The following is a 115,343-nucleotide window of genomic DNA, read 5'->3' as shown; positions in this document are numbered from 1 at the left end:
TTGTTCAGTATCTCTTTAGTGTTTCTGTTTGCTGATTCCATAGCAACCATTCTAGCACTATTCTCACTCGTTGCACTTTCAAGTAAAGCAGAGTAAAGAGCAATTACAACGTAATCTTGAACCAAAGATTTTAAAATAAATTCAATATTTTGTGGTTCATACTCATAGCCGTAATCTGTTGTTGGACCAGCCAGAGAGCTATCAATCAAGGATGAGTCTTTACTCCATGGTTTTATTGTTTCCAACATTGGTTTTTGCGTGAAGGTATTATAGAATTTACTATAAAAAACTTTAACTTTATCGTATTTACTTAAATCTATACCATCAACCAAAGCTTCTACGTGCTTTAACGTGATTCCCTTACTATTTTCAATTTTTAAGATACTTTTAGAGTCAAATCTATTTTTACCTACATCAAAAGCTTTTTTACCAAGAAATACAATATCTACTTTTTTGCCATTTGCGATTGACTTATTTACACGCTCTTGACTAAATTTGACAATAGAAGAGTTAAAGTTGCCGCACAAGCCACGATCAGACGCAATAATGAATACTAGGTAAGAACCGTCGTTACTGACATTTAGAATTTTTGCCAGTAATTCTTGATCAACTGATAGCATTAATGAAAAAATAATGTTATGCAGCTTAGATACATATAATTTTGAATTTAATAACTTCTTTTGGCTTTGTAACAACTTTGCTGCAGAAACCATTTGCATTATTTTCGTGGTTTTCTGTACAGACCTAATATTCTTAATTCTTAAGGATAATTCCTTTAAGCTCTTCATTTTGTATACAACCCTGATTTATTAAAATATATAACTGTTAGTGTCTAAAAGCAAGTTTTTTTGACATTAAAACCAAGTCTAGCTAAGAAACTTGCAGGTTTATTGTTTGGAGATAAGGATTATATTAAGAAAGTGCTCTAACTTCAGCAATATCAATGTGAAAGTAGCCTAATGGTAATTTCTACACTTTGTGGAATTTTATAATATATAATAAACACAATTAAAACTATTACAACTTGAACACTTATGATCCCATTGTTCTAGTTCCCTGTTACAATTTTTACATTTCCAGCCTGGATCAGGCAAAGCTTCTGAGCCCATCTTGTTTAGCCAATAAATTACCTTGTCGTGTTCTTGCAATGTAACCTTGAGTTGTATTACAATAAAGTAGATTGACATGTAATTAGCTTTTTTCATAGCAGTATCTAAATATTGACTTGCAAGATCATATTTACCTGAACTCATTGAGGACAAAGCAAGTAAACAGTAACTAAAATAATAATCAGGGCGTAAGTTGTATAGTCTTTCAGCACCTTTACTATTTAAATTGATGTACATTTTAGCTGACTGAGGAGTAGGATTTACTGTATACTCTGCCTCTAGCACTGCAGAAGCTTTTCTGATTTTTCCAAGTTTAATATATAATTCTGCCTTTAAATAATTGATGGGCTGAAAAATTGCACTATAACGTTGTGCTCTAAATAAAGACTTTATAGCCTCCTTAAAATTTCCTTTACTTTCATATTGCTTTGCTAAAGCGCAATAAAACACTGCAAACATTTCTTTATGATCAAAGGGGAGAAAAATATTGGACTTAACTGCTTCCTTCAACCTCAAAATTGCATTAATCCAATCTTCTTTCAATATGCAATGCTCTATTTGAAAGGGAATAGATAGCATTTTATCGTTAATTGAACTAGAGCAATATTCTATAAATTTTTGAAAGACTACTTTTTCTTGTTTGAGGTGGACAATCAGCTTATTGGCTAGAAGTAGAGCTAAGTTACGATTTTTATTTGCAATATTTGTTAAACCGTTACTGAAAAAGCTGTAATTTCCCGTCTTACCTGAGTTAAAGAGCTTTATTAAAGACAACCTATCGCTCTCCTCACTCAGACTTTTAACTAGCTTTTGGGCATTCTCTATATTGTCTAAGTCTATGCTAAAGAAAGCTTCAAAGAGAAGCAATTCTTCCCTATCCCTTCTTCTATTTCTTATGTTGGCAAATGTTGATGAAATGGAGGAAAAAAAGCGTACAAGTGTAATTAATAAAAATAATAAAACTACACAAGTAAAAATAATGAAATATAGATCAATACTTATAGTGTAATTGCCTAATTCCAATTTTATTACTTCACCACTTACCTTGACCCATATACCAAATAAAAACGAAAAAGCGAAAATTATAAAATAAATCATGAGATATATTGTAATAAGTGATGATATATTGTTGAAATATTCTTAGAAGCTACAATAAAACCATTCAATTTATTCAGCCATAGCTTGAATTCTGAATGCGTTAAATTGCTTACTGTAACAGTTATATTTTGCCAATCATTATCATTTATTGACTCCTCAATTTCTGCGAATTTTACTCTTAATGGATCATTTCGGTCGTCTACCTTTATCCAGTTTGAAATGATTTTTTTAGACAATGTACTTTTGTTGTAATCGATAGTATCAATAGTTTTTTCAAAAGATAACTTCAATTCGTGTAAGGTATTTATCTCTTTCAAATTTTCTAATTCATCTACTGCATTTTCTATCTCTGGATCGTCAAGCTCTGATATCAAAGGCTTTATTGAATTTATATGGTTATCAAATTTTGCTTCTCGCAATAACGAATTCTTCATTTTAACCACAAGTAATAGCAATTTTGCAAGGTTCTTACATCTTGAGTTATTATCACCTTGCTCACATTGAGTATGCTGACTTCTCTTGAGGTCAAATATCTTTTTTTCTATTCTAGATTGATTAACTTCAAGCAACATTCTAAATTCATCCATGTTTTCCGTTAAAGCTTTCACATTGTTTTCACTCTCTTGCTGATTTATTTTTAAAAAGATTATGTTATTTATTGTGATGTAACCGGTAAATAACAATACAATTAAGAACCAACCTATGTACTTTTGCTGAGTATCATTCATAACGTAGTATCTCCGCAGGATCTTGTGCAGCTGCCTGCAACGCAGGAGCAATTGTCGCTAAAAATGATAAGAGTAACGCAAGTGCAGAAATATTTACTACGTCTTGGGGTACTAATATCACTGGCAAACTTGAAAAAAAGTATATCATAGGATCAAACAGCTTGACGTTAGTAATGTTTTCTAAAAACACTCTAATGCTTTCGATATTGAGAGAAAAAACGACACCTATAATACAGCCAAGACAAGTTCCCGTAAAACCGATTAATAGACCACAAGCGCAAAATATACGCATAATGCTTCCACTTGTTGCACCAAATGTACGCATAATTGCAATCGCGGATTTCTTTTCTTGCACTATCATCATTAAATTTGAGATAATATTAAACGCTGCTACAACTATAATCAAAGTGAGAATTAAAAACATCACATTTCTTTCAGTTTTTAAAGCACTAAAATAATGGCTTTGCTGTGATTGCCAACTTTCAGCTTCCATTCCTATTTCTTTTTCTATAGCATCTGCCAGCTTATCAGCTCTAGTAACGTCGTCTACAAGTACTTCTATATTTTTTATGCTATTTTTATAATTAAAAAAGGCTTGTGCTGATTTTAGAGGCATATATATCAAGGTATTATCATACTCAAACATACCCATATCAAATATTGCTATAACTTTATATTTTTTCATTCGCGGCATTTCACCAAGTAATGCATCAAATTCTTCAGATGATATAAACGTAATTTCGTCGCCATAGTCAATGTTCAAAACTTCTGCTAAGCGTGCTCCTATTATTATCCCTTCATCAAATTTTTTTACATCACCTATAATTACATTATTTGTAACGGCAGTACTATCAAGCAAATCTTTAGTTGACACACCTCGCACTACGCTACCTGCAATTTTACCATTTGCTACAATAATAACTTGATCATTGGTCATAGGAGTAGCTTTTAATATACCAGGAATTCTCTCAATAGATTTTGAAACTGCGTAGTAATCTGAATTTATGTTCCTATCAAAATAAACGTTAATATGGCCATCAATGCCAAGTATTGAGTCAAGCAACTTTGCTCTGAATCCGTTCATCACAGACATCACCACTATTAGTGTTGCAACTCCAAGGGCAATGCCGATAATAGAGAACAAAGTCATTATAGAGCAAAATCTGGCATTTCTTGCTCGCAAATAGCAAGCAGCCATAGTAATTTCAAAGGCAATGGACATTACAAAATATTTTGAGGTTAGACATTATATTTTTGAAACTTCGTATAATTGTAGACTTTTCTTTATTTAAAAACTAGAGATTTTTGCTTCCTTAAATTTAGCAGACTTATAGAGTATCTTTAACATTAGAATTTCAAAATCTTCCATATACATCATCCAACCTCACTATATCATTATCAGATAAATGCTCTCCTATCTGAAATTCAACTATTTCAAGTGGAGAGCTTGTGCTTTTATAACATAGAAAAAATCAAGAATATTATTGGGTTTATTCAATAAGTTATAATTCTTTCCTTCCATAATTTTCAAATTGTACAACTAGTTGCTTTACATTTACATCTGTGAGAAGAGCATTTTTGCTAACATGAGGTCTCGGATCAGATTTTGCTGATAAGGGATTCATCTGAGATATTTCATCCCTCATTGGAAATAAGCGAGATTGGGAAGCAACTTTTGGTGATGGCCTAGTTTTTTTCTCCACATCTATATTCACTTGTGCAACAGGAGGGGTCCTGCTTTCAATAGTTTGCGCATTAGGACTTTCTTTTGCTTGATTTTGTTTGAATTTTTTTCTTATCTCTTGTACTTTAATATCGATATTATAATTAATTTCTTTTTCCATAGAAGATACTACCATTTCTAGCTTTGTGCTTGATTTTTGATCAGTATGACCTAACTTTTTAAGTTTTAGTGGTAATTCAGGTTTATCTTTAGTTGATTTAGGAACAGTTCCTACTACTTTTGGTTTTTGTCTAACTTCTTGACCAGCAGTAAACATTTTTTTTGGCAATGGGGGTGCTATTGATGGTTTTGGCAATATTGGAGGTTTAGATTGTTGTTTTTGTTTAAGTTCTCTTTTTGCTTCCATATGTTCTTTAGGAACTGTTACATAAATTAGCTCTTCTCTAGGCGATTTTGAACTTTGTGAATTTTCTGTTAAAATTTTACTCTTCTTCTCTTGATAATTTGATATCTCTTTGTATCCAGGCTTTTCATCTAATGAATTTCCATGGCCTGAATCATTATAATTAACTTCTACTTGTCTATCTTCTTTTAGAAAACTGCGTTCTGGCTTTTCTGGAGCTATTGCAATATTTCCTCTTTCAACTTGCTCCAAACCTGAAATTTTACGATAAGCCTCTAGATATTCAAAGATTGTCATTGAAGTAGGAGGAGGTAATTTATCAATAAAACTACTTATATTCTTAACTGGAACATTTCTTCCCGAGATTCTATTCAATATTTCCTTTAATATCTTAAGACCTGATGGCTTTCCATTCATCAATTTTACATAATCAATTGAGTCACTACGTATAACAAACTTAGCTACATCTTCTGCCTTATCTGTAAAACGCTTTAATGCCTGAGATAAATCCCTTACCGTTTTATTATAATGTCTAATAGTTACTAACTCATCTCTTGCTTTTATAGCTTCTTTAAGGAAACCGAGATTTTCTCTATAATTGTCACTTTTAAATGGATCCTTCATATTAATTACAACTCATTATTTATTAAAATATGGGTATAGGTTTAAAATATTAAGATTTAGTAAATATTATTTTTTACATAAAGCAGCTATACCCATATTATAAATTGCCAACAAATGCATTTATGGCGTTACCATATTCTTCCATATACATCATCCAATCTCACTATATCATTATCAGATAAATGCTCTCCTATCTGAAATTCAACTATCTCAAGTGGAAAGCTTGTGCTTCTATTTTCAATCCTATGGGAAACTTCCCTTGGGATTTCTATCATATGGTCCTTTGCTATAGCATATTCTTTGTCTTCTAAACTAACATATCCAACTCCTGATAGCACTATATGGTATTCATCTCTATAGTGATGGAATTGCTTAGAAGTGCAGCTTAATGGATTGATAAAAAGATATTTTATAAGAAAATTTTCGCTCATTAAAATTATACTACAAAATCCCCATGGTTTAACTTCTTTCCTTATCACCTTTACTTTCTTAACTTTATGAATAAATGAAATTAGACTTTTGTTTGGTTGCTTACAAGCTCCACTCAATAAATTTTTATTACTTTCTGTCGTTGAAACTGGTTCTTTTTCTCTAATCACATGCTGAAATGATGCCGGTTCTTTACTAAACTTCTCACTCAATTCTAAAACTGAATTCCAAGTTCCAACATCCAACCAATCGAAATTAGCTTCTATCATTGCAACGTTTTTTGCTTTCTCCATCACCAAGTAATCAATGGATATGCCTTCAATTCCTGCAAAATCTCGTTGTTTTAAATACAGAAATCTCTCTTGCGGTGTGAAATATTTAAAACATAAATTGTAAAGATTCGGGGCAGATTTTTTAATCTCATCTATGTAGCGTTTTGCTTTAAGAGGTTGTCCGGAAACAAGTAAATTCAAGCATATTCCCTCTTTAACATAACCCTACTCATAGCTAGGTATATGAAATTCTCAGTGGATGTTGTGAGTAAATCATACTCCTTCGATAGCCTTCTATTCCTATTAACCCAAGCAAAAGTCCTTTCTACAACCCATCTTCTTGGCTGTACTTTAAACCCTTGTTCTCTTGTTGGTAGTAGCTCAGGTGGCGTATCTTTGTGCACCCAAAATCTACATGGAGGCCTTTTAACAATTTCAATATCTATGTCATATTCTTCCTTTATGTGATTCTTTAAATTTCTTCCTTGGTATCCCATGTCAGCCCACATTTTTTTAACTTTAGTATATTTTGTTCTCATATTGTTTAATGCTATTTTAATACCATCTCTATCATTTTCGTTAGCAGCGCCTACGTAACAACCTAGTATAAAACCCTGAGTGTCTGTAATTATATGCCTTTTTCTACCCTTTACTTTTTTACTTCCATCATAGCCTTTGATCCCCCCTTTTCTGTAGTCTTTACAGATTGACTATCTACTATACAGGCACTCGGCTGCTCATTCCTTCCTATTTTTCTTCTACTATATTTTGTAATTTCATAATTCATTTTCTCAAAAATTCCCTGCTTCTTCCATTGCCTGAACTGCTCATACACAGTCTTCGATAGCGGAAAATCATTTGGTAAATACCGCCATTGACACCCTGTACGCAATACATAGAAAATTGCTTCTAATATTTCTTTTTTGCTATACTTTGGCAGCCTTCCTCCTTTCTTGTATGATACTCTGAAGTGTTTTTCTATTCTTGCCCATTCCCTTTCGCTTAGATCTGTTGGATACTTTTTTCTCATCTTTACCCCGTACTAAAATTTCAGATATTATAGCCTTTTACTTGTTTCCGGACAACCTCTAAACACAAATATTCCAGAGTTCCAATAATGATCGTTACTTAACTTACGCTCGGGCTTTTCTGTAAAATCTTTCACTATATGACATTTTTCTTTCTGATCATATACTGCATTTATATAGCCGTATTCAGAATTGAATTCATGAGGCTTAACCCCAAAAGTGACTATAGAGTTAGTTTCAGAGGCTAACTTAGACGCTTTTTGAGTAGAAGCATAAAAACTATTCAAATCACCTATAAAATGGTCTGAAGGCAGAATTAACATTGTCTCGTTTTCATTGCAGAGAAGTGCAGCAATTAATATTGCCGCTGCTGTTCCAATTTTCACTGGTTCGAAAATCACTTTATATTCTTGCAGTGCATGCAATTCCTCCATCACTAATGACTCGTACTGTATATTTGTAGCAATTATGGGCGGCATATAATCGCTTTTTAGCCTCAACAAAGTGTTGTGAAACATAGTGTTCTGACTAAATATTTTCTGAAATTGCTTTGGCTTAGATAAAGGCCAAAGTCTGCTACCACTACCACCACACAATATTACAGGGCGCATTTAGTTAAGATATTAATTAAATAATTAATATCTTATACTGAGGGCAAAATACATGCAAGTTTTTGTTGTGGAATAGTTAATAAAGAAAGTAAATGTTGATTTAAAGTAATTGCTAATGAGAGTGATCATGTGTAGCGCCTTGCCCTTGCTGTGAATTTCTTCTATTTTGTAATTCCTCAACATGACCTTTTCTTTTATCACTTAATATTTCATTACCCTTATTTTGTTCTTCCTCAGGACTCTTTAGTATTTCATTACTCTTGCTAACTTCTTTATCATCCCCTTGTTTCTTTGGCCTTCTAGCGTTAAGCTCATCCCATGTGCCCACTAGTGAATCACGATTCCCATGATCCGGCTTTAGCCTTTCTTCACCTTTAATAACATTAAAGTCACTTTTTGCTTCTTCCAAACATCCTTTCAGTTGGTGTTTCCACATGGTGTAGTAAGCATCACCATATTTTTTCTCATTTGCTACAAACAATAAAATTGGAGCCTTAAGTATGGTAGCTCCCATATCCACTAAATTTTTTACTGCCATTGCAGGAGTAAATAAAAGATAACCAAAAGACTTTGCAATTGGGTTTTGTTCGCTTATTAAATGCTCCCCTAACTTTATAGGAAGAGAAGTCAACAATTTAGTACAAACTTTAGCTAAACTTGTAGCAAAAACGATAGGAACAGATATAAGACTTTTATCTAGCTCTAGATTACCATTCTGATCTCTAATTTCTGAAAAATGGGTGCTTAGCTTCTTGTAATCACTAGTGTATAATAATTCTCCATTTCTTCCTTTTTCATCAACAACTTCCTGAACTTTACCTTCTTTATTTTTTACCTCTTTAGTTAGCACAGAAGAATTAGTTAATTCAAATGGATATTGAGGATCCTTAGTTTTTTCAGCTTCAAAAATTGGCACGTGTTTTTTCAAATCCATTCTCGAAAAGCCTAATGGCTCAAAATATGACTTATGCAACTCATTTATCGGAATTTGCTTACCCTGATTGTCTATATAATTGATAGTAAAATAAGATCTATCATTATCTTTATCTTTGGTAACTAAAGATAATCTGAAACTTGGTTGTTCTCCATTCTCATCTTTTTGACCATACAAAAGTTTATAGGTTGGATTTTTATCTTTATCTAGTATAGCATTTCCATGCATATCCCTGTTTTCTATGATTTTAGCAGACTGTACAATTTGATCATAATTTTTTGGATACTGGCATTTCCTTCCATCATACATCATTACCTTTCTAAGGTCTTCGACGTAAACTTGAGATTCAGGTGAAGTAAGCAGACCTTTTGCTTTAAGTGTAAGATCTATTGCTCCCTTTTTTAATGCTTCAAACATATTGTCAAACCAAAATCGCTATAATGCTATAGTTCAATAATAAAACTAGTACACTAATAATATATTAACACAGCACCGGTGATTTTACAAGAAAATATGCCTGTAGAAGATAAAGATTGTAAAAGCGAGGGTTATATAAGTAATGCTTGATAAGTACTTTATGCATGTAATTGTAAAAATCCTCAAAGGTACGCTGTGTATATAATCTTCGCATACTACCTGCATTCCAAGAACTGCGTGCCAAAAAATGCAAAACAACAATACAACAAAAAATAAAAGCTCTAGAGGGTGATTAATAAATTTTTCACTAAAAGACAAAGAGCTATCAGTATAAAATGTGCAAGAAAATGAATAGATAAACCAAGGAAACAGGAACAGTAAAATTACCGCAGAAACACGCTGAACCCACCAATGATGTACTGAATTTCCAGACTGACTCATATAAACATAAATAAAAAAGCCATAGTAGAAAGAAGTAGCGTTACTGTCAGCAGTATAGCACTCCTTGAAACGCCAGTAATTTCTAAATTAAGCCCAACATCCCTCAATAAATGACGAATACCATTAAGAAAATGATATACAAAACTTATAAAACATAAGACATAAGCTAATTTAGCAACAGGAGTGAATAATAATGCATTTAAGTACCTTACTATAAGTAACTCAGGAAAGTAAACATGTAATATGAAATACCAAGAAAGTATCATTAATAAAAGGAATAGCAAGATACCAGTCAATCTATGCATAATAGAGAAAAAACTAGTAACTTGTACTTTATATATTTGTAAATGTGGAGAAAGAGGTCTATCACTCATAAAATTCCGTTATCGGGAAATTAAAATAAAGTAGAAGTAAAGACAGCAGTATAGCACATAACAACACCATCATTAAAAATGGTAAATTATGTGCAAAGCCTAAGGAGGTAATCCAGCTGCAGATTCCCCTACTGCTACCTTGTTACGACTTCACCCCAGTCACCGATCCCACTTTAAATAACTCCCTCCTTGCGGTTAGGTCGTTAGCTTCGAGTGAAACCAATTCCCATGGCGTGACGGGCAGTGTGTACAAGACCCGAGAACGTATTCACCGTGGCGTGCTGATCCACGATTACTAGCGATTCCAACTTCATGCACTCGAGTTGCAGAGTACAATCCGAACTGAGATGGCTTTTAAGGGATTAGCTTAGCCTCGCGACTTTGCAGCCCACTGTAGCCACCATTGTAGCACGTGTGTAGCCCACTCCATAAGGGCCATGATGACTTGACATCATCCCCACCTTCCTCCAGTTTATCACTGGCAGTTTCCTTAAAGTCCCCAGCATTACCTGATGGTAACTAAGGATGAGGGTTGCGCTCGTTGCGGGACTTAACCCAACATCTCACGACACGAGCTGACGACAGCCATGCAACACCTGTGTGAAACCCGGCCGAACCGACCCTATCCCTTCGAATAGGTATAATTTCCATGTCAAGGAGTGGTAAGGTTTTTCGCGTTGCATCGAATTAAACCACATGCTCCACCGCTTGTGCGGGTCCCCGTCAATTCCTTTGAGTTTTAATCTTGCGACCGTAGTCCCCAGGCGGAATGTTTAACGCGTTAGCTGTAATACAGAAAGTAAAACTTCCCATATTTAACATTCATCGTTTACAGCGTGGACTACCAGGGTATCTAATCCTGTTTGCTCCCCACGCCTTCGCGCCTCAGCGTCAGATTTGAACCAGATAGACGCCTTCGCCACTGGTGTTCCTCCTAATATTTACGAATTTCACCTCTACACTAGGAATTCCTCTATCCTCTTTCAATCTCTAGATTAGCAGTTTTAAAAGCAATTCCAAGGTTGAGCCTTGGGATTTCACTTTTAACTTACTAATCCGCCTACGCGCCCTTTACGCCCAATAATTCCGAATAACGCTAGCCCTCTCCGTATTACCGCGGCTGCTGGCACGGAGTTAGCCAGGACTTCTTCTGTGAGTACCGTCATTATCTTCCTCACTAAAAGAGCTTTACAACCCAAAGGCCTTCTTCACTCATGCGGCATGGCTGGATCAGGCTTTCGCCCATTGTCCAATATTCCCCACTGCTGCCTCCCGTAGGAGTCTGGACCGTATCTCAGTTCCAGTGTGGCTGATCATCCTCTCAGATCAGCTATAGATCATTGCCTTGGTAGGCTATTACTCCACCAACTAGCTAATCTAATATAGGCTCATCTAATAGCAATAAATTTTTCCCCCGTAGGGCGTATACGGTATTAGTTGCCGTTTCCAACAATTATTCCGTACTACTAGGTAGATTCCTATACATTACTCACCCGTCTGCCACTAAGTTATACCATAGCAAGCTACAATATAACTCCGTTCGACTTGCATGTGTTAGGCCTGCCGCCAGCGTTCATTCTGAGCTAGGATCAAACTCTCAAATTTAGACTTCAACCTATAAAAGGTTGAGGGTACATCGGATAAATCCGACAAAAAATAATTTAGCTTAATACTGCTGTCTTTATTTCTACTTTAGAAATATTTTAATCTCCAACTATTCAAACAACTTTAAGAATATTATTATGTGATATAATCACTATGTCAATATGTTTTTGCAAATCAAAAGCATTAATGTATAAATATATAACTATTCAGAATATTACCATGAAAAAATACATCTTTCTGCTTGCACTCGCGCCAATGTTAGTTGGCATCACATTATACTTATTGCGCAACATTGATAACACAAAACAATCTATAACTGCAGGTGACAAGTTTTACGAAGTATTATTCTTAAAAAAAGATAATAAGCCGCTGCTAGAAGAAATAGATTCAAATTGGGAGTATTTAGCAAATTTTGAACGCGCATTCAATCATATCTCAGATTCAATGCCAACAGACACAGCATCTATTTATAATGATTTGGCAGATGATAAAGATGCTCCTAATGTTTTGCGTGAGTTAGCACAATATTTAGAAGTAATGAGCTTACTTCACTCCAACGGTGAAAAAATAAATAAAGACAAAATTGATAATTTAGAATCAAGCACAGTGTATCCTTATTCAAGCCAAGAAGCTATCGCTGTAGTAAAGATACATAATAACGACATTAAAGGTGCAACTGAAATATTGCGTTCCCTATTAAATGATAGAAAATGCCCTATCCTAATCAAAGCTAATGCACAAGAATTACTCAGGATATATGGGAGTTAACTCATTGGACTTTTTGCATAGCTTTTGGCAGCGCATCGGATGAAACGAAAAAACTTACTTGACACCCTTCGCCAGCGCCCTTATCATGATAGTGAAGCTATTGTATTTGCTTTCGCCAATCTGCAGATTAAAAGGTAAGGATTACTTAATGTATCGGCGTCTTATGTTCAATTTTTTGCAGTATATAGATACTGTATGTCTTTACAAAACTTCATCTACATCTAGATTTTTATCTAAATAAGCTGAACGCGCTTATAAAGCGTTACAAGACATCAAAAAATGCCAATACTCGACAGAGATAGTAAAAGACTAGCTAACTCGGGGATTTTTTGTCTTTTTTTCTGCTTAGTAAATTTCTTAAACATTTGCAGCGTAAGTTAGTTGCAATTAAAAGCGGCTGAATCTCGCTTGTCAAGCGTTTAAAACATAAAAAACGCCAATATTTTAAAGCGGATAATAACCACGGGGCTTCTTTTGCCTTTTTTTTCATTTGGTAAATTTCTTAATATTTATGGCTAAAGATTGCACGAATGTTGCAATTACAAAAACGATTTCTACTAGGGTGTCATCCCAGTGCGTGACACTGGAATCCAGCCTTTATTATGCAGCCACTTGGTTGAAATTAAGTCTTCTGGATCCCAGTGTCAGCTACTTGGATGACACCATTCTTTTTCCTGGATCCAAGTAGTCAGGGCACTGGGATGACAGCTACCCTGACAATCGTCATCCCGCTGCTTGTTAGCGGATACCGCGGCGGTATGACGTAGAAGTTATACTTTTATGCTTACCAACTTAATAAAATTCCTGGATTCCAGTGTCAGCTACTTTCATGACACCAACAGTTGATATTGGTTTGTTGCTTTGCTAGCCAACTACTAGCTATGCCTCAAGTTTCCTATTCAAAATTTTCAATATCAAATCCAATTCATTTGGATTATCATACCGTATCATAACTTTACCCTTAGAATTGTTGTCATTAATTTTGATCTTTAAACCAAGTTGAGAAGATATAGCGCCTTCTATTACTGTCATATCTTGATTTCTAGTATATCTCTGCTCTTTTTGATTGTTGTTTTGATGTAGGTCCTTTATCAGTTTTTCAGTTTGTCTAACGCTTAAGCCCTGAGAAACTATTTTTTCTGCAATACTTTCCGCATTTTCAACATTAATCAACGCTCTTGCATGACCCATAGACAATTTTTTCTCATTGATCATTGTTTTCACCCTATCAGGGAGCAACAACATCCGAATCATATTGGTTATGTGGCTGCGGCTTTTGCCTATAGCTGAAGCTAATTCCTCATGTGTATAGAAAAACTCATCTATCAGTTTTCTGTAAGCTTCACCTTCCTCTATTGGATTAATATCTTGCCTTTGTATGTTTTCAATAATGGATACTTCCAAGCATTCCTTGTCGCTCAGATCTTTTATGATAACCGGTGCACTATCAAGATTTGCAATCTTGCTTGCTCGCCAACGACGTTCTCCAGCTATTATTTCATAACCATCATCATTTGAATCTTTGCGTACCACGATAGGCTGTATAATGCCACTTTTCTTTATCGAATTTGCAAGTTCTCTTAATGACTCCTCGTCAAAATGTTTCCTCGGTTGAAATTTGCTTGGGTGCAGTAATGAAATAGGCAAATGCTCTTGTCGATCTTCTTTATTATCATAATTATCGCCTATGAGGCCGGCAAGACCTCTGCCGAGGCGTCTATCATCCTTCATACTACGCCCTCGCTTACTAGTTTCTTCTCCTTACAACTGCTCGCGTGCTTTTTTAAAATTTCCCTTGCCAAACTTATATATGCTTGTGCACCAGGACACTTAAGATCATACACAATAGCGGGTTTTCCATGAGAAGGCGCTTCTGATAACCGTACGTTACGTGGAATAACAGTCTCATACAATGGGATGATAGTTTTGTATACTTTATCATTTAAATACTGGCAAATATCGTTTTTAATCTGTTCACTGAGTTTGTTGCGCCTGTCATACATTGTTAACACTATCCCTTCTATTGCCAAAAAAGGGTTTAGGTTATTCCTTTTTATTAGCTCCACAGTTTTAACTAAATGGCTTAATCCTTCCAGAGCAAAAAATTCACACTGAAGAGGAACAATAATAGAATTAGCAGCAGTCAAAGCATTTATGGTCAGAAGCCCAAGTGATGGAGGGCAATCGATGATTATATACTCATAATTATCGCGTATCTTCTCCAATGCGCTTTTTAGTACGAATTTTCCTCGCTCAAGTTGCGATAATTCAATTTCTGCAGCTGACAAATCAACTACTGACGAAATTAGCGATAAATTCGGAATTTCCTTTATATTGAAAATTGCCGATTCTATCAATTTATTTTCGCTGCTTAGTAGTATTTTGTATATGTTTTTTTCTTCCCTACTACGATAAGAAATCCCGAGTCCGGTGCTAGCATTTCCTTGAGGATCAAGATCTACCAATAAAGTGCTTTTTCCCACAGCAGCAAAGGCTGTCGACAAATTTATACTAGTTGTGGTTTTGCCAACTCCACCCTTTTGATTTACTATTGCAATAATCTTGCTCACGCCTTTTATCTTATGTATAAAATAATTCTATTGTATATATGCAAGAAACTTTTGCATTAGAAAATTTTTTTGTTGCTAACCACACTAAAACTAGACTGTCTTTTTTGCTTTGTGTAACACACTTTGAACCTTGTTTCCTAATTCATTCAGAGTGAATGGTTTTGGCAAAAAGTGAAAATCTTCTATATTGATGTCATCACTCTTTAAAAAAGCATCTTCTGCATACCCAGAAATAAAAATAACGTTGATATTTGGCCTATGGATCAATGCTTCTTTAACTATTTCTGGGCCGCTCACCTCTGGCATGATTACATCAGTGATTATAAGATCTATATGTTGACTTTTTTTACTGATTATTTCTGGCGCCTCGCTGCCTATGCTTGCTTCTATTACATCAAATCCTTTTCTTTTGAGTGCTTTAGAGATGAATTCCCTTACTGAATCTTCATCTTCGATTAATAAAATTATACCATTACCTTTAATTTCACTTACTACCGGTTTTTCTGTTTCTTCACTATCTTCCTCTCTATCATTTTCATCTGATATGTAAACCATGGGCAAAAATATGCTAAATTTAGTTCCATGATTTACTTTGCTAGCAACATAGATGTATCCTTCAGTTTGTTTAATAATGCCATATACAGTAGAGAGGCCAAGACCTGTACCAGAGGTAATATCTTTGGTAGAAAAAAATGGATCAAAGATCTTTTCAGTTGTATCACTCGTCATTCCACATCCAGTATCAATTACTTCAATCACAACATAATTTCCATGTTCAATCGCTTCCTTGTCTGGAGAAAACATATCCTGAGGTGTAGAATTTAATGAGTCAATCTTTTGATTAAAGGTTCGTATAGTTAATTCTCCGCCCTTTTCCATAGCAGCACTAGCATTGACTGCTAAGTTAAGTATAACTTGCTCTAATTGCCCTTGATCAGCCCTAACAGCACCCAAGTCTCTACCATAATAAATATTAAATTTTATATTTTCACCTATTAATCTTTTTATCATTTCATAAAGATTAGCTATAGTATTATTTACATCAATAATTTTTGGCTGCAAGGTCTGTCTTCTTGAGAAAGCAAGCAATTGTCTTACTAAATTTGATCCACGCTTTGCATTTTGCTGTATCTGTATTATATCTCCAAAAGATGGGTCACCAGCTGAGTGTTGGAGTAAAAGCAAATCGCAAAATCCTATTATCCCAGTCAATATATTGTTGAAATCATGCGCAATACCACCTGCTAACTGCCCTATAGCTTGCATCTTTTGATAATGCTCAAGCTTTATCTCTAGGTTTTTGTGTTCAGTATTGTCAATAAAATAACAAAGTATGAAGATCATTTTATTATGAAGAAACTTATTGAAATATATTTTTATGTTATTACCGCCGTTGAGCTGTACATCAAAAGACGCATTATTTATTCTATTACTCGAAAAATATTCACGTATTTTCACATGATAACTATCCAATATCAACGTAAAGATTGAATTATTATCTGACCCTGCAAGCTTTATTAGTGCCGTATTTTTCTTTACAAAGTTGCCGTTTATGTCACATTGTGCAATAGCAATTGATGAATTTGCAAAACAAGGGTGTAATTGATAATCAACAATATTTGATTCGGTTGGTGTTATAAAGCCATATATATAGCTATGGTTGTATTTATCACAAAATATAGCAGTGCTCATATAAGCCTTGAATGGAATACCACTTATAGTAAAAAACAAAATTTCATTATCGGTTGTTGTATTGTTATATTTAGATTGAGATATAAAATCACTGATTGAGCTACCTTTTTCCAGTTTTTTTAGTTCAAATATGTCTAAAAATCTTTTATTTACAGATAAAATCACCCCTTTGGCATTTGCAATGTAAGTTCCTATGCTGTGTTTTTCTATTAACTCTTCATATATCTGCTCCTTGTTTATCTGTGTTGCTTTTAATACAAAATACCCATCTGGCCTTGCTATTGGCACTAATGATAAATTTAAAATCTTATTACTATTTATAGCAATTTGGGGATTATCTGGTATCGGCTCAAAGAGCAAAAGAAAGTTAGATACTCTATTCTTCTTGTTTAAGGAAATGCATACCTGTACAGAAGAGTTATTTTTTAGTGCATGATAGAGTACTTTTTTGTCTGCTTCTGAAACATCTCCTATTTCAAGAATCTTGTCTAACGTAATGTCATCATCTATATGATCTTTAAACCTTTCGTAGAACCTTGCATCAGCATAAATAATACCTTCATCTTTATGTAAAATAAGGCAAAATTCTGTATTATGATTTAGTGCATTTGCAAATATTGCATTTTGAAATTCTATAGTATTAAGTAGGTATCTGTAGCGTTTTACATTATACATCATAAAGAGAGTTGTTAGAATGCTAACTAATAAATTAATCTCTATATTAATATGCTGACTATATATATCAAAAAAGTAGAGTATCGATATTGCTACTGGAGGTAAGAGCATAATAACTGCCATCACAACAATTGACATTCCATAATTTCTTAGTATGAAGTCAACCCTGTTCTCTTTTTTGTTATCTATGTATCTTTTATTCATTATTGTTACTTGGCATTGTTGTACATACGAAAATGTTCTATTATATTGATTTAATTATTATAGATTTATTAACGTCTTTGATAGATAATTATCATCCAAATCTAATTAAGTTCCTTAAATATCAGATATAACAATGTTAATAAGCTAGCAAGAGGATATTATGGAAAAACAAAAAACACAAGCATTTAAATGGTTCTGTGCACTAAGAGATAAGATTATAGAATCTTTCTTATTAATTGAAAAACAATCATCCGCAGAGCCAAAAATCGAAAAGAGAAAGTGGGATCGCCCAGGTGGTGGAGGTGGTGAATCTACAATTATTTTTGGTAATGTTTTTGAAAAAGTTGGAGTAAACGTTTCAAAAGTACACGGAAAATTTGCAGATTCAGCCATTAATGAAATTCCTGGTGCAAGCGAAAGTAACGGAGAGTTCTGGGCAAGCGGTATATCTTTAGTGTCTCATATGCAATCGCCCCTTATCCCTGCAGCACATATGAACACAAGGCTGATATATACTTCAAAACAATGGTTTGGTGGAGGAATGGATTTTACGCCAATATATAAAAATGAAGAAGATTGCAAGTATATTCATGAATCAATCAAAATGACATGTGATAGATTTGACACCGGATATTATCCAAAATTTAAAGAGCAATGTGACAACTATTTTTTCTTACAACACAGAAAAGAGCCGCGTGGTATTGGTGGCATTTTCTATGATAATCTGAGTTCTAGCAACTGGGAAAACGATTTTGAGTTCACAAAAGCAGTAGGTGAAGCCTTTTTGGAAATTTATTTGCACATCATACGTAAACATATACAAAAATCTTGGACAAAAGAACAACGAGAAAATCAACTAATAAAACGTGGCAGATATGTAGAATTCAATCTGTTATACGATCGTGGCACAAGGTTTGGTTTAATGACTGACGGCAATCCAGATGCAATTATGATGTCAATGCCACCACTTGTTAAGTGGTTATAGAGAGCTGCTATTAGTAGAAAATAAATCATCATAGTTTAAAATTGTACCATGGTAGTGAGCTTTTATATAGGGGGTATAATCATGGGCATAATAGATAATTTTTTAATTAAATCTGTCAAAAACAATGACATAAAAGGTGTTAAACTGACTCTAATTCTCTATGATGCATTAAATAGTTTTAGAAAATTCTTTTCAAAGACTATGTCTCTCAAGAATACAGGATCATTTGATATAAATAATAATCAAGCTTTAAATCAGGCTTTAGGACATGCTACAGATCACAAAATAATGGAATTGCTGATTAACCGTGGAGCTGATATCCACTCAATAGATGAGAATGGAAAGAATGTTATAATTCGTGTTATTGAGAGTTTAGCAGAATCAAAAAATCTAAAATTGGATAGTGAGAAAAACTTACCAGCAGAGATAATTCTTCACCCCACAGTTTCCTTTTTACTAGGAAAAGGCGCAGAGTATTATTCTACAGATGATTTGAATGTTGAAGCTATACAACAAAAACCTCCTAGAACCTCTGAATATGAGCCAATAACTATGTACGCTGAGGTGAACAACAATGTAATACCACCTCAAAAACCTTCTAGAACTTTTGAGTATAAGCCAAAGAGCACTAATTATGATGCTTTGCCTTCAAAAGAGCCAATTTACGCTGAGGTGTATGATGCTAAGGTTAGTAACTCATTAGGGGAGAATGGTTATTTGAGTGTATCAGAAGAATCTATTTATGCTGAAATATATGATTCACATAAAAAATCCACTGAAAATTTATCATTGGAAGATAGTGGTTATTTGAGTATATCAGAAGAACCTATTTATTGCACTATAGATGATCTTTCAGAACAAAAAAAGCCTACTAGCCTAAAACAGAAAGAGCCAGGACAGTCGTCAGAACCTATTTATGCTAGGGTAGATTTGTCCAAGAAAAGAGCAGAAAGAAAAGCAAAAGACATAAAAGCTAATTCTGGAACTTGCCATGGGTTAGTGCAAGATAAAGTGAATGATTGGCAAGTGAAGCTAAATGAGCTAAGTGCTAATAAGTCGATAAGTCAGCAACAGACTAATGATCAAAAAATTAAGACCAAGGCTGGCTTTAGTGTAGAAGAAATAAGGCAGAAATATGAGCGTAGAGATTCTGGCTACGATTCTGGCTATGATTCCGATACAAAAGTTGAACAACAATTAGAATTAGCTCCTAAATCTGAGATAGGTTCAGTGAGTATTGAGCATGGAGTAATAGGAGGCTGTCGATATAAGATTACTGATATATCCCTCTAACTATGTGATTCAAAATAATTGAATTGACTTTATATATGTAATCGATATAACCTAGTTAGATTCAAGTTGACTCTTTCGTCTAGTGGTTAGGACACCACCCTTTCACGGTGGTAACACGGGTTCAAATCCCGTAAGAGTCACTCAAGTAGAATATAATTAAAGTTTTGAATGGGAAAAATTAGGCTCTATGTTGAAGAAGCTTTATCACAAGGCGTGAGTTTAGCACTTAATCCACAACAAAGTCACTATATTTGCAATGTAATGCGGCTTAAGAAGTATGATAATCTCTCTCTTTTTAATGGAAAAGATGGAGAATGGTTAGGAGAAGTAGTTAATATATCGCGTAAATTGACAGAAGTTACACCCAAAGAATGCACTAAACAACAGCAATATGAGGAAAATTTATACCTGTATTGTGCCATGGTAAAAAGTGCTGCTTTGAACAACATAGTAAGACAGGCAACTGAAATGGGAGTAATCTGCATTCAATTTATTTCAACGGAACGTACAGTGGTAAAAAATATTAACCTAAGTAGAGCAAAATTACAAGCAATCGAAGCAGCGGAACAATCAGGTAGGATAAGTATACCAGAGATTTTGCCTCCTATTAACTTTTGTGAGTTACCTGATTCCCAGAGTAAAAATTTTGTTTTGTGTGATGAAACAGGTAAAGCTGACAAAGTGCTGAAAGGCAAAAAAAATGTTGCTATTATTGTTGGCCCTGAAGGTGGTTTTTCATCTTATGAACTTGATCTTGCCGATAAGTTTTGTCAAAAATTGAGTCTAGGAAAAAGAATTTTAAGGGTCGATACTGCTGTAGTTGCTGCACTCACTTTCACCAATTGGTGTAGCTAGATTTTTAAATATGACTAAGGTTTGGGTCATAAAGAAATCTGGTTCAGTGTTGCGCGCACAAAAACCCTGTAGACTTTCTACGAAGCAGTCTGTTGTTAAAGAGGAGCTAATAAAAAACATATTCTAAGATAATATTAAATCTCATATTATATTTTTTCTAAAGTAAACAAATGAATCTTGCATTTTGCCTGAGTTATTGATACTCTGAGTAAAGAAGTCGGGGCGTAGCGCAGCCTGGTAGCGCATTTGGTTTGGGACCAAAGGGTCGGGAGTTCAAATCTCTCCGCCCCGATGTTAGTATAATTGTAAGAACGCTGTAACATAAGAGCAATCTCCATCAGTAAGCAAGTAGCTGACACTGGAATGACATTATTTACCATGTAAATTATGGCATATTACATTTTAACGCTCAAGTTTATAAAATAATTGACAATGTTAATTTTCTAATTTATAAATAGATTTTGAAATGATTACCGAAGGAGGTATAGAGTTTGATAGAAGTATCAGTCCATTATGGTGATGTAGACAGAGCTCTTCCAGTATTGAAAAAAACAATTCAAAAGGAAGGAAGAGGGTTGAAAATGAAAAAACAATATCATGAAAAAAAATCAGAAAAAAGAGCTAAAAAGAAAGCTGAAGCTAAAAAAAAGAGGTACCAACAAGAGTGCAGAAGGCAACGTTATGGTTGGTAGTTTGTACTCAAGTTAATAGTTTATCATTGGTTATTTTATGAATATTCACGAATATCAAGCGAAAGAAGTTTTGCATAAATTTAATGTCCCAGTGCCAAAAGGTTTTGTTGCTACATCTGCAGAAGAAGTAAAGACTCAAGTAAGTCAATTAAAATCTGACGTGTTTGTAGTTAAAGCTCAAATTCATGCAGGTGGTAGGGGTAAAGCCGGTGGCGTAAAGCTAGCAAAGTCAGTTGAAGAAGCTCAACAGTTTGTAAAGGACATGATTGGTATGACTTTAGTTACTCATCAAACAGGGCCAAGCGGGCAGCAAGTAAGAAAAGTGTACGTTGAAGAAGGCTCAAGCATTAAGAAAGAGTATTATTTAAGCCTGGTAATCGACCCGAAGCTCAGCAGGCCAATATTCATATTTTCCTCAGAAGGTGGAATGGACATCGAAGAAGTGGCAAAAAATTCTCCTGCAAAAATTGTGAAATTTGATATTGATCCTGCTACAAGTTTTGATAGCAGCAAGTTAAGCAGCAGTTTTCATTTGAGTCCAGAACAAATAGAAAAGATATCGAACATTGCAAAAAAAATATATGATGCGTTTATTGCAACTGATGCGAGCCAAATTGAAATTAATCCACTGGTTGAAACAAATTCTGGAGATTTTATTGCGCTCGATGCAAAAATTAATTTCGATGATAATGCTTTATATCGTCACCCAGAAATTATGGAACTTCGTGATTATGATGAGGAAGTGAAAGAAGAGATAGAGGCTTCAAAGTATGGGCTCAGTTACATCAAAATGGATGGCAGTATTGGTTGCATGGTAAATGGTGCAGGTCTTGCTATGGCAACAATGGATATAATAAAATACTACGGAGCAGAGCCTGCTAACTTTTTGGATGTTGGTGGTGGAGCGAGTAAAGAAACTGTAACTGAAGCATTTAAAATCATATTGTCTGATAGCAACGTAAAAGGAATTCTGGTTAACATATTTGGTGGTATAATGCGTTGCGATATTATCGCAAGTGGAATTGTTGCGGCTGCAAAAGAAATGAGCATTAAAGTTCCTCTAGTGGTTAGATTATCAGGTACTAATTTTGAAGAAGGAAAAAAAATTTTAGAAGAGTCAGGATTAAATATTATTGCTGCAGATGAGCTAGATGAAGCTGCGCAAAAGATAGTAAAAGAGGTAAAATAAAGCATGTCCGTTTTAGTAAACAAAGATACAAGATTAATATGCCAGGGTTTTACTGGCGCACAAGGCACATTTCATTCAGAGCAAGCAATTGATTACGGAACGAAAATGGTGGGAGGTGTAACTCCTGGAAAGGGTGGGAGCACTCACCTTAATTTACCGGTTTTTAATACTGTAGCAGAAGCCAAAGAAAAAACCGGTGCAAATGCTACAGTTATATATGTACCTGCTAAATTTGCTGCTGCTGCAATACTTGAAGCAATAGATGCAAAAATAGAATTGATAATTTGTATTACAGAGGGCATTCCTATACTTGATATGGTGAAAGTTAAGCGTGCGCTTATCGGCTCAAAAAGTCGATTGATTGGTCCCAACTGCCCGGGAATTATTACCCCTGAAGAATGCAAAATAGGAATTATGCCTGGCCATATCCATAAGCGTGGACACATAGGAATTATGTCTCGCTCCGGAACTTTAACTTACGAGGCAGTAGCACAAACAACCGCTGTTGGTCTTGGTCAATCCACGTGTATCGGAATTGGGGGGGATCCAGTTCATGGTATAACATTTGTCGACTGTATGGAGCTCTTTTTAAAAGATAACGATACTCATGGTATTGTAGTTATTGGTGAAATAGGTGGAAACGAAGAAGAAGATGTATCACATTTTGTGAAAACAGAAAAAACTAAAAAGCCAATCGTTGGTTTTGTAGCAGGCCAAACGGCACCTCCAGGAAGACGTATGGGACACGCTGGAGCAATCATCTCTTCCAGCGGTGGAAGTGCTGGTGCAAAACTAGAAGTTATGCGGAGCGCTGGAATTGCAATTGCTGAAACCCCTGCAGTAATTGGTAAGAAGGTATTGGAAGTAATGCATCACTAGAATTAGGGTCACAAAAACCCTATATCACCGGTCATGAATACGTTATTTGCCCATTCGATTAATAACTTGCCTCCTGGTAAATTTACTGAAGTCTGTTGGGCAACCAGATATCCACGTAGTGTGGATGCAACAAGTGCTGCACAGGCTGCACTACCGCATGATGCAGTAATGCCTGTACCTCTTTCCCAAACTCTTAAAGCTATTTCTCCAGACTTTTCAACTTGTGCAATACTAACATTAATTTTCCGAGGAAATAATGCGTGATTTTCTAGCTTTGGTCCTAAATTTCGCAATGGTATTTCACTTATGTTATCAACAAAAAAAACTATGTGAGGATTGCCAATATTTACTGCAACAGGATCTTTTAGCATTTCAAGCTCTATAGGTAAGTGAAGAGTGTCACACTCAGTAGATAAGGGAATTTCATGCCATTTTAGCAAAGGTTTACCCATGTTAACCTTTATGGATTTATCACCCACTTTAAAACACTCTAAAATGCGTTTGCTTGTTAGCTCAATAATGGAGTATTCAGCACCTTTTTCTGACATTATCAAATATCCAACACAGCGTGCTGCGTTTCCGCACATTTCAGCTCGACTGCCATCAGCATTATAGATATGCATAAAACAGTCTGCAGCATTAGACATTGTTATAATTATCACTTGATCACAACTGCTTTGATCAGCAATTTGTCTATGGTTCCAGTCTAAATTGTTTGTTGAACGTGAGTCTATGATAACGAAATTGTTACCAGTGCCGTGCATTTTGATAAAATTTTCAGAATTTTGGCCACTCATCATAAAAAAATATTTCTTCTATTGGTCTTCTTTTCTTCTTACTTGTTTCAGCACCCTCTTCTTCGTAACCAACCGCTATCACTGACATTACGTTAAAGTCATTGGGTATATTGAACTCTTTCACTATTTTATCTCTATCAAATCCACCCATTTGATGGGCCATTAAGTTCATAACTGCAGCTTGTAACATAAGTCCATAATTCGCTGCACCAGTATCGTGATTAGCCCAAAAATTTTCACCTTTATCAGATTTGCGGAAATTCTTAGCGCTTAAAGATATGATTAACACTTGTGCATCTTTTGCCCATTTTTGATTAGATTCATCAAGGCAATTTAGCAGCTTTTCCCATGCGCTTTGATTGTTCTGTTTGTTGCATATTACGTATCTCCAGGGTTCATCACCAAAACATGAGGGAGTCAGCCTTACAGCTTCCATTAAAATATCCATGTCTTCCTGAGATATTGCTCTTGTAGGATCGTATGAACGTCCGCTGTGTCTTGCTTTCATCAACGATAATAGATCTTGTTTACTCATCATTTTTAATTTAATAGTGCATAAATAATTCATTGTAGCACAATATAAGCAAAATTTAAATTGCAAAACCTCTCATACACATATATTACATTTAATAAGTTATTTTTATTGGGAAGGTATGTTTATAACACAATCTAGCAGCAGATCAACACTGGCTGAAATATTGTCTTGCGTTTTACTTTTATTCTTGATGGCTCAAATAAGTATACCATTGCAGCCTGTGCCTATCGCATTGCAAACTTTAGGAGTAATGCTTATTGGGCTTAAATTTAACCGCAGAACAGCATTCTATTCTGTGCTTACATATCTATCACTTGGTGCAGCAGGATTGCCTGTTCTTGCAAATTTTTCTGGTGGTTATCACGCTCTCCTTGGACCAACAGGTGGATATTTAATTGGCTGTTTAGCTGCTGTTATGGTAATGAGCAAAGTAAATGAATTACTGAACTCTAAATATAAATCATTTGTGTGTAATTCTTTAAGTTGTCTGGCTGGTACAGTTGTAATCTTTATTTGTGGTGTTAGTTGGCTTGCTGTTTACTTGGGTCTGGGACAAGCAATAATGGTGGGTGTTTTACCATTTATCCTTCCTGGTTTGATAAAAATTTTTCTACTTGTAGCAGCTTTGCAATATTTGAAAAAATGATAAAATTTCGCCCTCATCATTTTATGTGCACCCTCGCGTTTCGGGGATATGGGTATTCTCAGGGTTTTGTAGAAAATTATAGGAAGATAGCAAGTGAAGTGGTTAGTACTCAAATCGAAGTAGTTGGTAACCTTGATAGTATTTGTAGTGCTTGCCCAAACCAGACTAAACAAGGTAAATGCACCGAACAAGCTAAAGTTTTAGAGCTAGATAGAAGGCATATGGAAATTTTAGGAATTAAAATTGGCGAGACTTTGACCTGGAGTGAAGCGGTAGAAAAGATTAGGGAGAAAATGTCTTTAGAGAAATTCGAGTACGCATGTGAGGGGTGCAACTGGCAGCCATATGGAATATGTAAAAATGCCCTTTTAAATCTACAAAGGTAGTTGACAAAATGTTAAGATAAATTGAAGCATTTTTGTGGAAATAAAGCGAAATATGGAAGACAAAAGATAAATGCATTCTGAAAGGCTACACAGCATGTTCGTCCCGCTAATTAATAATATCTTTATTATTGTATGAGATAGGTAATTTAGCATTTATGAATTTGTAATGTGTTGCATATAGCTCAAAGAAATAAGGTTTACTGGTTACACGCTGCAGCCAATGCCACAACACTAGGACCTATGTTTATCTGCATGTTAATTTGCGTTGTGATTTTATGGAGGTCTTCTGTTACCTATGCTAGTGAAAATTTGGAGATACAGAAGGCCTTTGATAGTGTTGTCAAGCATATAAAAGCTGATAAAAAATATAAAGATCTTGATGTTATTGAGAGAAAAAGTGATAAATTTAACATCAAAATTGCGCAGAATTCTGGCAAGAGTTTTGACATATACTCTACTTTAAAAAAAGCAAAAGATTCCTTTGAATCAGGAGATAATGAAACAGCTATTTCTCTCCTTAATCAGATCATTGCAAAGTTTCCTTATCATAAAAATGCTTTAATTGGATTGGGAAATATTTATTACGCTAATAAAGAATACAAAAAAGCTGTAGAGATTTACACAAGACTGTTAAAAGAACACCCTAGTAACCCTTACATATTAAAAAATTTTCTGACGATAATCTCACAATATAATCCTGATCTGGCGTTGAGTGAAATGTTAAAATTGTATGATATACATAAAAATTATGCTCCTTTATTAGCAAATTTAGGTATGATCTACATGAAAAAGGAGGATTATGTAAAAGGTAAAGAGTATATGATAACTGCTATTTCCCTCGATGAAAACAATATTTTTTATACTTATAATTTAGCTGTTATTCTAGATAAACTTTCAGATTTTCAAAATGCTACAATATTCTACTTAAAATTGTTGAACATGGCTACAACTTCGAAAGATGTGAGTGAAAAAATACCTTTATACAAAGTGACAGCAAGACTAAAATTTATAAAACTTCACAGCACGCACTCAAAGATTTCATAAAAGCTTATAGCTCACCTAAATCTAATTTATCGTATCTGTTCAAGGGAGTGGCTAATGTGCAAATATTGAAGCAAAGTGTGTGAAACACAGATGTACGAACATTTGTTTGCAAAGGTAATTTACACAACAAATGCATAACTGTACGAACATTGTGATTTTGGCCCATCAGGAGGGTGTCATCCCAGTGCTTGACACTGGGATCCAGGAATTTTATTAAGTTGGCGAGCATAAAAATAGCTGTTTTATGTAAAAATACAACGTTTTAATGATTATGAAAAAGCTGGATTCCAGTGTCAAGCACTGGAATGACACCATTCTTTTTTCTGGATCCCAGTGTCGGCTACTTGGATGACACCATTTATTGTAAGGACTTACCTCACATTTACTCTATGATTATCTTTTTAGATCACCTTGTCTACCTATTTTGCCACTCTGCTGAACGGATACAATTTATTGCTATTTTTGTTTACAATAATAATATTGAGCTATAGAATTAGATCTAAAGGGGCAATTAGCTCAGCTGGTAGAGCATCTCGTTTACACCGAGGAGGTCGGCAGTTCAAGTCTGTCATTGCCCATTTGCTTAACTGAATGTTAGTATTATTAATTACTTCAATTAAAGTATAGAAAATGCAGGATAATATAGTACCAATCTCAATAGTAAAAGAGCTGGAAGATTCTTATCTTTCCTACGCAATGAGCGTTATCATAAGCCGGGCTATACCTGACGTGCGGGATGGATTTAAACCTGTTCACAGGCGCATATTATATGCAATGTCAAGAGCTGGATTCGATGCCGGTAAGCCATATAAAAAGGCAGCTCGTATAGTTGGGGATGTAATGGGGAAATATCACCCACATGGTGATGCAGCTATTTACGATTCCTTGGTTAGAATGGCCCAAGATTTCTCTCTTCTTTTACCACTTGTTGATGGGCAAGGTAACTTTGGTTCGATAGATGGAGATCCACCAGCTTCAATGCGATACACAGAAGCAAGACTTCAAAAAGTGTCGCACTTTTTACTGAATGATATTGATGAAAATACAGTTAATTTTAGGCCAAACTACGATGGAAATGAAACAGAACCAGTTGTGCTGCCTGCAGAGTTTCCGAATCTATTGGTAAACGGTGCAAGTGGTGTTGCAGTTGGTATGGCAACCAATATTCCTTCTCATAATCTTGGAGAAATAATAGATGCTTGTATATTATATGTAAATAATCCTGAAGTTACTTTGGATGAGTTACTTGAAGTGATGCCAGGGCCGGATTTTCCAACTGGGGGAACAATTCTTGGAAGGTCTGGAATAAGATCAGCATTTGCAACTGGTCGTGGATCAATTGTTGTGCAAGGCAAGACTCATATAGAAGATCTGCCACAAGATAGGCAAGCAATAGTGATTGATGAAATACCTTACCAGGTAAATAAAGTAAAATTAATTGAGAAGATAGGTGAGCTTGTAAAAGAAAAAAGAATTGATGGTATAACAGAAATTAGGGATGAGTCCGATAAGTCTGGTATTAGAGTAGTAATTGACCTCAAAAGAAATGCTGAAGCAAGTTTTATACTTAATCAAATATTGGGGCTAACTCCACTAAGAAGTAGTTTTAGTGTTAACACTTTAGTGCTCAATAACAACAGGCCTGCTTTGATGTCATTGAAAGAAATCATAACTGCTTTTGTTGATTTTAGAAAAGAAGTATTAATCAGGAGAACAGAATTTCGTCTAAGAAAAACGAGGGAAAAAGCTCATATATATATAGGGCTCTACATTGCGGTCCTCAGCATAGATGAAGTGATAAAAATCATCCGCGGTGCAAAAGATCCTGCGGAAGCAAGTAGAGAACTTTTAAATAAAGAATGGAAAACTTCGAATGAAATCAATACTATTATCGAGTTGATTTCAGATAGCGCAAGCTTTTTGAAAGATGGAGTGTATAGATTAACTGAACTACAAATTAAAGCTATCCTTGATATGAAACTGCAGCGTTTAACAGGCCTTGAAAAAGACAAATTAGAAGCTGAGCTAAGTTCAATGATCAACCTGATAAAAGAATATATCGCTTTTCTTGGCTCAGGAGAGAAGTTGATGAAAGAAATAAAAAACAATCTACAAGAAACAAAGAACAGATTTGCTGTGCCGCGAAAAACTTCAATAGAAGAGTCAGACGCGGACATTGAAGCTGAAGATCTAATTCCACAAGAGGATATGGTGATAACCGTAACTATGAATGGTTATATCAAGCGTGTAAAACTTTCTCACTACAGAACTCAGCGTCGTGGTGGAAAAGGAAAGCTAGGACAGGGATTAAAAGAAGAGGATGTAATCACAGAATTATTTGTTGGAAATACCCATACTAGCTTTTTATTCTTTTCTAACATTGGTCGAGTTTATAGATTAAAAGTTTATAAGTTACCTCTTGCAGAGCCAACCGCACGTGGAAGAGCACTTGTTAACATATTTCCGCTTAGCGATGGTGAAACTATAACTAATATCATGCCATTGCCAAGTGAAAATGACGAAAATCAAAACATAGTTTTTGCTACTGCCTATGGAAACATAAGGCGTAACTCCTTAGCGGACTTTCACTATATTCCAAGCAATGGAAAAATAGCAATAAAGCTCGATGAAGGAGACAAATTAGTATCGGTTAAGGTATGTAATGAAATTGACCATGTTTTACTTTCAACAACGCTTGGAAAAAGTATCAGATTTGTTGTAAGTGATGTGCGTCAATTTAAGAGTCGCAATTCAGATGGCGTAAGAGGTATCAAACTTGTAAAGAATGACAGCGTGATATCCATGACCATATTAAATGGGATAGGTGTAGCAACAGAAACAAAAGAACTTTACTTAAAAGTTCCACTTGCAAAAAGACTGGGGACTGCAATTAATAACTCCATTGATTCTAAATTGGAAAAGACTTTGAATGATTTAGGAATAGATAACGAATTATTCTTAAAACTTGCAGTGAATGAGGAGTTTATATTAACTATTACTGAAAATGGCTTTGGTAAAAGAACTTCTGCGTATGAGTATAGAGTAACTAACAGGGGTGGTGTTGGTATCACCAATATTCTTACTACTAGCAGAAACGGTAATGTTGTTGCTAGTTTTCCAGTTGAGCAGGGTGATAATATAATGCTTATTACAGATAAAGGAAAGTTAATTCGCATTTCGGTCAATGAGATTAGAATTGCAGGACGCAGCACTCAAGGAGTCACTCTGTTTAAAACAGAAAGTAGAGAAAAAGTGGTGTCAGTAGCGAAAATTGAAGATCCTGATTCCACTGAAGATAGTATTTTTGAAGTTGAAAACTCTATCGCTTCTTAACCGTAGTATAGGTTAAACAAAAAGCGCAAGTTTTTGTTGATTAATACGCAGTATTTAAATTAAAATATATACTTATGGCTAAGTAAAGATCAATGGACAAAAAATTAACTAAAAATAAAAAATCACTGGCAGACAAAGAGGATAAAAAAACACCTCCTGTTAAAGATCTTACTAAAAATAAGAGTAGGAGAGATTTTATAACATTAACTACATGCGCTATGGCAGGTATAGGAGCTGCAAGCGGACTTTGGCCACTGGTTAAATCTATGAATCCTTCTGCTGAAGTTCTAGCAACTTCCACAGTGGAGGTGAATTTGTCTGGAATTCAGGAAGGACACGGAGTAAAAGTAAAGTGGCAAGGTAAACCAGTATTCATTCGTAGACGCACAAAGCAAGAAATTGAGGCTGCAAGAGCTGTGAATGTGAAGAGCTTGAGGGATCCTCAATTAGATGAGCAGAGAGTATACGAAGGAAAAGACGAATGGTTAATTATGCTTGGAATATGTACACATCTTGGGTGTGTACCGGTTGACCACGCTACAAGAGATGGTAATGGTTGGTTCTGTCCTTGCCACGGTTCATATTATGATACATCAGGTCGAGTAATTGGGGGTCCTGCACCGAAAAATATGGCTGTACCTGATTATTTTTTTCCCAGTGAGAATGTTGTGGTAATTGGCAAGAAGGCTTAACGAATATAAATAAACTCGTTAAAAAAAACTCACAGGATCAACATCTATTATCACTGCAATACTCGAATTCAAGTTACAATTTTTAATCCAATATTTCAGCTTTTTTTGTATGGATAGACTATGCTTATTGTGTATTTTTAATAATACCCTATACCGATACTTATTATTTAAAAAATTTATCGCTGCTGGTGATGGGCCAAGAATTTCAAATTCCTTTTTGTCTACACCTACATTTTTTTCCTGGATACAAATAGTTGAGCTACTTGAATGACAGAGAAGAGATTTTACTATTTCATTCGCTGCTTTTTGTGTTGCAATCTGATTCTTACCACAGATTATAAGCGCTATTAATCTGCTAAATGGTGGCATTTTGGCTTCGCGTCTTGACTTAAGTTCGATTTCATAAAATGAGTCTCTTTTTTGATGCAGCAATGCTTTTATTATTGAACTTTCAGGATTATTGGTTTGCACTATTACCATTCCTTTTTCATTAAACCTTCCTGATCTGCCTGCAACTTGGTGCAATAATTGATACGTCTTTTCCGCTGCTCTCAAATCAGAATTTTCGAGACTCAAATCTGCATTCATTACTCCAACCAAAGTTAATTTGGGAAAATTGTGCCCTTTAGCAATTATTTGTGTGCCGATTATAATGTTCACCTCTTCTTTCAATATCAAGTCAATTACGTTACTAACCGACTTCTGATCGCTGCTTATCATCGCAGTTTTTGCGTTTGGTATTAATTTCACCATTTCTTCAAGCAACCTTTCAATTCCTATGCCGTAGAGGGACAATGGCTGTTCACTTTGGCAATTAGAGCATTTCTCTGGAAGTTTTAATTGATAAGAGCAATGATGGCACAAAAGAGCATTTTTTTTCTTGTGATATGTAAGCCAAACAGCACAATTTAAGCAGGAAATTTTATATCCACACTTTTTACAAATTGCCAGTTGTGCATACCCTCTGCGGTTTAGAAAAAGCATAACCTGCTGTTTTTTCTCTATGGTTTGTTTGATGCTTTCAAAAAGCTCAGAGGAGATCCATTGCTTGTTGTTCCTCATATCTACTACTTTAATGAGTGGCAATTCTGCACCACCAAATCGTTTAGTTAGCTTTACATGATTGTAATTCCCGTTTTTAACATGATGAATCGTTTCAAGCAGTGGAGTAGCTGATGATAAAATAATCGGAATATTTTCAAATTTGGCTAAGATTATCGCCATATCTCGAGCATTATATATAATTCCCTGTTCTTGTTTAAAAGATGAGTCGTACTCTTCATCAACGATAATCAATTTTAGGTTTTTATAAGGCAAAAAAAGTGCTGATCGTGCACCAATAATTATCTGCGCATTTCCACTTGCTATATTGAGCCAATTATTCCGGCGAGTTTTTGGAGTGAGTCCTGAGTGCCATTCAACTAAGTTTTTTGATATCTGACCGCGAACACGATTTACCAATTGTGAAGTTAAAACAATTTCAGGTAGGAGGATTAAAATTTGTGTATTACCTTCTCCTGATGTCATTTCAACATATTCTGGTGTCATACTAGTACGTGGCAAAGACGGTATGCTAAATGTTACAGTGGGTTTTGCCTTGAGTATAAAGGTGTCATTCCAGCGCTTGACACTGGAATCCAGGAATTTTGATTGTAAATTAGGTATTGGTTTTAAGTTAAAATAAACATTTGTAATGAGGTTATATGAAAAACTGGATCCCAGTGTCAGGCTACTCGGATAACACCCTCTTGGTAGACCCAAATCACAATGTTCGTACAGTTGTGTCTCTGGGCACTGGGATGGTAAAGTCTGAGCAGCATCTGGAACGGCAGTGTAATTCTTAATCAATTGTGCAATCACAGAGAGATAAACTTCCGTTTTTCCAGATCCTGTCTCACCATCAAGCAAAGTCACTGAATACTCATTCAAACTGCTGATTATTTTATCACTAGCTACCTGCTGTTCAGGGCTTAATTGGCAACTTATTTCACTTATTTCCTGCTTCTGCTTAGCACAAACCAATTTATCTATGTGATTTACTTTTAACACTCCTCCCATTATCACTTTGGCAAGCATACCAACAGGTATTAAGTTATACTGCGCAACCCACTCTGCAAATGCGATCAATTTTGGTCTAATATTTGGTAAATCAATTTTTTGCTCAATAAATTTTAATTCTCGGTTACTTTTATCACTGTATTTCCAAACTATTCCGATTAAGCGTTTTTTGCCAAATGGCACCACTACGTAATCTCCAAGTAAAATCTCAGTATTTTCCTCAATTGCATATGAAAATAACTGATCAATTGGAAGTGGTAGTAATACGTCAACTGTTTTTGCCATAGTGATTGAGTTTAACATTGTTTTAAAGAGCTTGTAACTTTATTAAGCTTGGTAATATAGATGAATCGGTACAGAGAAAATCTTAACGTTTAACACATTTTTCATAGTACAGACCGTATGATTGATAAATAAAATGATTTATAGAATTTGTGGAGGCTACCAATGGTCAACGACAAGATTACTTTGAACTTTGAAATAGAAAAAGGCGAACCTATAGATCGATACTACTTTTCTGCACATATAAAGCTTACAGATGAAAGCAAAAATCTTTTGCGCGAGAAGCTTGGCAGTACAATTCAATTCGATAATCTAGATGATCACTTCAATCTTAACCATGAGAATTTTTATATCTACTACAACAAATATAGTGAGCACAATGGTAGAAGTGAGCTACACGTTAGGGATGATAACGGTAAATATTTAACCTCCAATCTTCCACTTAATTACTATGGATTCTCAATGGAACTATCACCTGACGGAGAGTCAATTGCAGATTATGGTTTTTATCCTCTGTATGCAATCTATAACCCAAATCACTATGATAAAGCAAAGGAAAAAGTATTTGATGATCACGGTGAATTGTCACCAATTGCATCAAATGTGTTAGATAATTTTTTAAGCAACACAAATAGCTTAACCACACAAGATATATTACAAAATGTATTCTCACAACTGCAGAAGAAAGCTGATGAAGAAGCAGAAAGATTGGCAAGAGAGAGAGAAGCAGAAAGACAAAGGGAGGAAGAGTTAAATGAAAAGAACGAGGAGTTAAAAGAACTTGTAGAAAAGGATGAGATTAAAATATTCAAAGTGGTAAAAGGTAATGATTTAGGTAATGGGCATTCAGCAGTAGTTTTACAACTTGATGGGGAAGAAGGTGACAAGATACCTCTCGACTCTAGTAAATACTACATAGCAGAGTATAGACATCACCCAGAATGGGAAGGCGATGAATATTTAAATTTTGTTAGCCCTGATAGTGATATGCTGGTTAATTATGAAAACTTATTTTTTGTGCTCAATCAAAGCTCCTACTCAGACTTTGAAAGTGGGTTTTATTCAGAAAACAGAACCGATCCCCATAATTATGCTAAATATTCAAAGGAACCATATTTGAGTGGTGACCAGCTATCTGAAAAATTATCTAATGAATTGGAGGAAGATAGCAATCAGATAGGTACTGAATTTACAATTGATGATGAGCAAGTAGACGAAGAAGTTGTGGTAGAGAGTGAAGCCAAGTCTGGGGAGAAAGGAACGGTTGGTGAGGATAACGCAAAAAATACTATACAGGAAGAAGAATCTAACTATATAGATCAAATGCAAGCGGATGATAGCAGCAGTTATAAACCAGCTTTGCAAAGCAATCGTGATGATTATGCTGATACGAAAAAAGCTCTGCAGGAAAAATTGCATGGAGATGAAATACACAAGCAAAGTAATGAGAAAGCTCAAAAAGATATAGAAGTAAAAAAAGTAACTGTGGAAACTGACAGTAGCAGTAATAAGACTGAAAAACAAACAAAACCAACAGAAGATGAACAAGAAACTGTTATGGCAAGTGTGATAGAAAATATGGATAAAAATTCTGATATTGAAGCAGAAACTTCTAACAGTGTTGCAAATTCACAACATCCCTTAAAAATAAAGACAGGAAGTCCTCTTGAAGTGGGAAAGTATAAGGTGGAGCTGCAAGTGACATATGATGATGTAAAGAATTTTTATGATACCGTACGTGGTAAATATCATGCTGGCGATGGATATAACTACGAACAAGTAATGGTTTTATATAATGAAATTGTTAGGCCCGCTCACAATCATCATTACGAGCTGTTTACTCTTGATGAAGCACATGTTGCTAATGATCACCTGTTTATCAAGGGTCAGGATTTTGGAACTCTAAATGATTTTAATGAGATGTTCTATAAAAGTGATGAGTTAATGTGATGTAAAAAGCAAGATTCAATCTGGTGAACGAGAGTTAACTGACAGAGGAGATTGACACGTATGCCTTTATCTTTAAGATTGTTTATCAAGTATAGACATCAGCTCGCCCCATTCTCTTTTACCAATATTACTTTCTTCTCTAGTAACGTTTTCCCCTTTAATTAATTTGCGAATTATTTCTAGACCAGTTCTTGAAATACAGGCTGATTCTAGGCAATATTCAACAAAGGCATTGTAGGCCAGTGGAACCCATTTTTTTATTATATCCAGCATAACTTCTGCATAAACTCTGATTTCATATTGGGCATGCTTATCAGCTCTAAGCTTCAAAAAATGAAGGAGATTATGCAGATCTATTTTCCAATAAAATTGCGTGTAGTAATTAAGCATTAGGTTAGTTCTGGCAATTTCTCTTGCAAGCCCCTGCTCAATAAATTTTTCATAATGAGAATATACTAAATTAGAGTCATTTATTAGAGAATCTATTATTTCCTTTGAGGTATCTGGATCAAAAGCTTCCCCGCTACCTTGTTTATTATTGTCAGATTGTTTTGCAACTTGTTCTGGTTTAGGTGTATAAAATTCATTATCAAGTATTGAATACCTTGCTGAATATTCATTCACATTTGCAGTTCTATGCCTTATCCATTGCCTTGCAACAAAAATTGGAAGTTTCACGTGAAACTTAATTTCACACATTTCAAATGGAGTTGTATGATGATGTCTCATTAAATACTTTATAAGTGCTTCATCCTGACTTATCTGTTTTGTTCCCTTGCCATAAGAAACACGAGCAGCTTGAACTATAGCGCTATCAGAGCCCATATAATCCACTACTCGAATAAATCCATGGTCTAATACCTTATGTTCTTCATATAAGATTGCATCTATTTCTTTTACTATAGTTCGTTTGGTTGCTTCATTCATAAAATATCCTCAAGACGAAATGGAGATATCAGCTCCACATGAATTGAGTTTTTCATGCATTGCTTCATATCCTCTCCATAAATGATGTGAATTGTTTATTATAGTTTCTCCACCGGCTACCAAAGAAGCAAGCACCAAAGCTGCTGTTGATCTTAAGTCAGTAGCATATAGATTAGCTCCAGATAAGCTTTTTATTCCACTTATAGTAGCTTTGCTTTTCTCGATGCTGATATTAGCACCTAACTTTCTCAATTCATCTGCATGTGTAAATCTGTTTTCAAAAATGTTCTCTTCAATTACTGATATCCCATCAGCGATGCACATTGCAGACATCAGTTGTGGTTGCATATCACTGGGAAAATTGGGATATGGATCTGTCGCAACGTTAGCAGACTTAATAGAGCCATTTTTTCTGGAAATAACAATGCCTCCATCATACAGTTCAACCATAGCTCCTATAGTCTCCAACTCATTTGTAATACACCTTATATCAGATAGATTTATTCCTTCCAACTCCAACTTACCACCGGTTATTATAGCAGCTAGTGCATAGGTGCCTGCTTCTATGCGATCTGGTATTATTTTATGAACACATCCATTTAGTGCTTCAACTCCTGTTATTATGACCTTTGTATTATCAATTTCAATATCAGCACCCATTTTCTTCAGAAAATCTATTAAATCAAGAACTTCCGGCTCAGTTGCAGCATTGTTTATTGTTGTCACTCCTTCTGCAAATGTTGCTGCCATTATTACATTTTCTGTTGCGCCAACACTTATTTTCTCAAATGTGATTTCTTTTCCTTGTAGCTTTCCTTTCACTGTTGCAATTATATTATAGCCGTCAATTTCAATTTTAGCTCCCATTTCTTCTAATGCTTTAATATGCATATCAACGGGACGCTTTCCAATGTTGCATCCACCAGGAAATGCTGTTCTCGCTTTGCCAAATCTGCTAAGCATTGGACCCAATATTAGAAAAGAAGTTCTTAGCTTACTTGCGGTTTTATATGGCATCACGTGATTGTTGATATTGCTGCAGTCAATTTTCAAAGTATGGTTCGCTTTATAATTTTTATTGTGCATAAAGTTCACTTCTGCTCCAAGACTTTCAAGCAACTTAGACATTAGATGCACATCAATTAAATCAGGTACATTATGCAAAATTACCGGGGAGCTACTTAATAGACTTGCTGCCATTATTGGTAAAACAGCATTTTTTGAGCCATTAATCTTGATTTTTCCGACCAAAGGTTTGTAGTTATTTCTTATTAATATCTTGTGCATTTAATTAGATATAAAGTATAATTCATTAGTTTATTGAAGTCTTACTAAGTATAATAGATTGACCGTAAAAGGCAAAATTTGCTTTTTCTTCCTCATCATCCCAGTGTCATGCTACCTGCATGACACCTGATGCGAATTGCCCCCGAAATTTTATACTATGAATTACTCAAATGACGCTCTCGAGCTTTATCAAACCAAATAACACCAATTGCAACAATGAAATAACCAGCTGCTCCTAATGTAAGGCGAATTACTGCATCGAAAGTTGACAGAGGAGGAGACGGCATTAGAATGCTCAAAACACTATACACAAGATTATTTGTTGCATGAGCAATAGTTACTGGCCAAATCGAGTTGTCTTTTTCAAACAACCAGGTAAACATTATAGACATTGCACAAATATAAAGGGTATAAGCACAAATAGTCGGGAATGTAAAGCCATCCTTCCACAAAGCTGAGCCAGCAACCACATAAGTTGGTATGTGCCATACTGACCAAATAATACCGACAATAATTGCTCTGATATAAAAATTTGATATTTTGCTTTTAAGATTTTTCAAAAGATAGCCACGCCAACCGATCTCTTCACCAAGAGACATAATGATCCACATCACAAAGGTTGATAATAAAACAAATAACATCACTAATGGACTCAAAACTGCACTCAAATCCTTTACACGGTCTAACGTAAAAGACTCTCGGAAAAATGAAAAACCGCAATAAATTGACAAAAGACCATTGGAAATTAGCATACTTACCAGAATAAGTATAAACCCTAATAGACAGTTTTTTGGCGAACTAAGTTTAAAAAGATCCCTTACCTTCTGTTTATTATAAATGGTTAGCAAAATTGCAACTGAAGCCGGAACAAATGTTGTTAATAATGTTATGTCTTTGAAAGGTAAGCACCAAGCTATAATGCACGTCAAAAAATATGTAATTACAACAAATAATGTACAATTAATAGTGGTTAAATTCATGCATACACCCATCAATTCCTTTTCTGCATTATTGATCTTTATTCATAAATTGTCAATAAAATACTTCTTCAGGGATGAATAGAATATTTTTTCTTTTTGAATTGCTATTGATAGTTTAATTTTTATATGTATTCCCTTTCACAACCGTTTGTCATCCCAGTGTCACGTGCTGGGATGACAGTAGGAGAGCTGCTTGCATGACAAGAGGAGGGTACTGGAATGACAAGAGGAAGACACTGGGGTGACATCAACTAAACTTGTCCAAATATGAGCGATGCATTAGTGCCACCAAAACCAAACGAATTAGAAAGTGCATATTGAATTTTATGCTCCTGAGCTTTAAACGGTACAAAATTTAAATCACATCCTTCTGAAGGCTTGTGTAAATTTAAGGTTGGCGGAATAATTCCATTATTTAACGCAAGAATACTGAATATTGCTTCAACGCTCCCTGCAGCACCAAGTAAATGTCCTATAGAAGATTTAGTTGAAGAAACAGGTATTTTATAAACGTAGTCACCGAATAACTGTTTCATTGCTATTACTTCAATTTTATCTCCAAGTGGCGTTGAAGTTCCATGTGCATTGATATACCCTACTTGATTGGGATTAATTTGTGCGCTCTTTAAAGCAAGCTGCATTGCCTTAAATGCGCCTCTTCCTTCTGGATGTGGTGCTGTAATGTGGTGCGCATCTCCTGTGAGTCCGTACCCAACCAGTTCAGCATGTATTTTTGCCCCCCTTTTTTTCGCATGTTCGTATTCCTCCAGCACCAATATACCTGCTCCTTCACCCATGACAAAACCATCGCGTTCTTCATCCCATGGCCTTGAAGCTTCTTCCGGTTTATCGTTAAATTTAGTTGATAACGCCTTCATAGATGCAAAACCTGCAATTCCAACTCTACACAGTGCACTTTCTGCTCCACCTGCAATCATAACATCCGCTTCACCAAGTTTTATAGTTCTTGCTGAGTTTATGATTGCATGCGCACCTGTTGCACATGCGGTTACTGCTGAATCGTTTGGACCTGTAAATTCGTATTTAATAGAAATATGGCCAGATATCAAATTTATTAGACTTGCAGGGACAAAAAATGGACTGACACGTCTGGGCCCTTTTTCCTGCATGGTAATAACATTTTCCTGAATTGACGGAAGACCACCTATACCAGAGCCAATAGTCACACCAACACGTTCCCGATTGATATTTTGGCTTTCCAAAATTAATGAATCATCTACTGCCTGAATAGCTGCTGCAATACCGTAATGGATAAAACGATCTGTCCTTTTTGAGTCTTTCTCAGAAATATAATCTAGTGGATTGAAATGGTGCTCAATGTTGTCTGATTGCAACGGCACCTGCCCTGCAATTTTGCAAGCAAGATCAGAAGAGTCAAATCTATCCGTATTGATTGCTTTTATGCCAGACTCACTTTTTATTAGCCTTGACCAAGTGTTGTCAACATCTGCCGCTAGTGGAGTGATTAAACCAACACCAGTGACTACTACTCTTCTGCTCATTTAACACTAACTATTAGCCTTTTTTATTATTAATGTACTCAACTATTTGCTCCATAGTTTCCATTTTTTGTGCGTCTTCATCTGGAATTTCTATTCCAAACTCTTCTTCTGCTGCCATGATGATTTCAACTGCATCTAAGCTGTCTGTACCATGCTCCGAAAGCTTTGAAGAGCTGTTGAATTTCTCTACATCCTTACTAATATGCTCTAGTATAATCTTTTTCACTTTTTCTTCTATGTCTTCTCTAGTGCTCTTTGCTAGTTCGCTATTCACATTTCTTACCAAAAAAATAACCTATTCTTTGATGTTATAAAAAATTTTTATGTTTGCAATATCTTTTATAACTGGTAAACTACAGTAAAGTTTTCTACTGCCCTAGCTGGCTAGCGTTACGTGCTAAACAATTAACAATTCAAAAATGCTAGACGAAACAACAAAAAATTTGCTTATTGTAGAAGTAAATAAACTCTTACCCGAAAATAGCGAGAATAAGCTTATATCAGCTATGCGTTATATACTCCTTGCTCCTGCAAAACATATACGCTCCTTTTTAGTCGTAGCTTCATCGCGAGTGTTTAACGCGGAAGCTAAAAAAGTAATATCAGTTGCTGCAGCAATTGAATTTGTTCATGCTTACTCTCTAATTCACGATGATTTACCGTGCATGGACAACAGTGATACTCGCAGAAGCCAGCTAAGCTGCCATAAAAAATTTGATGAAGCAACAGCAGTGCTTGCCGGAGATGCACTACTTACTCTGGCTTTTGAGGTATTATCTTCGTTAAATGAGAAACGCTGTGAGATCATAAAAGTTCTTTCTCAGGCAATAGGAATTAGGGGAATGGTGGGAGGACAGGCTTTAGATATTAACAGTGAGCATATAGATTTTAGCCCCCAACCCTCTGTCATTCAAGTAGCGGACACTGGGATCCAGAAGGCTTTGCCTACAAGCATTTCGTGCAAAAAGCCATGCGATAGTGGAGCTGAACATGAAATGGATTCCAGTGTCAGCTACTTGCATGACACCCTTTCTACCTTAAAACTACAACATTCGTACGGCTGTATGTATGACGCTGGAATGACGTCGGGCCAAGCTGATAAAATAAAAGAAATTCATTTGATGAAAACCGCAAAACTATTTGCAGCTTCATGTGAAATAGGTGCTATAATAGGGGGTGCTACAGACAAGCAACGTAAAGCGTTATATAACTATGGAATAAATCTAGGGCTTATCTTTCAAGCTAAGGATGATATTGAAGACTACGAACAAGATAAAACAAATAATCTTATGTCTGTGCTTGGTAAAAGTGAAGTAGAGGACTATATAGACGGCCTCTTTAAACAAGGCTTGGATAATTTGAGTGCGCTTTCAGGGGATACTAATTATTTATATGATTTATTGAATCAAGTAAAGAAAGATGGTTAGAAAAATTATATTACAAATGCTTATTTCCGTAGTAATGATTCTCACTTTAACTTCTGCTTTTGTGTTTACTATTGTCTATATAAACAAAGGTAAACCGGAAAGAAAGGACAAGCTTTATGAGATAAATGCCACGCATGGTGGTTTGATACAGACGATAGCACATTACCTAGTGAAGCCAATACTTGAATCAGCACTTGACCGCTATATTGAAAAGCATGGGCTGACAGAATATTTAGAAGAAATAACGCAGCAAAAGGAAGAAGATTCAATAAATTTTTATGAAATTACTGAAGGCAGTGGCAGCAAGGCTTTTTGTGGCCTGGAAGTCCTATTGCAAATATATAAAATTTCTAATAATAACTCAGCAACACTCCCTAGCAAAGTTTCTGATGTTACTTTGAAAATAGGTCAAGATGACCTAAAAGAAGTGAGTTTAGGGGTAATAGGTATGAAAGAAGGCGGAGAGCGTGTAGTTACTATTGCCAATGAGAACAAAATGAATTTTAATTCTTATTACGTCAAACTGATCGAAGTAAAGGATAAATATCCCGACTCAGTAAATAATCTGATGGTTTTTAATGACTTAATTAACAAGACTGGAAAACAAGTAAGGTGCGGTGATGAGATATCGGTTAAATATAGCGTAAAGGAGCATAATGGGGAATATATAGTCAAAGATCAAACAGTGCAATTTAGGGTTGGCGATAAAAAAATACCACTTGCTATAGAGCTTGGAGTTGTGGGAATGAGAGCTGGTAATAAAAGAACTATTCTTTCTCCGCCTGACCTTTTGACTATTACTGACGATATGTTAATAAAAGACATAGATTATGATGAAGAAAATATCTCAATAATTGACTTAAGCTTAGATGTTAAGCAAGAGGTCGCAGCACACCATTCTACTGTTGAAAAACAGCCTAAAGAATATAGCTGAAATTTTAGGTCTACTGGCTAATCTTCTGAACACTCTCTATGCTACTTAAAGTAGGCTTTTCGTTTTTCCTAAAGTATAAACTTAGATAAATCAAGCTGCTTCGAAATTGACTCAAGTTTATCTTTTACATACTTGCTGTCTATAATGAATTTTTCGCTATTTTTCTCAGAAGCAATGAAACTTATTTCATCTAAAAGCTTCTCCATGACAGTGTGAAGCCTTCTTGCGCCTATATTTTCCACTTGCCTATTAACTGTAAACGCTATTTCAGCTATGGTTTTTATACCATCATCAGTGAACTCAAGTGTCACATTTTCTGTTTTCATTAAAGCTATGTACTGCTTTAACAAACTAGATTCTGGTTCCTTTAATATTCTTATTAAATCCTCTTGAGTAAGTGCCTTAAGTTCTACCCTGATCGGTAATCTGCCCTGCAATTCCGGTAAGAGGTCAGATGGTTTAGACTGATGAAAAGCACCAGATGCAATAAATAATATATAGTCTGTTTTTACATGGCCATACTTAGTTGTAACAGTTGTTCCTTCAAGTAATGGTAACAGATCGCGTTGCACTCCTTCTCTGTTTACTTCACCTTTTACTTCTGTACGCGCTGCAATTTTGTCTATTTCATCCAAAAATACTATACCGTCATTACTAACAAGATCAATGGCTTCTTTGATTATCTTATCTTCATCCATTAGCCTTTCACTTTCTTCATTAATTAATATTTCACGCGCTTCTTTTACCTTCACCGTAATAGTTTTTGTTTTTTTGCTCCCGTTAAACATCTTGCCCATTATTTCTGTTACATTCATCACACCAACTTGCCCACCTGGCATGCCTGGTATATCGAAAGTAGGTAACATACTCTTGCTCTCTCTGACGTTAATAGAAACTTCTCCGTCCTCAAACTCTTTATTCCTCAACCTTTCTCTAAAAATTTTTTTACTCTCTTCGGTTGCATTTTCGCCTACCATAGAGTTTACTATTGTTTTCTCAGCTAAAATTAAAGCCTTTTTAGCTAAGGCTTTACGGGCTTTCTCTTTAACTAAAACTATTGCTGCATCAACTAAATCGCGTATTATCGAATCAACGTCACGTCCAACGTACCCTATTTCAGTAAACTTCGTTGCCTCAATTTTTATGAACGGTGCACCGGCAAGTTTTGCTAAGCGACGAGCTATTTCAGTTTTACCAACCCCTGTATGACCGATCATCAATATATTCTTAGGTATGATTTCATCACGCAATGGAAATGGAACCTGATTGCGACGCCAACGATTTCTGAGCGCAATAGCAACAGCACGCTTTGCATCATCCTGTCCGATTATGAATCTGTCCAATTCTTTAACTATCTTCTGTGGTGGCAGGTCATCTAACAAAACTTGAGTGCTGTCATTAACTTGAACATCGCTGTCATTTGAATCAAAACCACTCTTAGTATCTTTATAGAGGTTATCTTTTTCATCGTAGGTGTCACTACTACAAGACCGCCCTTCTGAAAGGGTTATGGGCTGATTGGAAAAATTGGTGCATAAAGTTTTTTGCTTGGAAGACATATCACTCCTCTATCTTTTCAATAACTACATTATGATTTGTATAAACACATATATCGCCAGCTATCTTCATAGCCTTTTTCGCAATTTCCTCTATTGATATTCCTTTAATGTCAATTAAAGCTCTTGCTGCAGATAGAGCAAAATTTCCCCCAGAGCCAATAGCTGCAACTCCATCTTCAGGTTCAAGAACATCACCTGTTCCCGTAATTACTAATGAAATAGATTTATCTGCAACGATCATCATAGCTTCTAATTTCCTCAGATATTTATCCATTCTCCAGTCTTTTGCAAGTTCAACACATGCTCTCATTAATTGCCCTGGGTGCTTGTCAAGTTTAGATTCTAATCTTTCAAAAAGAGTAAATGCGTCGGCTGTTGCCCCGGCAAATCCAGCAATTACGGAATCACCAGAAAGACGCCTAACTTTTTTTGCTCCAGATTTTATAACAGTGTGGCCCAGTGAAACTTGTCCGTCACCTATTACTACTACACTTTTATCTTTTCTAATTGATAATATAGTAGTGCCATACATTTTATTGTTATCGTGTTGAATCATTTTTCTATCACTTTAAATAAGAATCTCATTATACTTTAATCTTTAGTCAAGTTTACTAAATATGTTCAACTATAGCTTATAATATAATACCTTCCTTATAACATTTAAAGTGCAGATGCAAAACATAATTCACCCAGATTTGGAAAAAAGTATAAATAATTGGTTCGAAGCAAAATTTAATGGCCTTACATCGCCATTTTATAGCTCTATAGATCTTAGAAACTCTGGCTATAAAATCGTTCCAGTAGACGCTAATTTATTTCCTGCGGGGTTCAATAACTTAAGTGAAGAATCAAGAACGATGGCAGCAAGATTGATAAAAAGCTATTTTAAAAGACATCAATACAAAAAGGTTCTTATAATACCGGAAAATTATACACGCAATAAAATGTATATAGAAAACGTATTTGTTATAGAGAAAATACTACAACTCGCAGGTTTTGAGACTAGAATTGGCCTTTTATATAATGAAGTATACAATTTAATAGAACAGTATGAAACTGTTGTGAAAGAAAATTCTCTGCTAAAGACAACTTCAGGATTTGTGCCTGATGTTATTATACTGAACCGTGATATGACGAGCCACATTCCAGACACGCTGAAAGACGTAAAGCAAGATATAGTACCAAGCCCACTATACGGTTGGCATAGCAGGCAGAAATTTAAGTATTTTGAAATCTATCAAGAATTAGCATCTGAGTTTTGTGGCAAATTTAAAATAGACCCATGGCTAATTTCTGTGCTTACAGAGAGCTGTGATGGAGTTGATTTTGATGATGATTTGTCACTAGGAGCAGTAGCAACTAAAGTTGACCAAATATTATCTCTAGTGCAAAAAAAATACGAAGAATATAAAATAAAAACACAACCTTACGTTTTTATCAAAGCAAGCAATGGCACATATGGGATGGGCATTATAACAGCAACAAGTGGAGAGGAAATATTAAACCTCAATAAAAAAAAGCGTCATAAAATGAAAAAGATAAAAGAAGGAATAGCAATCAATAGCGTTATTATACAAGAAGGTGTACCAACCATTGACATGTTTAAAAGCAGTTCTGCAGAACCGCTAATATACTATATAGGAGATACTTCAACATGTTACTTATACCGATGTAATAGCAGAAAAGATGTATATTCTAGCTTGAATGCCACTGACTGTGAGTTTCATGATGTTAGCCAGGTTGTAGAAGGTAAAATTCTATCACTTTGGAGTATTGTTAGCAAATTAGCAGTACTAGCGTTGGCAGTAGAAATAAAATCTTTTCATCCCTAATTCTTATACCTCTACAGTGCTGTCATTAGAATGACCGTTTATATTATGAACATCATCAAGTTCAGTGGAAGGATCATCATTGACAGGTTGATTAAACAACTTATCAAGTTGAACTGCAAGAAATACTGCACTATATATTATGCTGACTGTTACGCTTAAGTTGAAATTATAGATTATACCACTACCCAAGTTTATTGGTATAGTTGGAGTTTCTATCCTTCTTAATATGAAGTTTAATAAACCTAACGACAAAGTTAATGTGCTGATAATAAGGTCCTTCTTACACTTAGCAGACTTTTCAGGATCCTTATTATCCAGATATTTCCTGCATGTATAATAATAGCTTATAGGTTCTGAAATGAACAAAAATAGGATCGTTGATGTTGAACTAATATAACTTGTTACATCTGCATTACCTCTAGCCAAAAAATGGATGACTTTCAACATCATCAATGCTTCTATGGTGCTGCTTGCAAGATTAGCCGATTTACCCACAATTTTTGCCAGCTCTTTTTTACTCTCAGGGTTTCTGTAATCCTTAATTAGATCCTGTAGAGTAAATGCAGAATGGGCAATGTATAGAATAGATGTCGGAAACTTTACTAGTCGAGCAACATTCCGTATAAGAAAGATATTGGATCTATTATTGTCAATGAACTCGCAGCAAAATTGCAGTGAAATCTTACACAATAGGGCTGTTAAACCTGTTGTGATGCAGATTACCTTCCTGAAAATGATCATAAATATCATGCACCCTTTGTGCGAGTATGTTAGATTTCTTTTTTAGCTTGTTTGGCATGAAATAGTTAATAACTTCCTATTATTCTATCACATAAAATCCTAAAAGAAAAGCCCTATGAATCAGGACTTTAAGGGAGATTTATGCACAAATCGGCTAAGCATTTTATAAACAAGGGATCGGTACTGAGAGTTGGCACACGAAAGTAATATCCATCCTTGATAATTGCTTTATATTCTATATCAAGTTCAACTAGAGTTTCTGAATGCTCAGAAACAAAAGATATAGGTGATAGAACTACAGGTACACCATCAGCTTTTGCGCGTAATAGCTCACTTTCAGTGCTTGGCTCTAGCCATTTTACAGGACCAATCTTACTCTGATAACATATTGACCAATCTAAGTTATTGATAGCTAACTTTTCTACTATTAACTCTACGCTTCTTTCTACCTGTGAAGCGTAAGGGTCGCCCTTTTTAATGATACTAAGAGGTAAGCTATGGGCTGAAAATAGGACTCTTGGTTTACCGATTTTTCTAGCCAATTTATAGTACTTAGCTATCAGATTAGTGTGAGCTTCAATAAAATCTTGGTTATCATAATAACGGTGAATCATTTTTGTATTGCATTTTAGGCCATACCGTTTAGCATTTTTTTGCCAATTCTCGATGGATGACAGAGTTGTGGTAGTTGAATATTGTGGATACAGTGGCAGCAGAATTACTTCGTCAGGATCAAACTGTTTTACACTTTCAATAACTTCGTCAGCAAATGGACGCCAATAGCGCATGCAGATGAATACCTTGTGTACATGGTTTCTATTTTCGTTTAATTTTAGTTCTGAAGCATTAGCTTGCATTTTTGTATTCTCTAGAATTGGCGATTTACCTCCAATTTCCTCGTATATTTTTCGTGCAGTATTTTCTCGTTTCGCAGATATAAACTTTGCTAAAAGAAACCGAAAGGGATTCGGTAGATTGATTATTCTCCTGTCATAAAAAAGGTTGAATAAAAAAGGACGGACCGCATTTAGTGAATCAGGCCCGCCAAGATTAAATAAGATAACTGCCTTTTTCACCTACGCACTACTACAACAAGTTACTTCTGGGGTGCCTATAAAATTAGCTACACACTCATCAAATTTAGTTATAGGCACTAAATTTCTTACACTGGCATACAATAAGTGGCCTGATCTCTTCAGGTTACTCTTGGTGGATGTGAAGTTCCAATCGAAAAATGTATCGACAAAAAGACTTGGTACCGTTTCAAGAAGTTCAACAGCAGCTAAAGATAGCATTATACAACTTTGCAGGACATTCAGAAGAACCTTGAGGGGAAAAAGTAAAACTTTAACGAAAAGAGAGGTGCTACTTGTTTCATCCAGTAGTCGCCCTGAGTTAGGCGAATTATACTCGGTGTGTTTTCTATTTTGATCAAAGATAGGAAATTTTATAGTATCTTTCTTAAATTCCGCGTCTATTTCTTTTCTACTATGGTTAGTGATTTTTTCCATTAACTTCTCACGCAGATGAAAAGTTCTGACAATAAAACATGTGGCAATCATTAAGGAAGCACATAAAAGTGCGCATTGCATGAGGCTCATACTGCCTAGCATAGCTGGCAGTGCAAAACAAACAAGCGGTGCTATGATTGTCATTTCAAGAAATGGAATAGTGTTTCTTTTCATTGCAAAGGCAGTACCTTCTTTTAATTTTGTATTATGATGTGAACTATATTCCAAATAACTTAAAAATGCCAGACTAAAAGTCAAAAACCCTTTTGTTCCACAAAAAAGTGATGACTTAAAGTTACTTACTAATTTTTTAGTAGTAGATTTAGCTTGTTTTTTAGTGGTAGGCTCAGCTTGTTTAGTAGTGTTATTTTTACAACATTCACCCATACAATACCTCCTTGATGGTTTATTCTTAACTATAAATAAAAAACTGCTTTTATCAAATCAAAATTTACAATAAAATAAATCTATAAATATACTATTTTATATAAGGAAATAATATGGCAATTGAGAGAACACTTTCGATATTAAAACCTGATGCAGTAAAAAATAATATTACAGGCAATATAAATTCCTACATCGAACAATCTGGGCTGAAAATCACAGCACAAAAAATGATGTTACTAACAAAAAAACAAGCAGAGCTGTTTTATGAAATTCATAAAGATAGGCCTTTTTTTGGGGAATTAGTAGAGTTTATGACCTCTGGTTCTGTGGTAGTTCAAGTTTTAGTTGGTGAAAATGCAGTAAGTAAATACAGACAAATCATGGGAGCTACCGATCCAAAGCAGGCAGATAAAGGCACAATCAGGGGTGATTTTGCTGATGATATTAGTGAAAATAGAGTTCACGGCTCAGATAGTCTAGAAAATGCTCGTAAGGAGATAGCTTTCTTTTTTGCTGAATGTGAGTTGGTGTAGTCAACTCAGATTGGCGTCATCCAAGTAGCTGACAACATAGAAACGAAAAAACTTCCTTGACAAACCTCGCCAGCCCCCTTATCATGAAACTGAAGCTATTGTATTTGCTTTCGCCAATCTGCAGATTAAAAGGTAAGGATTACTTAATGTATCGGCGTCTTATGTTCAATTTTTTGCAGTATATAGATACTGCATGTCTTTACAAAACTTCATCTACATCTAGATTTTTATCTAAATAAGCTGAACGCGCTTATAAAGCGTTACAAGACATCAAAAAATGCCAATACTCGACAGAGATAGTAAAAGACTAGCTAACTCGGGGATTCTTTGTCTTTTTTTCTGCTTAGTAAATTTCTTAAACATTTGCAGCGTAAGTTAGTTGCAATTAAAAGCGGCTGAATCTCGCTTGTCAAGCGTTTAAAACATAAAAAACGCCAATATTTTAAAGCGGATAATAACCCCAGGGCTTCTTTTGCCTTTTTTTTCATTTGGTAAATTTCTTAATATTTATAGCTAAAGTAATTTAAAAGTCCGTGAAGGGTGTCATGCCAGTGCTTGACACTGGCATCCAGTTTTCCATATAATCTCATCAAAAATGTTTATTTTCTAGCTACTTTTATACTTATCAACCCAGTATGCTTACTTACAATTAAAATTTCTGGATCCCAGTGTCTGGGCACTGGGATGACAGCTAGCCTGACAACCGTCATCCCGCTACGTGTTAGCGGCTAAGAGATACCGCGAATGAATCGCGGTATGACGGTTCGCGGCAGTATGACGTAGAGCTCACGTTAGCTATACTTTTATGCTTACAAACTTAATAAAATTCCTGGATCCCAGTGGGCTTTGTTGCATCGCTACTTATGAAAGGCTAACTATAATTAGGATTATAAGCAACTTATTGAAAATCTTGTTTTTTTTGCAATCAATCTGATCAAATTTAAGAATAGTAACTTGTTATTTATATTAATAAATTTAATTCTATTGAAAATAGCTAAAGCATTGAAATTCTTGAATTTTAGCCGGATTAGTGAGTGGTAGTGAAATTTCTTTTACTCAAAATTAGGTATTCACTGACCGTTCTTGTTATAAATACCAGAATAATAAGCTACTGATATTCTCCACCTTTTTTATCTTTAATCCATCATAGCTAGCGATGCAACAAAGCCATCCCAGTGTCTGGGCACTGGGATGACAAAAAAGGAGGCACTAGGATGACAAAGGAGAGCTACTCGGATGATACCTTTTTTCTACTTAGTTTGGATTATGCAAGAAGTCTATTATAATCAGGCTTTAAGTATGCGGAAGTAATTTTTTGCGTTAGAGTAAAAAATTTTTTCTATAGCTAATCAAAGTGGGATCAAGAGAAACTTACCACTTTCTTTACAAAGGGTTTGATGTTACCATTTGACTGCCTATTCTGAATTTATTGAATGAACGTTAACATAAAGAATCTAGTTCATGCTTTCTCTAAATTGCCAAGTTTAGGGCCATCATCATCACGCAGGTTAGTTATACATTTACTCCAAAACAAAGAAAAAGTTATGCTACCACTTGCATCTTTGATTAAAGAGCTAGCAGATCTTATAATAGAGTGTGAAGTTTGCGGAAATCTAGATACTAAGTCACCTTGTTCTATTTGTACTAACCCAAAACGTGACACTAAGTTACTGTGTGTAGTAGAAGAATTAGGTGATCTATGGGCGTTTGAAAAAGGAAATATATATTCAGGTTTATACCATGTTTTGGGTGGCAGATTGTCTGCAATAAATGGCACAGGTCCAAAAGAACTCAACCTTGACACTATTCTGAAAAGAGTGACAGAGTCTAAAATTGAAGAGATAATTATCGCAATTAATCCGACATTAGAGGGCCAAGTTACTGCACAATATATAATTGAATTGCTAAAAAATTTGGATGTGAAAATATCACGCCTTGCTTGCGGCATACCAATGGGCGGAGAAATTGACTATCTTGATGAAGGAACGCTGAGGATAGCACTTACTTCAAGACAAGAATATGAGTAAATATAAAATAAGACATGTGCTTAAAAAAACTTATATCGCTAATAACATTCAAAAAGAAAAAAATAGTACCACCACTTAAAGTGGTGGCTTGGGAAAATAACCACCTAAACTATAAGCAATTTTCAGGTAAATTCAACACTATAATTAAAACAATTGATCAGTCTTTTACAATAATATCTTTGGAAGGATATGATGGATGGGGCAAGACGTTTTTTTTGAAAGAATGGGTAAAAGAGTTAAAACAGCAAAATGAAATTGCAGCTTATTATAGTGCATGGGATATCAATGCATTGGACCAACCACTGCCTTCTTTTTTAAATTTCCTATTTGAAGATTTATTTGTATCGTATAAAGTAAAAAGAAGTGTTATACAACAGTTCAAGAACATAAACCAAGAGCTATTTTCTCTAAACACACTAGGAAAGCTGATCAGTAAATCTCCACTTGCTATGCTTTCAGTATTTCTTGATGCTGCAAAAGAGGCTGATAAAAAAGACATAGGTTTTGTCTTGAGTGAATTAAGTCTTCTCCAAAGAAGAAAAGAGAGTACTAGAGATTTTAAAACACAGTTAGCGGATGTGGTTAATAAAATCAGAAAAGACAAAAACATTTATATAATGGTGGATAATCTTGATGTGTGCCGTCCTAAATTCGTTGTCGATTTTTTGGAATCTATAAAGTATATGCTTGATGTGGAGGGGCTGGTTTTCATTATTTCTGTAAGTAAAGATAAGAGTAATGTACAAAGAGCAATCAGCACAATACTTGGACCAAATTTTGACCTAAAATCTTTTACTGATCTCTCTTTACATTTGCCAAAACAACCGATAGAAAAATTTACAAAAGAACTATTTGAAAATATTAAATTACCGAAAAAGTCAAAAAATTTGATTGTAGATAGTTTTATATTTTATGCAGAAAGCCTGTCACTATCGTTAAAAACAATAGAATACTGCGTAAAAAAAATAAAGCTGTGTCTTCTGAATCACACAAGAGAAGAATTACCTGATCCGAATTTGTTTTCATTTTTGGTAATACTGCAATCGATAAATATTGATATATATGAGGAATTAGGTTTTTCATATCAAAGAGCATTGGAAAAAATTGAAAATGAATATAAATCTTTAGTTCTAAATGGTCAAGAAGAATGGGAAAAACTTAAAACCTCTCTAGAAACTGCTTTTGCAGAGAGGGAGTCAAAAATTAACAAAGCTATAAAGGATATACTATTTTGAAAAGATACCCTACCTTTACATATACAAAGATAGGGTAACATTTGATTAACGCCCTTTTACTATGTCATTACCTTGTTCAAACTTTCTGATTAATTCGCTTACATTGACATTAGATAATTTTTTACCTGCAGATTTGTCATTATGTGAAGCATCAGGTTTACGAAGGTCTTCCTTACTGTTACTCCTAGTAATATTACATCTAACAATGTTTGAATTATTAGACTTATCGCTTACATCTGAAATATTGCTTTTTTCACTACATGAAGACGAATTACTCGACATATTGCCTAAGCTAAAGAGCTTTTTACCTTGATAGATTGGATTCCAATCAAGTGGATTATAAGTTTTTTTGCTAGTCTCAACCTTTTGGTTATTTTGCTGTTTAGGAGAAAAACCAAGTTTTTCTCTTTCTTTCTTGCTTAGCGTTTTGAGAAATTTTACGGTTTCTAATTCATCAGTTGCTTGTACTTTATGTAAATCAAAGCTTTTTTGATGGTTATCCTGCTTAACATTTTCCATCATTTTATCTTTTATTGTTCTATCCTCATCATCAGAAGTGCTGCTACTAATATCACTGATACCACTATCCCCTGAATTGCGGCGTTGTTTGTTAGGAGTGCTATGAATGTTGTCTTCCATGAGTTTTTGCATTGTTGGGCCAAATGTTCTTCCAAGATTGCTACTCACTGTTTTATTACTATCATTTGCTTGAGAATGAGGTACATTTCGCTCAAAAATTGCTTTTATTCCAGCAAATTTAGCTTGGGAAGATTTCGGAGGAACAGGTGGGGCAACCATGCCTTTTGAGTTAATCTTTCCTTCATTTTGAGAAAAAATTTTTGGATTATTTTTTTCTACTGTAGTATTCATTTTTTTACCTCTAAACCTATTAACTAATAAAAGTATAAACTTAGAGGTATTAATTTTGTAATAACAATGCTAATAGATTACCGCAGTTTCAATAAGCATCACCAGAGGATTCTCTATATAATGCTTAAAGGCATTTAAAAACTTTGCTCCGAGTGCCCCATCAACTGCTCTATGGTCAACAGAGAGCGTTACTGTCATTATTTCTGCTATTTCTATTTTCTCATTCATAACAATTGGTTGTTTTTTAGATGCACCAACTGCCATAATGCAAGATTGCGGCGGATTGATTATAGCACTAAAGGCTTTTATACCAAACATCCCTAAGTTGGAGATAGTAAACCCTCCTCCTTGAAACTCTTCAGGTTTCAATTTTCCAGATCTTGCTCTGCTTACTAAATCTTTCACTTCTTTTGATATAGATAAAATACCCTTTTTATCAGCATTTTTTACTATAGGAGTAATTAGCCCATCTTCAAGTGCCACAGCGATTGAAATATCTATATTTGAATATCTCAGTATTTTATTATCTATCCACGAAGAATTTATATCAGGAAATTTTTTCATGCTGAAAGCTGCAGCTTTTATGATTAGATCATTAATTGTTACTTTATTGTTTTCATCTGCTGAGTTAATCTCGTTTTTTAACGATATTAACTTATCAACCTGGCAGTCTACAGTTAAATAAAAATGTGGAACATTCTGTTTTGATTCAGTCAGGCGCTGTGCTATCACTTGGCGCATGTTGCTTACTTCAACTATGGTATCTTTCTCAGGACTTTCAGTATGTATACCACTGCCTAAAAACTCCAACACATCAGCCTTAATTATGCGACCATATGGTCCTGTACCTTTTAATTGCTGCACATTAACCCCTTCATTTTGAGCTATTTTCTTAGCTAATGGGCTTATTTTTGTTCTACCTTCTGCATAACCCTCTGTCATCTGAGTAGCTGACACTGGGATCCATTCTTCTTTTCTAGATCCCAGTGTCAAGCACTGGGATGACATTGAGGGGTTGGATTCCAGCGTCACGCGCTGGAATGACACCGAAGAATGACTTATTGGCTTTCCGTTTAAATCTTGGTGTTCTGATTTTTGATTATCAACAGCACTTTTTGTCACTTCCTTTTTAACTGCACTATTGATGGAAGTTGAAGTATAGTTGTTAAGTGCACTTTCATCTTCTCCTTCTTCCAGCATTAAAGCTATTGGTTGATTTACAGGCACGCCACTTGTTCCTTCTGTTACTAAAATTTTTGCTAAAACTCCTTCATCTATAGATTCAAACTCCATTATGGCTTTATCAGTCTCTATCTCAGCAATTACGTCGCCTACTTCAACTTTGTCTTGTTCTTTTTTATGCCACTTTACAATTTTTCCTCCAGCTTTGCTCATTGTTGGTGAAAGAGCAGGCATTAATATTTCTATAGGCATTGATTTTGCATTTAAAGATCTATTCAATTTTTAATTTACTCTTTATCTTATGTCAACCTAATCGTGAATTATGATGAATAAGTCTGTTACACTATCCCTCACGTTATCCCAGTGCGTGACACTGGGATCTTGGTTCAGTACTATTATCCTATTGTTTTTATTATTTAGCCATAGCTTGTTTGCTAACAACTTTGTTTCAACCAAATCAAATAAGATCAACATGAGAACGGGGCCAGGGTTTCACTATCCTGTAAAATGGATATACACTTGCAAAAATCTGCCCCTGAAAGTGATAGAAGAGTTTGAGAGTTGGAAAAAGGTCTGCGATATAGATGAAGACTGCGGATGGATAAAAGGCAATCTTCTTAGTGATAAGCGCTACGCGATTGTAAAAGAAGATACTTATGGATATCAAAAACAGAGTGTAGACAGCAAGATTACTATGAAAATAGACAAGTTTGTTGTGATGAAGATAGAAAAATGCAACGAAGAATGGTGCTTTCTTTCCACCCCAAAACGCAAAGCATGGGTACAAAAAAAACATATATATGGGGTTGATTAGGTTGACAAAAGATCTGAATTAACACTAGTTTCTGGGCCTTCTGTAGCATGCTCTTCAGATGAAGCAGAGGGTTCTTGAGGCTCTGGAGACTGTACAGGGCTATCACAGAAACTCCTTAACATCTCCTCAGCGGATGAATCTAAAATTTGTACAATAGACTTTTCACTCTGCTCTTTTAGCGATTGATCCACTCTAGAAATCAACTCAGAAAACTCGCTACCTGATTTTTCAGCTTCACTTTTTATTTTACTTTCTATGCTTGCAATATTACCTTGGTCAATTTCTTCTTTTGTTATGTTGAATGACTTTGCAACATCTTGATATCCAATCTTGCAATTTCCACAACCAATTATGCAAAAAGTAATAGAATCAGATATTTCGCTTGCAGCCCAATTATGTATAGTGTAAGCCAAATAATTGTCATGGTATTTAATGCTAAATTGTTGTTCTATTAACTCAGAAATTTTATTCTTTAGAGACATAAAGCACCCTCCTACATTCGTTATACCTTTTTGTTAAGATACAGCAATTACACCATTTACTACATGCTTTACTTTAATTAATTATTAAAACAAGAGCATCATTTCCAGAGCTATATCTTTTTACCTTGATAATTCTTTTTTGACTTCCTCTTTAATTATCCCACTTATATTCACGTTAAGATCCCCTACCCAAAAATCAGTCATAGTTTCAAGATCGTATAGATCCTCTATTACTTTTTTAATAGCAGCATTTATTTCTTCTTCGTCAAATTCCTTTATAATAGGTCTAATCTTCACATACCCTGGAGAGCCTTTACCATAAATTCCTTTGCTTTTATTAATGCAGCCACCTGCACCAGATCTACTGCTTCTCAAACCACTTCCACACTCTACTGTTTCATACTTGATTTCACCATTTTCTATATATGCTATTTGATTGTCTTGTGTAGACTTCAGTTTATCTGCCTTTACAATTTTCTCCTCTAGCTTTAAATCTTGCTTATGAATTACTGTTTCCTCATAACCCTTACCACCGTATGTTCTATACTCACCTCCACCTGCAACAGTAATCAGTTGCTGGCAATGTTGCTTCTGCGAATTGCACATTTCTATGAAAACAGGTCCCCCGTCCTTATCTGAGAAGTTACTTTCCTGGTTATCCCCTCCCTCTGTGACTTGCACCTTAATTATAGGATAATTAGGATCGATTTTCAGTTTAGCTTTAATATAATCTCCTGGCATCCCTACTCTGCTTTCAGTAGAATGGCATTTTTGATTGTCACAGCCACTACCTTGTATATGACCTGCTTCACCACTTCCCCACGCTTCTATTTTAATACGATCAAATTTTATTGATAAGTCATCTGTATAAACATCTTTATTTTTATGATCATAGGATTTTTCATTATTTTTTTCAAGATCTGGTTTCTTATTTTTCAGATGTTCCTTGATTATCTCTTTTAATTTTTCTTTTAATTTCTTTTTGAGACCTTCTAAATCGAACCTACACAATTTATCAGCGTAAAAAACCTCTGTTCTGTTTGCTTTAATCAGTTGATCTTTTAATTGTGTACACTTTCGTACTTCATTTTTTTCATCTCTTAATACTTTACCATCCTTATCTTTACAATCCACTTCCTCATACCTTAAGTAGAATGGCTTATCATCTTCATTTTTATTCAAATATTGTTTTGAACGGCTACACTTTCCATCAAAGCAGATGCAACCATCATCACCTTGCTCACATCCTTCTTTATGCTCTACATCCGTCAATTTGTATACTACTTTCAGTCCTTCACCAGATTTTAATTTTTCGTCTATTTTGCTATCTTTCTTCACACAATAACTGCATTCTTCCTTCTTCTGCTCATTTTCATCAGGGAAGAAAACATACTCTTGCTTATTAAATATTATTTTATCCAACCTCTCTTGAGTTTCTTTCAAAGGGTAAACTATTTCCTTGCTTGGAAGATAATAGAACTGATTTGATTCCTTGGAGTAAACAGCATTGTATTTAGTATATCTTGTTCCCATTAATTTTAGTGGTATTATTTTATTTTCTCTTTTAAGAACAAACTCCTCTGGTTCTGGCTGCCATCCAGAAAGACAAAGCATTTTACTGTTAGAATTTCCTTTATACTTTACTTCTATTTCCGGCTGCCCAGAGTTATTAAATTCACATTGAATAGATTTGTCTTTTAACTTTTTCTCAAAATCATTAAAACTATAAAAACTTCCGCCTTTAGAACATTTAATTTGCACATCAGGAACATAGCCATATTCTTTCAGAACTTTAAATTGTTGCGGATTACTTTCTAATATACCTTCTATAATATTATCAATATTACTATCAGTTGTTTTTGCTACTATTGCTGGTTTTACTACTTTTAAAGATAGGGGGCCAATGTTTATAGGATGGTTGAGGTCAGTATTAACATTAAAAGTACAGGAACCATTACTATAGGTTCCATGTGCTTTAGCACAAGTGCTCTCACTCATCTTCATTTCTACTTTCAATGTATTTGCATTTACTATCTCCACTATCTCAGGTTCTGGAGCAGGTGGTGCAGGAAAACAGCGGATGAACTGTGGATTGTTTTCATCTATACTTTGAGTTCCAAGGTATTCAGCGCAGAGCTTATCTTTTTCTCTATAAGTTTTGAAGTAGTACGTGATGCCATCTTTGTCTAAAATAGAGCGCCACTCAGCTTTATTTTCTCCATACCCTTTAGGGAAATCTAATTTTTCTCCAATCTCTCCGTCTCTTCCTTTCAGATCACCAATGATTACCTTAACCTTAGGATTAAAGTAATCATTGTCTTTATCTGTTATAGGAACAATTCTAACTTGTGGAAGCGACATTGCAAGTTGTTCACAAAATGGAGGGGGGCCAGGTGCAAGTGGAACAGGAGCACATTTTACTGCCGTTTGGTAGCAGGTATCACAGACTTTTTCCATCTCCCCAGGACGGAAAATATTCTCACCCGAAAATACTCTAGAACCCCATGAAGAAATTCCTGACATACAAGCCCCTTTTTGACTGCAAGCACATATTTTAGGAGAGTTAGCGAATCTTCTTTTTTCCTCATCAGTAACACCGTCTGCCCATTCCCATTTAAGACCCCGAGCAATTTCTCCTCCAGCTTTTGTTTTATCTCCTTCCCAGTCGATAAAAGCTGCAGCAGAAACTCCAGCTCCTGTACCTTGCGTTCCATATATCTGGCGGCAGGATTCCCCACTTTGTAAGTCATAACAATAACTTTGTCCATCATAAGCACATACTCTAATTTTGGGATTAAAGTAACCATCAACTCCTTGATCTTTTATTGCTTGCACCTTAATTTCCTTTACCCAATCTCCACCAACTATTGCTTCCCACCAAGTATTACTTTCTACAAATGTTGGACAATCAGCATATCCTTGATACGAAAGACCAAGTATCAAAAAAAATATCAATAAGAAATTAAGCCTTACACTTCTCATAAAATACCGGTAACCACTCATTAACTTCTTCTCCTTTTTCTTTTATTGCCTCATACATATACTTTATAGTCTCTTTGTTAGCTGAAAGTACATGTATTTCTTGCATATCCTTCAAATCCAGATTTAAGGTTACTAATCCTTTGTACTGTTTTATCAAAAATAAACCTTCCTGTGTTGGCGTCTGCAGAATTATATTCAGCTCCTCTTTCGATAGAGAAAATGCCTTCATGTATAATCTATTTGCATTGACGTTCGGCATCAAGATTCTTGTATCAACATGTTTATCTAAATATTGAGTAAATTTGCTAGCAAATGCGAGATTTAAATTCTCAGTACTTAGGATTACTACAACATTTAGTTCCGTCATTCTTTGCATCCAGTTATCAAACTCTTTCTCTGTAGGAAAAATATTACTTATCTCCCATGCTTCATCCAAAACAAGTATTGCAGGCGAGCCATCACATTTTGCCTCAAAAGAATATAAAAAATAGTAAAGTATCACGGACATACATTCCTTTTGTTTTGTAAGGTTTGCGGTGTTGAGAGATATAATTTTTGTTTCCCAGTCAATATCTGATTCATCACCATCTTGAAATAAGTAAGCAAAGTCACCATCGTCACACCATCTACTTATCTTACCCCCAAGGAGCAAGAGCACCTCAGAAATTTGTGAAATAGAACGTGATTCCTTGGGTATAGCAAATATAGAATCCACAATTTTTCTTATCTTTTCTTCTACGTCTACCAAGCTCGTATCGGCTACCATTCTTCTGATCAGTTCAACCAACATATTGCGATTGGAAGCACTATCTTCAATGTTTAGTGGATTAAATTTTAGGCTTTTGTCCTTATATTTTGGATCGATTATGTAATATTTACCACTCACTGCTTTAGTAAAAATTATTGATTTTCCAGTGTTATCCAATATGACAATTCTTGGGTTAAACTTTCTTGATTCTGATAATAGAAAATTAATGAGTGAAGTTCTGCCTGAATTTGGAGCTCCGAGTATCGTAGTATGGCCATTATTTCTTTTTCCATGAAAATTAAAGAAGTAAGGATTTCCTTTTTTTGAAAAAAAAATCATTACCGCTTCTTTCCACCTTCTTCCTTTTAATGTACCTGACGTAAAATCGTGCAGCATAGCAAAGCTGCAAGCGTATTTTGTTAAGATATTTTTCGGTTGCGTAATAAAAGCAAAATTGCCTGGAAGTTGTGCCCAAAAATGACTTTCCATATGTAAATCAGTTCTAAACATCATGAAGCCAACTAATGACATTATAGAAGATAAATCACTAATACTTTCAGCTAACTTATTCCTATCATCTGCAAATATTGTAAAAATAATTTTCTGTTGGCAGAAGTCTATACTAGAGGTCTTTTCAAGCTCTATTATTTCTTCAATTCCTGAGCTTTTAAGTAAGGTATTATCCTCACTAATTTGCAGCATGTTGATTTGTTTTTTAAATTCTTTTATTGCTTTGTTATTACTAGTAAATATCATTATTTCTGTAATGATAAATTCAGATTCAAGCTGCAAGCATCTATCTATATTACCTAAAGAGATTTCCCGGTATTCTTTTATGCTGAAAATAGAGCCAAATTTCTGTTGATTTTCAAATATTGTTTGAAACGTATTGAAACCAAAAGCTATTTTAAAATTTCTAATATATTGCGACAGGTCCCTTTCATGTATTGGATAATCTTTGTGCGTTAATGTAACAATATAGTGGAGAAATTCTATCATTTCAGAATATATTTTACCTTCACTAAACCTTAGACTCAGTTTTTTAGCTCCAAAAGGTCCTAAATCATTTTGAATTACGTCAGTTATCTTTTGCAACTCCTGATGGCTTTCTTGTAAAGACAACTTATGCTTATTCTTTATTCTATTGAAAAAAAACGAATTATTAGTATGCTTGCCAAAATCGCTAAACAATATTACAATGTATAGTTCATTTATATACTGTAATTTACTATCAGTTAGTTTATTAAACCACGTTGAATGTAGGTTGTCAGAGAAGTCTTCAGTTTTATTCCATTTCAAGCTCAGTTTATTGCGCTTTCTAACGGTATGAATCCAAACGGTAAAACACAGGCTATTAATATTTTTTGATATGCTTTTTCTAATTTCAGTTCTGAGGTCGCTGTAGTTATCAACAGAAGAATAATCTTCTAACTTGATTATTTTTAACAACTCTCCCTGTTTTGTTAGTATGGTTTCTTCATCGTAATGACAAGCATAAGGAACAAAATCTAAATCAATGCTTTCTAGTAATGCTAAGTTGTTCTTTTTTTTAAGCTTAGAGTTAACTGTTGGTACTTTTAACTGCATATGCGTATTCAATAAAGATAATTAAAAAAGATAAAAATACTATCTTAATTTTTATCTTTTTTTTCGCTATCGGATTGTAATTTTATATCTTTTGCAAAGTTAAATTTTTCTTTTAAGTAGTCTGTTGCCTTTTCTGTACTACCGAACATCAGGACCAGTACACCAAACATTATCATAAAAAAGATTAGACCTCTGAACACTACTGCAAGTATCACTGCAGCTATACACAACCCTATGATTGTTGAAGGACTCATATTTTCTACAGTATCTTTAACTGAAAATGAAGAAATAAAATTTTTTACCGTTTCTTGTATACCCTTTAATTCATCACTCGCCGAACTTGCTTCGCTAGAATATGATGCAAAAATGAAACTTAATAAGGCTATAAAAACCAAAACTTTATTCAATTGAATGCGCATCAACTAAATACCTTTTAAACATTTCTTAAATATAACAACTTTTATATCAATAGGCAAGAACTGAATTCACTTATCCACTACAAGTAACACATATTTAATTTTTACAGACGTGAACATGCTGTAAGCTCTTTATCATCAACAAGAGGACTCACATTAATGGATGTTAATTTACTTGATAGGAAGTTTGAATGCAATTCAGCTACTGCTGCTATAGCAAACACTGCAGCCATAGCAAGTAGTCCTGCTCCTATCAATCCTGATGTCATTGCTCCTGCAACAATGCACCCTATTGTGGAGAGAGCACAACCTGCTACAAGTGCAACGTGAAGATTTCTGTTATTGGGTTGGTTTTTAAGTAGGATATCTTTCTTAACTTGATCTGGATTTGCTTGACCATCTGAGTTTTCATTTTCTTGCATTTTTGGCTCTTTTTTTACAGTCTGCTCTGGCTGCACTTGAGTCTCGTTTTCTTTTGGGGATTCCAAATTTGATTCTAATAACTCAGTTTTTTCTCCACCCTCTGGTTGTAAGCCATTATCTCCTTCAACAGAGCTCAATGTTGAGTTTAAACTTTCCTCAGATGAAGTGCTTGTTACTAAAGTTAAACTGCTCCTTCTGCTACTTACTGGTGATTTCAAACTTTCTTTACTCGTTCTAGGTGAGTCTATTCCACTATCTGAGTCATTGCCACTACTGAGTTTAGAAGTTTTCTTCTCCTCTATTTCTTTCACAACCTTGCTATATTTTTCAAACACTTCCTCTGCAACATCTGAATTACTAAGTATTTTATTATCACCACTTTTTTTCTCAGCTACATTCAAGGGTGTTTCTTGTGTGTTGTTTTGCTCTTCAATATGTTTTAGCTGCATTTGATCTTCAATATTTTCTTCAACAGCATTTGGTATTGAGCTTACACTGCTGCTCCTGTTAGTAATATCCAAAATTGTTTTTACTATTTTTCCTCTTATTGTTTGTGGTCTTTGTGATTGTTCTCTTTCATTGTTAAATACTGTAGGTACAGCTAGTTCTTCTGATTTTATTACTTCATCTTTCAATGCAGGAAGAAAGTTTTCGATATAATACTTATAATGTTTTTGATATTCCTCTTGTTTTTCTGGTGATTTTTCTAATTGTTCTCTCAGCGATTTTTCTAATTCAGTTAATACCTCAGGACTAGCTCCTTCCTTGAACAACTCTATGCATTTTTTGATAGTTCCATCTCCCTTTTGTGGGCTTCCATATTTATGATTTTCTTTTGTTACCTTTTTGTATATAGTGTCGTGCAATTGTTGGTTAATATCTTTTTTAGAACTTAGCATAGACTCCTCCATACATAACAAAATGTATAGATACCTCTTTAGCGTTAATTTTACATTAAAACTGGGCAATTATGCCATATTATAAATAATTGCGGCAACTTGCTTATTGGAAGGTCGCTTAACTATTTGCTTTCTGGGCTTTCTACTTCTACAGATTTGCTATTAATATGATTCTTTGCTTGTTGAACTAACATATCCACTACTTCTTTTACAGGCTTTTCCTTATCAACCATGCCAACACTTTGGCCAGCCATTAAAGATCCCGTTTCAACATCTCCATCAATTACTGCTCTTCTTAAAGCTCCAGCCCAGAATTTTTCTATTTCAAGCTGCCCATCTTCTTTTGAGATCTGTCCCTTTTGGTATTCATCAATAACTTCTTTTTGACGCTTCATAAAGTCATCGCTTGCTTTGTTGGCTATAGCTCTTACTGGAATTACAGGAAAATCAGCACTTATCTGTACAGAAGGTATTGCATTACGTGCGGCCGATTTAATAAACACTTCCTTAAAATTTTTGTGGGCAATTGACTCATTAGTGCAGACAAATAATGTACCTATTTGACAGCCACTTGCTCCCATTTCCAGGTAATTAACTATCATTTCACCTCTTCCTATTCCACCTGCAACAAACACTGGTATTTGTTCATTTTTAAAATGAGGCAATATCTCTTGTGCAAGAACAGAAGTGCTAACTGGACCTATATGCCCACCTGCTTCCATTCCTTCTATTATTAATGCATCTACTCCCATTTTTACTAACCTTTTCGCAAGGCTTAATGCTGGTGCAAAGCACATAACTTTAATGCCTGCACCCTTGATTTTTTCTATATTAGGCTTTGTTGGCAGTCCACCGGCAAGCACTATATGGCTCACTTTCGTTTCAATACACACATCTATCAACTCACTCAACTTTGGGTGCATAGTAATTAGATTTACACCAAATGGCTTGTTAGTTAATTGCTGCGTCTCTATGATTTCTTTTTTTAGCAAGTCTGGAAACATTGCACCACATGCAATCACACCAAAACCACCAGCGTTTGAGATTGCTGAGACCAAGTTTCTCTCTGAAACCCAGCTCATAGCACCACCCATTATAGCAAACTCACTGCTAAGAAAATCTGTTCCTTTTTTCCAGAGGCTACTTAACATATAACCTATATCATACGTTTAAAAATGTTTTGTTTATCTATAAATGTGTGTTTTAAGGCGCCAAGTATATGTAAGATTATAAAGAGTACCATAAAATATGCAAGCATCGAATGTAGCTCGTTAGCCGTGTTAGCTAGATCTTTGTTTTGATTAATCAACAAAGGGATATGAAAAAAATATTTGATCTGTTTGCCAGAAGCAGAAGACATGACATAGCCAGATAGTGGCATTAGCACCATCAAAGAATATAAACCAAAGTGTACTGCTTTACTTATATTGATTACAAACCGAGAAAAATTTGCTGGAAGTGGTGGAACATAAGTAAAGACGCGAAAAAATATGCGTACTATGATTAATCCAAGAATAGTGATACCGCAAGCCTTATGAATAGCGTATATGTTGAACTTAATTTCATTGCTAAGTGGCAGGCTTTTCATATAAAGTCCAGAACAAAGCATACCGATAATAAAAACAGCCATCAACCAATGGATAACTCTTAAACCTAGGCTATATTTATCGTCTTCCATTTTGATTACCCTAAAGTAGCATTTATATAATAGAAAAACTATTTTTCAATCAAAATCATTAAAGCAATTTAGATTTACCGACAATGTAGCTATACAAATTCGACCCAGCCGGAAGTCAAGGGCACCTAAATCAAGAAACGGATTAAACGAAAAACTTACTTGACAAACTCCGCCAGCCTCCTTATCATGAAACTGAAGCTATTTATTTATCTTCTCTGTACAGATTAAATGACAAAAAAACTCAACGTATCTGGCGTCTCATGTTTAATTTTTTGCACTATGTGCACTCTATGTCTTTATCAAATTTCTAGGTTTTTACCTATACAAGCTGAAATACGCTTATAAAGCATTTAAAACATCAAAAAACGCCAACTTAAAAAATGGATAGTGAATAATTAGCTACCCTAGGGTTTCTTTTGCCTTTTTTTCTGTTTAGTAAATTTCTTAAACATTTATGACTAAAGGTTAGTTGCATTAAAAAGCAGCTAAATCGCGGTTATTAAGCGTTTAGAATAAAAAAACGCCATACTTGAAAGTATAATGTAAGTAATTAGCCAACCACGGGGCTTCTTTTGCCTTTTTTTCTGTTTAGTACATTTCTTAAATATTTATGGCTAAACGACAATCGTCATCCCTGTAAAGGTCAAGTATCCCGCTACGTGTTAGCGGCTAAGAGATACCCGGCGGTATGACGGTTCGTGATGGCATGACGATAAGGTTCCAGTGTCAAGCGTTTGGCATGCAAATTTCCTTAAACGTTCGTAAGCTTAAAACTTTACTTTAGATCAAACTGCTGTATAGTGACTTTATAGCTTCAATTTTGTAATGAATATACCTAGTATAGAAAATTGTGATCTTCACAATAAAACCGTCTTACTCAGAGTTGACTTCAATGTTCCTATAAAAGATGGAGAAATTCGTGACGTCACTCGTATTTTGAGAGCATTGCCTACTATTCAGTATTTAGTGAATGCGAGTGCAAAGATTATTATTATATCACATTTTGGACGCCCAAAGGCCAGAGACAATAATCTGTCGCTAAAAAATGTAATTGACACTTTATCGCAGTTACTAAATAAAAAAGTGAAATTCATTGACGATTGCTTTGGTGAAAAAGTACAAAGAGCAGTAAGTGTTATGGATGCAGGAGATATAATATTACTAGAGAATCTAAGATTTTATAAAGAGGAAGAGCAAAGTGACTCAAATTTTGCCAAACAACTAGCATCTCTAGCGGATATATATGTAAATGATGCATTTTCTTGCTCTCACAGAGCTCACGCTTCTATTTCACGCATTACAGAATTTTTACCCTCTTATGCAGGGTTTTGCTTGCAAGATGAGCTAAAGTATCTTGAAAAAGCTGTATCGTTTAAAGCTAAACCTATTACTGCGATAGTTGGGGGAGCTAAAATATCAACTAAAATAAAAGTGCTTATGAAGCTAACAGAAAAGGTTAATTACCTAGTTCTAGGTGGTGCAATAGCCAATAATTTTTTGTCATTTAGCAAAGTAAATATAGGGAAATCTTTCTTTCAAAATGGTGTTGACGACCTTCTGCATAATATTCTTGAAACAGCAAATAAAAACAATTGCAAAATAGTTGTGCCAGAAGACGTTCTGGTTGCAGTAAACTCTGATTACAGCACTAGTATTTCAAGAAGAACTGAGTCCATTTTGGACGGTGATATAATTTTGGATATCGGACCACAAACTTTGAGTACAATAAGCAGTATAATAGCAAGCAGTAAGACTCTGCTGTGGAATGGACCTATTGGTGTTTTTGAACATTCAGCTTTTGCAAGCGGTACAATAGGGGTAATGAAAATCGTAAGTGACTTAACGCACAAAGGAAAGTTAACCAGCATAATAGGGGGAGGCGATAGTCTATCTGCAATAAGCGCTGCAGGCCTTGCCGATAAGGATTTTACATATGTTTCCACTGGTGGAGGAGCATTTTTAGATTGGTTAAGTGGCGATGAAATGCCGGGAGTTGCTGCTCTGCAAAAACGATTAGATTAAAACTTTTTTAAATTATTTCTTATAGGCTAGCTTTTTTGTGAACGTGATTATGTCGAAGACAGTTAAACTAATTTTGTGTTTAATAATACCAATAATAGGATTTATTTTTTATATTAAGGATCATTATTTTCACACCGGCTATGTAGAAGAAAATGTTGAAGTCAATTTTGAACCATTTTTCAGTTTACAACCAGCCACCGTTTCAGAATTAACTGACTTCGATAGAGGAGTGTTGAAAGTTTGTGGAGATTGGGGAGCACATCCAGATAAAGAAGATTTCAAAATTTTACTTAGTTGTCCGCAGCATCAAGAAGTAGTGAAAGGAATATATAAGTGATTACGCCAGATGCGGATTTGGAGTTACTTAAAGATGAACTGGCTAACATTTGGTTTACAAATAGTGGAAGTGAAAAAGAAACTATAGGGTTTGGACATATTTTTTGTGGTGAGCCAAACGATAAATTAGGTGGTATGCATTTTGTAGGTAGATATGTTGAAGCTCAAGAGGATAAATGGGCAGTTGGAATCCTGTGCAATGAATCAGATATTAAGCCGCCGGTTTATACATTTGGAATGAAATATTTGGGTAAGGATGGGGAAGTGAAAGTTAAATGCCCAAATGGATACGCATATAACCTTCATGCCGATAATTTCTGCAACTAAGGCGTTTAAGGAATTAGGAAAAGATGGAATGTGTCTATATGAAATGGAAGATGACAATTATCAATCAGTGTTTGTAAGAAAGAATGATGCTATACTCACGTTCTATCCTGACTTAACACCAAAATGTGATGATAAGAGTACTTATTGTAGTTGCGGTAAATCTTAATTTCAAAACCAATAGGGTGAACAAATGATAAAAATGCTATAGGGTGTAGCAAATCTAAATGAGTTAAAATTTTGATTAAAGGGTTTTGTGAATAATAATGAAGAAGGGCATTATTCGTCTAATAAAAGCAATTCAATACTCTTGTGAAGGAATAAAATCAGCTTTTATATCAGAAATTGCGTTCAGACAGGAGTTACTGCTTTTTATAGTATGTGTCTCAATTTTGTTTGTTTTGGATGTAAGTAATCTAGAACGTGCAGTAATGATAAGCAGCCTATTCCTGGTGTTAATTGTGGAAATTGTTAACACTGCTTTTGAAACGACAATTGAGCGTATTTCCAGTGAACAACACATACTTTCAAAAAAGGTGAAAGATCTAGGTAGTGCAGCAGTTTTTCTTTCATTAATTAACTTCCTGATAACATGGATGATAATATTGATAGGTTAATACGAATGTTATTAAGATATGTTGTCAAACTCACCAATTAAAGTTTTTATATCTTGCGGTAAATCAGAGACAAATTCCATGTATTCCTTACTTTTTGGGTGGTATAAGCCCAGTGTATAAGCATGTAGTGCTTGTCTATTGAAATTACGAATGAAACTAGAGTTTTTAGCATATTTTGTGCTTTTACTACTATTTTTTCCATAAACTTGATCACCAACTATGGAATGTCCTATGTGGCTCATGTGGACTCGAATTTGGTGTGTTCTGCCTGTCTCTAAAGTGCATTTAACGAGGCTTACTTGTCCTATAACTTTTTGCACTAAATAGTGAGTGATTGCTAATTTGCCTGTGATTTTTGTTACACACATCATTTCTTTATTACCGCGTTTGGGAGCAATGCTAGTTTTTATCGTGCCTTGCTGAGAAGATAATGTTCCCCAAACTACTGCTAAGTATTCCCGCTTTATTTTGCGATTCGATAACAATTCAGACAAAAAACTATGGGCTGCTTCATTTTTTGCAATTACCATTAGCCCACTAGTATCTTTATCGAGTCTATGAACAATTCCTGGTCTTACATTAAGGTGAGCGATAACTGCGTTCAAAAGCGTATCATTGTTTGTCCCAGCACCTGGGTGCACTGTTAATCCACTTTGTTTACTCAGAACTATAATGTCCTCATCTTCATAGACGATATTAAGTTTTATGTCATAATTAGGCTCAATTGATGTGGATATGTCAGGTTGAACGAGATGCACCACATACTCTTCATCTGGTTTTACTATGTAGTCATTATTAATTATCGGTGTGCCAAGTAATTTCACCTGCTCATTTTGTATCAATCTTTGCGCTTTGCTGCGTGATATGTTGCATTTTTCAGCTATATAGGTGTCTAACCTTAATTTCTCTTTATCATTATTAACACTTAAGGTTATTATTGAGTAATCTATAGTGATTTACCCCGCGCCATTTCCCATGCTGCTTGAACATTTGGGTCTGTAAACATTGTTGCACTAGACTCAATTTGCAGATCACCTTGTTTTTTAATATGGCAAATTGTTTGAGAGCCATCTTTCCAGTAGATTGTAACTTTATTATCAAAATCTCGTAATGTTGCCTCAACCTTTTTTTCTTTATTATCTTTTTCTTCCAGCTTAATAGATTCTAATAAATAATATAAGAATTCACTTGGTTTGCCGTTGATTTTTTCTTTCCATTCATCTGTTTTTTCTTGTTCAGATTTTTTTTGCTCTAACTTTTCCTTCTTTTGCTGCAGCTTATTTTGTTCTGCTTCCAGCTCTAACTTTCTAACTGTGTCACGTAGTTCTTTGACTTTATTTTCTAATACTAATAATTTATTAGTATTATTTCCATTGTTAGCTTCTAAATCAGGCGTACTTGGTTGAGCTTGCTTCTTTTTTATTTCTTCTAATTCATTCCTTACTACGTTTAATTGCTCCTTCAATTCCGTTTTTTCCTCTTCTGTATCCTCTTTTAACTTTTTTAGCATGCTAAGGAACTCGTTATTATTAGACTGCGTAGTTGATTGAAGCCAGCCTACAAAGCGGCTTGGTTCAAATCGTTCAATTTTATCTTCAGCAATTTTAATAGCATTCTCTAACCTAGAAAAAGTACCTTCAATATCTAGTGAATGTGCTTTTTTTGTCAATTCTTTAGTGTTGTTTAAAACTTCTGAAATTTCTGCATGTAGCCAATCTAAATCTTTTTTGATGTCTTCTCTGATTTTTTTTAGGTGATCAAGCGTTTCTTTAATGTTAATATTTGCAGGCTTTAAAAGACTATTATCAAGTAAATCGCAAGCTTTTTTAAGGTTACTGTCAAATGAGTTGCAAAGCGGACTAAGTAGTTTTTTCATTAGAGATATTAGTTCATTTTCCCTTTTACCAAGCTTATTTTCTACTACTGATACAACCATGCCCTTTCCAGACCAGTATGGAAATAGAAGACCTAAAGAACTGTGTTTTCTAATAGTATGATTTTCATGATCCACGCTATTACTTATTAGATTGCTAAGTGTTGATATGATGCATAAAAGAATAGCGACTAATAAAGCTATTAATATTATTGGAGCATTAATGGATTGTGATATTGCTGAAACTACTATAATAGTACCAAATACATATGATCCAGTAAACAAGAGAATCCTATTTCTATTTTCTGCTTCTATATCTTCTAGTATTTCTCTCTGCGTCTTAGAAATTGGTAAAACTATTGAAAGCTTTTCCCCCTTTTTATCTAAATTTGTTACAATTTCAATTTTTTTAGCTTCTTGAGCAATCTGGCTGTACTGTTCATCAACTTGATAGTTTCCTATTTTTTTATCTATTTCATTCTCTTTTATTTTTTGTGTATTTATAAAGTTTATAACAGCAGTAAATAGGAGAACTATAAGAGGAATAAAGGCAAGAGGTGCTGGCGTGAACGCAAACCCAGCAATACTTACTGTAACAGGCTGAATAGAAAAGGCAGTAAATGCTATAAGAGTAGCAATGGTACTTGCTATCGATATAGTACCAGAATACTTTCTTATAGAGCTCAAAATTCTACTGGGCTGGTCAGAAAGTTTTCTAAATCCTAAAAAATCAAAATAGTCTTTGAAAGGATCTTGAGTGTCTGTAACCATAACATTTTTCTAGTTTAAACTTATTTAGGTATACGTTAACCAAACCTTAAAATCAAGTTTCTTAATTTTTCAACATGTGCCAAGGCCCATTGGAGCGCACTGTATTAATCTTTACGTAACGATTTGTTAACCAAACAGAATGTGTGCCATACGTTTCTAGATCAGCATGTTTAATAATTTTAGCGTTGCAAGCTGAATAGTCGAATTCACTTAATTGAATTGTTAAATCAACTTTATCACAATTTTCTGAAATATCTTCTTTTTTATAAGCTAGCAGCACTAATTTATTATTTCCTTTATTATATATGCAGCCATAATCGTTACACTTTAGCCTTTTATCTGAGTTATTGTATTTTTTATGATTCAAAATTTGGTTCTGCCCATTTTGCTTCGCCCATGTTTTGACAACAAAGTTCCTATTTTTTCTGGTGAGAGAATATAGTAAGTTATCACTCTCCTTTGCAGCAACATTATCAGCATTTATCAAGATATCAGGAGTTCTATACATAGCACTAGAGAAAATACCCAGCACAATAAAGAAAATTCCGAAGAAACGCCAATTTCTTTCCCACAAGCACAGCCACAATAACCCAAATGTTATTATAATAATTGATGAGGCAGGAAAAGTACGAATGGGAATAACCAAATACTGAAGACTAGCGATTGCATTTGTTATATACAAAATGCTGTCAATTGGGCGCTCTATAAATGGCGCTATAATCCATTCAACACCCAAAGGAATCAACAAAACATAGATTATTCCAAGTGGAATAATAATTAATGTAACTATTGGTATAGCAACTAAATTTGTGATAATGCCACTAATTGAAAAATAATTAAAATTATATATCGTATACGGAACAGTTGCTAAACTTGCTATTACTGAGCTGATCATTATCGACACAAAATATTTCATTATTTTTATTTTGAACAACTTATTAGCATTAATTTGATAACTGGCAACCAGTGCCAAAACAGCAGAAAATGACATCTGAAAGCCAGGCTTTAAAATTGCTTCTGGTTCTACTGAGAGTATCACTGAAGCAGCAAACGCAATTGCTATTAACCCTCGATATTTTCTCTCTATCATTATTGCAACGAGTACTAAAATCACCATAATGTAGGCACGCTGAGCAGAAATTTGCATACCGGTAATCAATAAATAAAACGTGGTTGGCAAGATAGTAAGGAATGCAGATATTTTCTTGGTGTTATACTTAAGAGTCAAAGTTTCAGATATTGCGAATAAATTACGAAACACTACAAAAAACAGACCAGCAACAAATGATAAATGCAAACCAGATATGGCAAACAAATGTGCTATACCTGAATCTCGTATCGCGTCCATAGTTTTTTGATCTATGCCATCTTTTTTACCGATCAGTAATGCAGAGATTATATCCGCATGTGGTTTTTTGATATTTTGCTGCAGGTTTTCATAAATGTATTGACGGAAAGATTCTATATACTCTAGAAATTGCCTTGCTTCAGCCTTTTTGTGTAGGGCTATTTTGCTTGTTGCAAAACCTGTTGCACTTATTTTCTGGTAATATGCTATTCTTGCAAAATCGTATGCATACTCCGAAGGTGCAATCTTTAGAGGGAAGAGTTTTGCTGATAATTTTACTTGATCGCCTATTTTAATGCCTTTTTCCACTTTGGTTCTAACTGATATTCTGATGTTATCTAGAGCTCTATCCGGTGTCATTCCAGCGCGTGACGCTGGAATCCATATCTTTTTTTTCTGGATCCCAGTATCAAGTACTGGGATGACAAAAGGGGGCGCTGGGATGACAGGAGAGGATTTTGAGATAGTAGGGGATTTTTCAACAGAAAGCAGAAATTGTTTATATGAGCCCCTGTCGTTAATATCCTTCACTGTGGCAACGATATTTTTTACATACCTCTCTTTATCAAGAATTTGAGTATCAACTAAAGCTGTTCTTAATTTACTGGCTGTAAATCCTATGAGCACTGCAATTAAAGCAATGCATAATATTGCGTACTTTCTGTATAATATTGCAATCAAAATTAGTGTAGGTAAAAGCAAAAGAAAAATAGATATGCAGCTTGGTTCAAAACTTAGGGAAAAATATGTTAAAATTCCTGCACACTGAAGAACAGGAAACCACAGTATCAAGTTATATTGTTCATTGCGCAGATTGTTACGTATATAACTAACTATTATGTCAAGAAAAGTTAATAAGTGTGTCGATATTTGCATGTGGTGAAATTTTATTTTTCTTTTTTCATTATTTGTATATATAATAACTAAATAAGCAACGACGCGGGATGGAGCAGCTCGGTAGCTCGTCAGGCTCATAACCTGAAGGTCGTAGGTTCAAATCCTACTCCCGCAACCATTTTTAAGGATATAGTTGTTCCACTTTCCAATCGCTTCCCTCAACAAGAGTGTATCTAAATCTAATATGCTTCCTATATTCACCTTCTTGCCAAAATTCAATTACTTTTGGGATTACGCAAAATCCCACCCAAAAATCAGGACGAGAAACTTGTGTATTGTGAAATTCTTTTTCCTTCAATTTTATAGCTTGCTCAAAATCTTGCCAATCTTTCAGAATGCTCGATTGTTTTGAGCACCATGCGCTAATTTGACTACCCAGCGCTCGAGAAGAGAAGTATTTGTCAGTTCTTTCATCGTTTAGAAGTTTAACCTCTCCTTCAATTCGCACTTGCCTAGCAAATTCTATCCAATGAAACACTAACGCAGCTTTGGGGTTCTCAGTCAATTCTTTCCCTTTTTTACTGTTTACGTTAGTGAAAAACACAAAACCTTCTTTGCTATATTCCTTTAGTAATACCACTCTTGCAGATGGAATACAGTCTTTGCTACAAGTTGCTAGCGTCATTGCAGTTGGTTGTTCACACGGAGAATTAAGTACTGCTTTGTACCACTTTGAAAACAAATCAAATGGATCTTTTTCAAGTGAAAATATCATATCAAAAAATAAAATCTTAATTCTGGCACGCGTTGCAAAAATAAGTGCTACGGCCATTTTGTCGTATAAGTGTTATGATATTATTGCAAATCTTGCAAGGTTTTTGAACTTTACCATATACGTAAAAGTTATTTTGAAAGTATCCAGCAGATCCAGATGGCTGTGCATAATCTTTCAGTGTTGAACCACCTGCAGCAATTGCATCACTCAGAGTATTTTTTATTTCAGCAGCAAGTTTTTCGCACTCTCTATAGGTCAAGTTTTTTGCTGACCTGAGTGGTGATATACGGGCTCTAAACAAGCTCTCAGAAGCATATATGTTGCCTACGCCAACTATTGATTTATTGTCCATTAACGCTGATTTGATATTCACTTTTTTGTTTTTCAGCAACTCCTGTAAATAGTCTCCACTGAATTCATCCGTGAGGGGCTCTATTCCAAAATCGCTAAAAAAATCCGTTTCTTGTTCTTTATTTAAAACGATAACTAATCCAAATCTTCTTGGGTCATTAAAAATTATTGAAGTATTGTCAGAAAATAAAAATACCACGTGATCATGCTTATTCCGCATTTGATCGTGGTCAGCATATATAAGCTTTCCGCTCATGCCAAGATGTATGATTACAGCCACACTACCATCTGTATTCCAGATGGTATACTTACCTCTACGCTTGATGTTGCGTATGACTTTGCCCTTTAGCATATCATCAATATTTTTTGTTATTGGGGCACGTAAATTCCAATTATTCACTATAACATTACTGATTTGCTTGTTTTTAATTTTATCAAGCAAAAAATTAGAGATTACTTCCACTTCCGGTAGTTCTGGCATGATACCTCCTTCAAAACTTAAGTTTCTGATGGTAATTTTGTCGTTCTCAAATACATTCGAGTATTCTGCGGTGCTTTCTCCTAAAAATTCCTCACCACAAACGAGTTTTGAAAGGGTTCTCTGTCTACTCTGTTGCTGCTTTTTTCTTTTCAAAATATTTTGCTTTAAAGCTTTCGCTAATCTTTTTTTCTCCTCTTCTTTTTCCTTATTCTTTTTTGTGTTATTCATTATCATAATATATAAACTTGCCGTTGTAGCTCAGGTGGTAGAGTACGTCATTGGTAATGACGAGGTCCCAAGTTCGAGTCTTGGTAACGGCACACTGATTATACTTATAATATTGCATAACTTGTAAGCAAGGCTTAGAAGAAAGTTACAGAGGTAAGTTGTCATGCTTTTTCCATATCCTTTCTACCTTCTTGTTTTTGAGTAGCTCTAATGCTTTACAAAAGTGATACCTTGTTTTACTTGGCACTATAATGTCATCAATGTATCCATATGATGCAGCAAAAAATGGGTTAGCAAATTTTTCTTTATATTCTTTAATTAACGTTTGCTGATCTTTTTCGTGTCGAAATATAATCTCAACTGCACTTTCAGGGCCCATCACAGCTATTTCAGCAGTTGGCCAGGCATAATTTATATCACCTTTTAGATGTTTCGAATTCATAACAATGTATGCACCACCATACGCTTTTCTAGTGATAAGGCTAATTTTCGGCACGGTCGCTTCAGCGTAAGCGTAAAGCAGTTTCGCTCCGTGTTGTATTATATTATTGTATTCTTGATTTGTACCCGGCAAAAATCCTGGAACATCGATAAGTGTGATGATCGGAATGTTAAATGCGTCACAAAACCTTACAAACCTCGCAGCTTTTCTTGAAGAATCAATATCCAAACATCCTGCAAGGTGCATAGGTTGATTTGCAACAATACCGACAGTATTTCCTCCAATTCTACCAAAACCAGTTATGATATTACGAGCAAAATCAGGTTTCAGTTCAAAGAAATTCCTTTCATCACAAACTTTTTCAATGAGTTCATACATATCATAAGGAGTATTAGGATTGGTAGGAATTAGAGTGTTTAAGGATTCATCAATGTCGTCAACATCATTACAGATTGGTGCAGATTTTGGTGATTCTTGATTATTTGCTGGTAAGAAAGTAAAGAATTCACGCATTTTTAGCAGCATTTCAACATCATTATTGAATGCAAAATCCGCTACTCCTGTTTTGCTTGTATGAATTTTTGCTCCACCGAGGTCTTCGAAACTTACATCTTCGTAGGTAACCTTTTTTACTACATCTGGCCCGGTTATAAACATATATGAACTGTTTTTCACCATGAAAGTAAAGTCAGTTAATGCTGGGGAATAAACTGCACCTCCTGCACATGGGCCCATAATTAAAGAAATTTGTGGTATAACACCCGATGCATTTACGTTTCTTTGAAAAATTTCTCCATAACCAGCAAGAGAATTTACTCCTTCCTGAATTCTGGCTCCACCAGAATCATTTAGTCCGATAATTGGAACTCTGGCATTAATTGCCATATCCATAATTTTGCATATTTTTTTTGCATGTGACGCACCAAGTGAACCACCAAAGACAGTAAAATCCTGAGAATAAACAAAAACTTTTCTGCCATAAATAGTACCATGACCAATCACTACCCCATCACCTAAAAAATTAGCATTTTGCATGCCAAAATCATTTGCATGATGTTTTACGAATTTATCGTATTCTGCAAAAGAACTTTCATCGAGCAATATACTGAGCCTTTCTCTAGCAGTTAATTTCCCTTTTTCATGTTGTTTGGTAATCCTGTCAGAACCGCCTCCTTTTTCAGCTTCTAGTGCTTTGGTTTTTAGATTTTCTAGTATTTTAAAGTCTTGCATACAATAAAGTAGTTTTCAAATTAGTTGTAGACTTTATTAAGTTTACAAACCCTACTAACTATACACATACACTATTGCTATATGCAACAATGTATGTATGATAATTGTTAATGCTCTGGTGATTCATGGTCACTACTTTGAAAATGTTGCGATGTGTCAACTCTTTTCATATTAGAAAGAGGTGGACTAACTGCACTGCTTTTCGTTTGTGCAAAACTTTTAGCAGCTTCAACAACCTTGCTTATACGAGGTTCTTTTTCTAGCTCTTTTAGGTACTTTGAGAAGATTTCACAACTTTTGTCATCCATATGTACCATTATTTTACCAAAACTTTCAGCTTTTTCAGAAGATAAAATCATTTCGATCTTTTCATCGCCTACCCTAAAGGTCATTTTTACTTTGCCTTGCATATCATGATATTGCCAGCTTTTTATTCAGATTAGATTATCTCCTTCTCCTATTCGCAATGCACCATATTCTAAGTCCTTAAATTCCGGGGAGTTCATAAATTTTGCAGGAGTGATCACACTTTTTTCTGGACACTGTACATAATAAAATTTATTATCTCTTTCTACTACAATTCCTTTTTTTTTGTCATTTTCAATACTATCACTTACAATTTGTTTTAGACGTGACAAATATTCGCCGCGTTCTTTCAGTATATCTTCTGGCAATAATCTCCGAACTTCTTGGCTCACATCAGTGCCTGTTGAAACTAGATTAAACATTTCTAACATAAGAGGCCGTAGTTTTTCTTTTCTAGTCTCAGTAACATTTTTATCTTGCTCCATGAGGTGGTATAAGATCAGTATCGAATAATCTATTATTGATGACTTTTTTCTCCTTGGAATACATCAACACTAAACATGACCTTGTGCTTTTTTGCATCGTCTATAGATTTTTGAAGTCTCTTTGCTATGTTTTCGATAGCTTCATCATTAGGTAAGTGTTCAGGCAATGGCGTCAACTTAAGGAAAAATATCAGCGATAGTGTATAAAATTTCTCTCCAAATTTTTTATCATTAAATTATCCAAAGAGTGCAAGGGACAGCACTTTTGTTTCTGTTTTATTTCAACAAAGAAGTCTAAAATGTGTCCTTTTTAGGTGAAATATGCAAAAAGGAAAAAACCTTATTCTACAAATTAAAAATATAATATACTCGAAAACTTTTCAGAAAATCCATTGTGTTGAGTTTTACACGAACAAGAAAACTTCCTTTTTCGACAGTATTTTCTATGATTTTAAAGTTAGTTAAAAAAAGTTTGGGAATAGAATGTGAACTTATGGAGCCATTGACATGTACCCTCAAAGCAAGCTTTTTCTAAAGCAAGATATAAGATTTGCCATACAGGCTTTCAAGAATTTAAGCATCCAAACAGCCTATCAGGATGAACCTGAGTTGGAGAGGCTATAGACTTATTGCAGCAGATGGTTCTGGTATGAGATTACCCAGCTCTGGGGAAATTGTATCCGAGTTTGAACCAAATGGAACAACAGGCACCATTGGCAATTTGTTTGTTGATTTGTGTACTTCGCTGATTTGCAGTGCTCGTCTTGCAGCTTGGAATATAGGTGAACAAACGTTGGCGGCAGAGCAATTACCCGAAGTTATCACTCAAATGCGTTTATTAAATCAAGAGAAATTATTATTTATCTATGATCGTCTTCAGTAAAATTCATTCAGCAGCATTATAATTTGGAAGTAGATTTTATTTTTCGCTTGCAAAAAAGAAATTATAGTAAGCTATGGGAACGCTGGCGAATTAGATTTTGATTTTATATTAGAAAATGAAAAGCTAAAAAATAAAATGAAAGGACAGAAAGTAAGAGTTATAGTGCTGACATTAGCCAACTGAGAAACAGAGTTTTTGACCGAGACTTTGGAGCAAAGCTTATGTGTTAAGGTGGCACATAGAGGAGTGCTATAAACGACTCAAAGTAGGAGCAGAGTTAGAGAATTTTTCTGGAGAGGCTGTATTACAAGAATTTTGGGCAAACTTGGTCATGTGCAATATATTATCGCTTCATATGTGTGATGCACAAGGGCCTTGGAACCCAGATCAAATTACTGAGTATCGTTTAAATTTTTCAGTTTTATTTAGTGTAATGAGGCAGAAACTCTATCAGGTACTTATTGCGCCAAAAAACTTTCAAGCCCTTTTTAAGTATACGCGCTAAAGTTAAAATCCGACCGGGACAGCCGCAATAAAGTAGATAAGCCTAAACGCCATCATGTCTTTAGGAGAGTTTGCTAATGAAAGTTCTTAAGTTGACGCCATTGGCTGAACGGATACGGAATGACACCATCCTTTTTTCTGGATTCCAGACTGGAATGACACCTCTGGACACTTCCGTCGTAAAGGAACCAGTGTCAGCTACTCGGATGACACCTTTTTTCTACTTAGTTTGGGTTATGCAAGAAGTCTAATGAAGTGAAAATAAATTTATTTACCAAAATAGAGTTGCCTTGGTCTACAGATCTTAGTTTCTTTATCATTTATCATTTCATACCACTGAGTAACCCAACCAGTGGTTCTTGCAAGTGCAAAAATAGGCGTGAACATATTTGAGGGGATATCAATAGCATTCATTATTATACCTGAGTAAAAATCAACATTTGGATATAACTTACGCACGATAAAATATTCATCCTTTAAAGCTATTTCTTCAAGTTTTTTTGCAATTTTAAGCAGTTCATTATTTTGTTCTAGTTTACTTAGAACCTCATGGCAAGCGCCTTCCAATATACGCGCGCGCGGATCATAATTTTTATAAACACGATGTCCAAATCCCATCAATTTAAATGGATCTTTATCATCTTTAGCTTTTTCGATGAATTTATCTATATCTCCACTTTGCTCTATCTCTTTTAGCATATTTATAACTGCCTCATTAGCTCCACCATGCGCTGGTCCCCAAAGTGTAGCAACTCCTGCAGAGAGGCTTGCAAACAGATTAGAACCAGCCGATCCCACCAATCTGACAGCCGCCGTAGAAGCATTCTGTTCATGATCAGCATGGAGAGTAAATATTTTATCCAGAGCTTTTGCAAAAAGGGCGCTTTTATCATTATCAACAGCATCGCCAAATATCATCTTTAAGAAATTTTCACTGTAACTTAATTCATTGTTAGCATTTATGAATTCCTGATTGTTGATATGCCTATAAATCATTGCAATAATTGTGGAAACTTGCGCTATTGCAGAAATTCCAAAATCTAGGTCTTCACCATTGACATTGTTGCCATGCTTTTCATGATAAGATGCTGACAAACTTGCAAAACATGCAACTAAGATTGACATAGGGTGAGCAGTTTTTGGAAATGCTTTAATTACATTTGTAACTTGCTCTGATACTTTGGATGATTCTTGTATTTTGAGAAGAAATTTTTTGTGTTGCTCTGAACTGGGTAATTCACCATAGAGCAATAAATAAATCACAGCAGTAAAATTATTATTCTCTGCCAAATCAGCTATATTATGTCCCCTATATTTAAGAACTCCTTCATCTCCATCAATGAATGTAATTGTAGAAGAGCATGAAGCTGTAGAAACAAACCCTGGATCGTAAGTGAATAATCCTGTCATCTTATATAAATCCTTGATATTTAACACATCAGGACCTGTTGTTCCGCTTAATACAGGTAGCTCGATTTTTAATCCATTACTTAGTTCTAATAGCACTTTTTTATCCATCACTTAAGCTACTTAAATTTTATACAGAATATACAAACTGAGGAGTATATATTAATACAGTTAACTTTACATTAACCGTATTAAGCGGTCATCAATGCTTTTACTTTTGCATTTAAGCGACTTATTTTACGCGCAGCGGTATTCCTATGAATAACACCTTTATTCACACACTTGTGTAAATTAGATTCAGCATTCCGAAATGCCAGAACAACATTTTCTTTGTCGCCAGACTTGATTATATCAACCAAATTTCTAATAGCAGTGCGAGTTTTACTTTTCCGCATCTTATTTATTAAAGTGCGCTTTGCTATTACCTTTATCATTTTTTTAGCACTCTTATGATTTGCCATATATTAATACCTAAAATACTGTACTTTTCTCTTAATTATAAAGTTTTTTTGTTAATTTGCAATATCAGTTTTTCCTATGGTTAATCTACTGCTTCTCTCTTCAATAATTTTTTCTAAACTTTGCAAGAATTCATTTTTGTTTAACCCAGGATATATTGGGGGCAATATTTCTATTACTGCCTTTCCGGGATTCTTTCTCAGAGAAAGTATGCTTTTTGGCCAAAACAAACCAGTGTTTAAAGCAACCGGTAACACAGGAACAGATAATACGCTATATAAAGCAGCAATACCTGGTTGATATTTTATATTTTGGTTTATAGTTGTTCTTGTACCTTCAGGAAATATTATTATGCTTCTATTTTCTTTTATACGCATTTTTGCTAGTTTGATTATATGGCGTATAGAACTGATACCATCTGAACGGTTAATAAAAATCATTTTCAGCGCTATAAGATGCAAACCAATGAATGGAATCCATTTCAATTCACGTTTTAAAATAAAAACCGCTTTTCTAAATAGTAGTATAAAAATAAATGTTTCAAATGGAGATTGGTGTTTAGATGCAATGATAAAAGGTTGCTTAGGGATGTTTTCCATTCCCCTCACTTCATATTTAATGCCACATAATAAACGCAGCATGAATAATACAACTCTCACCGAACAGACGAGGAAAATGGTTATTACACACTCAGAAAAGAAAATTACAGGGAGAGTAATGAAAGTATAGAATACCTCCCATAATATAAGAAAGAAATTAAACAATAAACTTGAAATCACAAACTCACATAAATTTATTTAAATTTAACTTTATTACAAATTAAAAACAATAAATTTAATTATTGATCATCTGAGTAATAGGATGCGAATCAGCTAATTTGTCCTTTAACTTTTCGTTAGCAATATGAGTATATATTTGTGTTGTAGAAAGGTTAGTATGGCCAAGAACTTTCTGTATCAACACAATATTTGCTCCGCTATTTAGTAGATGGGTAGCAAAAGAATGCCTAACCACGTGTGGAGAGATCTTATTTTCATCAATATTGCATTTTCTTGCCAACTCCTTCATTAATTGACCGACCCTCTGCCTTGTAATTGGTTTATTAGGTTTATCACCTGGGAATAGCCAATCGGATTCCTTTTCTTTAGAGATCAGATTATCACGAACTGATAAATAATTTCTAAGGCTCTGCAATGCTTGTTCATTAAAAAGAATTTGCCTCTCTCTACCACTTTTTCCTTTTATTATTATATAGCATTCTTTGTTATTACTGTTTATTAAATGTGACACTTCACATAATTTCATACTAATTAGTTCAGAAACACGCATTCCAGAAGAGTAAAGGATATCTAAAATCGCACATAGCCTTTTACTGCTTATCTCTTTATTCGATTCGCTTGCTGATTTTCTCACTGTGTCCATTAGCAAAAATATTTCTTCGACACTTAAATACTTAGGCAAAGGACGAGAAACTTTTGGATTCTTTAATTCAGCATCATTAGCCGGCGCTGGATTAAAATCTATTATTCCGTCATTAAATAGACACTTGTAAAAATTTTTCATAGCGGATATTTTTCTTGATATAGAGCTACTTTTATATTTTTTTTGTGTACATAAAGATTTCACATAATCTTTAATATTGGTTTTGTTTACACCAACCAAGGTAGTGCCGCTTTCCAATAAAAATTCTTCAAACTGGTGTAAATCCGAACGATAACTTTCCAGAGTATTTTGTGCAGCGGACCTCTCTGAAGCTAAAGCATCTATGTAATATGTTATGTAAAGATTTTCTTTTTTATTTTGCGACTGTTTATTTTTCATTATCAGTTCCTATATTTATTTCTTTGGCTATAATTTGATTAGAAGTGTTCCCTGTGTTTCTTATGAGAAAATATGAGACAAATAAAGCACTTATCAATAGAGTGAACATCACAAACTTTTGCTTTAACCTTTTTCTTAAATTTAATCTTACTCTTATCATAGTTAAATTATAACGTTAAATCTATAAAAAACACCTTATAAAGTGAGCTCTACTATAAATATAGAATACTTCTTAGCTGTATCTATCTATATTTATTATAACATAACATTGATTATAATTCTAACATGGACAGGTAGAGATTCCAATTACGTTAGTGTTATGGGTGTTAATAAATTTTTAATATACACCTTTACAAAAGAAGAAATCAAATGGCATCTTTTTTTAATAAAGTGCTAATAAAAGGAACGGTCACATTTGACCCTATAGATTCATTATCTATCTTTTCTATAATTTTATCAATGCTATAGAAAGAACGTTCTATTCTTGCTAAAATATAATTAATCACTTTTAAATCAATTTTTAACTGTTTATCTGAAAATCGTTTTATTAGCATAATTCTTAATAATTCCTCGCTTGCAGGCAAAATTTTTACGCTGATAGTTGATAATATTCGAGAACTTAAATCTCTTAGTTTGAAGTTAAGCTTTTTTGGTGAAATTGAAGAAGTGATTAGCAGCCTCTTGTCGTTTTCTTTCATGTAATTGTAACAATGTAATAACATGGCTTCATCTTTAATGTTTTGTACGTCTTCTAAAATAAAAGCATCGCTATACCTAATCTCGCTTACGAAGTTATTCACATTGATAAAGATTGCATCGTTTATTGATTGCCAAATATGAGCAAGATGAGTTTTACCGGAGCTTTTAGGTCCAAAAAGAATCAGACATTTCCAAGATAAATCATTAACTACCGAATTATATACGTGCTTATTTTCATCTAAGATGATGTAATTTTGCCGGCTATAATCAGCTTGATTGTTGTTAAATAAATTTAATTGCACGTTGAACCTCTTACGTAACCTCTTTCTGGTAGTAATTTTTGCGCAGAAATTTACTTACGCTCCTCAAATGTGTCAGGTATTCTGGGCTCATTTCTCCTCTTACCATAAATTGATTATGCAAAAGGTCTGTTAGCCGTTTTTATAAAGCTCACTTTTAAAATATTTATTGATTGCATATTCTACTGATACATTGAACATTGCTATTATTGGAATAAAAAGTAATATACCTGTAAATCCAAAATATGAAGCGCATATAGTAATTCCCAGAATAATTACAGTTGGATGTATATGAACTTTTTTTCCTATTAATAAAGGAACTAATATATTTGAATCTATTAATTGTCCAACACCAAATAATAGCAAAACAGCAGCACTTTCAAACCATCCACTAAATTGAGTGATAGCGCTCAAAAACCCAATAATGGTATATAATAATGGCCCTACGTAAGGTATGAACGTTAACATTCCTGATAAAATTCCAATAACAATAGAGTGTTCCAATCCAATTATGCTCAGACTCACAGAGTAAAAGACCATCATGACAATACATACATTTACCTGCCCCTTTAGATAATTAGATATAATGAAATCCACTTTGGAAAAATAATCTGCAATTTTTCCTCTGTAAGGAATAGGGATTAATTTACTAGCTTTTTCTATAATTAAAGGCCAATCACGTAATATATAGAAAAACACTACAGGAGTAATCACCATTAATGATACCGTGTTAAAGCTTGAACTTAACACTTGGATTATAAAGTTACTAGCAATATCAAGAGCATTCATGAAATAAGATACATAGTTGCTGTAATTTTCTGCTAGATTTTTAGATAAATGATCAAATAAGCTATCCTCGATTTTCATATTAAGAAATTCTAATACAGAGGGGATTACTTTAAACTTTAATGAAGGCACTTTACTCACTAAGAAATTTAATATTGAAGTAATTTGAACATATATAATAGGTAAAACAAATGTTATGACTAGTATAAAAGCTATTAATAAAATAAGTATTATAAAAATTACAGAACATGAACGTGGTATTCTATACTTTTCAAACTTGACTACTAGCGGATTAAACAAATATGCAATAATAATAGATATTAAACATGGAAAAATCATAGGACGCATCAGGAATAACATCCCTATTATAAAAAGCAGTATGAAACAAATAGTTATATGACGTTTTTGCATGTGTTTAGCATAGCTAATTTACTGAAAAATATGCAATTTATTTTTCCTATGTTGAAAGTATTTTACGATTTGTAATACTATCATTTTTTACTAAAATTTAGTTGTTTAATCCGCAGGCAAAGATAGATTTTGAGCTCTCTAAATATCTCTTTTGCTATTATAATTATGCTAGTTAATAGGGGAAGTAACTTTTATATGATGTCAGAAATTTTATTTTTCGGAAAGAATCTTGGATAGAGAGGAAAGCTTCTACAAAAAGAAATATGTGCGCTAAGAAATACAAAATAGCAGCATTAATAGTTGCAGCGGGAGTAGGCAGTAGATGCAATTCTACGATTCCTAAGCAATATATAAAACTGGCAGGTAAATCTGTTTTATTTCATACAATTAAAAGATTTCTGGCTAACCAATATATAGATTACATAAGAATAGCAATTAATAGAGACCATGAAAGTTTCTATGAGAAAGCTATATCACTAATTACAGACACTAAATTACTAAGCCCTGTATACGGAGGAGAAAACAGGCAAAGTTCAGTTAAACTAGGGCTTGAAAGCTTACAAAAAATTAACCCAGATTTTGTAGTTATACACGATGCTTGTAGGCCTTTTGTGTCAGATGTTCTGATAGATAACTTGGTTGAATCTATGATTAATGATCAATATACAGGAGTAGTTCCAGCAATAGAAGTTGAAGACACTATGTCATTGGTGAGTAATAGTTTTATTGAATCTACGATTTCAAGAGGAAAGCTCAGAGCCATACAAACCCCTCAAATTTTTAATTTCAAAGCATTATTATCATGCCATCAATCAGTCAAAGAATTTACTGACGATTCATCACTAATGGTAGAGCACAAAAAACATGTTGCGATTATTAAAGGTGAGAAAAGCAATTTTAAGTTAACCACAAAAGAGGATATCAATATGGCAAAGCTTCTTTTTGAAGAGCCAAAATTTCGTGTCGGAGCCGGTTATGATATACATAAGTTCATTAAAGTTCAAAATGGTGCTGAAAGCTTTATAAAAATTTGCGGTGTGAAAATTGAACACAACATGGCAATAGAAGCGCACTCTGATGGTGATGTTGCAATACATGCAATCGTTGATGCAATACTCGGAGCACTGGGATGTGGCGACATAGGAGAGCACTTTCCTCCTAGTTCCTCTGAATGGAAAGATTGCAATTCATCTCACTTTCTTGACTTTGCTGCTAAAAAAGCAAAAGAAAAAGGGTACAGCGTGTCTAATTTAGATATTACTATAGTTTGTGAAGAGCCTAAAATATCGCCTTACAAAGTAGAAATGAAGAAATTCATATCAAAAGCATTAGAAATTGATGATGAATTTGTAAATATCAAAGCAACCACTGCAGAGAAATTAGGTTATATTGGAAGAAATGAAGGAATAGCAGTGCATGCTTCTGTGTTATTGCATACAAACTTTTATTGGAAATAGAAACGAAAAAACTTACTTGATACCCTTCGCCAGCCCCCTTATCATGAAACTGAAGCTATTTATTTATCTTCTCTGTACAGATTAAATGACAAAAAAACTCAACGTATTTGGCGTCTCATGTTTAATTTTTTGCACTATGTGCACCTTATGTCTTTATCAAATTTCTAGCTATACAAGCTAAAATGCGCTTATAAAGCATTTAAAACATCAAAAAACGCCAACTTAAAAAATGGATAGTGAGTAATTAGCTACCCTAGGTTTTCTTTGCCTTTTTTTCTGTTTAGTAAATTTCTTAATGTTTATAATTTAGATTAGTTGCGGCTTAAAAGCAGATGAATCGCGGTTATTAAACGTTTAGAATAAAAAAACGCCATACTTGAAAGTATAATGTAAGTAACTAGCCAACCACGGGGCTTCTTTTGCCTTTTTTTTCGTTTGGTAAATTTCTTAAACATTTATGGCTAAACGACAATCGTCATCCCGCTACTTGTTAGCGGGATCTAGAGATACCGCGGCGGCATGACGTAGGACTGCTGTCATTCAAGTAGCTGACGCTGGAATCCAGCCTTGCTGTAATCTCATCAAGAACGTTGTGTTTTAACATAAGATCAGCCACTTTTATGCTTACCAACTTAATAAAATTCCTGGATCCAAGTAGTCAGGCTACTCGAATGACACCTTCATAAAGTGAAATGAGATCCCGCTAACAAGCAGCGGGATGACGAGAAAGGGGCTACTCGGATGATACCCTCATAAAGTAAAATGAGATCCCGCTAACAAGCAGCGGAATGACGGGAAAAGAGGTGCTGGGATGACACCTTCACAAAGTGAAATGAGATCCCGCTAACAAGCAGCGGGATGACGGGAAAAGAGGTGCTAGAATGACACCGTTTACTATGTAACATCTCATCATATCACAATGTTCGTACAGTTGTGGCGGTATGACGTAGAAAAACTGTTAACTTAAATCTATATTGACATGTCCCATTTTACGCTTATCCCTAACCTCTTTTTTCCCATATATGGTTAAACTAGCTTTTTCGTTGCTCAAATACTTATGAGAATCATATATATCATTACCTATTATATTTTTCGTCATACAAGGAAAGCGTAATACTACTTCCTGCATAGGTAGCCCGCATATTATCCTAACTAGCTGTTCAAATTGACTAACGTTACATGCATCCAAGCTCCAGTGGCAAGAATTGTGAGGTCTTGGAGCTAGTTCATTAACTAACAATTCGTTATCCTTAGTAACAAAAAATTCAATAGCCAGAATTCCTATTACATCAAGCGCATTTGCTATTTTCTTTGCAGCTCGTTGTACCTCTTGAGTTAATTTACTATCTATTTTAGCTGGCACTGTTGAAGTATCAAGTATTCCATCAACGTGGTAATTTTCTGCTATAGGAAAAAAAGCTACTTTACCGTTTTTATCTCTTGCAACGACTATTGAAACCTCTTTCAGTAAATCAACACTTGCTTCAAGAATGTACTCTGTATTCCAATCAAAGGAAGCAAATTGCTTCACTTCAGAATCATTCTCAAGCACATATTGCCCTTTTCCATCATAACCCATTTCTGTTGTTTTCAGCCTTGTTGGATAGCCAAAAGCTCTACTGCTTTTCAGTAGCTCATTATAATTTTGTATACTTTTGTATTCAGCAGTTTTTATACTCAAGCTTCTAATGAAATCTTTCTCTCTAAGCCTATTTTGCGCAATGTGTAACGCTTTTTTACCCGGATAAAAATTTACATCGATATCAATTGCACTACATGGAATATTTTCAGACTCAATAGTGACCAAATCCACACTCTGTGCAAAAGATTCAAGCGCTTTCTTATCAGAGAAATCTGCTATTGTGAAATCATCAGCAATAGAACAAGCTGGATCGTCTTTAGCACTGGCAAAAACATGTATTTTTTGTCCAAGTTTTGTTGCAGCGATAGCAGTCATTTTACCTAATTGTCCACCACCTATTATTCCTATTACTTTTTTGCTCAGCGCATCTGGTTCATTCATACTATAAATTGATATTTCCTAATTAAAGTATACTTGAAAAATCTATGAAAAAAGTATATAATTAAAATACTATTTTCTTATCATGAATATTTTATAATGATAGAATACACACTAACTACCAACTTTGTTGAAGTTACAGTTTTACCAATTTATATTGAAGAGCAATCCATTCCTTATGAAAATTGCTATGTATGGATGTATAACGTTAAGATAAAAAACAAAAGCCAATCAACTATTCAATTGTTAAGTCGTCATTGGCAAATAATAGATTATAAGGGAAAAGTAAATGAAATTGCCGGAGTTGGTGTTATCGGAGAACAACCTGTGATAAAATCTGGAGAGGTATTTAAATACACAAGTGGAACATACTTAAATGTACCGTCAGGAATAATGCAGGGTAAGTATGAATTTCTGAATGAAGAAAGCATAAAAGTTTTTGAAGTTATGATACCACCCTTTTCTTTGGATAGTCCATACATCAAAACTAGACCCCATTAACTGTCAAAATAGTTTATTTGTAACCAGACTGCATTCTGTGATTTTTAGCAAAGCACGATACACAATCGTCATCCCGCTACTTGTTAGCGGGATCTAGAGATACCGCGGCGGTATGACGGTTCGCGGCGGCATAGCTATCTTCAAAAATATGGTTAAATAATTGTTAATAATAGTGTATAATTATTAATATTTTTAAGCACTTTGGCTATGGCTTTATCTAAGTTTCTCGACCCTAAGCTGGATTTAACCTTCAAAAAAATCTTTGGAACGGAAAAAAATAAGAATATCCTGATCCACTTTTTGAACGATATTTTAGGGTTTACTGAGATAAATGCAATACAAGAAGTTGAGTTTCTTAGCACTATTATGGATCCCGAAGTTGCCTCTGATAAACAAAGTATTGTTGATGTTCTCTGCAAGGATTCTCACGGAAATAGATATATAGCAGAAATGGTGCGACCTGAAAGCCTTCGGTCATATTGTTTAAAAGGAGAGGAATTCATTCAGAAAGAAACTGAAAGGATTCTAAAGCTTATTGAACCAGATGTTTTGCCATCTGAGTCTACGCATCAGTGCGAATTGGGTAACCAGTTGGTGCCGAGCGACGCGGACAATGAACCTCCTCTTGATAAAGAAGATGCTCAATCGTGAGAGAAAGCATAAACTACAAGCATCATGTGGTTGGAGGGCTAGGCTTAGTGGTATGGTGAACGTAAGTGAAGCTTCATAAGTATCGTAACGATTAAAGAGCTAAAGATGCTGATAAGCTCCGACCAAAAGGTAATGTGACATTTTTCATTTCTGGATGTACGCAAATCACCGGTATAGAGAAGCCACCTAACCCACTATTGTATGACAAAAGGAACAGGATAAGCCTGTATTTTCGCCTATATGGCAGGCAACCCGCAAGGAATGCTGATGGATGTGCAGGTAAAGGATAATGGAGAAAGCGAATGCCATTTTGTAACGAAATGGATAGAATTTGTAACATTAATTCGCGTGAAAACGAGCAGACTTCCATTTGGTCCCTCATGACAAGAAACTTTGTTAACCACTTAAGGTAGGAAAGCAGATGATTACAAGTACAACTGTAAGTGTACCTACCAATAACTCCGAAGCATGGAACCAGTTACCCTGGAAGAAATGCCAAAAAGTTGTTATGAGGCTACAGAGGCGTATTGTTAAGGCTGTCCAACAAGGCAGATGGGGTAAGGTGAAAACTTTACAACACCTTCTCACACGCTCTTTTAGCGGCAAAGCTTTGGCGTTTAAGAGAGTAACTGAAAACCAAGGAAAAAACACAGCAGGTGTAGATCGTCAAATATGGTCAACTTGCAACACAAAATTTCAAGGAATAAAGCTATTAAAACAAAGAGGATACAAACCTTCTCCGCTAAAACGGATATACATCAGTAAGTCTAATGGCAAAAGAAGACCTCTTGGAATCCCTACGATAAAAGATAGAGCCATGCAAGCATTATACTTGTTTGCTTTGGAACCGATAGCTGAAACGATCAGTGATCGTCACTCTTATGGTTTTAGACCAAAAAGATCCTGCGCAGACGCTACTGTGGCTTGTCACTTGTTACTGGCAAGCCGTAACCAACTACAATGGATACTCGAAGGTGATATTAAAGGGTGTTTTGATAACATTAACCATGAATGGCTCATGAAGCATATTCCTATGGAGAAGAAAATTCTTCATAGCTGGTTAAAAGCTGGCTTCCTAGAATCAAAAACTCTGTATTCCACAACTGCAGGTACCCCACAAGGTAGTATCATCTCTCCAATACTAGCAAATCTAGCCCTAAATGGACTTGAAAAATCATTGGAAAGTCAATTTGGTAAACTTGGCAGTAAAAGAAGAAGCAAAATCAGAAGTGGAGTAAATGTAATCAGGTACGCAGATGACTTTATCATTTCAGGAATCACACGTGAAGTACTGGAAAATGAAGTAAAACCTCTAGTATCGTCCTTTCTTCAGGAGAGAGGTCTTATCCTTTCCGAAGAGAAAACAAAAATTACATCTATTACAACAGGGTTTGACTTTCTTGGTTGTAATGTACGCAGGTATAATAAGAAGTTAATTATAAAACCTTCAAAAGAAAGTATTAAGAAACTTCTTAATAAAGCACGTACATTGATAAAGGCAAACATAGCGAACACTCAGGCCGTACTAATCAAGTTGCTCAATTCCCTATTAAGGGGATGGGGAAATTACTACAGCCATGTGTGTGCGAAAAGAGCTTTTAACAAAATAGACCATGAAATTATGTGTGCTCTATGGAAATGGGCAAAGAAAAGACATCCTCGTAAAGGATTACGTTGGATAAAGAATCGTTACTTCAAGGTAATGAAACAACGCCAATGGGTCTTTGCTGCACCCATATGCAAGAACAAACCGAAAGAGATAAGGTATTTAAGACTGCTTAGGTTGATTGATATACCTATCAGACGACATGTTAAAATCAGGGCGGATGCAAATCCACTTGACTTAAAATGGAAAAAGTATTTTGATGAAAGAGTGAAACAAACAAAAATGTTAGCAAGCTCTTTCTCAAGAGAAGGTTCTCTACTGTTGGTGTCACCATTAAGAATGATGTTTTCTGAGGAATCATGAAGGACAAGCCGGTTCGAGAAAAGAAGGACTTAGATAAGGGGCTCAAGCGTAGTGTGGGGAAACCTGCATGCTGCGTTTCTAAGGGAGGGAGTAGTAGCAATACTACTTCCTTACCTAACCAGCTCGCTCGTGATAAAGGCTTTGAAAAACGCGCACAACTTTATGCTGCTAAGGCTTACTCAAGACAAGCTGATAAATCTGGTAAATACGTTGATTTAAAGAAGATTTTCTTTATCGCGATTTCAAATTGTACCTTATTCCCTGATAAGCTTGACTATATATCTAGCCATACCATAAGAGATGAAAAAACCAATGAGCATGACTTAAAAGATTTTCAATTTATCTTCATAGAGCTGCCAAAATTTCCTAAGAGTAGAGAAGAACAACTAGAAAGTGTAGTAGACCGTTGGCTATTTTTTTTCAAATATGCAGATGAAACAACGGACGAAGATCTCAGAAAAATTGCGGAAAAATCACCAATAATAAAGCTAGCATATGATGAATTAGATAAGTTTCACTGGAATGAAAAAGATCTAATAACTTATGAAGAAAGAATAATGGATCTGCGCAAAGAAGAAGCCATTCTTGAATACAGACTTGACCTTGCTACTGAAAAAGGCATCCAAATTGGCGAAGAAAGAGGCATCAAAATCGGTAAAGAGGAAGGAAAAATCGAAGGAAAAATCGAAGTCGCAAAAGCAATGCTGGCTAACAATGTTGATGTCAACACTATTGTCAAATTTACTGGCCTTTCTATTAGTGAGATTGAAGAATTAAGTGTGAACGGTACAGAGTAATTTCAAAGTGCATTTGCAGTTGGAACGGATACATTTAATGAGAGTCCCATTTCACGGTGTTCAAATCTACTCCTTCTTGTACCATCTCCCAAAGTGGGCTCATTTCTCTCAGTCGGCCAACATTTTTAGCAACAAGATCTGCTGCATACAAAACTTCTTCTCTAGTTGTAAATCGGCCTAGGCCAAATCTAATTGATGAATGCTCAAGGTCATGGCCATTATTTAGCGACCGTACTACATAGGAAGGCTCAAGAGACGCAGACGTGCACGCAGAACCAGAACTTACTGCTAAATCCTTGATTGCCATGATGAGAGACTCACCCTCAACATAGGGAAAGCTCAAGTTTAGGTTGCCAGGAATTCTATTTTCATAATCACCATTTAAAACGATATCAGGAAACGCTTCTTTTATCTTGTTATACAAAATATCCCTTAATTCTTCCACTCTAGTTGTTTCTTTTTTCATTTCTTCTCTAGCAATACGTGCCGCTTCACCAAAACCAACTGCAAGAGGTGTTGGAACTGTTCCAGAACGCATGCCTCTTTCCTGTCCACCACCACTAATTAGTGGTATCAGCCTAACACGAGGATTCTTTCTACGTACATATAATGCGCCTATTCCCATAGGTCCATAAATTTTGTGGCTAGAGAGACTCATAAGATCAATGCACATCTCATTAACATCAATTGGAACTTTTCCAAAGCTTTGAGCTGCATCTGTATGGAAAAATATATTATGCTTTCTGCATATTTTACCAATCTCCTTTACAGGCTGAATTACTCCGATTTCATTATTTACCATCATTACTGAAATCAAAATTGTTTTATCAGTAATTGCTTCCTCAAGCTTTGATAAATCTATAATTCCGTTTTGCTTAACAGGCAAATATGTAACTTTAAAGCCTTCATTTTCCAGATGCCGACAAGAATCCAGAACACACTTATGCTCCGTGCAGACAGTGATTATATGATTTCCTTTATTTTTATAAAAGTGAGCAACGCCCTTGATTGCCGTATTATTTGACTCAGTTGCACCTGAGGTAAAGATAATTTCTTTGCTATCTGCGTTCACCAGATCAGCGATGTGTTTCCTTGCTTTTTCCACTGCTTCTTCAGCAGTCCAACCAAATGAATGGCTGCGAGAGTGTGCATTGCTGAACTCACCAAAGTAAGGTATCATCACCTCTAAAACACGGGGATCTACTTTAGTAGTAGATTGATAATCAAGAAATATTGGTAATTTTATTTTAGCATCGTGTATTTTTTTACTTTCAACATTCATAAAGCTACCACGGAGACAAAATTTACAATTATTTTATAGCATTAAAACTTAATTTTTTCAAGATATAATCTTGCATCAAGTACAAAAGTGTCATCCAAGTAGCTGACACATAACTGTACGAACATTTATTTGCGAAAGCAGTGTGTTAAATGTTATAGCCAGTTTTGCCTCAAACACAAAGGCAGTGCCCAGACACTGGGATGACACCCTATTGGTGGCAATTGCTTCCAAATCATAATGTTTGTACAGCTGTGCGCCGTGCGCTGGAATCCGTTTTAGCCCTTATCTATATCTCAGTTCCACCAACAGTTATTGCGTCGACTTTGAGTGTCGGCTGACCAACTCCAACGGGCACATTTTGTCCATCTTTCGAGCATGTGCCAACACCAGGATCTAACTTTAAGTCATTACCAACCATAGATACTTTTTTCAACACTGTTGGACCGTCACCAATTAGTGTTACTCCTTTTACTGGCTGTGTAATTTTGCCATTTTCTATTAGGTAAGCTTCCGAAGATGAAAAAACAAATTTTCCTGACGTTATATCAACCTGCCCACCACCGAAATTTACTGCATATAGACCTTTCTTTACGCTAGATATTATTTCCTTCGGTGTATACTTTCCGGGCAACATATAGGTGTTTGTCATGCGCGGCATAATAACTTCTTTATAACTTTCTCTTCTACCATTACCAGTTGGGCTTACACCCATGAGTTTAGCGTTCATATGATCCTGCATGTATCCTTTTAGGATCCCATCCTCTATCAATATATTATAACTGGGTGGAGTGCCTTCATCGTCTACGCTGATAGAGCCGCGCAAATTGGGCAGAGTTCCGTCATCAACTACTGTGATGTCACTAGCTGCTACTTGTTTACCCACAGAATTTGAAAATGCTGAGACTTTTTTGCGATTGAAGTCGCCCTCAAGTCCATGACCCACGGCTTCGTGTAACAATATTCCTGGCCAGCCTGGACCTAAAACGACTGTCATTTCTCCGGCTGGAGTTGGAATTGCTTCAAGATTTACCAGTGCTTGTTCTAACGCTTGGTTTGCAACTTCTTTCCACTTTTTCTCAGAAATAAACTTACTATAAGAGTCCCTTCCACCATGCCCTGCAGAACCTCTTTCGGTACGGCCATCTTTTTCTACAATGACTAGCACATTAAAACGTACCAGAGGCCTGATATCGCTTAATCTGTGATCACCCTTTATTATTTGTACAACTTGCCATTCTCCACTTAGAGTTATTTTTACTTGCTTCACGCAGTTATTTTTGGACCTTACATACTCATTAACCTCATTGAGTAGCTTAATCTTTGAATTCAGATCCATTTCATTTATAGGGTTAATCCTCGAATATAGGCTTTTTGTCTCTTCGTTTAAATTTATTGAATTTGTCTTGTTTAAAGACACTGAGCTTTTTACCATAGAAGCAGCATTACTAATTTCTTTTTCGCTGATCTCAGAAGAACAAACGAAAGATGTACTATCTTCACAAAAAGACCTTAAACCAAATCCCCTTCTAGTATTCAAGTCCATGTGTTTTAATATGTTATCCTCAAAAACCAGGGACTCCGACTGGCAAAATTCTAGAAACAGCTCACCACCATCGCTATTGCTCAAAGCGTTATTGACTATTTTATATACGTTATTAATATTAACATTGTTTTGAGCAAAAAATATTTGATCTAGATTTGGCATTACCTTTGAACTAAAAATTGTTTAAGTATATTATTTAACTTTAACATAGTAAACTATAAAAAGCCCGGGTGGCGGAATTGGTAGACGCGCTAGCTTCAGGTGCTAGTAACTTTTTAAGTTGTGGAAGTTCAAGTCTTCTCTCGGGCACTCTTAGCTTCCATATTGCTTATTGAATTAATTAATGTTATAATATAACATATTCGGTAATATTTATGCTATGTATGGTGAAAAAGATAAGTTAGCCTACAGAAAGAAGGTACGAACTTACTCGAAACGCTTAGTTACTACACTATCTACTATCTCTTTCATTGGATACATAGCGGCATTGGTCTTGAATATTCCTGTCTTAAGTCTGTATTTTAGTATTGCCGGCACTATATTCAGTGCACTTTCGTTTGCTTTAAATATATGGTCACTAAATGATCATTCCCGACAACAGAATCTTAATAAGAAATCTGGCATAAAAAACACTCCAGGACAAAAAAAGTTAACAAAGATCTATCTTGATATAGCATCCAGTGCTTCATTTCTAATAGGAGGTATTGCATCTATGTCGCTTTTTGAGTCTTCTGTTATTTATTTTGTTTCTACGCCTTTTTTTATTCTAGGCTGTGTTATTATGGCAGCTAATATCGTTCAAACTATGATTAGTGAACCACAGACAAAAAACGTCCTTGAGAATCTCTCTTCAAATACTGCAAGAGTACAAGCTTAAGTATTAACTTATTTAACTTATACAGGAATATTAGCTATATAATTCCACTGAAGGAAGCCATTCAAAAGAGTTCGATGTAATTAGCGTCAAAAAAGTGTAAGCAGAAATTGTGGGCTTATTGGGGTAGGAGCGCTTAGTACTCCTACTTCCACATAAATTACTTGAATAATTGCTCAAGCTATCAAAATAAAAGTTTTTATTCAGTAATTTGTGTATAAAGGGTACTATTTTACTAGTAGTGAAATAAATCAGAATGAAGTCTATTTTATTAACGAGGCCTTTATTGGATTCGTTCAATACAAGAAATATATTGAGAAAGTATGGATACAAAGTTTATATAGAACCAGTATTCACAATAAAGTACTTAAATCCTGATATATCTGCACACGAATTTGACGTTGTAATATCCACAAGTAAAAACAGTGTAAAGGCTTTTAGTCAAATATGCAAAGTGGATGACTTTCCGATTATTACAGTTGGTAATTCAACCATGCAGGCTGCAAAAAATTTGGGATTTTCTGATATAATCTCAGCAGACAGCAACGTTGATGGTCTGATATCATTCATAAAAGCTCACTATTCAAGTGCAATAAAGTTCTTATATATAAGAGGACAAGAAGTATCATGTGACCTAAAAAAGAGATTATCTGAAGAAGATTTTAACGTAAGAGAAGTTGTACTCTATAAAACAATCATTAAAAGGAGTCTAACTAATAGGTGTAAAAATTTACTGTTGGATGGTAAAATTGGTAGTGTTGCTTTTTTTTCCTCACAGACAGCAAGGGTATTTTGTTCATTAGTTCTAAAAAGTGGGCTATCTCATGTGATGAATAATACAGTTGCATATACCATGAGTAAAAACATTGCTGATAGTTTAAAGTTAATCAAGTGGAAAAAAATTATAACATCGAGGTTGCCTACTGGGGAGAGTTTAATTGATATAATTAATAAGGATTGCTGATGCTAAAGATTGCAACTTGGAATGTAAACTCCATACGTAAAAGAGTTAACCAACTTTGTAGTTTTATAGTTAATAGTCAGATAGATATAGTTTTGCTGCAAGAGATAAAATGTACGGAAGAGCAATTTCCTTATGCGGAGATAGAAAAGTTAGGATATGAATATGCTATCTATGGACAAGTTGCAAGAAATGGCGTTTGTGTTTTATCTAAATATCCGATACTGGAGAAGTTTAAAATTGACATTGTGGAAAGTCATCAAGAAGCACGTTATATAGAGTGCGTGATAAAGTATACCAATAGTAAGATAAGGGTAGGAAGTGTATACGTGCCAAACGGTCAAAGCCCGGACTCTCACGCATTTGAATATAAACTCAAGTTTTTTGATAACCTATATGAAAGGATGAGCACTTTGTTGAAGAATGAAGAGTTAACTATTATAGCTGGCGATTATAATATTGCACCGGATGAAATTGATGTTTTTGATTCAAACTTATTGAATGGCCAAGTGTGCTTTCATATAAGAGAACGTGAGAAGTTAAGAGCGATCTTGAATCTTGGGTTTAAAGATGCGTTTAGAATATCTCACCCAAATTTGCAACAATTCACTTGGTGGCATTATCAAGGCAATTCACTCAGAAATAATCAAGGAATGCGAATAGATTATATGCTGTTATCACCACAAGCTGTAGATAAATTGGAAACATGCTACATAGATGATAGATTGCGTAAGCTAGAAAATCCGTCTGACCATACTCCTGTTGTATGTGCTATAGAATAATAGCAGATCTCTTACACAATTCACTTTTAGCAAACCTGAGTAGTCTTACCTTTGCTGCTCTGTGGTTTTTCCCTTCGTTTGTTTTCCTTTCCTGTCCAAGATTGATCGTGCTGCTCACTTTTTTCGTTTCCTACCTGGGAAATTTGCTCAGGAACAGGCTGTTGTTCACTCTTTTCTTTTCCTTGGGAAATTTGTTCAGAAACAGAGGTGCCTTTCTCAACTTCTGTAACTGGGGTTTTTAAAATATCATCAATGCCCTCGAGAATTTTTCCATTCAGTTTTGCTCTCTTTTCTGTATCATCTTTATCTTGTGAGCTAGGGTCATACAAAGTACCTTTTTTGTTATTTGAAAAAAGAACCTCCACTCCTCCTTTTATGGCAAATATTGTGCCGATAGCAGTAAGAACTACTCCGAGTGTAGTAGGACCAAAAATTAACATTGGAATAGTGGAAAGAAGGACAGGAAAAAAGATCTTGCTTAAGAACGTTGTTACCATCTCTTCATCACTGAGTGGTGGTTCATCCTCTTCTTTCTTGTCTTTACCTAAGAATGGTATTTTTTCTTTCATCCCATCCATAAAGGAGCCAGAAATATTTTTCGGGTCTATTTTGATCCCTCCAATTAGCAGCAGCAGCATTTCCAATACAAACTTTATGGATGAATCTTTAGCTTCTGTACCACGTATATCAGCTACACACTTGGTTATTATTTGTTGTATTTTATCATTATTTAATTTCTCTTCTCTAGCTAAGCCTTGCTCTCTAATTTCTTTAAACATAGAAAGTAAAAACTGAGAAAAATTCTCTTCACTGAGTGGTTTTATATCTTTTGGATTGACATTATTAAGTAGTATGTCCTTATAAGCTGATATAAAATAATCAGTTATTTCTTTGTTCTCCTTTAATTCGGCTTTACCTTCTAATACTTTTACAAAGTAATCATAGATTACCTGATGTTCCTCTTTTTCAAAAATTTTCTCATCTTTGTTAGTTACCTGATTTGAAGGTTCCAAATTCTTTGTTTGTGGAGTTAATATTTTTGTCATAACTGAGTTACTCACATTTACTATACTTCAATTGTAGCATATTTTTCATATTAATTCAAATAATCTATACTCCTAGAATTCACGATGTTTAAGTCATAATTAAGGGAATTTAGACCCCAGTTGTCGCCAATTTTTATTTCTACTTCAAGTGGTATAGAAATTTCTATTGCATTTTCCATTATATCTTTTATAAGTTTTGCTGTTTCTTGCACCTTTTCGTCTTCTACTTCAACCAGTAGTTCATCGTGAACCTGGAGGATTATTTTACCTACTTTCAATTGGTCAAAAAGCTGAATTGTCGCACGTTTTATTATATCAGCAGCGGTTCCTTGCAGTGGTGCGTTTATTGCTGCCCTTTCTGCAAATTGTCTTATATAAGGAATTGTATTGTTTATGTCTCTTACAAAGCATCTCCTGCCAAACAAAGTTTCTACATAACCATGCAATCTTGCGATAGACACTGCTTTTTCCATATAGGCCTTTATTTCTGGGTAACAGGAAAAATAGTAATTAATGTATTCAGCAGCTTCCGCAATGGTAATTCCAAGCCGCTTTGCAAGACCAAATGGGCTAATGCCATATATAATTCCAAAATTGATGGATTTTGCTTTGCGTCTTAATTGCTCATCTATTTCTTGCACTCCAAAAACTTGCCTTGCGGTGATCTCATGAATATCTTGTCCGTTTGCAAAAGCTTCTTTAAATGCTGCAACGTTTGCAACGTGTGCCAGGAGTCTTAATTCTATTTGCGAATAGTCAGCAGAAATTATCTTATGCCCTTTTGGCGCAATAAATGCTTGTCTGATAAGATTTCCCTCTTCGCTTCTGATAGGAATATTCTGTAAATTAGGATTGCTGGAGCTCAGCCTTCCAGTTGCAGTTGCAGTCGTTGAAAAGCTTGTGTGTATTCTACCATCAAGTGGATCAACTTGCTTTATTAATGCATCAGTGTAGGTGCCTTTTAATTTACTTAAATGTCGCCAATTTAAGATTTTACTTGCGATTTCTACCCCTTCTTCTTCGAGTGCCTCTAGAACTTCATAATTGGTGCTATACGATCCAGATTTTTTTGACTTTTTCTTTTTATTAAGCCCCATTTTGTTGAATAAAACATCACTTAATTGTTTTGGCGAAGCAATATTAAATCTTTCTCCTGCCAAATTATATATCTCATCTTCAAGCACGGCAATTACCTGCTGAAATTTATCGGACAGCTCCTGTAATTTTTGTATGTTCAGTAATATCCCATTTTTCTCCATATCAAATATTACTTTCATAAGTGGCTTATCGAAGCGCTCGTAAATTGTGAGCAATTTTTCCTGAAATAACCTTTGCTTTAGCTTTTCATGAATTGCTATTAAAGTTTTTGCCGAGAAAATTTCTGCATTTTCACTCAAATTATGCGCAACTATGTTTGGAATACTGTGATCATGCTTTCCTGTATCCAAGCTATACGACATTATCATCAAATCATCAACTGAATCTAACATCTTCTCTATTGCAGGGAAGATTTTCCTGATCTCTTTAATGTTATGTATTATTTTAAGCACTCCATTTGAGAGCAAAGTTAAGTTAATTATAATGAGTGCATCTTGTATGCTGTCTTGCTCTATATAAAAAATATTACTTTCGCTATAAGATAGACTTAATACATTGTTTTCAAGGTGGTAATGAATTGCAATTTTGCCTTCATATCTACAATGCTCTAAAAATTTCTCTAACTCTTCACTACTATACTCTATTTTTTCTTCTGTGCTAGACCCACTATAGGAAAAAAGCTTTTCCACTTTCCCTATCAAGGAATTGAATTCATACTTCTTTAAAAAGGATAATAGTTTTTCCATATTTGGAGGGCGAACTTCACATTTTGCAATATCATGTTGAAGGTCTACTTTTTCGCATAGTGATAAAAGTTCTCTTGAAATTAGCGCTTTTTCCTTATGTTCAGCAAGAATATTACGAATCCTCGTTTGCTCGATGTTATCAATGTTCTCTATAATATTATTCAATGAATCAAATTCATCTAGTAATTTAGCTGCAGTCTTCGGACCTATTCCCGGAACGCCTGGAATGTTGTCAGATGCATCACCAGTTAGAGAAAATAAATCAAGAAGCTTGTGTGAGTTTACGCCAAATTTTTCTATTACTTGTTTTTCATCTATATATATATTTTTAATGGGGTCGAATATTAAAATATTGTGGTTCAAGAGTTGAAATAAATCTTTATCTGATGAAACGACTACCACTTTAAAGTCTTGGTGGTTGGCGTATTTTGCAGCTAGTGTTGCAATTATATCATCTGCTTCATAACCTTCAATCTCTTCATAGCTGAGGTTAAAAGCTTCTACCGCTTCCCTCAGTATGGTGAACTGTGGAGTTAGATCCTCAGGAGGCGTTACTCTGTTCGCTTTGTACTCAGGATATAAATTGTGCCTAAAATTCTTTTTCCCTGCATCAAGTGCTATAGTTAAGTAGTCCGAATGGGCAATGTACTTAAGAACCATATTCAGAAAGCCATATACACCACCTATTGGCATTCCTGTTGTGGTAATTAAGTGAGGTAGTACATAGTAAGCTCTGAAAAGAAAACCATAGCCATCGATGATTGTGAAAGTTTTTTCTTTCATTGTAGATATTTATGCGTGCTTTTGATGGTCCACTATTTAGCTGAGAAAATCAAGTTTTTGTTTTTCTGCTTTTGAGCGTTGTAAGAGATTTTACCGAAAATAGCATTCATGATGGGGATGTACACATATGACCTTACCCAGAAAAAGTGGAGAGAAAGTGTGGAATGTTTTTTACAAAAAGAATGATGCATCAAATTGTTCTGGAATGCAATAGTTAATAGTGACGTTGTTTGTTATAAAAAATTTCTATGTATTCAAATATTGCAGTTCTAGTTTGTTGAGCAGAGTGTTGTGAAGTATCAATAAGTATTTCTCTTTTCAATGAGCTAAAGAAGCTTTCTGCAACAGAATTGTCGTAACAACAGCCTTTATTACTCATCTATATTCTTTACAGCTAAGAGATATTGATACCCTTGCGCAGTATATTGTGAACCTTGGTCACTGTGCAGCAGTAGATTTTTAACAGGTTTACGCCTATTAATGGCCATTAATAAAGAGTTCATAACCAATTGTTTATTTATTGCACTACTCATTAACTACCATACGTGAGAATTATTGCTGCCAAATATAGCCATCCCTCCTTGGTTTTGATGTAAGTAATCCCATACTTTATTTGGTTGATCAACAATAAAGTTTTGATCTAGTATATTGGGAGCTACAGCTCTATTATCTGTTTGTTGTTTTTTAATTTTAAACTTTCTTCTCAGTATAGCCCTGATGTCATTTTTCTGCATAATACTTTGCACCGTTTTCAAATTGCAACTTTTACCCAAAGCCTTCAATTCAGCATGAATTTTAGGAGCTCCATATCTACATTTAGAAACTTGATATATTTTTTGAATAGCTGCGAGTAGCTCTTTATTTGCTGATTCTCTACTGCTTATTTTTCTTGTGGTCCACTTATAGTAGCCACTAGCAGAAAATCCTACATAATTCCTGTACTTTATAGCAGTTACTATATAAAAAAATATTTTACTCTTTTTGACTGGCCAGGGCTTTTTTTTAAATGTCTCTTTCCCTTGTTACTCTTGCTTTGTAAATCAAACCTCTCTTTGTCATAAGGTGCTACATCTGGAAATGCATTTGCCGCCGACTTTTTTTCGTTGTGTTTCTTTATCCATTTTCCTAATAAACCACCCTTTATTCCTAAATCTCTTGCTATTTTTGTAATTGTTTGACCTGCCTTTCTTTGTTCATTTGCCAGCTTAACAGCTTCCAATTTGAATTCTGCCGTATATTCTCTTACCATTTCTAATCCTCCAAAATTTTATTTTACCCAAAAAAACTCTTTTCTTTCTCTCCACTTTTTCTGGGTAAGGTCACTATTTCTTAAGTAATTTACACTTCAGAGTTTATCTGCTTTAAAGTTTACTCTATTCTGTTTCAGCATTTGTCATAAATCCTTAATTATTTCTGACTTTTTAGTTCAGTTTTTAACCATTCTTTCCTTAACTTAATGGCAGTGACAATAAGCCTATCTATCATTCTGATGTGATTTCAGTTTTGTTTACGTGCAAACTCTCTAATCCCACCTTGTAGTTAGGATAAATTAGAGAGACATTAAGATCTTTTTTAATTTTAACATTACTTACTCTCTTTGATCCTAAATAAAAACTCTGTGCATAATCTGGTAACTCAATTGGTTCTGGAGGGCTAACATTGAGAAGTTTGGTCGCATATATTACCACTTCAGATTGTGTAGTGGGTAAATCGTCTGCACAATTGTATATTTCACCAGGTTTTATGTTTTGCATGGAAGAAAATAAAATATTTGATATATCTTCAACGTGAATACGAGAAAAAAAATGCCCTTCTTTTTTCACATTCCTTGCTTTGCCAAGCTGCAAGTCAATTAACACATTCCTACCAGGACCGTATATTCCAGCTAAACGAAAAATATGTACAGGCAATCTGCTATTCAGCCACCTCTTTTCAGATCTAAGGCGCTTTTCTCCTCTGATTTCTATAGGTTTTGTTTCAGATTCCTCATTCACCCAATTACCAGAGTGATCACCATAGACGCTAGTTGCAGACAAATAACCGAACCATTTTACATTTTGCAGGCAATCACCGTATCTCTCCACAACATCATCGCCATCTGGAGGAATAGAAATTAAAACGTGCGTTGCGCTTTTAAGCAGATCTTGACTAACTTTCTCATAATTAAAGAGGATTACATCTTGTATATTTTTACTTCTTGATGTGCCACTGACTTTCCAACCTAAGTTCAGTAATTTTTTCGATAAAAATTTAGCTACATATCCATAACCAAAGCAAAACAAGTGCATGAAAATTAATTTTTAAAATTCTTCTTGATAAATTCTACTCCTAATTTTATTCCCTCTTCATTAATAATATGCCCTAATGCATGAATTGGGTGTCCTTCAACATTTACTCCATTTTCTTTCAGAGCTTTAACCGCTAAGTCGAGGGACGAAAAAGGTACCACGTCGTCAGCATCACCATGGATAACACATATGTTAGGCTTTGATTTGATCTCTGGTGCAGTTTTTGAAGGTGAAAGAAACCTACCAGAGTATGCAACAACTGATGCACAGGATTGAGAGCGGGTGAGAGCTGTATGTATTGCAAGCATTGCTCCTTGAGAAAATCCAACTAAAGAAAGTTGCGTATCTTTTAAATTAAGCTCCTTTAATTTTGTATCAATGAAATGATTTACAATTGATGTAGCATTTTTTACTCCATTATATAGCGCTTCCTCACTACGATCTTCCAAGCTGAACCACTGATAACCATCACCTATTTCTCTTTCAAACGGAGCATTGGGTACTGTAAAATATGAACCCAGTAAAAACTTGCTCATAACTTTAGCAAGGTGAATGAAATTATCGCCACTTGAGCCCCAACCATGTAAAAAAATAATCAAATTTTTCTTATTTCCGCCTGCACAAATTTCTGGGCCTTTAAGTTCAATCATTTCTTTTCCTTTTGCGTTTATATTTTTATTTAACACTAATTTTCAAATTTGTAAAACCAATGTGCAATTACGTTCCCGATACTACAGATAAAGTGACTTAGGTTCATCGACGATTTGAAAAACCGTCATTCCGCTACTCGTTAGCGGCTGAGATACCGCGAATGAATCGCGGTATGACGTAGGGAAAACCTTAGCTATAAACCTCAGAAATAAGAAAACAAACTAGAAAAAATACCTCACTATAACTGCAGCCTTAAGCAACGTACCTTATTTATTTACGAAAACTGGTATAAATGCTATGCAAGTAGCTACACTACTTGCATGACATCAACAATTGACCTCGACTTACCGTCCAACTAGAAAGTTGTATATAGAATGACAGAAATCCAGATGTTATTTACTTACTTTCGATCTTTTCTATCAATTTTTTAACTAAACCTCTTAGCTTCTTACTGGATTCATCAAGCTCTTGAATTTGCGAGCTGCGCTCTTTCATTAGTTCCTTATAGTTACCTCTTATGTAGTCAATCATTTCCTTCATCTGAGCAATCATCTTGTTAGCATCCATGCTGTCCAAATCAGGTATCATGTTAGGCATACCGCCTTCTAACATACCGCCAGCCATAAGCTGCTGAGACATTTGCATAAATGGTTTTAAAGTCTGATTAAGCAATTCAGGATCCTTGGCTAATTTTTCTATTTGCTCTTTGCAAGTATCTATATACTGCTTCATAAATTCATCTTCTTGCACTTTACCTGTCATAATTACACCTACTTGAAAATATCGATTTTTTATTATATATTGTTTTTAAATTAAAAACAATACAAAATACTCATCACAATTGCATTAATACTTTTTAAATAATAAAAAATGCTCCTTTGCTTATAAAGGGTCACATACTTTCTTTAACCACTCCTTATCTTTGACGCTATTTTCTAAGTTTTTATAGACAAATTGATGGTAGCCATTTATCCATTCAATTTCATCCTTAGTAAGCATTTGCACATTTATTAGTCTTCTATCATATGGAATAGAGGTCAGTTGTTTAAAGTTTAAGAAGCCGTTTTCTTGTCTGTTGACATACATCAGATTTTCAATCCTTATTCCATACTCTCCCGGAATGTAATAGCCAGGTTCGTTGGAAAGTATCATCCCTGGCGTGAGTTTCACTTTATTACTTTTTGATATTGCTTGTGGTCCTTCGTGTACTGATAGGTAACTTCCTACTCCATGCCCTGTACCATGCATATAGTCCATTCCAAATTTCCATAAATGCGTACGTGCCAATATATCCAATTCTCCACCAGTAGTGCCGGGGGGAAAGACGACACTTGCTATAGCAATGTGAGCTTTGAGTACTATTGTATAGTGGGTTATTTGCTCATTGGTCGGATTACCAACTACTACAGTTCTTGTCACATCAGTTGTGCCGTCAAGGTACTGGCCACCAGAGTCAATCAAATACAGTCCATCTTTCTGAATTACTTTATTCGTCTTACTGCTTGCACGATAGTGAATTATTGCCCCATTCTCATTAAATGCAGAAATTGTTGGAAAGCTCAATTGTTTAAACAAATTCTGCTCTTTTCTGTATTCTAAAATCCTTTCTTCAGCTTCAAGCTCTGTACCAACATTACTTTCAAGCCAATGTAGAAAATTTGTAACTGCCACTCCATCTCTGATGTGCGCATTTATAGCCCCAGCTATTTCAGTTTGATTTTTTACTGCTTTATAAATTAAACAAGGATCCTCTCTTTCAGCTACCTGTTTATCTTTTATTACAGCCATGATACTCATTGGAGTTGTGTTTGGATCTATAACTATTGAATTTAGCTTGTGCAGCGAATTTTCTAGCTCACTGATATCAAAAATATTTATATGATTGCCTAAATTTGCTTCTATAGTTGAATGTTCTTTATCTTGAATAAACAAATCAACATTACCGCTTTTATACAATATAGCACGACCCAATATACATGGAGTATATTTAGCATTTTCGTTTCTTAAATTTAATAACCATGAAATTGAATTTGGATCAGTTAAAAGCACTGCTTCAGCTTCTTTATCTATACTTTTAGCGACTTTTTCACATTTGTCCTTACTACTTTCACCAGCATATTTAATAGAATGTAAAACCACTGCTTGTTTTCGATAGTCACTTTTTTTTCCAGCTAAACAGGGTATTAATTTACAGATATTCTCATACTTTCTTATATCTTCCATGGTAAAATATTGCAAATAATAACCTAGTGAGGCAGTCGATGTTAAGTTTGCTTTTATCCATTCGCGTGGATCCTCTTCTTGTATATTATATACTTGAAAATTGCCCTGATCGAGCTGATTGTGAGCTTGTGTGATATAGCGTCCATCTGTAAAAAATTGGCACTTGTTGTTTTTTGTGACAATAAGCAGCCCATTTGTTCCTGTGAAGCCACACAGCTTTGTTAGCTCCTCTGAATACTCATTTAAATATTCGTCTTTAGTATGTAACACAAATGCATCAACGTTTATTTCGTGCATAAAAGAACGAAATTCTTTGATTTTTGACATGGAATGCCTCACGCAAAACTAGCAGCTACTTTCGTTTTCCTGTTTCTCAAATACACTAATATGCTCACTATCGCTGCGGGAGTGATGCCTTGTATTTGCTTTGCAATGCCAATCGTCGCTGGTTTTATTGTTTGTAGCTTTTCTATTACCTCACTTGACAAGCCTTTAACTTGTGAATAGTTGAAGTTGATTGGAATTTGAGTGTTAATTTCCTCTCGTAAAAACTTCATATCTGCTTCTTGTCTTATTAGGTAGGGTTTATATTTTGCTTCAATTTCAACCGCTTCGCATATTTCATTCTTAGCTCTATTATCCGCTTTGGTGTGTCCCATTTTGCCATTCCAGCGCGTGACGCTGCTTAACTCCGGCCATATTTCTTGTAATTTATTCCAGTCGATGTTTGGATAGCTAAGTAAATCTAGTGCCGTTTTTCTTATCCCATCATAAGATATTTTGATACCATAAGACCTAAGCTGCTCAGGAGTAATCGTCAGACTCCCTAACTTCTCTTCAAGCTGCTTAATGGATTCAAGTTTATTCTGTAAAACAGAGTATCTCTCATGCGAAACAAGGGAAATATCATAACCTTTTTGTGTTAATCTTCTATCTGCATTGTCTGACCTGATAGCTAGCCTATATTCTGCACGCGAGGTAAATAATCTATAAGGTTCGATCACCCCTTTGATGACTAGATCATCTATCATTACGCCGATATATGAGTCTGTGCGATGAAGAACAAAGCTTTCTTTTTTTTCAGATGCAGAAAGTGCTGCATTGATCCCGGCAATAATTCCTTGCCCTGCTGCTTCTTCATATCCAGTGGTGCCATTAATTTGGCCAGCAAAATATAGGCCTTTAATTTTCTTAGTTTCAAGAGTATGAAACAGCTCTCGTGGGTCAATATAGTCATACTCAACTGCATATCCAGGCCTTAGTATTTCTGCGTTTTCAAGTCCTTTGATACTCTTTATCATTTCACGCTGCACTTCAATAGGCAATGAATTTGAAATTCCGTTCGGGTATACAGTATCATCATCCAGGCCTTCTGGCTCTAGAAATATTTGATGACTACTTTTTTCTGCAAATTTATTAACTTTAACTTCAATTGATGGGCAGTATCTTGGTGCTATAATATCATCCAAATACGAAGAAGCTGACCTGTGCAGATTCTCTCTAATTATTTTATGCGTGTTTTCATTAGTATGGGTAATAAAGCATGATACCTGAGGTTGGTTAATTTTTTCTGTGAGATAAGAAAACGGCACAGGTGGATTATCACCCACTTGTTCTTGCAATATTGACCAGTTTATAGTGCCACGATCAAGCCTCGGTGGAGTTCCAGTACGCAATCTACCTAATTTAAAATTATATTTCTTCAACGTATTTGCAAGTTCTACTGCAGGCTTATCTCCCATTCTCCCTGAAGGAGTTACCTGCTCTCCTATATGAATCACACCCCGCAGAAAAGTCCCTGTAGTTAGAACGACTTTACTTGTCAGTATATGCTCCCCTGAGCTTGTTATTACAGCTTTAATGCACAATTCTCCATTGTTATTACTCTCTATAAGAAAATCGTCAACCGACTCTTCTTTTACCGTCAAATTATTATAATTTAGAATAATTTCCTGTATTGCTTGCTTGTATAATTTTCGGTCTGCCTGTGCACGCGGGCCCCATACTGCTGCACCTCTGCTGCTATTTAAAATGACTGAGTGTATACTTGCTTGATCGATTGCTCTTCCCATTATTCCATCAAGAGCGTCAACTTCCCTGACTACAACGCCCTTTGCAACTCCTCCGATTGCTGGATTGCAGGACATTTCCCCTATAGTTGAAATTTTATGAGTTATAAGCAGCGTGTTTGCACCAAGGCGAGCTGCAGCAGCAGCAGCTTCGCACCCTGCATGACCACCACCTACTACTACTACATCATATTTATGCATGCCTTCTTGAGTAATTCTTACTCTACTAATATTCTAACTATTAGCGGTTAATGTCAAATTTTACAGTAATTAACTATTTCAATCATCAGTGGCCAATGTATAGCTAACTCACGTCATACCGTCACGGTATCTCTAGATCCCGCTAACAAGCAGCGGGATGACGGTTTTTCAAATTATCGGGTTTTAGTGGGGCGAGCGACCAGGATCGAACTGGCGACATTCAGTACCACAAACTGACGCTCTACCAACTGAGCTACGCCCGCCAAGATATAAAATTTCTAACATAAGAGCGCAAATAGTCAATTGATTATTTAACTCTCCTTTTGCAGAGGGTTTTAAGTTTAGCCAATAAATATTTTCATTGATACTTTTACCATTATAGTTAATTGTATTGACACTAATGAAGTAGTGGTATGTTTAAAAGTATTTTCACATTTAGTTTTTTTACGGCTATTTCAAGGATCTCAGGGTTAATAAGAGATGTATTGATTGCTACGGTTATTGGTGCGAACTCTCTTGCAGACATATTTTTTTCTTCGTTTCGTTTTGCCAATCTATTTCGAGCATTTTTTGCAGAAGGAGCGTTCACTACCTCATTCATACCATTATATTCGACAGAATCATATGATAATAAAAAGGCATTTAATTTTGCAAGTAGTGTAATATCCATTACGTTTATTATCTTAGTAATTTTTTGCCTTATCATGCAAACTTTCTCCCCTTATATGATTCAAATTTTTGCTCCTGGATTTGACCAAAGTAAGTTTACCCTTACTGTTACTTTATCAAGAATTATGATGCCCTACATAATCTTTGTTTCAATTGCATCACTTATTGGTGGAATGCTGCAAGTAAAGCAGCATTTTGCTTCAACAGCTATTGCACCAATCGTTTTGAATCTCTGTTTAATCATCAGTTTGTTTGTGCCTTACGTAAAAACTCCAGCGCACAACCTTTCTATAGCTGTCCTTATAGGAGGAATTTTCCAGCTACTTTTGATACTATTTAGTGCATACAAGTTAAAGGCAGCTTTTTCTTTTAGCCTTGAATTAAGCAATGAAGTAAGGTTATTTTTTAAGCGTGTGATACCTGCAATTATCAACAATTGTGTAACTCAAATAAGCTTATGGATTGATACAATCATGGCGAGTTTTATACCAAATGCGGTGTCCTATATATATTATGCCGATAGACTAAATCAACTACCGCAGGGAATAATCGGTACTGCAATTGGTACAGTGCTTCTTCCTTTAATTTCAAAACAGGTGGATAATACTGAAAATATAGTCAAAATACAGAACAAGGCTCTCAACATAGGATTAATGTTAATTATGCCAACAACTGCTGCCTTTATCATTATTCCCGACATAATTTTACTTACGCTTTTTTCTTACGGCCGGTTTGATCATTATGCAGTGCAGCAAACTGTTCCCACTTTAATAGCATTTTCTCTTTCTTTACCTGCATTTATTATAAATAAAGTATTGCTACCTACATTTTTTGCTAAAGGCAATCTGAAAATACCAACCATATTTTCGCTAATGTGTCTTGGAATTAATGTAGTGCTAAACCTTTTGTTAATGAACGAGTATCAGCATACGGGGATTGCTATTGCTACTTCCGTTTCCACTTGGATAAACTCTATTCTATTAATTAGTTATTTAACAATAAATAAAATGTATAAGGTTAGCCAAGCGTTATTGTTAAATGTCATGAAAATTTTTGTAGCAACGGCAGTCATGTCAATAGCCCTTTATATTTTTAATTCTTTGTTGGCAGGATTATTTTTTGATAAAATGTTGGCTCGTATTGTTTATTTAACGACTTTAATAGCTTTGAGTGTTATTGTTTATTTTGGTATTCTCTATTTAATATTTAAGGGAAACTTTAAGCATGTGTAAATTATGAGACTTTCTTTATATGCTATATTATCAATCTCACTGCTATTAATTCTCATGCATGTTGCTGCAACTTTTAAGGATTGGAGTGGCTACAGGAAATATATCATAAAAGAGTTAGAGAAGACGTATGATGCTAAAGTGCATATTGGGGGAAAAATTAAAGTTTCGTTGATTACCCCAAAGCTCACTATTTATAATGTATACGTACAATACAACGAAAATAAAGAGCAAAAGTTGTCAGATTTAATTAGTGTAAGAAAAATTGAAATAAGGCCATCATTCCTATCGTTGTTTTTATTTTCGTTGCAACCAAAGTCAATCACATTGTTTGGCATGAAAAGCAACAAAGAAAATTTACTTAATATTATAAATACAAACGCCAGTGGTAACACAGTCGATATAGTAATAAAAGACAGCCAAGTAAGTTTCAAGAATGATTTCGCTGATATTGTTAACATAAAGGAAGTTGCTGTAAAAAAAAATAAGCAGTTTTTTGGTAAAGTAAAGGTAGGTGATAATAATTACGATTTTTCAGGAAAGGTTAATATCACAAAAAGGAATGTACACATTAGTGTTGAATCAAATTTTGTAAATTTGCTATTTACAGGTAATAGAAATCAAGAAGAACTCCAGGGTAATTTAACATTAACAATTAATAACAGTTCCGGTTCTGTGAGTGATTTAGCAAAAATCATTAATCTTAGCTTTCTCTCTTGTGTTATTCCTAGCGAAAATATCAAGATATCATCCAATATAAGTCTTAATGAAAGTGAGTTTACGGCAACTGACTTAAAAATTGATTCCAAAAGCATGCAAGCCAGCGGTACAATACAAAATGATAGAAAAGGCAATCACACTAATTTCAATATTAGCTTCAGTAAAGTTGATTTAGATTCCATACAAAATGATTCACAAAGAACAATGAATATGAAGGATCTTCTGGAATGTTTTAGAGCAGTTGTGCCAAAGAACTTGAGCTTAAATTTTAATATGGAAGCTTCTAACATTCAATATCAAAACAAAATATTGGACAATTTCCGTGCTGTACTAAAATCCACTGATGGCAAAGTAAAAGTTAATACGCTTCTTAAATTTCCTGGAATCAATAATATATCTTACTTATCAGGAGAGATCTCAAACAATAATGTCCTATCTGAATTCAACGGTGATTTATTAGTCGAAGGAAATGATTTTGAGTCATTCATTTCATGTTTTTTCCCTTCTATAAAGATGAAAGAAAACCAGAAAAATCAATTTACACTAAGTTCTAAACTGCACCTTGCACCAAGAATATTATCTATCTCAGACATTAGACTGCTAAATAATAAGGAATCCTTGCAAGGATCAATTAGAGTAAGCCACACAAAAAAACGCAGTGTGATCGATGGTGAATTTAGCATGCATAATCTTGATGCAGATAAATATGATCATTCATTATTTAGCAATTTACCTAAAATGCAATGGCTGAAAAATTTTCAGTATGATACAAATATAAAGGCCCGTGTTAATAACCTTACATTGAATGATACGAAAATTAAAAATTTGGATTTTTTGCTGAAAATGGAAAAAGGTAAGCTAGTTGCAGATAAAATAAAACTATCTGGAGAAGATTTCGATATTACCGGTAATGCAAAAATATTAGCAGATCAAAAATACGCCAAACCTTTATTAGATGTTAACCTTACGGGCAGTAAATTTAATGGAAAAATTATTACATTACCAAATTTAGTAGAGACGAAAAGAAATTCAAGAAATGAGATAGATCAAATTCAATGGTCAACAAAGCAGCTTGATTTTTTGGATGATAAAGAAGGCTTTGATGCAAATGTGCAAATCAATACTGCAGAATTTAAAACCGAGCAGAATGTTTTAAAAGATTTTAATTTGGATGCGGTAATGAGAAACAACACTATCACTATCAGGCAGGCAAGTTACGTATTAGAACGCGGGCAAGTGTTTTTTCAGGGTTATTTAAGATCAGACTCAATAAATACAAGATTTTCTATTGTAAATTTGGACACTAAAAAGATTGGTAAGGTTATAGGAATTGACAATGTAAATGGTCAGGTAAGCTTAAATGGTGAAATCAAAACTCAAGGAAAAAGTTTTCATGATTGGGCTAGTAACTTATCAGGAGATGTAAACTTACAAGCGCAAGGAATAGAAGTTACTAATGTAGATTTCAATTCATTTATCACTAATTTGTTAAGCAGTAAGAATAAATCTGAAATTTCCACACTTGCTTATGTTGATATATATAATGGCAAGACATTTTTTGAAAATATTAGCGGAAAAGCAAGTATTAAGAGTGGTATATGTTCAACTAGTTTACAGTTCGGGATTGATCAAGCATCAGGATCGATCTCTTCTAATTTAACCTTATCTAACTTCGCTTTAGCTTCTATATTCAGGTTCTTTTTCATACCACCAAATTATAGTAATCCAATCTATATCGATATGCATTTGGATGGCCCTATTTGGCGTCCTAAGATGAGTTTTGATGTAGACCAAATCTTCATCGCTCTGGTTGGCAAGAAAAATAGTTAATTTACTTAGGTGTACGGTTTAGGGGACAATAAACTCATCTGAACGGATACAAACTTAACCTAACTCATCACCACCTGGCAGTGGTGGCAAGCCAAATGCTTCTCTCTTTTCGTTGAGCGTCATGAAGCTTGCGTTTTCTACGTATTTCCACAACTTTTGTCTTTTTTCCATGAGAATTTCTATTGCATCTTTGTCATACGACAAGCACAGATCTTCACCAAATCTTGGTGTCAGCCAAGAATTCAGGTGACAGATAATATTTTCTAGCGTTGGTAAAACCGTCTGCTCCCAGAGGGATAAGCGTGCTTCGACTAAATTGCTATAAGTGTTATCACCCGGTATGCCAAGCAATTGCGGTGGAACGCCAAAAGCTAGCGCAATATCACGAGCTGAGCTGTGTTTGGACTCAATAAAATCCATATCCCTTGGCGATAAGCTCATTTCTTTCCACTCCAAGCCTCCTTCAAGCAATATCGGTCTTCCAGCGTTTATAGAACCTGAATAATGATCATTTATCTGCGCTTTTAAGCGTTGGTACTGCTCTTGACTTAAACTTCCACCACTTCCATCTTTTGCTGATTTTACAACTATTGCACCACTTGGTCTTGCCCCATTTTGCAACATCGCTTGATTCCAAGCACCCGCCTGATTATGTTGATCTATGCTATATGCAGCTGCCTCAATTGGTGATAACCCATACCAATCATTCAAAGGATTAAAGGTCTTTAAGTGCAACACTGCTGAACATCCAGTTAGTTTATCAACTTTAAAGTCATAACTGTTGTTATTTATGGTATAACGATAGATATAAGGAACGTTATTTCTCCCTGGAACAATTTCAACCCTATCGGGGCGCAGAAGATAAAGCTCTGTTGGTGGTTTTCTACTATTCTGTGACTCAACCATCAATATATAAGAATTGCCGTTAACTAACCGATAAGTTACAATCCCCTCAATAAATTCCGATTTTGATGTCATTGGATTAGGAGAATAAAGTAATTTCAGTAATGGATGGGCTTTTAATTGCGATTTTCCCTGTTCAGTAAGCTGGCAGAGAGTAAAAGGTACCGAAGATGCAGCACTTGCAATCATATTAATTGCTCGAAAGGCAATAACATTTTTTATGTAACCTTCCTCAGCAAAACTTACATAATCACGCTTACTCCAACTTGGCTCCATCATTAGCTGCAAAGCAGAATATTTAGTAAATACTGCGCTTTTTTTTCTTTGAAAAATATTGAGATTCATATATGCCTCCTAAAAAATTGAATTTGTGGTAGAATTATATCAATTGGTGTCACAGGAAGGATATACTAACGTACGAACATTATGTTTGAGAGCAATCTCTACACAGTAGTTAAATGGCAGGCACAATAAGGGGTAGCAAAAAGAATGAGCTTTTTTTTTGAGCTGAGCGAAGCCACCTAAGGTAGAAAATGAATCAGGAAGGAGTAAAAATATATTTAATATTTATATGATGTACTTACTTATAAATATCTTTTCTGTGTCCTATCTCTGCGATAACCACTTCATATTTTATAATATTTACGGAATAGATAACGCGATAATCACCTACCCTTAATCTTCTTTGTCCTTTAAATCTGTAATATAATGGCTCACCAAGGTTAATGGGATCAACTGTAAGGCGCTTATTTATCGCATTTATGATCCTTAATCTTATTGTTTTTGGAAGAGCTGGAAGGTCTTTCTCAAGAACGCTTTCTATGAAGATAATATTGTATTCCAGTCTACATCCTCACTTCTAATTTTCTTTACACCTGAAACATTACGTTTAGCAGCACGCTCAATTAGTATTTTATCTTCCTCATTTTCAATTGCTTCTTGTATTAGCTTCTCTGTTAGTTCTTTAATGGACTTATTTCTTATTTTAGCCAGTCCAGCAAGACACTCTGAAATTTCGTTGTTGAAAGTTATGCTAAATTTTGAGTTTGCCATATATTTTACCTAAAATCTACTAATAATTATACAACATTTTTCTGAATTTTTCAATAAAAAAAGTTGCCTATACGTAAAGAGGACCTGTGTTGACAAATAATTAAACATTTGTCATGTACTATGTTTGTTAAGGAGAAATAGCACAGAAGTTAGTATTAAGTATATTAGGAATAAGAAAGGCTGCGCCCAGTGTCACACACTGGAATAACAGGAAAAAACGAACTGCTATACTAAAAAAAAAGAAATAGAATATGACAGAATGGCTAATATCTAATCAGCTTATTGATTATAACTGTGCTGTAAAATCCATGGAAGAGAAAATTCAACAAATTCACAATAATTCAGCAGACGAATTGGTATGGCTACTCCAGCACCCTCCACTTTATACTGCAGGAATCAGTGCAACAGCTGATGATATTGTTGAAAAACTATTTCCCATATATAAAACAGGAAGGGGTGGTAAACACACATATCATGGTCCAGGACAGCGCATTATATATTTAATGTTAAACCTTAAAAAAAGAAACAAATGCGATATAAAGCTATATATTAGAGATCTAAGTAAGTGGATCATAAATGTTTTAAAGCAATTTAATATACTTGGAGAGTTTAGAGAAGATAGAATAGGCATTTGGGTAAACCATAACGGAGTAGAAAAAAAAATTGCAGCTTTTGGTATTCGCTTAAGAAAATGGGTAACTTATCATGGCATAGCGCTTAACGTCTTTCCAGACCTCTCTCACTATAAGGGTATTATTCCTTGTGGGTTGCAAGGTTATGGCGTCACGTCAATGGAAGAACTAGGAGTGAAAGTTCCACTCTCTGAATTGGATGATATACTAAAAAAAGAGTTTTATAAGATATTTTAATGATTGTTTACCTTTTATATTTCATTCTCACTTTATGTGCTAACACAGGTATTCATGCAATGGACCAAGTTGATATTATTGCTCCTTCCTCCAAGGGAAAAGAATCAGATCTGACTACTATAAAAGAATATGTAGAAGCTTTGGATTTTAATCCCCATATTTCGGAG

General features: G+C 34.8%; 111 protein-coding genes, 7 tRNA genes, 1 rRNA gene and 3 pseudogenes (2 of these 122 only partly in view). 49 read left to right on the top strand and 73 right to left on the bottom strand.

Annotated features, from left to right (window positions below; translation table 11 throughout):
• The 12 genes from atpG to ABL518_RS01510 form a co-directional block, all read right to left on the bottom strand.
• On the bottom strand, nucleotides 1-788 hold the 5' portion of the coding sequence (gene atpG / locus ABL518_RS01565; RefSeq protein ID WP_010081973.1) for an ATP synthase F1 subunit gamma. The gene continues 85 nt to the left of window position 1, outside the view; the window shows 788 of its 873 coding nt (coding positions 1-788); the start codon lies at nucleotides 786-788; its stop codon lies off the left edge, out of view.
• Between the two features lie 198 nt (nucleotides 789-986).
• Nucleotides 987-2,207 carry a hypothetical protein gene (locus ABL518_RS01560; protein WP_007548692.1) on the bottom strand — a complete coding sequence of 407 codons (1,221 nt, stop codon included), beginning with the start codon at nucleotides 2,205-2,207 and terminating at the stop codon, nucleotides 987-989.
• Nucleotides 2,204-2,935, bottom strand: a complete 732-nt coding sequence (locus ABL518_RS01555) for a hypothetical protein (RefSeq protein ID WP_038199598.1) — start codon at nucleotides 2,933-2,935, stop codon at nucleotides 2,204-2,206. The genes ABL518_RS01560 and ABL518_RS01555 overlap by 4 nt, the downstream gene beginning before the upstream one ends.
• Complete coding sequence (locus ABL518_RS01550; RefSeq protein ID WP_070357005.1) at nucleotides 2,928-4,157, bottom strand: lipoprotein-releasing ABC transporter permease subunit; 1,230 nt, start codon at nucleotides 4,155-4,157, stop codon at nucleotides 2,928-2,930. Before ABL518_RS01550 ends, ABL518_RS01555 begins: the two co-directional genes overlap by 8 nt.
• Nucleotides 4,158-4,437: 280 nt before the next feature.
• Nucleotides 4,438-5,646 carry a hypothetical protein gene (locus ABL518_RS01545; RefSeq protein WP_095742828.1) on the bottom strand — a complete coding sequence of 403 codons (1,209 nt, stop codon included), beginning with the start codon at nucleotides 5,644-5,646 and terminating at the stop codon, nucleotides 4,438-4,440.
• A gap of 128 nt (nucleotides 5,647-5,774) precedes the next feature.
• Nucleotides 5,775-6,548 carry a cupin domain-containing protein gene (locus tag ABL518_RS01540; protein ID WP_010963116.1) on the bottom strand — a complete coding sequence of 258 codons (774 nt, stop codon included), beginning with the start codon at nucleotides 6,546-6,548 and terminating at the stop codon, nucleotides 5,775-5,777.
• A protein-coding gene (locus ABL518_RS01535) for an IS5-like element ISWpi1 family transposase (protein ID WP_095742620.1) occupies nucleotides 6,545-7,377 on the bottom strand; the annotation gives its coding sequence in 2 pieces (ribosomal slippage) (nucleotides 6,545-7,008 and nucleotides 7,008-7,377; 834 coding nt in all). The genes ABL518_RS01540 and ABL518_RS01535 overlap by 4 nt, the downstream gene beginning before the upstream one ends.
• 27 nt (nucleotides 7,378-7,404) lie before the next feature.
• Nucleotides 7,405-7,986 (bottom strand): sugar phosphate nucleotidyltransferase, encoded by a 582-nt coding sequence (locus ABL518_RS01530; protein ID WP_010963115.1) that lies wholly within the window; start codon nucleotides 7,984-7,986, stop codon nucleotides 7,405-7,407.
• Nucleotides 7,987-8,098: 112 nt separating this feature from the next.
• The gene (locus ABL518_RS01525; protein ID WP_010082038.1) at nucleotides 8,099-9,337 is read right to left on the bottom strand and encodes a hypothetical protein; all 1,239 of its coding nucleotides are present in this window, start codon (nucleotides 9,335-9,337) and stop codon (nucleotides 8,099-8,101) included.
• Between the two features lie 84 nt (nucleotides 9,338-9,421).
• Nucleotides 9,422-9,778 carry a succinate dehydrogenase, hydrophobic membrane anchor protein gene (gene sdhD / locus ABL518_RS01520; RefSeq protein ID WP_010963113.1) on the bottom strand — a complete coding sequence of 119 codons (357 nt, stop codon included), beginning with the start codon at nucleotides 9,776-9,778 and terminating at the stop codon, nucleotides 9,422-9,424.
• Nucleotides 9,775-10,152 (bottom strand): succinate dehydrogenase, cytochrome b556 subunit, encoded by a 378-nt coding sequence (gene sdhC, locus ABL518_RS01515; RefSeq protein WP_010082037.1) that lies wholly within the window; start codon nucleotides 10,150-10,152, stop codon nucleotides 9,775-9,777. The genes sdhD and sdhC overlap by 4 nt, the downstream gene beginning before the upstream one ends.
• Nucleotides 10,153-10,252: 100 nt before the next feature.
• Nucleotides 10,253-11,757: ribosomal RNA gene (locus ABL518_RS01510) — 16S ribosomal RNA — on the bottom strand.
• Between the two features lie 153 nt (nucleotides 11,758-11,910).
• Here ABL518_RS01510 and ABL518_RS01505 point away from each other — a divergent pair.
• Entirely contained in the window at nucleotides 11,911-12,525 is a 615-nt protein-coding gene (locus ABL518_RS01505) for a hypothetical protein (protein WP_010963111.1), read from the top strand.
• Nucleotides 12,526-13,036: 511 nt separating this feature from the next.
• Nucleotides 13,037-13,213 (top strand): hypothetical protein, encoded by a 177-nt coding sequence (locus ABL518_RS06530; protein ID WP_410176927.1) that lies wholly within the window; start codon nucleotides 13,037-13,039, stop codon nucleotides 13,211-13,213.
• A 191-nt stretch (nucleotides 13,214-13,404) separates the two neighbouring features.
• Here the strand turns inward: ABL518_RS06530 and ABL518_RS01495 are convergent, their stop codons facing one another.
• The 3 genes from ABL518_RS01495 to ABL518_RS01485 all read right to left on the bottom strand — a co-directional run bounded on the left by ABL518_RS01495 (nucleotide 13,405) and on the right by ABL518_RS01485 (nucleotide 17,666).
• Nucleotides 13,405-14,256, bottom strand: coding sequence for a ParB/RepB/Spo0J family partition protein (locus tag ABL518_RS01495; RefSeq protein WP_006279814.1), 852 nt, complete (start codon nucleotides 14,254-14,256; stop codon nucleotides 13,405-13,407).
• Nucleotides 14,253-15,095 (bottom strand): ParA family protein, encoded by an 843-nt coding sequence (locus ABL518_RS01490; protein WP_006280226.1) that lies wholly within the window; start codon nucleotides 15,093-15,095, stop codon nucleotides 14,253-14,255. The genes ABL518_RS01495 and ABL518_RS01490 overlap by 4 nt, the downstream gene beginning before the upstream one ends.
• Before the next feature lie 90 nt (nucleotides 15,096-15,185).
• On the bottom strand, nucleotides 15,186-17,666 hold the full coding sequence (locus ABL518_RS01485; protein WP_070357002.1) for an ATP-binding protein: 2,481 nt from the start codon (nucleotides 17,664-17,666) through the stop codon (nucleotides 15,186-15,188).
• 160 nt (nucleotides 17,667-17,826) lie between these two features.
• On the opposite strand from ABL518_RS01485, the gene hemF reads away from it, so the two are divergent.
• From hemF to sucD, 8 genes are all read left to right on the top strand, one after another.
• Nucleotides 17,827-18,651: an oxygen-dependent coproporphyrinogen oxidase gene (gene hemF, locus ABL518_RS01480; protein ID WP_022626154.1), complete on the top strand. Its 825-nt coding sequence runs from the start codon at nucleotides 17,827-17,829 to the stop codon at nucleotides 18,649-18,651.
• 81 nt (nucleotides 18,652-18,732) lie between these two features.
• Nucleotides 18,733-19,944, top strand: coding sequence for an ankyrin repeat domain-containing protein (locus ABL518_RS01475; protein ID WP_251371773.1), 1,212 nt, complete (start codon nucleotides 18,733-18,735; stop codon nucleotides 19,942-19,944).
• A gap of 68 nt (nucleotides 19,945-20,012) precedes the next feature.
• Nucleotides 20,013-20,084: transfer RNA gene (locus tag ABL518_RS01470), tRNA-Glu, on the top strand.
• A 28-nt stretch (nucleotides 20,085-20,112) separates the two neighbouring features.
• The gene (locus tag ABL518_RS01465; protein ID WP_006279818.1) at nucleotides 20,113-20,799 is read left to right on the top strand and encodes a 16S rRNA (uracil(1498)-N(3))-methyltransferase; all 687 of its coding nucleotides are present in this window, start codon (nucleotides 20,113-20,115) and stop codon (nucleotides 20,797-20,799) included.
• Between the two features lie 218 nt (nucleotides 20,800-21,017).
• Nucleotides 21,018-21,091: transfer RNA gene (locus ABL518_RS01460), tRNA-Pro, on the top strand.
• Nucleotides 21,092-21,290: 199 nt separating this feature from the next.
• Nucleotides 21,291-21,491, top strand: a complete 201-nt coding sequence (rpsU, locus tag ABL518_RS01455; protein WP_006279819.1) for a 30S ribosomal protein S21 — start codon at nucleotides 21,291-21,293, stop codon at nucleotides 21,489-21,491.
• Nucleotides 21,492-21,528: 37 nt separating this feature from the next.
• The gene (sucC, locus tag ABL518_RS01450; protein WP_006279820.1) at nucleotides 21,529-22,680 is read left to right on the top strand and encodes an ADP-forming succinate--CoA ligase subunit beta; all 1,152 of its coding nucleotides are present in this window, start codon (nucleotides 21,529-21,531) and stop codon (nucleotides 22,678-22,680) included.
• A 3-nt stretch (nucleotides 22,681-22,683) separates the two neighbouring features.
• Nucleotides 22,684-23,559, top strand: coding sequence for a succinate--CoA ligase subunit alpha (gene sucD, locus ABL518_RS01445; RefSeq protein ID WP_010963102.1), 876 nt, complete (start codon nucleotides 22,684-22,686; stop codon nucleotides 23,557-23,559).
• A gap of 8 nt (nucleotides 23,560-23,567) precedes the next feature.
• Here sucD and dapF read toward each other — a convergent pair whose 3' ends face one another.
• Nucleotides 23,568-24,356: a diaminopimelate epimerase gene (gene dapF, locus ABL518_RS01440; RefSeq protein WP_006279822.1), complete on the bottom strand. Its 789-nt coding sequence runs from the start codon at nucleotides 24,354-24,356 to the stop codon at nucleotides 23,568-23,570.
• The gene (locus tag ABL518_RS01435) at nucleotides 24,337-24,924 is read right to left on the bottom strand and encodes a nitroreductase family protein (RefSeq protein ID WP_095742826.1); all 588 of its coding nucleotides are present in this window, start codon (nucleotides 24,922-24,924) and stop codon (nucleotides 24,337-24,339) included. The genes dapF and ABL518_RS01435 overlap by 20 nt, the downstream gene beginning before the upstream one ends.
• A gap of 85 nt (nucleotides 24,925-25,009) precedes the next feature.
• Here ABL518_RS01435 and ABL518_RS01430 point away from each other — a divergent pair, with 85 nt between their 5' ends.
• The 3 genes from ABL518_RS01430 to ABL518_RS01420 all read left to right on the top strand — a co-directional run bounded on the left by ABL518_RS01430 (nucleotide 25,010) and on the right by ABL518_RS01420 (nucleotide 26,967).
• Complete coding sequence (locus ABL518_RS01430) at nucleotides 25,010-25,537, top strand: biotin transporter BioY (protein ID WP_095742825.1); 528 nt, start codon at nucleotides 25,010-25,012, stop codon at nucleotides 25,535-25,537.
• Complete coding sequence (locus ABL518_RS01425) at nucleotides 25,534-25,923, top strand: DUF1284 domain-containing protein (protein WP_010082044.1); 390 nt, start codon at nucleotides 25,534-25,536, stop codon at nucleotides 25,921-25,923. Before ABL518_RS01430 ends, ABL518_RS01425 begins: the two co-directional genes overlap by 4 nt.
• 168 nt (nucleotides 25,924-26,091) lie before the next feature.
• Entirely contained in the window at nucleotides 26,092-26,967 is an 876-nt protein-coding gene (locus tag ABL518_RS01420; RefSeq protein ID WP_010082043.1) for a tetratricopeptide repeat protein, read from the top strand.
• A gap of 4 nt (nucleotides 26,968-26,971) precedes the next feature.
• Here ABL518_RS01420 and ABL518_RS01415 read toward each other — a convergent pair whose 3' ends face one another.
• Complete coding sequence (locus ABL518_RS01415; RefSeq protein ID WP_152550491.1) at nucleotides 26,972-27,196, bottom strand: hypothetical protein; 225 nt, start codon at nucleotides 27,194-27,196, stop codon at nucleotides 26,972-26,974.
• Between the two features lie 61 nt (nucleotides 27,197-27,257).
• On the opposite strand from ABL518_RS01415, the gene ABL518_RS01410 reads away from it, so the two are divergent.
• The 4 genes from ABL518_RS01410 to petA all read left to right on the top strand — a co-directional run bounded on the left by ABL518_RS01410 (nucleotide 27,258) and on the right by petA (nucleotide 30,992).
• Nucleotides 27,258-27,458, top strand: a complete 201-nt coding sequence (locus tag ABL518_RS01410; RefSeq protein ID WP_152550490.1) for a hypothetical protein — start codon at nucleotides 27,258-27,260, stop codon at nucleotides 27,456-27,458.
• A gap of 14 nt (nucleotides 27,459-27,472) precedes the next feature.
• A tRNA-Val gene (locus ABL518_RS01405) sits at nucleotides 27,473-27,545 on the top strand.
• Between the two features lie 52 nt (nucleotides 27,546-27,597).
• A complete protein-coding gene (gene gyrA, locus ABL518_RS01400) occupies nucleotides 27,598-30,300 on the top strand; it encodes a DNA topoisomerase (ATP-hydrolyzing) subunit A (protein WP_348994383.1) in 2,703 nt (900 codons plus the stop codon).
• A 92-nt stretch (nucleotides 30,301-30,392) separates the two neighbouring features.
• Nucleotides 30,393-30,992 (top strand): ubiquinol-cytochrome c reductase iron-sulfur subunit, encoded by a 600-nt coding sequence (petA, locus tag ABL518_RS01395; RefSeq protein WP_010082040.1) that lies wholly within the window; start codon nucleotides 30,393-30,395, stop codon nucleotides 30,990-30,992.
• An 18-nt stretch (nucleotides 30,993-31,010) separates the two neighbouring features.
• On the opposite strand, the gene priA is transcribed toward petA, so the two are convergent.
• A complete protein-coding gene (gene priA / locus ABL518_RS01390; protein WP_095742823.1) occupies nucleotides 31,011-33,353 on the bottom strand; it encodes a primosomal protein N' in 2,343 nt (780 codons plus the stop codon).
• Nucleotides 33,354-33,497: 144 nt separating this feature from the next.
• On the opposite strand from priA, the gene ABL518_RS01385 reads away from it, so the two are divergent.
• A complete protein-coding gene (locus ABL518_RS01385) occupies nucleotides 33,498-35,282 on the top strand; it encodes a hypothetical protein (protein ID WP_095742822.1) in 1,785 nt (594 codons plus the stop codon).
• Nucleotides 35,283-35,354: 72 nt separating this feature from the next.
• Here ABL518_RS01385 and thyX read toward each other — a convergent pair whose 3' ends face one another.
• From thyX to ABL518_RS01370, 3 genes are all read right to left on the bottom strand, one after another.
• Nucleotides 35,355-36,209 carry an FAD-dependent thymidylate synthase gene (gene thyX, locus ABL518_RS01380; RefSeq protein ID WP_010082033.1) on the bottom strand — a complete coding sequence of 285 codons (855 nt, stop codon included), beginning with the start codon at nucleotides 36,207-36,209 and terminating at the stop codon, nucleotides 35,355-35,357.
• Between the two features lie 9 nt (nucleotides 36,210-36,218).
• Complete coding sequence (gene murA, locus ABL518_RS01375; protein ID WP_006279833.1) at nucleotides 36,219-37,496, bottom strand: UDP-N-acetylglucosamine 1-carboxyvinyltransferase; 1,278 nt, start codon at nucleotides 37,494-37,496, stop codon at nucleotides 36,219-36,221.
• Nucleotides 37,497-37,651: 155 nt separating this feature from the next.
• Complete coding sequence (locus ABL518_RS01370; protein ID WP_010082032.1) at nucleotides 37,652-38,248, bottom strand: CPBP family intramembrane glutamic endopeptidase; 597 nt, start codon at nucleotides 38,246-38,248, stop codon at nucleotides 37,652-37,654.
• 85 nt (nucleotides 38,249-38,333) lie between these two features.
• On the opposite strand from ABL518_RS01370, the gene ABL518_RS01365 reads away from it, so the two are divergent.
• On the top strand, nucleotides 38,334-38,558 hold the full coding sequence (locus ABL518_RS01365; RefSeq protein WP_010082031.1) for a hypothetical protein: 225 nt from the start codon (nucleotides 38,334-38,336) through the stop codon (nucleotides 38,556-38,558).
• A 40-nt stretch (nucleotides 38,559-38,598) separates the two neighbouring features.
• Here ABL518_RS01365 and ABL518_RS01360 read toward each other — a convergent pair whose 3' ends face one another.
• Genes ABL518_RS01360 through acpP form a run of 3 tightly spaced genes read right to left on the bottom strand, consistent with a single transcriptional unit; the run spans nucleotide 38,599 to nucleotide 40,273 of the window.
• A complete protein-coding gene (locus tag ABL518_RS01360; RefSeq protein WP_255322260.1) occupies nucleotides 38,599-38,724 on the bottom strand; it encodes a hypothetical protein in 126 nt (41 codons plus the stop codon).
• Nucleotides 38,725-38,727: 3 nt separating this feature from the next.
• Nucleotides 38,728-39,999, bottom strand: a complete 1,272-nt coding sequence (gene fabF, locus ABL518_RS01355) for a beta-ketoacyl-ACP synthase II (RefSeq protein WP_010082030.1) — start codon at nucleotides 39,997-39,999, stop codon at nucleotides 38,728-38,730.
• A gap of 13 nt (nucleotides 40,000-40,012) precedes the next feature.
• Entirely contained in the window at nucleotides 40,013-40,273 is a 261-nt protein-coding gene (acpP, locus tag ABL518_RS01350; protein WP_006279836.1) for an acyl carrier protein, read from the bottom strand.
• 145 nt (nucleotides 40,274-40,418) lie between these two features.
• Between acpP and ABL518_RS01345 the strand changes: the two genes are divergently transcribed.
• Nucleotides 40,419-41,426 carry a polyprenyl synthetase family protein gene (locus tag ABL518_RS01345; protein ID WP_010082029.1) on the top strand — a complete coding sequence of 336 codons (1,008 nt, stop codon included), beginning with the start codon at nucleotides 40,419-40,421 and terminating at the stop codon, nucleotides 41,424-41,426.
• Nucleotides 41,419-42,360: an FKBP-type peptidyl-prolyl cis-trans isomerase gene (locus tag ABL518_RS01340; RefSeq protein ID WP_095742821.1), complete on the top strand. Its 942-nt coding sequence runs from the start codon at nucleotides 41,419-41,421 to the stop codon at nucleotides 42,358-42,360. Before ABL518_RS01345 ends, ABL518_RS01340 begins: the two co-directional genes overlap by 8 nt.
• A 68-nt stretch (nucleotides 42,361-42,428) precedes the next feature.
• Here ABL518_RS01340 and hslU read toward each other — a convergent pair whose 3' ends face one another.
• Entirely contained in the window at nucleotides 42,429-43,919 is a 1,491-nt protein-coding gene (hslU, locus tag ABL518_RS01335; RefSeq protein WP_006280200.1) for an ATP-dependent protease ATPase subunit HslU, read from the bottom strand.
• A gap of 1 nt (nucleotide 43,920) precedes the next feature.
• Nucleotides 43,921-44,475, bottom strand: a complete 555-nt coding sequence (gene hslV / locus ABL518_RS01330) for an ATP-dependent protease subunit HslV (RefSeq protein ID WP_006280198.1) — start codon at nucleotides 44,473-44,475, stop codon at nucleotides 43,921-43,923.
• Nucleotides 44,476-44,590: 115 nt separating this feature from the next.
• Here hslV and gshA point away from each other — a divergent pair, with 115 nt between their 5' ends.
• A complete protein-coding gene (gene gshA / locus ABL518_RS01325) occupies nucleotides 44,591-45,751 on the top strand; it encodes a glutamate--cysteine ligase (protein WP_010963085.1) in 1,161 nt (386 codons plus the stop codon).
• Between the two features lie 3 nt (nucleotides 45,752-45,754).
• Here the strand turns inward: gshA and ABL518_RS01320 are convergent.
• The 3 genes and pseudogenes from ABL518_RS01320 to ABL518_RS01310 all read right to left on the bottom strand — a co-directional run bounded on the left by ABL518_RS01320 (nucleotide 45,755) and on the right by ABL518_RS01310 (nucleotide 48,390).
• A pseudogene (locus ABL518_RS01320) lies at nucleotides 45,755-46,550 on the bottom strand (hypothetical protein).
• Between the two features lie 70 nt (nucleotides 46,551-46,620).
• The gene (gene hemH, locus ABL518_RS01315; protein WP_010082099.1) at nucleotides 46,621-47,568 is read right to left on the bottom strand and encodes a ferrochelatase; all 948 of its coding nucleotides are present in this window, start codon (nucleotides 47,566-47,568) and stop codon (nucleotides 46,621-46,623) included.
• Entirely contained in the window at nucleotides 47,569-48,390 is an 822-nt protein-coding gene (locus ABL518_RS01310; RefSeq protein ID WP_010082098.1) for a hypothetical protein, read from the bottom strand. It abuts the gene before it with no gap.
• A 113-nt stretch (nucleotides 48,391-48,503) separates the two neighbouring features.
• On the opposite strand from ABL518_RS01310, the gene ndk reads away from it, so the two are divergent.
• A complete protein-coding gene (ndk, locus tag ABL518_RS01305) occupies nucleotides 48,504-48,923 on the top strand; it encodes a nucleoside-diphosphate kinase (RefSeq protein ID WP_010082097.1) in 420 nt (139 codons plus the stop codon).
• Nucleotides 48,924-49,522: 599 nt separating this feature from the next.
• Here ndk and ABL518_RS01300 read toward each other — a convergent pair.
• On the bottom strand, nucleotides 49,523-49,633 hold the full coding sequence (locus ABL518_RS01300) for a WPE palindromic element domain-containing protein (RefSeq protein ID WP_080717651.1): 111 nt from the start codon (nucleotides 49,631-49,633) through the stop codon (nucleotides 49,523-49,525).
• A gap of 723 nt (nucleotides 49,634-50,356) precedes the next feature.
• Between ABL518_RS01300 and recR the strand changes: the two genes are divergently transcribed.
• Both recR and ABL518_RS01290 read left to right on the top strand, forming a co-directional pair.
• Nucleotides 50,357-50,950 carry a recombination mediator RecR gene (gene recR, locus ABL518_RS01295; RefSeq protein WP_010082096.1) on the top strand — a complete coding sequence of 198 codons (594 nt, stop codon included), beginning with the start codon at nucleotides 50,357-50,359 and terminating at the stop codon, nucleotides 50,948-50,950.
• Nucleotides 50,951-50,964: 14 nt separating this feature from the next.
• Nucleotides 50,965-52,185 carry a P-loop NTPase fold protein gene (locus ABL518_RS01290; protein WP_010082095.1) on the top strand — a complete coding sequence of 407 codons (1,221 nt, stop codon included), beginning with the start codon at nucleotides 50,965-50,967 and terminating at the stop codon, nucleotides 52,183-52,185.
• Between the two features lie 45 nt (nucleotides 52,186-52,230).
• Here ABL518_RS01290 and ABL518_RS01285 read toward each other — a convergent pair whose 3' ends face one another.
• Complete coding sequence (locus ABL518_RS01285) at nucleotides 52,231-53,055, bottom strand: hypothetical protein (RefSeq protein ID WP_010082094.1); 825 nt, start codon at nucleotides 53,053-53,055, stop codon at nucleotides 52,231-52,233.
• A 69-nt stretch (nucleotides 53,056-53,124) separates the two neighbouring features.
• Nucleotides 53,125-54,489 carry a pyruvate dehydrogenase complex dihydrolipoamide acetyltransferase gene (locus ABL518_RS01280; RefSeq protein ID WP_010963079.1) on the bottom strand — a complete coding sequence of 455 codons (1,365 nt, stop codon included), beginning with the start codon at nucleotides 54,487-54,489 and terminating at the stop codon, nucleotides 53,125-53,127.
• A gap of 70 nt (nucleotides 54,490-54,559) precedes the next feature.
• Between ABL518_RS01280 and ABL518_RS01275 the strand changes: the two genes are divergently transcribed.
• On the top strand, nucleotides 54,560-55,051 hold the full coding sequence (locus ABL518_RS01275; RefSeq protein WP_007551030.1) for an SH3 domain-containing protein: 492 nt from the start codon (nucleotides 54,560-54,562) through the stop codon (nucleotides 55,049-55,051).
• On the opposite strand, the gene ABL518_RS01270 is transcribed toward ABL518_RS01275, so the two are convergent.
• The 7 genes from ABL518_RS01270 to ABL518_RS01240 form a co-directional block, all read right to left on the bottom strand.
• Complete coding sequence (locus tag ABL518_RS01270) at nucleotides 55,048-55,533, bottom strand: hypothetical protein (protein ID WP_010082090.1); 486 nt, start codon at nucleotides 55,531-55,533, stop codon at nucleotides 55,048-55,050. The two genes, ABL518_RS01275 and ABL518_RS01270, sit on opposite strands and share 4 nt — an antisense overlap.
• Nucleotides 55,534-55,653: 120 nt before the next feature.
• Nucleotides 55,654-58,515 (bottom strand): hypothetical protein, encoded by a 2,862-nt coding sequence (locus ABL518_RS01265; protein WP_095742819.1) that lies wholly within the window; start codon nucleotides 58,513-58,515, stop codon nucleotides 55,654-55,656.
• Entirely contained in the window at nucleotides 58,496-60,850 is a 2,355-nt protein-coding gene (locus ABL518_RS01260; RefSeq protein WP_010082026.1) for a hypothetical protein, read from the bottom strand. Before ABL518_RS01260 ends, ABL518_RS01265 begins: the two co-directional genes overlap by 20 nt.
• Before the next feature lie 44 nt (nucleotides 60,851-60,894).
• Entirely contained in the window at nucleotides 60,895-61,269 is a 375-nt protein-coding gene (locus tag ABL518_RS01255) for a hypothetical protein (RefSeq protein ID WP_022626145.1), read from the bottom strand.
• A 101-nt stretch (nucleotides 61,270-61,370) separates the two neighbouring features.
• Nucleotides 61,371-62,588 (bottom strand): hypothetical protein, encoded by a 1,218-nt coding sequence (locus ABL518_RS01250; protein ID WP_038199547.1) that lies wholly within the window; start codon nucleotides 62,586-62,588, stop codon nucleotides 61,371-61,373.
• 122 nt (nucleotides 62,589-62,710) lie between these two features.
• Complete coding sequence (locus ABL518_RS01245; RefSeq protein WP_010082023.1) at nucleotides 62,711-63,739, bottom strand: NAD(P)H-dependent flavin oxidoreductase; 1,029 nt, start codon at nucleotides 63,737-63,739, stop codon at nucleotides 62,711-62,713.
• A 5-nt stretch (nucleotides 63,740-63,744) separates the two neighbouring features.
• The gene (locus ABL518_RS01240; RefSeq protein WP_010082022.1) at nucleotides 63,745-64,266 is read right to left on the bottom strand and encodes a cytochrome b; all 522 of its coding nucleotides are present in this window, start codon (nucleotides 64,264-64,266) and stop codon (nucleotides 63,745-63,747) included.
• 825 nt (nucleotides 64,267-65,091) lie between these two features.
• Between ABL518_RS01240 and ABL518_RS01235 the strand changes: the two genes are divergently transcribed.
• The 5 genes from ABL518_RS01235 to ABL518_RS01215 all read left to right on the top strand — a co-directional run bounded on the left by ABL518_RS01235 (nucleotide 65,092) and on the right by ABL518_RS01215 (nucleotide 67,565).
• A complete protein-coding gene (locus ABL518_RS01235; protein WP_010963073.1) occupies nucleotides 65,092-66,288 on the top strand; it encodes a phosphoglycerate kinase in 1,197 nt (398 codons plus the stop codon).
• Between the two features lie 49 nt (nucleotides 66,289-66,337).
• Nucleotides 66,338-66,625 (top strand): hypothetical protein, encoded by a 288-nt coding sequence (locus tag ABL518_RS01230; protein WP_010082008.1) that lies wholly within the window; start codon nucleotides 66,338-66,340, stop codon nucleotides 66,623-66,625.
• On the top strand, nucleotides 66,622-66,951 hold the full coding sequence (locus ABL518_RS01225; RefSeq protein WP_010082007.1) for an EndoU domain-containing protein: 330 nt from the start codon (nucleotides 66,622-66,624) through the stop codon (nucleotides 66,949-66,951). The genes ABL518_RS01230 and ABL518_RS01225 overlap by 4 nt, the downstream gene beginning before the upstream one ends.
• Nucleotides 66,929-67,117: a hypothetical protein gene (locus ABL518_RS01220; RefSeq protein ID WP_010082006.1), complete on the top strand. Its 189-nt coding sequence runs from the start codon at nucleotides 66,929-66,931 to the stop codon at nucleotides 67,115-67,117. Before ABL518_RS01225 ends, ABL518_RS01220 begins: the two co-directional genes overlap by 23 nt.
• Nucleotides 67,118-67,214: 97 nt before the next feature.
• Nucleotides 67,215-67,565: a diacylglycerol kinase gene (locus tag ABL518_RS01215; protein WP_007549043.1), complete on the top strand. Its 351-nt coding sequence runs from the start codon at nucleotides 67,215-67,217 to the stop codon at nucleotides 67,563-67,565.
• 11 nt (nucleotides 67,566-67,576) lie between these two features.
• Here ABL518_RS01215 and ABL518_RS01210 read toward each other — a convergent pair whose 3' ends face one another.
• The 3 genes from ABL518_RS01210 to ABL518_RS01200 all read right to left on the bottom strand — a co-directional run bounded on the left by ABL518_RS01210 (nucleotide 67,577) and on the right by ABL518_RS01200 (nucleotide 72,433).
• A complete protein-coding gene (locus ABL518_RS01210; RefSeq protein WP_095742818.1) occupies nucleotides 67,577-68,521 on the bottom strand; it encodes an RluA family pseudouridine synthase in 945 nt (314 codons plus the stop codon).
• Nucleotides 68,512-70,209, bottom strand: coding sequence for a hypothetical protein (locus ABL518_RS01205; protein ID WP_010082004.1), 1,698 nt, complete (start codon nucleotides 70,207-70,209; stop codon nucleotides 68,512-68,514). Before ABL518_RS01205 ends, ABL518_RS01210 begins: the two co-directional genes overlap by 10 nt.
• A 61-nt stretch (nucleotides 70,210-70,270) precedes the next feature.
• A complete protein-coding gene (locus ABL518_RS01200; protein WP_095742872.1) occupies nucleotides 70,271-72,433 on the bottom strand; it encodes a ComEC/Rec2 family competence protein in 2,163 nt (720 codons plus the stop codon).
• 62 nt (nucleotides 72,434-72,495) lie between these two features.
• Between ABL518_RS01200 and ABL518_RS01195 the strand changes: the two genes are divergently transcribed.
• A tRNA-Met gene (locus tag ABL518_RS01195) sits at nucleotides 72,496-72,572 on the top strand.
• 3 nt (nucleotides 72,573-72,575) lie between these two features.
• Here ABL518_RS01195 and pdxH read toward each other — a convergent pair.
• Both pdxH and mutM read right to left on the bottom strand, forming a co-directional pair.
• Nucleotides 72,576-73,169, bottom strand: coding sequence for a pyridoxamine 5'-phosphate oxidase (pdxH, locus tag ABL518_RS01190; RefSeq protein WP_022626142.1), 594 nt, complete (start codon nucleotides 73,167-73,169; stop codon nucleotides 72,576-72,578).
• Between the two features lie 16 nt (nucleotides 73,170-73,185).
• Nucleotides 73,186-74,001: a bifunctional DNA-formamidopyrimidine glycosylase/DNA-(apurinic or apyrimidinic site) lyase gene (gene mutM, locus ABL518_RS01185; protein ID WP_010963068.1), complete on the bottom strand. Its 816-nt coding sequence runs from the start codon at nucleotides 73,999-74,001 to the stop codon at nucleotides 73,186-73,188.
• Between the two features lie 247 nt (nucleotides 74,002-74,248).
• Between mutM and ABL518_RS01180 the strand changes: the two genes are divergently transcribed.
• A tRNA-Thr gene (locus tag ABL518_RS01180) sits at nucleotides 74,249-74,321 on the top strand.
• Nucleotides 74,322-74,374: 53 nt separating this feature from the next.
• Here the strand turns inward: ABL518_RS01180 and ABL518_RS01175 are convergent.
• The 3 genes from ABL518_RS01175 to ABL518_RS01165 form a co-directional block, all read right to left on the bottom strand.
• The gene (locus tag ABL518_RS01175) at nucleotides 74,375-75,901 is read right to left on the bottom strand and encodes an acyl-CoA carboxylase subunit beta (RefSeq protein ID WP_015589410.1); all 1,527 of its coding nucleotides are present in this window, start codon (nucleotides 75,899-75,901) and stop codon (nucleotides 74,375-74,377) included.
• 107 nt (nucleotides 75,902-76,008) lie between these two features.
• The gene (locus ABL518_RS01170) at nucleotides 76,009-76,311 is read right to left on the bottom strand and encodes a hypothetical protein (protein WP_010963066.1); all 303 of its coding nucleotides are present in this window, start codon (nucleotides 76,309-76,311) and stop codon (nucleotides 76,009-76,011) included.
• 24 nt (nucleotides 76,312-76,335) lie between these two features.
• On the bottom strand, nucleotides 76,336-76,692 hold the full coding sequence (locus tag ABL518_RS01165; RefSeq protein WP_251371772.1) for a hypothetical protein: 357 nt from the start codon (nucleotides 76,690-76,692) through the stop codon (nucleotides 76,336-76,338).
• A gap of 321 nt (nucleotides 76,693-77,013) precedes the next feature.
• Here ABL518_RS01165 and ABL518_RS01160 point away from each other — a divergent pair.
• Both ABL518_RS01160 and ABL518_RS01155 read left to right on the top strand, forming a co-directional pair.
• Nucleotides 77,014-78,157 (top strand): annotated as a pseudogene (locus ABL518_RS01160) (transposase).
• Complete coding sequence (locus tag ABL518_RS01155) at nucleotides 78,157-78,330, top strand: hypothetical protein (RefSeq protein WP_179943778.1); 174 nt, start codon at nucleotides 78,157-78,159, stop codon at nucleotides 78,328-78,330. Before ABL518_RS01160 ends, ABL518_RS01155 begins: the two are co-directional and overlap by 1 nt.
• Nucleotides 78,331-78,346: 16 nt before the next feature.
• Here ABL518_RS01155 and ABL518_RS01150 read toward each other — a convergent pair whose 3' ends face one another.
• From ABL518_RS01150 to ABL518_RS01125, 6 genes are all read right to left on the bottom strand, one after another.
• Complete coding sequence (locus ABL518_RS01150; protein ID WP_010081982.1) at nucleotides 78,347-79,597, bottom strand: citrate synthase; 1,251 nt, start codon at nucleotides 79,595-79,597, stop codon at nucleotides 78,347-78,349.
• Between the two features lie 80 nt (nucleotides 79,598-79,677).
• Nucleotides 79,678-79,947: a 30S ribosomal protein S20 gene (rpsT, locus tag ABL518_RS01145; protein ID WP_010081981.1), complete on the bottom strand. Its 270-nt coding sequence runs from the start codon at nucleotides 79,945-79,947 to the stop codon at nucleotides 79,678-79,680.
• 51 nt (nucleotides 79,948-79,998) lie between these two features.
• Nucleotides 79,999-80,724 carry a lysophospholipid acyltransferase family protein gene (locus ABL518_RS01140; RefSeq protein ID WP_010963063.1) on the bottom strand — a complete coding sequence of 242 codons (726 nt, stop codon included), beginning with the start codon at nucleotides 80,722-80,724 and terminating at the stop codon, nucleotides 79,999-80,001.
• Between the two features lie 55 nt (nucleotides 80,725-80,779).
• On the bottom strand, nucleotides 80,780-81,766 hold the full coding sequence (locus ABL518_RS01135) for a site-specific tyrosine recombinase (RefSeq protein WP_095742816.1): 987 nt from the start codon (nucleotides 81,764-81,766) through the stop codon (nucleotides 80,780-80,782).
• Nucleotides 81,767-82,131: 365 nt separating this feature from the next.
• Entirely contained in the window at nucleotides 82,132-82,767 is a 636-nt protein-coding gene (locus ABL518_RS01130; RefSeq protein WP_006280257.1) for a DnaA ATPase domain-containing protein, read from the bottom strand.
• 129 nt (nucleotides 82,768-82,896) lie between these two features.
• A complete protein-coding gene (locus tag ABL518_RS01125) occupies nucleotides 82,897-83,961 on the bottom strand; it encodes an AI-2E family transporter (protein WP_010963061.1) in 1,065 nt (354 codons plus the stop codon).
• Nucleotides 83,962-84,224: 263 nt separating this feature from the next.
• Here ABL518_RS01125 and ABL518_RS01120 point away from each other — a divergent pair, with 263 nt between their 5' ends.
• The gene (locus ABL518_RS01120; protein ID WP_095742814.1) at nucleotides 84,225-85,418 is read left to right on the top strand and encodes a bifunctional 2-C-methyl-D-erythritol 4-phosphate cytidylyltransferase/2-C-methyl-D-erythritol 2,4-cyclodiphosphate synthase; all 1,194 of its coding nucleotides are present in this window, start codon (nucleotides 84,225-84,227) and stop codon (nucleotides 85,416-85,418) included.
• Between the two features lie 958 nt (nucleotides 85,419-86,376).
• Here the strand turns inward: ABL518_RS01120 and ABL518_RS01115 are convergent.
• The gene (locus ABL518_RS01115; RefSeq protein WP_010082017.1) at nucleotides 86,377-87,441 is read right to left on the bottom strand and encodes a 5-(carboxyamino)imidazole ribonucleotide synthase; all 1,065 of its coding nucleotides are present in this window, start codon (nucleotides 87,439-87,441) and stop codon (nucleotides 86,377-86,379) included.
• Between the two features lie 96 nt (nucleotides 87,442-87,537).
• Between ABL518_RS01115 and apaG the strand changes: the two genes are divergently transcribed.
• From apaG to ABL518_RS01090, 5 genes and pseudogenes are all read left to right on the top strand, one after another.
• Entirely contained in the window at nucleotides 87,538-87,939 is a 402-nt protein-coding gene (gene apaG, locus ABL518_RS01110) for a Co2+/Mg2+ efflux protein ApaG (protein ID WP_007549064.1), read from the top strand.
• 207 nt (nucleotides 87,940-88,146) lie between these two features.
• Nucleotides 88,147-88,392: pseudogene (locus ABL518_RS01105) on the top strand (PD-(D/E)XK nuclease family transposase); the annotation flags it as partial.
• A gap of 438 nt (nucleotides 88,393-88,830) precedes the next feature.
• Nucleotides 88,831-88,974: a hypothetical protein gene (locus ABL518_RS01100; RefSeq protein ID WP_173862902.1), complete on the top strand. Its 144-nt coding sequence runs from the start codon at nucleotides 88,831-88,833 to the stop codon at nucleotides 88,972-88,974.
• Nucleotides 88,975-89,011: 37 nt separating this feature from the next.
• Nucleotides 89,012-90,559, top strand: a complete 1,548-nt coding sequence (ltrA, locus tag ABL518_RS01095; RefSeq protein ID WP_010082015.1) for a group II intron reverse transcriptase/maturase — start codon at nucleotides 89,012-89,014, stop codon at nucleotides 90,557-90,559.
• Nucleotides 90,556-91,356: an Rpn family recombination-promoting nuclease/putative transposase gene (locus tag ABL518_RS01090; RefSeq protein ID WP_095742813.1), complete on the top strand. Its 801-nt coding sequence runs from the start codon at nucleotides 90,556-90,558 to the stop codon at nucleotides 91,354-91,356. Before ltrA ends, ABL518_RS01090 begins: the two co-directional genes overlap by 4 nt.
• 34 nt (nucleotides 91,357-91,390) lie before the next feature.
• On the opposite strand, the gene ABL518_RS01085 is transcribed toward ABL518_RS01090, so the two are convergent.
• From ABL518_RS01085 to tldD, 3 genes are all read right to left on the bottom strand, one after another.
• The gene (locus ABL518_RS01085) at nucleotides 91,391-92,638 is read right to left on the bottom strand and encodes an IscS subfamily cysteine desulfurase (RefSeq protein WP_010081919.1); all 1,248 of its coding nucleotides are present in this window, start codon (nucleotides 92,636-92,638) and stop codon (nucleotides 91,391-91,393) included.
• 90 nt (nucleotides 92,639-92,728) lie between these two features.
• Nucleotides 92,729-92,869, bottom strand: a complete 141-nt coding sequence (locus ABL518_RS01080) for a hypothetical protein (protein WP_153296798.1) — start codon at nucleotides 92,867-92,869, stop codon at nucleotides 92,729-92,731.
• 55 nt (nucleotides 92,870-92,924) lie between these two features.
• Nucleotides 92,925-94,343, bottom strand: a complete 1,419-nt coding sequence (gene tldD, locus ABL518_RS01075; protein WP_095742812.1) for a metalloprotease TldD — start codon at nucleotides 94,341-94,343, stop codon at nucleotides 92,925-92,927.
• 62 nt (nucleotides 94,344-94,405) lie between these two features.
• Between tldD and ABL518_RS01070 the strand changes: the two genes are divergently transcribed.
• The 4 genes from ABL518_RS01070 to ABL518_RS01055 all read left to right on the top strand — a co-directional run bounded on the left by ABL518_RS01070 (nucleotide 94,406) and on the right by ABL518_RS01055 (nucleotide 96,798).
• Nucleotides 94,406-94,490, top strand: a tRNA-Leu gene (locus ABL518_RS01070).
• Nucleotides 94,491-94,560: 70 nt separating this feature from the next.
• On the top strand, nucleotides 94,561-95,058 hold the full coding sequence (locus ABL518_RS01065; protein WP_010962975.1) for a hypothetical protein: 498 nt from the start codon (nucleotides 94,561-94,563) through the stop codon (nucleotides 95,056-95,058).
• 253 nt (nucleotides 95,059-95,311) lie between these two features.
• Nucleotides 95,312-96,019, top strand: a complete 708-nt coding sequence (locus ABL518_RS01060; RefSeq protein ID WP_010962976.1) for a uroporphyrinogen-III synthase — start codon at nucleotides 95,312-95,314, stop codon at nucleotides 96,017-96,019.
• Complete coding sequence (locus ABL518_RS01055; protein ID WP_010082076.1) at nucleotides 96,019-96,798, top strand: exodeoxyribonuclease III; 780 nt, start codon at nucleotides 96,019-96,021, stop codon at nucleotides 96,796-96,798. Before ABL518_RS01060 ends, ABL518_RS01055 begins: the two co-directional genes overlap by 1 nt.
• Nucleotides 96,799-96,824: 26 nt before the next feature.
• Here ABL518_RS01055 and ABL518_RS01050 read toward each other — a convergent pair whose 3' ends face one another.
• The 12 genes from ABL518_RS01050 to ABL518_RS00995 all read right to left on the bottom strand — a co-directional run bounded on the left by ABL518_RS01050 (nucleotide 96,825) and on the right by ABL518_RS00995 (nucleotide 108,166).
• Nucleotides 96,825-97,844 carry a hypothetical protein gene (locus ABL518_RS01050; protein WP_070356955.1) on the bottom strand — a complete coding sequence of 340 codons (1,020 nt, stop codon included), beginning with the start codon at nucleotides 97,842-97,844 and terminating at the stop codon, nucleotides 96,825-96,827.
• Between the two features lie 50 nt (nucleotides 97,845-97,894).
• The gene (gene polA / locus ABL518_RS01045; RefSeq protein WP_010962979.1) at nucleotides 97,895-100,471 is read right to left on the bottom strand and encodes a DNA polymerase I; all 2,577 of its coding nucleotides are present in this window, start codon (nucleotides 100,469-100,471) and stop codon (nucleotides 97,895-97,897) included.
• Nucleotides 100,472-100,685: 214 nt separating this feature from the next.
• The gene (locus ABL518_RS01040; protein WP_010082072.1) at nucleotides 100,686-100,850 is read right to left on the bottom strand and encodes an IS3 family transposase; all 165 of its coding nucleotides are present in this window, start codon (nucleotides 100,848-100,850) and stop codon (nucleotides 100,686-100,688) included.
• Nucleotides 100,843-101,004 (bottom strand): DDE-type integrase/transposase/recombinase, encoded by a 162-nt coding sequence (locus tag ABL518_RS01035; protein ID WP_010082071.1) that lies wholly within the window; start codon nucleotides 101,002-101,004, stop codon nucleotides 100,843-100,845. Before ABL518_RS01035 ends, ABL518_RS01040 begins: the two co-directional genes overlap by 8 nt.
• A 3-nt stretch (nucleotides 101,005-101,007) precedes the next feature.
• Nucleotides 101,008-101,355, bottom strand: coding sequence for an IS3 family transposase (locus tag ABL518_RS01030; RefSeq protein ID WP_081420798.1), 348 nt, complete (start codon nucleotides 101,353-101,355; stop codon nucleotides 101,008-101,010).
• Nucleotides 101,356-101,426: 71 nt separating this feature from the next.
• Nucleotides 101,427-101,720, bottom strand: coding sequence for a transposase (locus ABL518_RS01025; protein ID WP_010082069.1), 294 nt, complete (start codon nucleotides 101,718-101,720; stop codon nucleotides 101,427-101,429).
• Nucleotides 101,721-101,952: 232 nt separating this feature from the next.
• Nucleotides 101,953-102,759 carry an SDR family oxidoreductase gene (locus ABL518_RS01020; protein WP_010082068.1) on the bottom strand — a complete coding sequence of 269 codons (807 nt, stop codon included), beginning with the start codon at nucleotides 102,757-102,759 and terminating at the stop codon, nucleotides 101,953-101,955.
• A 5-nt stretch (nucleotides 102,760-102,764) separates the two neighbouring features.
• Nucleotides 102,765-103,409 carry an alpha/beta hydrolase gene (locus ABL518_RS01015; protein WP_010962980.1) on the bottom strand — a complete coding sequence of 215 codons (645 nt, stop codon included), beginning with the start codon at nucleotides 103,407-103,409 and terminating at the stop codon, nucleotides 102,765-102,767.
• 397 nt (nucleotides 103,410-103,806) lie between these two features.
• On the bottom strand, nucleotides 103,807-104,172 hold the full coding sequence (locus tag ABL518_RS01010) for a hypothetical protein (protein ID WP_010082066.1): 366 nt from the start codon (nucleotides 104,170-104,172) through the stop codon (nucleotides 103,807-103,809).
• Nucleotides 104,173-104,292: 120 nt separating this feature from the next.
• Nucleotides 104,293-105,960 carry an aminopeptidase P family protein gene (locus ABL518_RS01005; RefSeq protein ID WP_070356957.1) on the bottom strand — a complete coding sequence of 556 codons (1,668 nt, stop codon included), beginning with the start codon at nucleotides 105,958-105,960 and terminating at the stop codon, nucleotides 104,293-104,295.
• A gap of 8 nt (nucleotides 105,961-105,968) precedes the next feature.
• A complete protein-coding gene (mnmG, locus tag ABL518_RS01000; protein ID WP_010962983.1) occupies nucleotides 105,969-107,903 on the bottom strand; it encodes a tRNA uridine-5-carboxymethylaminomethyl(34) synthesis enzyme MnmG in 1,935 nt (644 codons plus the stop codon).
• 187 nt (nucleotides 107,904-108,090) lie between these two features.
• Nucleotides 108,091-108,166: transfer RNA gene (locus tag ABL518_RS00995), tRNA-His, on the bottom strand.
• 150 nt (nucleotides 108,167-108,316) lie between these two features.
• Here ABL518_RS00995 and murJ point away from each other — a divergent pair.
• Nucleotides 108,317-109,804, top strand: coding sequence for a murein biosynthesis integral membrane protein MurJ (gene murJ / locus ABL518_RS00990; protein ID WP_010962984.1), 1,488 nt, complete (start codon nucleotides 108,317-108,319; stop codon nucleotides 109,802-109,804).
• 3 nt (nucleotides 109,805-109,807) lie between these two features.
• Nucleotides 109,808-112,351 (top strand): AsmA-like C-terminal region-containing protein, encoded by a 2,544-nt coding sequence (locus ABL518_RS00985; RefSeq protein WP_095742811.1) that lies wholly within the window; start codon nucleotides 109,808-109,810, stop codon nucleotides 112,349-112,351.
• A gap of 54 nt (nucleotides 112,352-112,405) precedes the next feature.
• Here the strand turns inward: ABL518_RS00985 and ABL518_RS00980 are convergent, their stop codons facing one another.
• The 3 genes from ABL518_RS00980 to ABL518_RS00970 all read right to left on the bottom strand — a co-directional run bounded on the left by ABL518_RS00980 (nucleotide 112,406) and on the right by ABL518_RS00970 (nucleotide 114,307).
• Entirely contained in the window at nucleotides 112,406-113,599 is a 1,194-nt protein-coding gene (locus ABL518_RS00980) for a phage portal protein (protein WP_010962986.1), read from the bottom strand.
• 235 nt (nucleotides 113,600-113,834) lie between these two features.
• Nucleotides 113,835-114,077 carry a type II toxin-antitoxin system RelE/ParE family toxin gene (locus ABL518_RS00975; protein ID WP_348994398.1) on the bottom strand — a complete coding sequence of 81 codons (243 nt, stop codon included), beginning with the start codon at nucleotides 114,075-114,077 and terminating at the stop codon, nucleotides 113,835-113,837.
• Nucleotides 114,074-114,307 carry a DUF6290 family protein gene (locus ABL518_RS00970; protein ID WP_010081986.1) on the bottom strand — a complete coding sequence of 78 codons (234 nt, stop codon included), beginning with the start codon at nucleotides 114,305-114,307 and terminating at the stop codon, nucleotides 114,074-114,076. Before ABL518_RS00970 ends, ABL518_RS00975 begins: the two co-directional genes overlap by 4 nt.
• A 251-nt stretch (nucleotides 114,308-114,558) precedes the next feature.
• Between ABL518_RS00970 and lipB the strand changes: the two genes are divergently transcribed.
• Together lipB and ABL518_RS00960 are read left to right on the top strand one after the other, a co-directional pair.
• Nucleotides 114,559-115,176 carry a lipoyl(octanoyl) transferase LipB gene (gene lipB / locus ABL518_RS00965; RefSeq protein ID WP_010081985.1) on the top strand — a complete coding sequence of 206 codons (618 nt, stop codon included), beginning with the start codon at nucleotides 114,559-114,561 and terminating at the stop codon, nucleotides 115,174-115,176.
• A protein-coding gene (locus ABL518_RS00960) for an LD-carboxypeptidase (protein ID WP_010081984.1) crosses the window boundary here: on the top strand, nucleotides 115,176-115,343 show its start. 810 nt of this gene lie beyond the right edge of the window; 168 of the gene's 978 nt are visible here — the first part of the coding sequence; its start codon is at nucleotides 115,176-115,178; the stop codon falls past the right edge of the window. The genes lipB and ABL518_RS00960 overlap by 1 nt, the downstream gene beginning before the upstream one ends.

It is taken from the genome of Wolbachia endosymbiont of Drosophila willistoni (assembly GCF_040084705.1).
Classification (GTDB): domain Bacteria; phylum Pseudomonadota; class Alphaproteobacteria; order Rickettsiales; family Anaplasmataceae; genus Wolbachia; species Wolbachia pipientis.
The sequence above is the reverse complement of the archived record's forward strand: the minus strand, read 5'-3'. Positions and strand labels throughout refer to the sequence as shown.

Coding starts and splice junctions, on each gene's coding strand:
- ABL518_RS01055 (WP_010082076.1), top strand. CDS start 96,019: ATGCTAAAGATTGCAACTTGGAATGTAAACTCCATACGTAAAAGAGTT.
- mnmG (WP_010962983.1), bottom strand. CDS start 107,903: ATGCATAAATATGATGTAGTAGTAGTAGGTGGTGGTCATGCAGGGTGC.
- ABL518_RS01530 (WP_010963115.1), bottom strand. CDS start 7,986: ATGCGCCCTGTAATATTGTGTGGTGGTAGTGGTAGCAGACTTTGGCCT.
- ABL518_RS01550 (WP_070357005.1), bottom strand. CDS start 4,157: ATGTCCATTGCCTTTGAAATTACTATGGCTGCTTGCTATTTGCGAGCA.
- murA (WP_006279833.1), bottom strand. CDS start 37,496: ATGCACAAGATATTAATAAGAAATAACTACAAACCTTTGGTCGGAAAA.
- ABL518_RS00985 (WP_095742811.1), top strand. CDS start 109,808: ATGAGACTTTCTTTATATGCTATATTATCAATCTCACTGCTATTAATT.
- ABL518_RS01020 (WP_010082068.1), bottom strand. CDS start 102,759: ATGCACTTGTTTTGCTTTGGTTATGGATATGTAGCTAAATTTTTATCG.
- ABL518_RS01220 (WP_010082006.1), top strand. CDS start 66,929: ATGCCGATAATTTCTGCAACTAAGGCGTTTAAGGAATTAGGAAAAGAT.
- ABL518_RS01250 (WP_038199547.1), bottom strand. CDS start 62,588: ATGCTAAGTTCTAAAAAAGATATTAACCAACAATTGCACGACACTATA.
- ABL518_RS01365 (WP_010082031.1), top strand. CDS start 38,334: ATGGTTAGCAAAATTGCAACTGAAGCCGGAACAAATGTTGTTAATAAT.
- ABL518_RS01150 (WP_010081982.1), bottom strand. CDS start 79,597: ATGGATAAAAAAGTGCTATTAGAACTAAGTAATGGATTAAAAATCGAG.
- ABL518_RS01475 (WP_251371773.1), top strand. CDS start 18,733: ATGGGCATAATAGATAATTTTTTAATTAAATCTGTCAAAAACAATGAC.
- ABL518_RS01090 (WP_095742813.1), top strand. CDS start 90,556: ATGAAGGACAAGCCGGTTCGAGAAAAGAAGGACTTAGATAAGGGGCTC.
- ABL518_RS01125 (WP_010963061.1), bottom strand. CDS start 83,961: ATGCAAAAACGTCATATAACTATTTGTTTCATACTGCTTTTTATAATA.
- ABL518_RS01240 (WP_010082022.1), bottom strand. CDS start 64,266: ATGGAAGACGATAAATATAGCCTAGGTTTAAGAGTTATCCATTGGTTG.
- sucD (WP_010963102.1), top strand. CDS start 22,684: ATGTCCGTTTTAGTAAACAAAGATACAAGATTAATATGCCAGGGTTTT.
- ABL518_RS01385 (WP_095742822.1), top strand. CDS start 33,498: ATGGTCAACGACAAGATTACTTTGAACTTTGAAATAGAAAAAGGCGAA.
- recR (WP_010082096.1), top strand. CDS start 50,357: ATGAACGTTAACATAAAGAATCTAGTTCATGCTTTCTCTAAATTGCCA.
- gyrA (WP_348994383.1), top strand. CDS start 27,598: ATGCAGGATAATATAGTACCAATCTCAATAGTAAAAGAGCTGGAAGAT.
- ABL518_RS01165 (WP_251371772.1), bottom strand. CDS start 76,692: ATGGAGCAAGATAAAAATGTTACTGAGACTAGAAAAGAAAAACTACGG.
- ABL518_RS01435 (WP_095742826.1), bottom strand. CDS start 24,924: ATGAATTATTTATGCACTATTAAATTAAAAATGATGAGTAAACAAGAT.
- ABL518_RS01050 (WP_070356955.1), bottom strand. CDS start 97,844: ATGACAAAAATATTAACTCCACAAACAAAGAATTTGGAACCTTCAAAT.
- ABL518_RS01015 (WP_010962980.1), bottom strand. CDS start 103,409: ATGATTGAACTTAAAGGCCCAGAAATTTGTGCAGGCGGAAATAAGAAA.
- ABL518_RS01560 (WP_007548692.1), bottom strand. CDS start 2,207: ATGATTTATTTTATAATTTTCGCTTTTTCGTTTTTATTTGGTATATGG.
- ltrA (WP_010082015.1), top strand. CDS start 89,012: ATGATTACAAGTACAACTGTAAGTGTACCTACCAATAACTCCGAAGCA.
- ABL518_RS01115 (WP_010082017.1), bottom strand. CDS start 87,441: ATGAATGAACCAGATGCGCTGAGCAAAAAAGTAATAGGAATAATAGGT.
- ABL518_RS01120 (WP_095742814.1), top strand. CDS start 84,225: ATGTGCGCTAAGAAATACAAAATAGCAGCATTAATAGTTGCAGCGGGA.
- ABL518_RS01100 (WP_173862902.1), top strand. CDS start 88,831: ATGGCAGGCAACCCGCAAGGAATGCTGATGGATGTGCAGGTAAAGGAT.
- polA (WP_010962979.1), bottom strand. CDS start 100,471: ATGAAAGAAAAAACTTTCACAATCATCGATGGCTATGGTTTTCTTTTC.
- ABL518_RS06530 (WP_410176927.1), top strand. CDS start 13,037: ATGGCTAAAGATTGCACGAATGTTGCAATTACAAAAACGATTTCTACT.
- ABL518_RS01370 (WP_010082032.1), bottom strand. CDS start 38,248: ATGCTAATTTCCAATGGTCTTTTGTCAATTTATTGCGGTTTTTCATTT.
- rpsT (WP_010081981.1), bottom strand. CDS start 79,947: ATGGCAAATCATAAGAGTGCTAAAAAAATGATAAAGGTAATAGCAAAG.
- ABL518_RS01360 (WP_255322260.1), bottom strand. CDS start 38,724: ATGTCACCCCAGTGTCTTCCTCTTGTCATTCCAGTACCCTCCTCTTGT.
- ABL518_RS01170 (WP_010963066.1), bottom strand. CDS start 76,311: ATGCAAGGCAAAGTAAAAATGACCTTTAGGGTAGGCGATGAAAAGATC.
- ABL518_RS01495 (WP_006279814.1), bottom strand. CDS start 14,256: ATGAAGGATGATAGACGCCTCGGCAGAGGTCTTGCCGGCCTCATAGGC.
- ABL518_RS01415 (WP_152550491.1), bottom strand. CDS start 27,196: ATGCTCGCCAACTTAATAAAATTCCTGGATCCCAGTGTCAAGCACTGG.
- ABL518_RS01525 (WP_010082038.1), bottom strand. CDS start 9,337: ATGTTTGAAGCATTAAAAAAGGGAGCAATAGATCTTACACTTAAAGCA.
- ABL518_RS01060 (WP_010962976.1), top strand. CDS start 95,312: ATGAAGTCTATTTTATTAACGAGGCCTTTATTGGATTCGTTCAATACA.
- ABL518_RS01215 (WP_007549043.1), top strand. CDS start 67,215: ATGAAGAAGGGCATTATTCGTCTAATAAAAGCAATTCAATACTCTTGT.
- ABL518_RS01040 (WP_010082072.1), bottom strand. CDS start 100,850: ATGAGTAATAAAGGCTGTTGTTACGACAATTCTGTTGCAGAAAGCTTC.
- ABL518_RS01310 (WP_010082098.1), bottom strand. CDS start 48,390: ATGGGTGAATGTTGTAAAAATAACACTACTAAACAAGCTGAGCCTACC.
- ABL518_RS01025 (WP_010082069.1), bottom strand. CDS start 101,720: ATGGTAAGAGAATATACGGCAGAATTCAAATTGGAAGCTGTTAAGCTG.
- petA (WP_010082040.1), top strand. CDS start 30,393: ATGGACAAAAAATTAACTAAAAATAAAAAATCACTGGCAGACAAAGAG.
- tldD (WP_095742812.1), bottom strand. CDS start 94,343: ATGCCAAATCTAGATCAAATATTTTTTGCTCAAAACAATGTTAATATT.
- thyX (WP_010082033.1), bottom strand. CDS start 36,209: ATGAATGAAGCAACCAAACGAACTATAGTAAAAGAAATAGATGCAATC.
- ABL518_RS01270 (WP_010082090.1), bottom strand. CDS start 55,533: ATGTCTCTAAAGAATAAAATTTCTGAGTTAATAGAACAACAATTTAGC.
- ABL518_RS01010 (WP_010082066.1), bottom strand. CDS start 104,172: ATGACAGGTAAAGTGCAAGAAGATGAATTTATGAAGCAGTATATAGAT.
- ABL518_RS01230 (WP_010082008.1), top strand. CDS start 66,338: ATGTCGAAGACAGTTAAACTAATTTTGTGTTTAATAATACCAATAATA.
- murJ (WP_010962984.1), top strand. CDS start 108,317: ATGTTTAAAAGTATTTTCACATTTAGTTTTTTTACGGCTATTTCAAGG.
- ABL518_RS01430 (WP_095742825.1), top strand. CDS start 25,010: ATGTTTATAACACAATCTAGCAGCAGATCAACACTGGCTGAAATATTG.
- lipB (WP_010081985.1), top strand. CDS start 114,559: ATGACAGAATGGCTAATATCTAATCAGCTTATTGATTATAACTGTGCT.
- ABL518_RS01545 (WP_095742828.1), bottom strand. CDS start 5,646: ATGAAGGATCCATTTAAAAGTGACAATTATAGAGAAAATCTCGGTTTC.
- priA (WP_095742823.1), bottom strand. CDS start 33,353: ATGTTAAACTCAATCACTATGGCAAAAACAGTTGACGTATTACTACCA.
- ABL518_RS01555 (WP_038199598.1), bottom strand. CDS start 2,935: ATGAATGATACTCAGCAAAAGTACATAGGTTGGTTCTTAATTGTATTG.
- pdxH (WP_022626142.1), bottom strand. CDS start 73,169: ATGATATTTTCACTTGAAAAAGATCCATTTGATTTGTTTTCAAAGTGG.
- ABL518_RS00980 (WP_010962986.1), bottom strand. CDS start 113,599: ATGAATCTCAATATTTTTCAAAGAAAAAAAAGCGCAGTATTTACTAAA.
- ABL518_RS01290 (WP_010082095.1), top strand. CDS start 50,965: ATGTGCTTAAAAAAACTTATATCGCTAATAACATTCAAAAAGAAAAAA.
- ABL518_RS01260 (WP_010082026.1), bottom strand. CDS start 60,850: ATGCAGTTAAAAGTACCAACAGTTAACTCTAAGCTTAAAAAAAAGAAC.
- ABL518_RS01465 (WP_006279818.1), top strand. CDS start 20,113: ATGGGAAAAATTAGGCTCTATGTTGAAGAAGCTTTATCACAAGGCGTG.
- ABL518_RS01345 (WP_010082029.1), top strand. CDS start 40,419: ATGCTAGACGAAACAACAAAAAATTTGCTTATTGTAGAAGTAAATAAA.
- ABL518_RS01135 (WP_095742816.1), bottom strand. CDS start 81,766: ATGAAAAATAAACAGTCGCAAAATAAAAAAGAAAATCTTTACATAACA.
- ABL518_RS01205 (WP_010082004.1), bottom strand. CDS start 70,209: ATGGTTACAGACACTCAAGATCCTTTCAAAGACTATTTTGATTTTTTA.
- hslV (WP_006280198.1), bottom strand. CDS start 44,475: ATGATTCAACACGATAACAATAAAATGTATGGCACTACTATATTATCA.
- sucC (WP_006279820.1), top strand. CDS start 21,529: ATGAATATTCACGAATATCAAGCGAAAGAAGTTTTGCATAAATTTAAT.
- ABL518_RS01155 (WP_179943778.1), top strand. CDS start 78,157: ATGAAAGTTCTTAAGTTGACGCCATTGGCTGAACGGATACGGAATGAC.
- ndk (WP_010082097.1), top strand. CDS start 48,504: ATGGCAATTGAGAGAACACTTTCGATATTAAAACCTGATGCAGTAAAA.
- ABL518_RS01300 (WP_080717651.1), bottom strand. CDS start 49,633: ATGACGGTTGTCAGGCTAGCTGTCATCCCAGTGCCCAGACACTGGGAT.
- ABL518_RS01505 (WP_010963111.1), top strand. CDS start 11,911: ATGTCAATATGTTTTTGCAAATCAAAAGCATTAATGTATAAATATATA.
- ABL518_RS01245 (WP_010082023.1), bottom strand. CDS start 63,739: ATGTTAAGTAGCCTCTGGAAAAAAGGAACAGATTTTCTTAGCAGTGAG.
- dapF (WP_006279822.1), bottom strand. CDS start 24,356: ATGAGTGGCCAAAATTCTGAAAATTTTATCAAAATGCACGGCACTGGT.
- ABL518_RS01340 (WP_095742821.1), top strand. CDS start 41,419: ATGGTTAGAAAAATTATATTACAAATGCTTATTTCCGTAGTAATGATT.
- ABL518_RS01485 (WP_070357002.1), bottom strand. CDS start 17,666: ATGAATAAAAGATACATAGATAACAAAAAAGAGAACAGGGTTGACTTC.
- ABL518_RS01425 (WP_010082044.1), top strand. CDS start 25,534: ATGATAAAATTTCGCCCTCATCATTTTATGTGCACCCTCGCGTTTCGG.
- ABL518_RS00970 (WP_010081986.1), bottom strand. CDS start 114,307: ATGGCAAACTCAAAATTTAGCATAACTTTCAACAACGAAATTTCAGAG.
- gshA (WP_010963085.1), top strand. CDS start 44,591: ATGCAAAACATAATTCACCCAGATTTGGAAAAAAGTATAAATAATTGG.
- sdhD (WP_010963113.1), bottom strand. CDS start 9,778: ATGAGTCAGTCTGGAAATTCAGTACATCATTGGTGGGTTCAGCGTGTT.
- ABL518_RS01235 (WP_010963073.1), top strand. CDS start 65,092: ATGAATATACCTAGTATAGAAAATTGTGATCTTCACAATAAAACCGTC.
- ABL518_RS01065 (WP_010962975.1), top strand. CDS start 94,561: ATGTATGGTGAAAAAGATAAGTTAGCCTACAGAAAGAAGGTACGAACT.
- fabF (WP_010082030.1), bottom strand. CDS start 39,999: ATGAGCAGAAGAGTAGTAGTCACTGGTGTTGGTTTAATCACTCCACTA.
- ABL518_RS01265 (WP_095742819.1), bottom strand. CDS start 58,515: ATGAGAAGTGTAAGGCTTAATTTCTTATTGATATTTTTTTTGATACTT.
- ABL518_RS01085 (WP_010081919.1), bottom strand. CDS start 92,638: ATGAATGTTGAAAGTAAAAAAATACACGATGCTAAAATAAAATTACCA.
- mutM (WP_010963068.1), bottom strand. CDS start 74,001: ATGCCAGAACTACCGGAAGTGGAAGTAATCTCTAATTTTTTGCTTGAT.
- ABL518_RS01005 (WP_070356957.1), bottom strand. CDS start 105,960: ATGTCAAAAATCAAAGAATTTCGTTCTTTTATGCACGAAATAAACGTT.
- apaG (WP_007549064.1), top strand. CDS start 87,538: ATGATAGAATACACACTAACTACCAACTTTGTTGAAGTTACAGTTTTA.
- ABL518_RS01285 (WP_010082094.1), bottom strand. CDS start 53,055: ATGAATACTACAGTAGAAAAAAATAATCCAAAAATTTTTTCTCAAAAT.
- ABL518_RS01035 (WP_010082071.1), bottom strand. CDS start 101,004: ATGAGTAGTGCAATAAATAAACAATTGGTTATGAACTCTTTATTAATG.
- ABL518_RS01275 (WP_007551030.1), top strand. CDS start 54,560: ATGATGAATAAGTCTGTTACACTATCCCTCACGTTATCCCAGTGCGTG.
- sdhC (WP_010082037.1), bottom strand. CDS start 10,152: ATGAGTGATAGACCTCTTTCTCCACATTTACAAATATATAAAGTACAA.
- ABL518_RS01280 (WP_010963079.1), bottom strand. CDS start 54,489: ATGCCTATAGAAATATTAATGCCTGCTCTTTCACCAACAATGAGCAAA.
- ABL518_RS01200 (WP_095742872.1), bottom strand. CDS start 72,433: ATGCAAATATCGACACACTTATTAACTTTTCTTGACATAATAGTTAGT.
- ABL518_RS01255 (WP_022626145.1), bottom strand. CDS start 61,269: ATGCGCATTCAATTGAATAAAGTTTTGGTTTTTATAGCCTTATTAAGT.
- hemF (WP_022626154.1), top strand. CDS start 17,827: ATGGAAAAACAAAAAACACAAGCATTTAAATGGTTCTGTGCACTAAGA.
- hslU (WP_006280200.1), bottom strand. CDS start 43,919: ATGTCTTCCAAGCAAAAAACTTTATGCACCAATTTTTCCAATCAGCCC.
- ABL518_RS01175 (WP_015589410.1), bottom strand. CDS start 75,901: ATGCAAGACTTTAAAATACTAGAAAATCTAAAAACCAAAGCACTAGAA.